The sequence below is a fragment of the Hymenobacter sp. APR13 genome, from assembly GCF_000737515.1.
Classification (GTDB): domain Bacteria; phylum Bacteroidota; class Bacteroidia; order Cytophagales; family Hymenobacteraceae; genus Hymenobacter.
Window position 1 is genome coordinate 3,315,443 of sequence record NZ_CP006587.1, and the last position, 114,178, is coordinate 3,429,620.

100 protein-coding genes, 2 tRNA genes and 3 rRNA genes (2 of these 105 cut by a window edge) are annotated in these 114,178 nt (G+C 62.1%); 56 read left to right on the forward strand and 49 right to left on the reverse strand.

The annotated features are described in order from the left end of the window. Positions 1–1,291 carry the 3' portion of a DUF885 domain-containing protein gene (locus tag N008_RS13835; protein WP_044016795.1) on the forward strand. The gene continues 560 nt to the left of window position 1, outside the view, so the window shows 1,291 of its 1,851 coding nt (coding positions 561–1,851); its start codon lies beyond the left edge, outside the window; the stop codon is at positions 1,289–1,291. A 132-nt stretch (positions 1,292–1,423) separates the two neighbouring features. Beyond that, positions 1,424–2,053, forward strand: coding sequence for a flavin reductase family protein (locus N008_RS13840; protein WP_044016797.1), 630 nt, complete (start codon positions 1,424–1,426; stop codon positions 2,051–2,053). A 162-nt stretch (positions 2,054–2,215) separates the two neighbouring features. Here the strand turns inward: N008_RS13840 and N008_RS13845 are convergent, their stop codons facing one another. Then, positions 2,216–5,428, reverse strand: a complete 3,213-nt coding sequence (locus N008_RS13845) for a TonB-dependent receptor (protein ID WP_044016799.1) — start codon at positions 5,426–5,428, stop codon at positions 2,216–2,218. Between the two features lie 409 nt (positions 5,429–5,837). Here N008_RS13845 and N008_RS13850 point away from each other — a divergent pair, with 409 nt between their 5' ends. Next, positions 5,838–6,341 carry a DUF4126 family protein gene (locus N008_RS13850; RefSeq protein ID WP_052381552.1) on the forward strand — a complete coding sequence of 168 codons (504 nt, stop codon included), beginning with the start codon at positions 5,838–5,840 and terminating at the stop codon, positions 6,339–6,341. A gap of 66 nt (positions 6,342–6,407) precedes the next feature. Here N008_RS13850 and N008_RS13855 read toward each other — a convergent pair whose 3' ends face one another. Further along, positions 6,408–6,728: a hypothetical protein gene (locus N008_RS13855; protein WP_044016801.1), complete on the reverse strand. Its 321-nt coding sequence runs from the start codon at positions 6,726–6,728 to the stop codon at positions 6,408–6,410. A gap of 129 nt (positions 6,729–6,857) precedes the next feature. Here N008_RS13855 and N008_RS13860 point away from each other — a divergent pair, with 129 nt between their 5' ends. The 4 genes from N008_RS13860 (at position 6,858) to N008_RS13875 (ending at position 9,954) form a co-directional block, all read left to right on the forward strand. Then, complete coding sequence (locus tag N008_RS13860) at positions 6,858–7,646, forward strand: diphthine--ammonia ligase (RefSeq protein WP_071884540.1); 789 nt, start codon at positions 6,858–6,860, stop codon at positions 7,644–7,646. 73 nt (positions 7,647–7,719) lie between these two features. After that, positions 7,720–8,127: a thiol-disulfide oxidoreductase DCC family protein gene (locus N008_RS13865; protein ID WP_044016803.1), complete on the forward strand. Its 408-nt coding sequence runs from the start codon at positions 7,720–7,722 to the stop codon at positions 8,125–8,127. Positions 8,128–8,364: 237 nt separating this feature from the next. Next, complete coding sequence (locus tag N008_RS13870; RefSeq protein ID WP_044016805.1) at positions 8,365–9,372, forward strand: zinc-binding dehydrogenase; 1,008 nt, start codon at positions 8,365–8,367, stop codon at positions 9,370–9,372. Positions 9,373–9,660: 288 nt separating this feature from the next. Beyond that, a complete protein-coding gene (locus N008_RS13875) occupies positions 9,661–9,954 on the forward strand; it encodes a hypothetical protein (RefSeq protein ID WP_044016807.1) in 294 nt (97 codons plus the stop codon). A 67-nt stretch (positions 9,955–10,021) separates the two neighbouring features. Here the strand turns inward: N008_RS13875 and N008_RS13880 are convergent, their stop codons facing one another. After that, complete coding sequence (locus N008_RS13880) at positions 10,022–11,410, reverse strand: FAD/NAD(P)-binding protein (protein ID WP_071884541.1); 1,389 nt, start codon at positions 11,408–11,410, stop codon at positions 10,022–10,024. Between the two features lie 217 nt (positions 11,411–11,627). Then, the gene (gene rfaD / locus N008_RS13885) at positions 11,628–12,596 is read right to left on the reverse strand and encodes an ADP-glyceromanno-heptose 6-epimerase (RefSeq protein ID WP_044016809.1); all 969 of its coding nucleotides are present in this window, start codon (positions 12,594–12,596) and stop codon (positions 11,628–11,630) included. Between the two features lie 161 nt (positions 12,597–12,757). Here rfaD and N008_RS13890 point away from each other — a divergent pair, with 161 nt between their 5' ends. From N008_RS13890 to lpxB, 4 genes are all read left to right on the forward strand, one after another. Beyond that, on the forward strand, positions 12,758–13,666 hold the full coding sequence (locus N008_RS13890; RefSeq protein WP_044016811.1) for an ABC transporter substrate-binding protein: 909 nt from the start codon (positions 12,758–12,760) through the stop codon (positions 13,664–13,666). A 102-nt stretch (positions 13,667–13,768) separates the two neighbouring features. Continuing rightward, positions 13,769–14,767, forward strand: coding sequence for a FecCD family ABC transporter permease (locus N008_RS13895; RefSeq protein WP_052381883.1), 999 nt, complete (start codon positions 13,769–13,771; stop codon positions 14,765–14,767). 141 nt (positions 14,768–14,908) lie between these two features. Continuing rightward, the gene (locus N008_RS13900; RefSeq protein WP_044016814.1) at positions 14,909–15,325 is read left to right on the forward strand and encodes a 6-pyruvoyl trahydropterin synthase family protein; all 417 of its coding nucleotides are present in this window, start codon (positions 14,909–14,911) and stop codon (positions 15,323–15,325) included. Positions 15,326–15,436: 111 nt separating this feature from the next. Beyond that, complete coding sequence (lpxB, locus tag N008_RS13905; protein ID WP_044016816.1) at positions 15,437–16,546, forward strand: lipid-A-disaccharide synthase; 1,110 nt, start codon at positions 15,437–15,439, stop codon at positions 16,544–16,546. A gap of 61 nt (positions 16,547–16,607) precedes the next feature. On the opposite strand, the gene N008_RS23205 is transcribed toward lpxB, so the two are convergent. The 5 genes from N008_RS23205 to N008_RS13925 form a co-directional block, all read right to left on the reverse strand. Beyond that, a tRNA-OTHER gene (locus N008_RS23205) sits at positions 16,608–16,710 on the reverse strand. 186 nt (positions 16,711–16,896) lie between these two features. Further along, positions 16,897–18,120, reverse strand: a complete 1,224-nt coding sequence (gene clpX / locus N008_RS13910) for an ATP-dependent Clp protease ATP-binding subunit ClpX (RefSeq protein ID WP_044016818.1) — start codon at positions 18,118–18,120, stop codon at positions 16,897–16,899. 214 nt (positions 18,121–18,334) lie between these two features. Continuing rightward, a complete protein-coding gene (locus N008_RS13915) occupies positions 18,335–19,045 on the reverse strand; it encodes a ClpP family protease (RefSeq protein WP_044016820.1) in 711 nt (236 codons plus the stop codon). Between the two features lie 110 nt (positions 19,046–19,155). After that, positions 19,156–20,481 (reverse strand): trigger factor, encoded by a 1,326-nt coding sequence (gene tig / locus N008_RS13920; RefSeq protein WP_044016821.1) that lies wholly within the window; start codon positions 20,479–20,481, stop codon positions 19,156–19,158. Between the two features lie 122 nt (positions 20,482–20,603). Further along, a tRNA-Leu gene (locus N008_RS13925) sits at positions 20,604–20,685 on the reverse strand. Between the two features lie 289 nt (positions 20,686–20,974). Between N008_RS13925 and N008_RS13930 the strand changes: the two genes are divergently transcribed. The 4 genes from N008_RS13930 (at position 20,975) to N008_RS13945 (ending at position 25,423) form a co-directional block, all read left to right on the forward strand. Then, positions 20,975–23,182, forward strand: coding sequence for a RelA/SpoT family protein (locus N008_RS13930; protein ID WP_044016823.1), 2,208 nt, complete (start codon positions 20,975–20,977; stop codon positions 23,180–23,182). A gap of 152 nt (positions 23,183–23,334) precedes the next feature. Further along, positions 23,335–23,808 carry a Fur family transcriptional regulator gene (locus N008_RS13935; RefSeq protein WP_044016825.1) on the forward strand — a complete coding sequence of 158 codons (474 nt, stop codon included), beginning with the start codon at positions 23,335–23,337 and terminating at the stop codon, positions 23,806–23,808. Then, positions 23,805–24,152, forward strand: a complete 348-nt coding sequence (locus N008_RS13940; RefSeq protein WP_044016827.1) for an STAS domain-containing protein — start codon at positions 23,805–23,807, stop codon at positions 24,150–24,152. The genes N008_RS13935 and N008_RS13940 overlap by 4 nt, the downstream gene beginning before the upstream one ends. Then, on the forward strand, positions 24,152–25,423 hold the full coding sequence (locus N008_RS13945; RefSeq protein WP_044016829.1) for an adenylosuccinate synthase: 1,272 nt from the start codon (positions 24,152–24,154) through the stop codon (positions 25,421–25,423). The genes N008_RS13940 and N008_RS13945 overlap by 1 nt, the downstream gene beginning before the upstream one ends. 324 nt (positions 25,424–25,747) lie before the next feature. Here the strand turns inward: N008_RS13945 and N008_RS23210 are convergent, their stop codons facing one another. After that, positions 25,748–26,056, reverse strand: coding sequence for a hypothetical protein (locus N008_RS23210; protein ID WP_156109324.1), 309 nt, complete (start codon positions 26,054–26,056; stop codon positions 25,748–25,750). Between the two features lie 73 nt (positions 26,057–26,129). On the opposite strand from N008_RS23210, the gene N008_RS13950 reads away from it, so the two are divergent. The 9 genes from N008_RS13950 (at position 26,130) to N008_RS21715 (ending at position 37,151) form a co-directional block, all read left to right on the forward strand. Then, positions 26,130–27,642: ribosomal RNA gene (locus tag N008_RS13950) — 16S ribosomal RNA — on the forward strand. A gap of 245 nt (positions 27,643–27,887) precedes the next feature. Next, positions 27,888–30,802 (forward strand): 23S ribosomal RNA (locus N008_RS13955). Between the two features lie 96 nt (positions 30,803–30,898). Continuing rightward, positions 30,899–31,010, forward strand: a 5S ribosomal RNA gene (gene rrf / locus N008_RS13960). Together the 16S, 23S and 5S rRNA genes form the textbook arrangement of a ribosomal RNA operon. A gap of 205 nt (positions 31,011–31,215) precedes the next feature. After that, on the forward strand, positions 31,216–33,276 hold the full coding sequence (locus N008_RS13965; protein ID WP_044016831.1) for a BatA domain-containing protein: 2,061 nt from the start codon (positions 31,216–31,218) through the stop codon (positions 33,274–33,276). A gap of 44 nt (positions 33,277–33,320) precedes the next feature. Then, positions 33,321–33,845 carry a DUF4199 domain-containing protein gene (locus N008_RS13970; protein ID WP_197062858.1) on the forward strand — a complete coding sequence of 175 codons (525 nt, stop codon included), beginning with the start codon at positions 33,321–33,323 and terminating at the stop codon, positions 33,843–33,845. Positions 33,846–33,895: 50 nt separating this feature from the next. Next, positions 33,896–34,429, forward strand: a complete 534-nt coding sequence (locus N008_RS13975) for a DUF4199 domain-containing protein (protein ID WP_044016834.1) — start codon at positions 33,896–33,898, stop codon at positions 34,427–34,429. Next, positions 34,422–35,408 (forward strand): glycosyltransferase family 2 protein, encoded by a 987-nt coding sequence (locus N008_RS13980; RefSeq protein WP_052381554.1) that lies wholly within the window; start codon positions 34,422–34,424, stop codon positions 35,406–35,408. The genes N008_RS13975 and N008_RS13980 overlap by 8 nt, the downstream gene beginning before the upstream one ends. Positions 35,409–35,538: 130 nt before the next feature. After that, positions 35,539–36,663, forward strand: coding sequence for a glycosyltransferase (locus N008_RS13985; protein ID WP_044016836.1), 1,125 nt, complete (start codon positions 35,539–35,541; stop codon positions 36,661–36,663). Positions 36,664–36,731: 68 nt separating this feature from the next. After that, positions 36,732–37,151 carry a DUF1801 domain-containing protein gene (locus N008_RS21715; protein ID WP_156109325.1) on the forward strand — a complete coding sequence of 140 codons (420 nt, stop codon included), beginning with the start codon at positions 36,732–36,734 and terminating at the stop codon, positions 37,149–37,151. A 42-nt stretch (positions 37,152–37,193) separates the two neighbouring features. On the opposite strand, the gene N008_RS13995 is transcribed toward N008_RS21715, so the two are convergent. Continuing rightward, the gene (locus N008_RS13995) at positions 37,194–38,291 is read right to left on the reverse strand and encodes a glycosyltransferase family 9 protein (RefSeq protein WP_044016838.1); all 1,098 of its coding nucleotides are present in this window, start codon (positions 38,289–38,291) and stop codon (positions 37,194–37,196) included. A gap of 129 nt (positions 38,292–38,420) precedes the next feature. Then, entirely contained in the window at positions 38,421–39,785 is a 1,365-nt protein-coding gene (gene purB / locus N008_RS14000) for an adenylosuccinate lyase (protein ID WP_052381556.1), read from the reverse strand. A 1,449-nt stretch (positions 39,786–41,234) separates the two neighbouring features. On the opposite strand from purB, the gene N008_RS24280 reads away from it, so the two are divergent. Further along, positions 41,235–42,098, forward strand: a complete 864-nt coding sequence (locus N008_RS24280; protein WP_410471203.1) for a biosynthetic peptidoglycan transglycosylase — start codon at positions 41,235–41,237, stop codon at positions 42,096–42,098. A gap of 73 nt (positions 42,099–42,171) precedes the next feature. On the opposite strand, the gene N008_RS14010 is transcribed toward N008_RS24280, so the two are convergent. From N008_RS14010 to hemG, 3 genes are all read right to left on the reverse strand, one after another. Then, entirely contained in the window at positions 42,172–43,101 is a 930-nt protein-coding gene (locus N008_RS14010) for a TerC family protein (protein WP_044016840.1), read from the reverse strand. A gap of 60 nt (positions 43,102–43,161) precedes the next feature. Continuing rightward, on the reverse strand, positions 43,162–43,950 hold the full coding sequence (locus N008_RS14015; protein WP_044016841.1) for a polyprenol monophosphomannose synthase: 789 nt from the start codon (positions 43,948–43,950) through the stop codon (positions 43,162–43,164). Positions 43,951–44,080: 130 nt separating this feature from the next. Beyond that, positions 44,081–45,406: a protoporphyrinogen oxidase gene (hemG, locus tag N008_RS14020; RefSeq protein ID WP_044016843.1), complete on the reverse strand. Its 1,326-nt coding sequence runs from the start codon at positions 45,404–45,406 to the stop codon at positions 44,081–44,083. Positions 45,407–45,661: 255 nt separating this feature from the next. Between hemG and N008_RS14025 the strand changes: the two genes are divergently transcribed. Then, positions 45,662–46,177, forward strand: a complete 516-nt coding sequence (locus N008_RS14025; protein WP_044016845.1) for a D-glycero-alpha-D-manno-heptose-1,7-bisphosphate 7-phosphatase — start codon at positions 45,662–45,664, stop codon at positions 46,175–46,177. A gap of 102 nt (positions 46,178–46,279) precedes the next feature. Here N008_RS14025 and N008_RS23590 read toward each other — a convergent pair whose 3' ends face one another. From N008_RS23590 to N008_RS14030, 3 genes are all read right to left on the reverse strand, one after another. Next, on the reverse strand, positions 46,280–46,429 hold the full coding sequence (locus N008_RS23590; protein ID WP_197062859.1) for a hypothetical protein: 150 nt from the start codon (positions 46,427–46,429) through the stop codon (positions 46,280–46,282). Positions 46,430–46,623: 194 nt separating this feature from the next. After that, a complete protein-coding gene (locus N008_RS23215) occupies positions 46,624–46,779 on the reverse strand; it encodes a hypothetical protein (RefSeq protein ID WP_156109326.1) in 156 nt (51 codons plus the stop codon). A gap of 100 nt (positions 46,780–46,879) precedes the next feature. Further along, positions 46,880–48,280, reverse strand: a complete 1,401-nt coding sequence (locus N008_RS14030) for a decarboxylase (RefSeq protein ID WP_044016847.1) — start codon at positions 48,278–48,280, stop codon at positions 46,880–46,882. A gap of 777 nt (positions 48,281–49,057) precedes the next feature. On the opposite strand from N008_RS14030, the gene N008_RS14035 reads away from it, so the two are divergent. The 4 genes from N008_RS14035 (at position 49,058) to N008_RS14050 (ending at position 53,625) form a co-directional block, all read left to right on the forward strand. Continuing rightward, on the forward strand, positions 49,058–50,032 hold the full coding sequence (locus N008_RS14035; RefSeq protein ID WP_044016849.1) for an arginase: 975 nt from the start codon (positions 49,058–49,060) through the stop codon (positions 50,030–50,032). A 78-nt stretch (positions 50,033–50,110) separates the two neighbouring features. Then, the gene (locus N008_RS14040) at positions 50,111–50,563 is read left to right on the forward strand and encodes a YbaY family lipoprotein (RefSeq protein WP_081910807.1); all 453 of its coding nucleotides are present in this window, start codon (positions 50,111–50,113) and stop codon (positions 50,561–50,563) included. Positions 50,564–50,844: 281 nt separating this feature from the next. After that, the gene (locus tag N008_RS14045; RefSeq protein ID WP_044016851.1) at positions 50,845–52,848 is read left to right on the forward strand and encodes an arginine--tRNA ligase; all 2,004 of its coding nucleotides are present in this window, start codon (positions 50,845–50,847) and stop codon (positions 52,846–52,848) included. A 195-nt stretch (positions 52,849–53,043) separates the two neighbouring features. Next, positions 53,044–53,625: a TIGR00730 family Rossman fold protein gene (locus N008_RS14050; RefSeq protein ID WP_044016853.1), complete on the forward strand. Its 582-nt coding sequence runs from the start codon at positions 53,044–53,046 to the stop codon at positions 53,623–53,625. A 97-nt stretch (positions 53,626–53,722) separates the two neighbouring features. Here the strand turns inward: N008_RS14050 and N008_RS14055 are convergent, their stop codons facing one another. Beyond that, on the reverse strand, positions 53,723–54,802 hold the full coding sequence (locus tag N008_RS14055) for a 3-oxoacyl-ACP synthase III family protein (RefSeq protein ID WP_044016855.1): 1,080 nt from the start codon (positions 54,800–54,802) through the stop codon (positions 53,723–53,725). A gap of 297 nt (positions 54,803–55,099) precedes the next feature. On the opposite strand from N008_RS14055, the gene N008_RS14060 reads away from it, so the two are divergent. The 3 genes from N008_RS14060 (at position 55,100) to N008_RS14070 (ending at position 57,444) form a co-directional block, all read left to right on the forward strand. Next, positions 55,100–55,594, forward strand: a complete 495-nt coding sequence (locus N008_RS14060) for a glutathione peroxidase (protein ID WP_231569714.1) — start codon at positions 55,100–55,102, stop codon at positions 55,592–55,594. 77 nt (positions 55,595–55,671) lie between these two features. Beyond that, on the forward strand, positions 55,672–56,337 hold the full coding sequence (locus N008_RS14065) for an HAD family hydrolase (RefSeq protein WP_044016859.1): 666 nt from the start codon (positions 55,672–55,674) through the stop codon (positions 56,335–56,337). 171 nt (positions 56,338–56,508) lie between these two features. Continuing rightward, positions 56,509–57,444 carry a 1,4-dihydroxy-2-naphthoate polyprenyltransferase gene (locus N008_RS14070; RefSeq protein ID WP_052381558.1) on the forward strand — a complete coding sequence of 312 codons (936 nt, stop codon included), beginning with the start codon at positions 56,509–56,511 and terminating at the stop codon, positions 57,442–57,444. A 509-nt stretch (positions 57,445–57,953) separates the two neighbouring features. On the opposite strand, the gene N008_RS14080 is transcribed toward N008_RS14070, so the two are convergent. The 4 genes from N008_RS14080 to N008_RS14095 form a co-directional block, all read right to left on the reverse strand. After that, complete coding sequence (locus N008_RS14080) at positions 57,954–58,247, reverse strand: hypothetical protein (protein ID WP_071884542.1); 294 nt, start codon at positions 58,245–58,247, stop codon at positions 57,954–57,956. A gap of 116 nt (positions 58,248–58,363) precedes the next feature. Beyond that, positions 58,364–59,206 (reverse strand): hypothetical protein, encoded by an 843-nt coding sequence (locus tag N008_RS14085; protein ID WP_044016863.1) that lies wholly within the window; start codon positions 59,204–59,206, stop codon positions 58,364–58,366. Then, positions 59,203–59,658: a hypothetical protein gene (locus N008_RS14090; protein WP_044016865.1), complete on the reverse strand. Its 456-nt coding sequence runs from the start codon at positions 59,656–59,658 to the stop codon at positions 59,203–59,205. Before N008_RS14090 ends, N008_RS14085 begins: the two co-directional genes overlap by 4 nt. Before the next feature lie 74 nt (positions 59,659–59,732). Then, complete coding sequence (locus tag N008_RS14095) at positions 59,733–60,506, reverse strand: DUF1223 domain-containing protein (protein WP_052381559.1); 774 nt, start codon at positions 60,504–60,506, stop codon at positions 59,733–59,735. 187 nt (positions 60,507–60,693) lie between these two features. Here N008_RS14095 and N008_RS14100 point away from each other — a divergent pair, with 187 nt between their 5' ends. The 4 genes from N008_RS14100 (at position 60,694) to N008_RS14115 (ending at position 63,461) form a co-directional block, all read left to right on the forward strand. Beyond that, entirely contained in the window at positions 60,694–61,449 is a 756-nt protein-coding gene (locus N008_RS14100) for a cytochrome b/b6 domain-containing protein (protein WP_044016867.1), read from the forward strand. Positions 61,450–61,595: 146 nt separating this feature from the next. Then, positions 61,596–62,396: a molybdopterin-dependent oxidoreductase gene (locus N008_RS14105; RefSeq protein WP_044016869.1), complete on the forward strand. Its 801-nt coding sequence runs from the start codon at positions 61,596–61,598 to the stop codon at positions 62,394–62,396. A 216-nt stretch (positions 62,397–62,612) separates the two neighbouring features. Next, complete coding sequence (locus N008_RS14110; RefSeq protein ID WP_044016872.1) at positions 62,613–63,203, forward strand: sigma-70 family RNA polymerase sigma factor; 591 nt, start codon at positions 62,613–62,615, stop codon at positions 63,201–63,203. Positions 63,204–63,218: 15 nt separating this feature from the next. After that, entirely contained in the window at positions 63,219–63,461 is a 243-nt protein-coding gene (locus N008_RS14115; protein WP_156109327.1) for a hypothetical protein, read from the forward strand. A 259-nt stretch (positions 63,462–63,720) separates the two neighbouring features. On the opposite strand, the gene N008_RS14120 is transcribed toward N008_RS14115, so the two are convergent. Beyond that, complete coding sequence (locus tag N008_RS14120; RefSeq protein ID WP_081910808.1) at positions 63,721–65,454, reverse strand: DEAD/DEAH box helicase; 1,734 nt, start codon at positions 65,452–65,454, stop codon at positions 63,721–63,723. Between the two features lie 247 nt (positions 65,455–65,701). After that, positions 65,702–66,724 carry a Gfo/Idh/MocA family oxidoreductase gene (locus tag N008_RS14125; protein WP_044016876.1) on the reverse strand — a complete coding sequence of 341 codons (1,023 nt, stop codon included), beginning with the start codon at positions 66,722–66,724 and terminating at the stop codon, positions 65,702–65,704. Between the two features lie 292 nt (positions 66,725–67,016). Here N008_RS14125 and N008_RS14130 point away from each other — a divergent pair, with 292 nt between their 5' ends. The 3 genes from N008_RS14130 to N008_RS14140 all read left to right on the forward strand — a co-directional run bounded on the left by N008_RS14130 (position 67,017) and on the right by N008_RS14140 (position 69,965). Then, a complete protein-coding gene (locus N008_RS14130) occupies positions 67,017–67,748 on the forward strand; it encodes a class I SAM-dependent methyltransferase (protein WP_044016878.1) in 732 nt (243 codons plus the stop codon). Between the two features lie 27 nt (positions 67,749–67,775). Then, positions 67,776–68,903 (forward strand): CaiB/BaiF CoA transferase family protein, encoded by a 1,128-nt coding sequence (locus N008_RS14135; protein WP_044016880.1) that lies wholly within the window; start codon positions 67,776–67,778, stop codon positions 68,901–68,903. 219 nt (positions 68,904–69,122) lie between these two features. After that, a complete protein-coding gene (locus N008_RS14140) occupies positions 69,123–69,965 on the forward strand; it encodes a hypothetical protein (protein WP_231569715.1) in 843 nt (280 codons plus the stop codon). Positions 69,966–70,132: 167 nt separating this feature from the next. On the opposite strand, the gene trpS is transcribed toward N008_RS14140, so the two are convergent. The 6 genes from trpS to N008_RS14170 form a co-directional block, all read right to left on the reverse strand. Continuing rightward, positions 70,133–71,110, reverse strand: a complete 978-nt coding sequence (gene trpS, locus N008_RS14145; protein WP_044016882.1) for a tryptophan--tRNA ligase — start codon at positions 71,108–71,110, stop codon at positions 70,133–70,135. Between the two features lie 15 nt (positions 71,111–71,125). Beyond that, positions 71,126–71,773, reverse strand: coding sequence for a hypothetical protein (locus N008_RS14150; protein WP_044016884.1), 648 nt, complete (start codon positions 71,771–71,773; stop codon positions 71,126–71,128). 44 nt (positions 71,774–71,817) lie between these two features. Beyond that, a complete protein-coding gene (locus N008_RS14155; RefSeq protein ID WP_044016886.1) occupies positions 71,818–72,567 on the reverse strand; it encodes a queuosine precursor transporter in 750 nt (249 codons plus the stop codon). Between the two features lie 152 nt (positions 72,568–72,719). After that, on the reverse strand, positions 72,720–73,637 hold the full coding sequence (locus N008_RS14160) for a ribonuclease Z (RefSeq protein ID WP_044016888.1): 918 nt from the start codon (positions 73,635–73,637) through the stop codon (positions 72,720–72,722). 144 nt (positions 73,638–73,781) lie between these two features. Beyond that, positions 73,782–74,156: an STAS domain-containing protein gene (locus N008_RS14165; RefSeq protein WP_044002696.1), complete on the reverse strand. Its 375-nt coding sequence runs from the start codon at positions 74,154–74,156 to the stop codon at positions 73,782–73,784. 102 nt (positions 74,157–74,258) lie between these two features. Next, the gene (locus N008_RS14170) at positions 74,259–75,104 is read right to left on the reverse strand and encodes a DUF4198 domain-containing protein (protein ID WP_081910809.1); all 846 of its coding nucleotides are present in this window, start codon (positions 75,102–75,104) and stop codon (positions 74,259–74,261) included. A gap of 131 nt (positions 75,105–75,235) precedes the next feature. On the opposite strand from N008_RS14170, the gene N008_RS14175 reads away from it, so the two are divergent. Then, complete coding sequence (locus N008_RS14175) at positions 75,236–76,264, forward strand: fasciclin domain-containing protein (protein WP_044016892.1); 1,029 nt, start codon at positions 75,236–75,238, stop codon at positions 76,262–76,264. A 169-nt stretch (positions 76,265–76,433) separates the two neighbouring features. Here N008_RS14175 and N008_RS14180 read toward each other — a convergent pair whose 3' ends face one another. Both N008_RS14180 and N008_RS14185 read right to left on the reverse strand, forming a co-directional pair. After that, on the reverse strand, positions 76,434–78,272 hold the full coding sequence (locus tag N008_RS14180) for a glycosyltransferase (protein ID WP_052381562.1): 1,839 nt from the start codon (positions 78,270–78,272) through the stop codon (positions 76,434–76,436). A gap of 154 nt (positions 78,273–78,426) precedes the next feature. After that, a complete protein-coding gene (locus N008_RS14185) occupies positions 78,427–80,199 on the reverse strand; it encodes an alpha-amylase family glycosyl hydrolase (protein WP_081910810.1) in 1,773 nt (590 codons plus the stop codon). A gap of 247 nt (positions 80,200–80,446) precedes the next feature. Between N008_RS14185 and N008_RS14190 the strand changes: the two genes are divergently transcribed. The 3 genes from N008_RS14190 (at position 80,447) to N008_RS14200 (ending at position 84,487) form a co-directional block, all read left to right on the forward strand. After that, positions 80,447–81,157, forward strand: a complete 711-nt coding sequence (locus N008_RS14190) for a hypothetical protein (protein ID WP_044016896.1) — start codon at positions 80,447–80,449, stop codon at positions 81,155–81,157. 208 nt (positions 81,158–81,365) lie between these two features. Continuing rightward, the gene (locus N008_RS14195; protein WP_197062860.1) at positions 81,366–83,942 is read left to right on the forward strand and encodes a T9SS type A sorting domain-containing protein; all 2,577 of its coding nucleotides are present in this window, start codon (positions 81,366–81,368) and stop codon (positions 83,940–83,942) included. A gap of 134 nt (positions 83,943–84,076) precedes the next feature. Continuing rightward, positions 84,077–84,487 carry a DUF6960 family protein gene (locus N008_RS14200; protein WP_044016899.1) on the forward strand — a complete coding sequence of 137 codons (411 nt, stop codon included), beginning with the start codon at positions 84,077–84,079 and terminating at the stop codon, positions 84,485–84,487. A gap of 194 nt (positions 84,488–84,681) precedes the next feature. Here the strand turns inward: N008_RS14200 and N008_RS14205 are convergent, their stop codons facing one another. Beyond that, positions 84,682–86,028, reverse strand: a complete 1,347-nt coding sequence (locus N008_RS14205) for a YfcC family protein (RefSeq protein WP_044016901.1) — start codon at positions 86,026–86,028, stop codon at positions 84,682–84,684. 325 nt (positions 86,029–86,353) lie between these two features. On the opposite strand from N008_RS14205, the gene N008_RS14210 reads away from it, so the two are divergent. After that, positions 86,354–86,599 carry a hypothetical protein gene (locus N008_RS14210; protein WP_044016903.1) on the forward strand — a complete coding sequence of 82 codons (246 nt, stop codon included), beginning with the start codon at positions 86,354–86,356 and terminating at the stop codon, positions 86,597–86,599. A gap of 43 nt (positions 86,600–86,642) precedes the next feature. Next, positions 86,643–88,190, forward strand: a complete 1,548-nt coding sequence (locus tag N008_RS14215; protein ID WP_071884543.1) for a glycosyltransferase family 39 protein — start codon at positions 86,643–86,645, stop codon at positions 88,188–88,190. Positions 88,191–88,245: 55 nt separating this feature from the next. On the opposite strand, the gene N008_RS14220 is transcribed toward N008_RS14215, so the two are convergent. Together N008_RS14220 and N008_RS14225 are read right to left on the reverse strand one after the other, a co-directional pair. After that, positions 88,246–88,596 carry a hypothetical protein gene (locus N008_RS14220; RefSeq protein WP_044016905.1) on the reverse strand — a complete coding sequence of 117 codons (351 nt, stop codon included), beginning with the start codon at positions 88,594–88,596 and terminating at the stop codon, positions 88,246–88,248. 47 nt (positions 88,597–88,643) lie between these two features. After that, positions 88,644–89,948 (reverse strand): PAS domain-containing protein, encoded by a 1,305-nt coding sequence (locus tag N008_RS14225; protein WP_044016907.1) that lies wholly within the window; start codon positions 89,946–89,948, stop codon positions 88,644–88,646. Between the two features lie 180 nt (positions 89,949–90,128). Between N008_RS14225 and N008_RS14230 the strand changes: the two genes are divergently transcribed. Then, entirely contained in the window at positions 90,129–91,658 is a 1,530-nt protein-coding gene (locus N008_RS14230) for a M48 family metallopeptidase (RefSeq protein ID WP_044016917.1), read from the forward strand. Between the two features lie 173 nt (positions 91,659–91,831). Next, a complete protein-coding gene (locus N008_RS14235) occupies positions 91,832–93,397 on the forward strand; it encodes a DUF6770 family protein (protein ID WP_044016919.1) in 1,566 nt (521 codons plus the stop codon). A gap of 78 nt (positions 93,398–93,475) precedes the next feature. Here N008_RS14235 and N008_RS14240 read toward each other — a convergent pair whose 3' ends face one another. Next, positions 93,476–93,979 carry a GNAT family N-acetyltransferase gene (locus N008_RS14240; protein ID WP_231569717.1) on the reverse strand — a complete coding sequence of 168 codons (504 nt, stop codon included), beginning with the start codon at positions 93,977–93,979 and terminating at the stop codon, positions 93,476–93,478. A gap of 97 nt (positions 93,980–94,076) precedes the next feature. On the opposite strand from N008_RS14240, the gene N008_RS14245 reads away from it, so the two are divergent. Further along, positions 94,077–94,337 (forward strand): glycine zipper domain-containing protein, encoded by a 261-nt coding sequence (locus N008_RS14245; RefSeq protein ID WP_044016923.1) that lies wholly within the window; start codon positions 94,077–94,079, stop codon positions 94,335–94,337. 107 nt (positions 94,338–94,444) lie between these two features. On the opposite strand, the gene N008_RS14250 is transcribed toward N008_RS14245, so the two are convergent. Further along, entirely contained in the window at positions 94,445–95,578 is a 1,134-nt protein-coding gene (locus N008_RS14250; protein ID WP_052381565.1) for an MBL fold metallo-hydrolase, read from the reverse strand. 160 nt (positions 95,579–95,738) lie between these two features. Between N008_RS14250 and N008_RS14255 the strand changes: the two genes are divergently transcribed. Next, positions 95,739–96,038, forward strand: coding sequence for a hypothetical protein (locus tag N008_RS14255; RefSeq protein WP_044016926.1), 300 nt, complete (start codon positions 95,739–95,741; stop codon positions 96,036–96,038). 151 nt (positions 96,039–96,189) lie between these two features. Here N008_RS14255 and N008_RS14260 read toward each other — a convergent pair whose 3' ends face one another. Then, entirely contained in the window at positions 96,190–97,101 is a 912-nt protein-coding gene (locus N008_RS14260) for a fatty acid desaturase (protein WP_052381566.1), read from the reverse strand. Between the two features lie 313 nt (positions 97,102–97,414). On the opposite strand from N008_RS14260, the gene N008_RS14265 reads away from it, so the two are divergent. From N008_RS14265 to N008_RS14280, 4 genes are all read left to right on the forward strand, one after another. Beyond that, a complete protein-coding gene (locus tag N008_RS14265) occupies positions 97,415–99,610 on the forward strand; it encodes a TonB-dependent receptor (protein WP_044018818.1) in 2,196 nt (731 codons plus the stop codon). Between the two features lie 224 nt (positions 99,611–99,834). Further along, positions 99,835–100,539 carry a hypothetical protein gene (locus N008_RS14270; protein WP_052381568.1) on the forward strand — a complete coding sequence of 235 codons (705 nt, stop codon included), beginning with the start codon at positions 99,835–99,837 and terminating at the stop codon, positions 100,537–100,539. A gap of 109 nt (positions 100,540–100,648) precedes the next feature. Beyond that, entirely contained in the window at positions 100,649–101,764 is a 1,116-nt protein-coding gene (locus N008_RS14275) for a sensor histidine kinase (RefSeq protein ID WP_044016928.1), read from the forward strand. Positions 101,765–101,920: 156 nt separating this feature from the next. Then, positions 101,921–102,706: a LytR/AlgR family response regulator transcription factor gene (locus N008_RS14280; protein ID WP_044016930.1), complete on the forward strand. Its 786-nt coding sequence runs from the start codon at positions 101,921–101,923 to the stop codon at positions 102,704–102,706. Positions 102,707–103,056: 350 nt separating this feature from the next. On the opposite strand, the gene N008_RS14285 is transcribed toward N008_RS14280, so the two are convergent. From N008_RS14285 to N008_RS14305, 5 genes are all read right to left on the reverse strand, one after another. Continuing rightward, positions 103,057–103,824: a LytR/AlgR family response regulator transcription factor gene (locus N008_RS14285; RefSeq protein ID WP_044016932.1), complete on the reverse strand. Its 768-nt coding sequence runs from the start codon at positions 103,822–103,824 to the stop codon at positions 103,057–103,059. Between the two features lie 204 nt (positions 103,825–104,028). After that, positions 104,029–105,075: a sensor histidine kinase gene (locus N008_RS14290; RefSeq protein ID WP_044016934.1), complete on the reverse strand. Its 1,047-nt coding sequence runs from the start codon at positions 105,073–105,075 to the stop codon at positions 104,029–104,031. 142 nt (positions 105,076–105,217) lie between these two features. Beyond that, positions 105,218–106,168, reverse strand: coding sequence for an alpha/beta fold hydrolase (locus tag N008_RS14295; RefSeq protein WP_052381569.1), 951 nt, complete (start codon positions 106,166–106,168; stop codon positions 105,218–105,220). 42 nt (positions 106,169–106,210) lie between these two features. Beyond that, on the reverse strand, positions 106,211–107,086 hold the full coding sequence (locus N008_RS14300; protein WP_052381570.1) for a hypothetical protein: 876 nt from the start codon (positions 107,084–107,086) through the stop codon (positions 106,211–106,213). A gap of 12 nt (positions 107,087–107,098) precedes the next feature. Next, entirely contained in the window at positions 107,099–107,566 is a 468-nt protein-coding gene (locus tag N008_RS14305; RefSeq protein WP_052381571.1) for an ABA4-like family protein, read from the reverse strand. Positions 107,567–107,766: 200 nt separating this feature from the next. Here N008_RS14305 and N008_RS14310 point away from each other — a divergent pair, with 200 nt between their 5' ends. Then, on the forward strand, positions 107,767–108,468 hold the full coding sequence (locus N008_RS14310) for a hypothetical protein (protein WP_044016936.1): 702 nt from the start codon (positions 107,767–107,769) through the stop codon (positions 108,466–108,468). Between the two features lie 185 nt (positions 108,469–108,653). Here N008_RS14310 and N008_RS14315 read toward each other — a convergent pair whose 3' ends face one another. The 3 genes from N008_RS14315 to N008_RS14325 all read right to left on the reverse strand — a co-directional run bounded on the left by N008_RS14315 (position 108,654) and on the right by N008_RS14325 (position 112,650). Then, on the reverse strand, positions 108,654–109,022 hold the full coding sequence (locus tag N008_RS14315) for a hypothetical protein (RefSeq protein WP_044016938.1): 369 nt from the start codon (positions 109,020–109,022) through the stop codon (positions 108,654–108,656). A 217-nt stretch (positions 109,023–109,239) separates the two neighbouring features. Further along, positions 109,240–111,426, reverse strand: coding sequence for a dipeptidyl-peptidase 3 family protein (locus N008_RS14320; RefSeq protein WP_081910814.1), 2,187 nt, complete (start codon positions 111,424–111,426; stop codon positions 109,240–109,242). A gap of 72 nt (positions 111,427–111,498) precedes the next feature. After that, positions 111,499–112,650, reverse strand: coding sequence for an AMP-binding protein (locus N008_RS14325; RefSeq protein WP_052381573.1), 1,152 nt, complete (start codon positions 112,648–112,650; stop codon positions 111,499–111,501). 154 nt (positions 112,651–112,804) lie between these two features. Between N008_RS14325 and N008_RS14330 the strand changes: the two genes are divergently transcribed. Beyond that, positions 112,805–113,017 carry a hypothetical protein gene (locus N008_RS14330; protein WP_044016940.1) on the forward strand — a complete coding sequence of 71 codons (213 nt, stop codon included), beginning with the start codon at positions 112,805–112,807 and terminating at the stop codon, positions 113,015–113,017. 36 nt (positions 113,018–113,053) lie between these two features. On the opposite strand, the gene N008_RS14335 is transcribed toward N008_RS14330, so the two are convergent. Together N008_RS14335 and N008_RS24155 are read right to left on the reverse strand one after the other, a co-directional pair. After that, a complete protein-coding gene (locus N008_RS14335; protein WP_316963313.1) occupies positions 113,054–114,112 on the reverse strand; it encodes a DUF1343 domain-containing protein in 1,059 nt (352 codons plus the stop codon). After that, positions 114,113–114,178 carry the 3' end of a hypothetical protein gene (locus tag N008_RS24155; RefSeq protein ID WP_316963290.1) on the reverse strand. 105 nt of this gene lie beyond the right edge of the window, so only the last 66 of its 171 coding nucleotides appear in the window; its start codon lies beyond the right edge, outside the window; the stop codon is at positions 114,113–114,115.

Here is a 114,178-nt window from a genome sequence, read left to right on the forward strand (position 1 = left end):
GACCGGCGTGGTGCTGCCCCGGGCGCTGGTGAAAAAGATGATTCCGCAGATGCGCGACCTGGTGGTGACCGACCCCACCAAGAGTTTGTTTTACGGCCCCATCAACAAGCTGCCCGCCGACCTGCCGGCCGCCGACAAAGACCGGCTGACGGCCGCCTACCGCAAGGCCATCATGGAGGAGCTGGTGCCGACGTACCAGAAGCTCGGCGACTTTCTGGAAAAGGAATATCTGCCCAAATCCCGCGCCAGCACCGGTGTTTCGGGTATTCCGGGTGGCGCGGAGCTGTATAAGTACTACGTGAAAACGTGGACCACCACCGACAAGACGCCCGAGGAAATCTACCAGACCGGCCAGCGCGAAGTGGCCCGCATCCGGCAGGAAATGGAGAAGGTGAAAACCCAGGTGGGCTTCAAAGGCGACCTGCCAGCCTTCTTCGCGGCGCTGAAAACCGACCCCAAGCTGATGCCCTACAAAACGCCGGAAGACGTGCTGGGGGCTTTCCGCGCCATTCAGGCCAAGATTGACCCGAACCTGAAAAAGATGTTCGGGCGCACGCCCAAAACGCCGTTCGAAATCCGCCAGACCGAAGCCTTCCGCGCCGCCTCGGCCTCGGCCGAGTACAACCAGGGCTCACCCGACGGCTCGCGCCCCGGCATCTTCTACATCCCGATTGTGGACGCCACCAAGTTCAATACCACTTCGGGCATGGAGTCGCTGTTTCTGCACGAAGCCATTCCGGGCCACCACTACCAGATTTCGCTGCAGCAGGAAAACGAGGCACTGCCCAAGTTCCGGCGCTTTGCCTGGTATGGGGCCATGGGCGAAGGCTGGGCCCTCTACACCGAGAGCCTGGGCAAGGAGCTGGGCCTCTACACCGACCCCTACCAGTACATGGGCGCCCTCGGCGACGAGATGCACCGCGCCATCCGGCTGGTAGTGGACGTGGGCATGCACACCAAAAACATGACCCGCGAGCAGGCCATCCAGTACATGATGGCCAACGAGGCCATCAGCGAAGACGGCGCTACGGCCGAGATTGAGCGCTACATGGCCATTCCGGGCCAGGCCCTGAGCTACAAAACCGGCGCCCTCAAGATTCAGGAGCTGCGCCGCAAGTACGAGGAGCAGCTGGGAGCCCACAGCAGCACCAAGCTGCGCGAAAAGTACGCCGGCCAGAACCGCGCCCACTTCCGCCTCTCCGACTTCCACGACGAGCTGCTAAAGGATGCCGTGATGCCGCTGGCCGTGCTGGAGCGCAAAATGGACACCTGGGCTGCTTCGCAGAAGTAAGCATTACCTAATTCTCACCAAAGGCCGTCATGCAGAGCGGAGCGAAGCATCTCGCCCGTGTGGTAACTGATTCTACCACACGGGCGAGATGCTTCGCTCCGCTCTGCATGACGGTCTGCTACTTTCAAACAGATGCGCCACCTAACTTCCGACGATATTCTGGGCCTGGAGAAAATCTTCCGCCTCAACCTCATCAACTCGCTACCCGGCTACAAGCCGGCCAACCTCATCGGCACGGCCACCGCGGGCGGCGCCACCAACCTGGCTATCTTTAGCTCGGTGCTGCATCTGGGCTCGGCGCCGGCGGTGCTGGGCATCGTCACGCGCCCGACTACGGTGCCGCGCCACACCTACCAGAACCTCAAGGACACGGGCTGCTTCACCATTAACCACGTGCCCGCCAGCCACGTGGCGCAGGCCCACTACACCTCCGCCGACTTTCCCGCGGAAGAATCGGAGTTCGAGGCCTGCGGCTTCACGGCGGCTTGGCGCGACGGATTTGCGGCGCCTTACGTGGCCGAAAGCCCCATCAGCATCGGGCTGCGCCTGAAAGAGGAGCTGCCGATTCACAACGGCACGGTACTGCTGGTGGGCACCGTCGAGCACATTTACCTGCCCGAAAACCTGCTGCTCACTGACGGCACGCTGGATTTGCCCGCCGCCCAGGCCACCTGCATTTCCGGCCTCGATACATATTACCAGGCCCAGCCGTTGGGTGCCTTTGCCTACGCCCGCCCCGGCCAGGGCCCGCAGCCGAAATAGCCGTCATTCCGACCATGTTGCGCATCACGCAAGGGGGAGATACCTGAGTGGAGCGGCTTCAACAACCTACCCCAGATTCCTTCCTGCAGCCGAAATAACAAGCGCCCACAAAAAAAGCCCCGAAGCGTGATGCTTCGGGGCTTTTGCTTTCAACCAAAGGCGCTAGTCGAGGATGTAGCGCAGGCCGATCTGGGCGCGCCAGCGGCTGTCGAGGTTGGTGTTGTTGATGAACGTCTGCTGGCCGCCACGGAACTGATACACCGGCGTATTGGGCGCCGAGGGCAGGTAGGCGGTTTCGATGAAGCGGTTGTTGGCGAATACGCGGCGCACGCCCCAGTCCGAGCTGATCAGGTTGCCCAGGTTCTGGATGTCGAAGCTCAGCTGGAAGGTGTGCTTCTTGTCGTTGGCCATCAGGGAGAAGTCCTGCAGCAGCTTGGCGTCCAGCTGCGTGTACCAGGGGCTGATGGCGCCGTTGCGCTCCGTGAAGCTGCCGCGGCGCTCCGACAGGTACTTGTCCTGGCGGATGTAGGCGTCGAGCTGCTCCCACTGCTGGGCGGCCGTCACCACCACGGCGCCCTGCGCGTCGCGGATGTCGACCAGGTTGATCTGGTCGCGGGTGGCGGGTACTTTCAGCAGGTCGTTGCCGAAGATGCCGTCGCGGTTCAGGTCGCCGGCGTAGGTGTAGGAGAAGCGGTTGCCCTGGGCGGCTTCAAAGAAGAAGCTCAGCGTGGTAGCCAGGCGCTTGTTGGCGTACTCAAACCGCTTGCCGGCCGCCCCGATGATGCGGTGCTGCAGCCCGAAGTCGCTGAAGGCCAGCTGCGGCTGGTTGGCGTCGCCCACCACGGGGTTGCGCTGAAACGCGTCGGCCGCAATTTCGCCGGGATTCGAGGTCACGTCCTTGGCCTGCGAGTAGGTGTAGGCCGTCATCAGATACAGGCCGTTGGCGAAGTCCTTTTTCAGCTGGCCCGTGAGGCTGTACTGGTAGCCACGGTTGGTGTTTTCCAGCACAATCACGCCGGCATCCAGGAAGCTGAACTGCCCGTCGGGGCCGTTGAAGCCGGGCGTGATGCGCGGGCCGGCCGCCGGATAGATCAGGCGGTCATCAAACCCTGCCAGACGCTCCGTGGGCGTTACGAGGTTGTAGTTGCGGTGAATGGCGGCGTTGCGGTCCTTGGAGTAGATACCTTCCAGGGTAGCCACGATGCCCAGCGGCAGCTCCTGGTCGATGGCCAGGTTGGAGCGCCACACCTGCGGAAACTTGAAGTCGCGGGCCGTGCCGTTGATCTGGAACGTGTAGCCGGGGTCGAACTGCGAGTTGGAGGCCTGGTTGCTGATCCACACGAACGGGATGCGGCCCGTGAAGATGCCCGTGCCGCCGCGCACCTGCGTGGTCAGCTCGCCGTTCTCGGCCGAGTAGTTGAAGCCCAGACGCGGCGACCACAGCGGGGTGGCTTTCGGAAACTGGGTTACGTCTACCTTGGCGGCTTTGCCGTCCGAGTCCAGCAGCGGCGCGTTCAGAATCTGCTGGTTCTGCGCTACGTCGGTGTTGTAAATCGGCATGTCGGCGCGCACGCCCAGCGTCAGCTTGAAGTTGGGCGTCAGGTTCCACTCGTCCTGGGCGTAGAGGCCCAGCTGGGCCACGTTCACGTCCACGGACTTGATGCGGCGGGTGCCGCCGGCCGTGGCAATGGCGTTCAGGTCCACGAAGTTGGGGTTCGAGCGGTCCGTCACTTGGAAAAACCGGTCAATGTCCAGCCCGCCGAAGAACGGGTAGCCGTAGCGCTGCAGGTTGAAGGCATTCACGAAGTCAAACCGCTCGTAGGTCACGCCTGCCGTCAGCACATGGGCGCCGGCAAAGTAGCTTAGGTTGTCGGTGAACTGCGTGATGTTCTGGTCGAGAACGTTGTTGGCCGAAAACTGCTCGGTGCCCACGCTCACGTAGGTGGTGCCGTTCTTGGTGATGTCGAGCTGCGGAAACAGCGGTGCGTTGGGCAGCTCACGGAAGTCGCGGAAGGCCGAGAAGCTTAGCTGCGCCTTGTTGCTGAGCCGCTCGCCGAAGCGCGAGTTCAGCTCGCCCACCACCGAGTTCAGGTTGTTGTTGATGGTGTAGCCGGAGTTGGAATACTGCAGCGTGTTCACGCCCTGCACCCGCGACGACGGCGCAATGGCAATAGGGTGGGGAGGCTTCTGCTGGTAGCTCTTCAGGTAGTTGTAGCGCAGCGAGAAGGTGTTTTTCTCGTTGATGTTCCAGTCGAGCTTGGCCAGCAGCTTGTCGCTGTAGGTGCGGTAGGTGAAGTCCTGGTAAGTGCCGGGGTCGTAGCCGTACACGCTGATCAGGCGCTGCCGGATGGCGTCCAGGTCGCTCTGCAGCACGCGGCTTACGCCGTCGGCTTGGCCGTTGAGGGCCGCCTGGGCCTCGGCGGCGCTGGTGGCGGGCCGGAAGGTCAGGGCCGGGTCGTCGCGGCGCGTAAGCTCGGCGTTGGTGAAAAAGAACAGCTTGTTCTTGATAATGGGGCCGCCCAGCGAGAAGCCGGTCTGGTTGAATTTCAGGTCGGGGTTGCGCACGGTCACGTCGCCCACCTTCTCGCCAATCAGCTGCTCATTGCGCAGAAACGTGTACACCGTGCCTTTGAAGTCGTTGGTGCCGCTCTTGGTCACGGCATTTACGCCGGCACCCGTAAAGCCGCCCTGGCGCACGTCGTAGGGGGCCAGGCTCACTTCCAGCTGCTCAATGGCATCCAGCGAAACCGGCTGCGAGCCGGTCTGGCCGCCGGGCGTCGGGGCGTCCAGCCCAAAGGAGTTGTTGAAGATGGAGCCGTCGAGCGAGAAGTTGTTGTAGAGCGTATTGCGCCCGCCAAAGCTCAGGCCGCTGCTCTGGGGCGTGAGGCGGGTGAAGTCCTCCTGCGAACGGCTGATGGTGGGCAGCGTGCGGATGGCGGTGTTGTTGATGTTGGTGGAAGCGCCCGTACGGTCCTTGTTTATCTGGCCGTCGCGGTTGCCCTGTACCAGCACCTCACCCAGGGCCTGGGTACCGTCGTTGAGCTTGACGTTGCTTTCAAACGTCTTGCCCAGCGCCAGTTGAATGCCGGAGGCCGTGTAAGTCTGTGAGCCCACAAACGACACTACCAACTCGTAGGGGCCGCCGATACGCATGTTGAGCAGGTCGTACTGCCCGTTCTCGCGAGTGGCGGTGCCGTACTTGGTGCCCGAAGGCAGGTGAGTGGCCACCACGGTGGCGCCGGGTAGCGGTTCGCCTTTGCTGTCCAGCACCAGGCCCTTCATGGCCGAGGTGGTCACTCCTTGCGCCAGCAAGGTTCGGTTACTCGTGAAAAGCACAAAGCCGAGCAGCAGAAACAGTACAATTCTGTTTGTCATAAAAGAGCTTTTTTATTTATCCGGGGCGTGTCCCTAGAATTTCGGTGCAAAAGTAGATGAACTTAATGTGAATTATGCTTGCATAATAACTTGGTAACAATTTGGAAATACATGTATGTTAAAAGGTTGATTTATAGACTATTATAAAATTAATGATAAAATTTATATGTTATATATTATTAGGGATTATCAGAGTGTTTATTTTATAAGCGCGCTTAATATAGCATCAACTGTTGCTGTCGTAAATCGACGTATTATGCTTGTTAAAATTGTATTATAACAATATGTCTTCAAGGGTAGATGATGTGTGCTCCGCGGCAGAGTATCGTAACTCAATGCAGCCTACGGGGCGTGAGTTGCGTTACAAGCAGCACTGTCGTTCTTCTCTAACGTATAGCATTCCCTGAATATGACGAAACACTTCTGGCAAACCGTAGGCCTGGGCACTGTAGCCGGCTTCCGCAGCATGACGGCTCCGGCCCTGCTCAGCGCCAACCTCGTGAAATTTCATCCGCAGGGCCTAGCCGGCTCGCCGTTGCGCTATCTGCAAAAACCACTGGTGGCTACCGGCCTCAAGCTGCTGGCCGGCGGCGAGATGGTGGGCGACAAGCTCCCACAGACCCCCGACCGGATTGCGCCGCCCGTGCTACTGGGCCGTTTGCTGTCGGGCGCGCTGGTAGGGGCAGCCCTCTACCGCGCCAACCACGCCAACACCCGCAACGGGGCCCTGCTGGGCGGGCTGGTGGCCGGGGCGGCCACGTTCGGCAGCTTCTGGCTGCGCAAAAAGGCCACCCGCGAGTCGGGCCTGCCCATTTCCGTAGTCGGCGGCTTCGAGGATCTGCTGGTGCTGGGCAGCGGCCTGGCGCTGTCCAAAGGCAGCGCGGCCGGAGCCCCCGCTGGCTACGCGCTGTAGATTTATTAGTCCACAAAAAAAGCCCGCCAGCATAGCGCTGGCGGGCTTTTTTTTGCATTGGAGAACCTAGTCTTTGCCGACGGTAGAGCGGGCTTCGGGCGACTCCTGCGGCATGTTGTTGACCGGCGAGCTGGCATTGCCGGGGGCACTCTGCAGGCCGGCATCTGCCGACGTTTTCTGGTCGGCTGCGGAGCCTTTGCCGGTGGGCGTTTCCACGCGCTGGCCGCCGCTGAGGCTGTCCCGCTCGGTTTCATTGGTGGTAGCGGCAGGAGCTTCGGTGAAGTCCTGGCTGGCTTGCGGGTCTTTACCGGGCGTTTTGTTGTAGTCGCAGGCGGTGAAGGCCAGGCCCAGGCTGCAGGCTACAAGGAGGGAAGGAAGACGTTTCATGAGAGTTGAAGCAGGTGAAGTAGTAGTAAAAAGATGAGCGGATAGCCAGTAGCTTCTAGGCAAACGGCATAGCACCTGCTTCGGTTGCCGCCGACTTGCGCGGTGTGCTGGCGGCCCTACCTTTGGCGCATGCCCGCCCCAACCCTCATGAACTGGAGCGGGGGCAAAGACTCGGCCCTCGCCCTCTACCACGCCCTGCGCGACCCTCGTTACCACGTCACCGACCTGCTCACCAGCGTCAACGCTCACTACCAGCGCGTGTCGATGCACGGGGTGCGGGTGGCGCTGCTGGAGCAGCAGGCCCAGCGCATCGGCCTGCCGCTCACCAAGCTGGAGCTGCCCGAAATGCCCGACATGGACGACTACGAGCGTCTGATGGCCGCCACCTTGACACCGCTGCAGGCCCACGGCATCCAGCACGCCGTCTTCGGCGACATCTACCTCGAAGACCTGCGCCACTACCGCGAGCAGCAGCTGGCGCGGGTGGGCATGGAAGCCGTGTTTCCGCTCTGGCAGCGCCCCAACGCCGATCTGCTGCGCGAATACCTCGACCTGGGCTTCCGGGCCGTGGTGGTGTGCGTCAACGAGAAGTACCTCGACGCCAGCTTCTGTGGCCGCGAGCTGGACGCCGACTTCCTGCGCGACCTGCCGCCCGGCGTGGACAGCTGCGGCGAAAACGGCGAGTACCACAGCTTCGTGTTCGACGCGCCGTACTTCAGCGCGCCCATTGCCTTCGAACAGGGCGACATCGTGCGCCGCACCTACCAGCGGCCGGCTGCCGCCAGCACCGTTTGCCCACCCGCCCCGGGGGCGGAGGCTCCGGCAGAAGCCCCGGCCGAACCCGCCGCCCCCGACCCCTTCGCGCCCGGCTTCTGGTACTGCGACCTGCTACCGGTGGCCGAAGCCGGCACGCGCTAGCGTAGCTACGGCCGCGCCGAAACAATCCGGCCGCTCAGGCAGTCCTGTACCCAAACCGCCCGCTTTCCTGCCCATGCCTGCTTCCTCCCATATTGTGCTCTTTGATGGCGTGTGCAACCTCTGCAACGGGTTTGTGCAGTTTGTAATTGAGCACGATCCGGCCGGCCGGTTCCGGTTTGCGGCCCTGCAGTCGGCGGCGGGGCAGGCGTTGCTGCGCGAATACCGCCTGCCCGCGCCCCCCGAGCCCGACTCGGTGGTGCTGGTGGCCGATGGACAGGCCTACACGCATTCGGCGGCGGCGCTGGGCATTCTGGCCGGCCTCGGCGGCGGGTGGGCAGTGCTGGCCCGGGTGGGCCGATGGGCCCCGCGCCCCCTGCGCGACGCCGTGTACCGCTGGGTGGCGCGCAACCGCTACCGCTGGTTTGGCCGCCAGGAAGCTTGCTGGCTGCCAACTCCCGAGCTGAAAGCACGTTTTCTGTAAGCCGTCCAACAGTACGGCAGCCGACCGAGCACCTGGCGGGAATCCCCGTTATCCGGAGCCTGTACGCCCTCCGGTGTCAGAAGCTTTTCCGTCGCCTCGGTGCAAACAGTCGCTCCGTGGCAGCAGCTTCTTCTCTATCACCTGTCACGTGTTACCTGTCACCCGCTACCTGTCACGTGTTACCTGTCACCTCATCACCTCATAACTCCATCACCTCATCACCTCATCACTAAAAATATGCAAGCTCTAGTTCTTGATGGCATCAACCAGGCCGTGCAGCTGCGCGAAGTATCCACCCCGCAGCCGGCAGCCGGTGAGGTGCAGGTGCGCCTGCACGCCGCCGCCCTCAACCACCGCGACGTCTGGATTCAGAAGGGCCAGTATGCCGGCCTGAAATTCCCCATCATCCTCGGCTCCGATGGTGCCGGCACCGTGACGGCCGTTGGCGAAGGCGCCGATGCCAGCCTGCTGGGCCAGGCCGTGCTCATCAACCCCGGCCGGCAGTGGGGCGAGCACCCCGCCGCCCAGGGCCGCGACTTCCAGATTCTGGGCTTGCCGCAGGACGGCACCTTCGCCGAATACGTGTGCGTGGAAGCCCGGCAGGTGCGGGCCAAGCCTGCCCACCTGAGCTTCGAGCAGGCTGCCGCACTGCCGCTGGGCGGCGTCACGGCTTACCGCGCCGTATTTACGCGGGCGGCGCTGCAGCCCGGCGAGCGGGTGCTCATCAGTGGCGTGGGCGGCGGCGTGGCACTGCTGGCCCTGCAGATGGCTGTGGCCGTGGGCGCGGAAGTGTGGGTGACGTCGGGCTCGGAAGAGAAAATTGCCCGCGCCGTGGCCCTGGGCGCCAAAGGCGGCATCAGCTATAAGGCGGAAAAGTGGCCCGCCACGCTCACCAAGCAGGCCGGCGGCGGCTTCGACGTCATCGTGGACAGCGCGGCCGGGCCGGGCTTCCTCGATTTGCTGGATGCTGCCGCCCCAGGCGGGCGCATCGTGTTCTACGGGGCCACGCTGGGCAATATGCCCTCAGTGCCGGCCGCTAAGGTGTTCTGGAAGCAACTGTCCATCCTGGGCTCCACCATGGGCACTGAGCAGGACTTTGCCGCCATGGCCGAGCTGTTCGAGCAGCACGGCATCGTGCCGGAAATTGACGAGACGTTTGCGCTGGCCGAGGGCGAAGCGGCCCTGCGCCGCATGGACGAAGGCCTGCAGTTTGGCAAGATCGTGCTGCGGATTGCCGCCGAGTAAGCGAGAAGCTCAGCACAGATCAGCCGCCCGCTGCCGATAGACTGGTAGCGGGCGGCTGCGTGTTTAGCCCTCAGCAACAGCCTGGAAGCCGAAAGAAATATACTAGGCGGTGACTGTCTGAGAATGAGTGTCTTGTAAATATGTTATTCGTGATGTATGATACTGAAAATCAACAAATTAGAAATTATAAATCCAAAGAAAATAGTTGACGTATACGGAATCAATAAAATGCTAGCAATGTTAGTATTTTGTTAGGATTTCAACCCCGGAATCTGGTAACTTTCCCCTATGAAAACGCCTGCTGAATACCTGCAATGCCCGGTTTTTGAACTGACGTATCCAACGGGCGAAGCAGCCGAATCGGTGCCCGTAGTAGCCTACACCGATGCGCTGCGCGCCGTGGAAGCCGCCTTGGCCGACGCCGAGAAATATAAGTACCTGCTGATGCGGGCCCTGCGCCGCAACCGCGCCGAATCGGCTGTGGGCCCGGCCCTGGTGCCGCCGGCTTCCGGTGTGCGCGAATTCTCCATCCGCCCCTCCACGCCGGTGCTGCCGCTCTACCCCGATGAGCAGGCCGCCTAAGCCCGCCGGGGAATAAAAACCACCATCAAAAAGCCCTGAGCCAGCACGGTTCAGGGCTTTTGCGTGCCTATTGCTGCTGCCAGCGGCCAGCCAGCTCCCGCGCCAGCGCCACGGCCTGCTCCCGCAGCTCCGGCACCGCCGTCGACTCGAAGTAGGCGGGGCGGCGGCTGGGGCCCAGCGTAAACAGCACTTGTGACGGCTGCCCGTGCCGGTTCAGCAGCGCCCCGTGCGCATCGGTCTGGATGCCCAGCCGCAACGCGTCCGGCACGAGCTGGCCGGCATCGCGCAAGCTAGCTACCAGCGGGTCGTTGATGCGGCTGTAGTCGAGCAGCGGCCCGGTGCAGCTGACGACGTGCCGCGTGCGCAACACGGATTCGGTGTGCTGATGCTGCGTGTGCACCAGCAGGTCGTGGTTGTCGGCTACCGTGATGCCGCGCACCCGGCCCAGGTGCATGCGGGCCTGGCGGGTGGCCAGCATGTCGCGTACGATGGCGTCGTTCTGCGGGGGGCTGCGGTGGCGCAGCACCGCCCACAACGACGCCAGATGCCGCAGAAACCGCGCCTGCTCCGCCGCTGGCCACGCCGCCCAGATCTGCCCCAGGTGTGGGCGGAGCGAGTCGAACACTGGCCGCCAATCATGGCCCTGGGTGGCGGCCTGCCGGATGCGGCGGCGCACGGCGGCCAGCACTTTCCCCACGGAGGTCAGGCCCAGCAGGTCAGTCTGGTAGAAGCTGGGGTAGGGCGCCGTGGCCGGCCCGTGCACCACCGGCCAGCGCTGGTGCCGCGACACAATGGTTACCGGCGCCCGGTGGCCGTCGGCACGCAAACCCAGCAGCACGTCCACGGCGGTCAGGCCCGAGCCAATCAGCAGCACTTCTTCATCCAGACCAATGGTACGCAAAGCGCCGGCCGCCCACGGGTTGCCGTGGAAGCCGGGGTGCGTGAGGTAGGCGCCCGGCCCGGCAGGGAAGAGAGGCGGGAAATTGCCAAGGGCCAGCACCACGGCATCCGAAATTAGCGAGGTACCATCGGGCAGGTGCACGGTAGCGCGCCGGCCATCGGGCGCCACTTCGGCGGCCGTGGCGGCTTGTGGGTGCCACTCAAACCGCAGGCCGTTGGCGGCCGGGCCTGCCAGCAGGCCGGCTACCAGCTCCTGCAGGTAGCGGCCGTAGGTTTGGCGCGAGCAAAACTCCTGCTCACACGTCAACTCATTAACCTGCAGCCAGTCGGTGAAGTGGGTGGGCTGGTCGGGGAAGGCGCTGAGGGCGGCGGCGCGCACGTTGAGCAGGTACTCGGGGCGGCGGGCGGTGTAGGCCAGGCCGGGCCCGGGCACCGGCCGCGGCTCTACCAGATGCACCGTGCCGCCATGCCACGCTCCCGGCTGCCGCGCCAGCTGCAGCGCCACCATCGAGCCCGAAAAGCCTCCTCCCAGAATCGTGATTGTTGGCTGCTGCAAGAGAGGGAAGAGGAGTATGGGGTGGCGAATGAGCCCGAAAAAATGCGTGAAAAATAGTTCTTAACAAATCCGGGCCGCCAGTGGCCGAACCTCATACGCTCAGCAGCCCGGCCGTGGAACTACCACAACCGGGCTGCTGATGCTGTTAGGCCATATTCTGCCTCAGAAAACAGGCGGCCAGCGGCCGAAAGTCGGCGCGCAATAAAATTAGGGCCCTTTACAGATAGGCGCCCGGCACCAGGTAGTTGCGCACGTAATCGTCGATGCCGTCTTCGAGGCGGGTGAAGGGCCGCTCGTAGCCGATACTGCGCAGCTTGCTCATGTCGGCCTGCGTGAAGTACTGGTACTTGTCGCGAATGTCCTCCGGCGTGTCCACGAACCGGATGTCGGCCGTGCGGTCGAGGGCGGCGAAGGTATTGAGGGCCAGGTCGAGGAAGGTGCGGGCCTCACCGGTGCCCAGGTTGTAGATGCCGGAGTTGCGGCGGTGGTGCATCAAAAACAAACACACTTCCACCACGTCCTTCACGTACACGAAGTCGCGCATCTGGCCGCCGTCGGTGAAGTTGGGGTTGTGCGAGCGGAACAGCGTCATAGAGCCCGTCTTGCGGATCTGCTCGAAGGCGTGCAGAATCACGGATGCCATGCGGCCCTTGTGGTACTCGTTGGGACCGTACACGTTGAAAAACTTCAGGCCCGCCCAGAAAAACGGCTTTTCTGGCTGGTTGATGGCCCAGTTGTCGAAGTCGTTCTTGGAGTCGCCGTAGGGGTTGAGCGGGCGGTAGAGCGGCAGCAGCGCGTCGTCGTGGTCGGAGTAGCCGAGCGTGCCCGAGCCGTAGGTGGCCGCCGACGAAGCGTACACCAGCGGCAGCTGGTACTGCACGCAGGCCTGCCACATCCGCTTGGAGTAGTCGAGGTTGAGCAAATCCAGCACGGCGCGGTCCTGCTCGGTGGTGTCGGTACGGGCGCCGAGGTGGAAGACAAACTCCACGTCGGCGTGGTGGACATCGAGCCAGTCAAAAAACTCGTTGCGGTCCACGTATTCGCGCAGGTGCTTGCCGGTTAGGTTGGCCAGCTTGCGCTCCACGGCGAAGTTATCGACCACCACAATGTCGTTGAACTTGGCGGCGTTGAGGCGGGTAACAAGGCAGCTGGCAATAAAGCCGGCGGCTCCGGTGACGACTATCATAAGGCAGGAATTTTCATCAAAAGTAAAGCACAGACTACGCGGATTGTTGAGATGCCGCCGATTTCTTTCCCGCCGAAGCTGAAACAAGCGCTTTGTCTGGCCATGCGAAATACCGGAAATCGGGCCGTGGCGGAAGCGCTGCTTGGTGGTACTTTTGAGGCATGCCTTTCCTACTCCGGCGCCTGACGCCGCTGCTGCTGGCCGCACTGGCCGCCTGCCAATCTGATCCGCCTGCCACTACTACCGCGCCGCCCGCCGCCCCCCAGCAGCTCCGCGACGACCTGGGCCGCCCGCTGCAGGTAGCCGCCCGGCCGCGCCGCATCATGGCGCTGGCCGCTTCCAGTACCGAAATGCTCTACGCCGTGGCTGATACGGCCATCATCGTGGCCCGCACCCAGGTCTGCGACTATCCGGCGGCGGCCTTGCGCAAGCCGGTCGTCAACAGCTACCCGCTGGACATGGAAAAGCTGGTGGCCCTGCACCCTGATGTGGTGTTTACCGTGGAAGGCATTACGTCGCAGGAAGACGCGGCGCGGCTGGCCAGTTTCGGCATTCCGGTATACTACCAGCGCTTCATGACGGTGGAAGACGTGTTCCGGGGCCTGCAGGACATCGGCCGCATCCTGGGCCGCCAGCCCCAGGCGCGCCGCCTCACCGACTCGCTGCGGCGGGAGCTGCGGGCCGTGGCGGCGGCCCCGCCGCCGCGCCAGAAGCCGCCCCGGGTGCTGGCAATCACCTGGCAAGACCCCATCTACGCCTACGGCCAGAACACGCTCTTCACCGATAAAATCCGGCTGGCCGGCGGCCAGAACGCCGTGGTTGAGCAGTTCGCGCAGCCCTACCCGGCCCTCACTCGCGAATACATTCTGAAGCTCAACCCCGATGTGCTCATCGGCGGCAGTTTCGGCAAGCTCGATAGCACGTTTTTCCGCAACTACCCTGAGCTAAAGCGCATCCAGGCGTATCAGCAGCGCCGCGTCTACGGCATCACCGGCAGCCTCATGGAGCGGCCCGGCCCGCGCGTGGTAGAGTCGGTGCGGGAGCTGCAGCGGCTGTTGAAGGGAAATTAACTGTCATTCCGAGCGCAGCGAGGAATCCGAGTTGCTGCTATGTATGTAGCTCAGATTTCTCGCTGCGCTCGGAATGACAGGCAGCCACTACTTTTGCCGCTGATGAACCGACCTGCTTTGCCCTGGATTGTGGCCAGCCTGCTGCTGATGCTGGGGCTGGTGGTGCTGGGGCTGCGCATTGGGTCCTACGCTACAAGCTATAGCTTCGTCTGGCAGACGCTCACGCACTACAACCCCCAGGACCCCGCCCAGCTAGTGCTGCTGGAACTGCGCCTGCCCCGGATTCTGCTGGCCCTGCTGGCCGGCGGCAGCTTGGCCTTCAGCGGCTACCTGATGCAGGCCATGGTCAATAATCCGCTGGCCGACCCGTACCTGCTCGGGACGGCGTCGGGTGGGTCGTTGGGGGCTATTCTGGCGTATTCGCTGCTGCCGGTGCTCACGGTGGGCGGCTTCTATCTGCCGCCGCTGTTTGCGCTGGCCGGGGCACTGGGCACCACGCTGGTGGTGGTGGCCGTGGGCAGCCGCCGGGGCCAGATTCTGCCGGCGCAGCTGCTGCTGGCGGGGGTGGCGCTGGGCTCCCTCACCACGGCCATCGGGGGCGTGTTCACGTTTTTGTCGGCCACGCAGGAGCGGCTGCGTAGCGTCACGTTCTGGGCCGCTGGCAGCTTCGAGCGGGCTGGGTGGGCGGTGCTGCCGTATCCAGCGCTGCTGCTGGCGGCGGCGCTGCTGCTGTTCGGCTTCGTGCAGAAAGACCTAAACATTCTGCTGCTGGGCGAAGAACGGGCACAGGCGCTGGGCGTGCACGTTGCCCGTACGCGCTGGCTGTTGCTGCTCACGGCCTCGGCCCTCACGGGCTGCGTGGTGGCGTTGTGCGGCCCGGTGGGGTTTGTGGGACTGATGGTGCCGCACCTCACGCGCTGGCTGCTGGGCGTCACGGGCCGGGCCAACATGCTGTTCTGCGCCCTGCTCGGGGCCAATTTTCTGCTGGCCTGCGACCTGCTGGCCCGGGTGCTCTACCCGCCGGCCGGCCTGCCGGTCGGCCTGGTCACGGCCCTGTTCGGCGTACCGTTCTTCGTATATTTGCTGCGGAATAAAGGTTGATGCGCTGATTTTCCCATGCGCCGCTCCGCTGATTGCATCCAATCAGCGGCTGGCCATGCGCTTCGTTCTACCGGATTGGCTGTCAGCTTACGGGCTGCATCCGTCACTCCATCAGCCATCAAATACTCAGTACAGCACCGAATGATTTACATCAGCCGACAGGAACACTTCAACGCCGCCCACAAGCTCTACAACCCCAAGTGGAGCGAAGAGCGCAACCGGGAAGTGTTCGGCCCCTGCGCCAATACCAACTGGCACGGCCACAACTTCGACCTCATCGTGACCGTGAAGGGCAAGCCCGACCCCGAAACCGGCTTCGTCATCGACCTCAAGCAGCTCAGCACCGTCATCCGCACGCACATCATCGACCAGGTAGACCACAAAAACCTGAACCTCGACGTGCCGTTCATGCAGGGCCAGATGGCCAGCACCGAAAACCTGGCCATTGCCTTCTGGCAGATTCTGGCGCCCGAAATCGAGCGGATTTCCGCTGCCCGCCTGCACAGCATCAAGCTCTACGAGACCCCGCGCAACTTCGTGGAGTACCTCGGGGAATAATTAATAATTAGGAATTAGTAATTAAGAATTGACGCTGAGTGATATGCTGCTTAGCGCTAAGTTTTGATTGCTAAAACTCTTAATTCTTAATTACTAATTATTAATTCAAAAATGAAATACTACCTCATTGCTGGCGAACGGTCCGGCGACTTCCATGCGGCTAGCCTGATGGCCGAGCTGCAGCACCAAGACCCGCAGGCGGATTTCCGGTTCTGGGGAGGCGACCAGATGCAGGCAGTAGGCGGCACCCAGGTGCGCCACTACCAGGAAATGGCCATCATGGGGTTTTGGGAGGCGGCCACGAGCGTGCTCAAGTTCCGCGGCTATCTCAAGGAAGCCCAGCGCGACCTGCTCCAGTACAAGCCCGACGTGCTGATTCTGGTGGACTATGCCGGCTTCAATATGCGGGTGGCCAAGTTTGCCAAGGAGCAGGGCATTAAGGTGTTCTACTACATTTCGCCCAAAATCTGGGCCTGGAACCAGGGGCGCGTCCACAGCGTGAAGAAGCTCGTGGACCGCATGTTCGTCATTCTGCCCTTCGAGAAAGACTTCTACCAGCGCTTTGGCTACGAAGTCGACTACATCGGCAACCCCATTTCCGACTCGGTAGCCGAGCACCAGGCTGCCACCGATTTCTACCAGCGCAACCACCTCGACCCCGAGCGGCCCATTATTGCGGTGCTGCCCGGCTCGCGCAAGCAGGAAATCGAGGAAATGCTCTACGAAATGACGGCCATCATCCCGCCGTTTCTGCAGTACCAGTTCATCGTGGCCGGCGTCGACAACCTCGACCCCAATTACTACGCCCACTTCGAGCGCAACAACGTCCGCATCATCTTCGACCAGACCTACGATCTGCTGGCGCACGCCAAGGCCGCGCTGGTCACCAGCGGCACCGCCACGCTGGAAACGGCCCTCTTCAACGTGCCGCAGGTGGTCTGCTACCGCACCAGCGCCGTGTCCTACGCAATAGGAAAAGCCGTTATCAAGGTGCCCTACATTTCCCTCGTCAACCTCATTGCCGATAAGGAAGTGGTGAAAGAGCTGATTCAGGGCGAGTTCAACTCCCGCAACCTCGTCACCGAGCTCAAGAAAATTACCGCCGACGAGGCCTTCATTGCGAAGCAAAAGGCCGACTACGCCGAAATCCGCGAGAAGCTAGGCCAGCAAAAGTCCGCCGAGAAGGCCGCCAAGCTGATGGTGGGGTATTTGAAGGGGTAATTCGATTTACGACAAAAAATAAAAGCCTCGTCAGAATTTTCTGACGAGGCTTTTTTGAGTCTGGTGGGGGTGGGGGACTCGAACCCCCGCTCTCAATCCTGAATTCAGATTACCCTTTCTATGCTTCCAATGTCTGATAGCTTGGAGCCTGGAACCGTTCCCCCACGAGAGCTACTCCACCTACTACACTTATGAACGTTGTCATCATGTTCGTCAGGTTTTGGGTTGTCAACACAGTTACAAGTGAGGAGAACGTCAGAACACCAACTAACGACATTGCAAAGTCAATAGTCAAAGTAACCTTTAAACTCAGGTCCTTTATCCCTCTTGCGAAGGATGTAAATTAAAGCCTACGCCGCGCGCAGCTGCTTCAATGCCGTCTGCTCAAACTTGCTCCGGGCGTAGTCTTCGTCAATCACCAGCTCCTTCACGCCTTCTTCGGAGGGCATGTCGAACATGGCGTCGGTCATGATGCCTTCGCAGATGCTGCGCAGGCCGCGGGCCCCGAGGCGGTACTCGTCGGCCTTCACCACAATGTACTCCAGGGCGCCTTCCGAGAAGCTGAGTTGAATGCCTTCCATGTCGAAGAGGCGCTGGTACTGCTTCACGATGGAGTTCTTGGGCTCCGTCAGGATTTTGCGCAGCGTGGCGTGGTCGAGCGGGTTGAGGTGCGTGAGCACCGGCAGGCGCCCAATCAGCTCCGGAATCAGCCCGAAGGCTTTTAAGTCCTGGGCCGTTACGTAGCGCAGGAAGTTGTTGGTGTCCACCTTCTCGTCGAGCTGCGTCTTAGCGAAGCCAATCGGCTTGGTGTTGAGGCGGTTTTTGATGATGCGCTCAATACCCACGAAGGCGCCGCCGCAGATGAACAGGATGTTCTCGGTGTTCACCGTAATCATTTTCTGCTCGGGGTGCTTGCGGCCGCCGTGGGGGGGCACGTTCACGGTGGTGCCTTCCAGCAGCTTCAGCATGGCCTGCTGCACGCCCTCGCCGCTCACGTCGCGCGTGATGCTGGGGTTGTCGCTCTTGCGGGCAATCTTGTCAATTTCGTCGATGTACACGATGCCGCGCTCGGCCGCTTCCACGTTGTAGTCGGCGGCCTGCAGCAGGCGCGTCAGGATGCTTTCCACGTCTTCGCCCACGTAGCCGGCCTCGGTCAGTACGGTAGCGTCGGCAATGCAGAAGGGCACCTGCAGGATGTTGGCCAGCATGCGCGTCAGGAAGGTCTTGCCGGTGCCGGTTTCGCCCACCATGATGATGTTGGACTTCTCAATCACCACGTCATCCTTCTGCGGCTTCTGCATCAGGCGCTTGTAGTGGTTGTACACCGCTACCGACATCACCTTCTTGGCTTCGTCCTGGCCTACCACGTACTGGTCGAGGTAGTCCTTCATCTCGCGGGGCTTCACGAGGTTGAATTTCGGCGCTTTCGAGCTCGTCCGAATCTTGTTTTCCTCGTTCAGAATCTGCTGGGCCTGCCCGACGCACCGCTCACAGATGTGCGCGTTGATGCCGGAAATCATAACCGAGACGTCTTTTTTATTCTTTCCGCAGAAAGAACACGTTATATCTGCCATTGCCAGGGAAGCTCTCAGGGTAGGGGAGGAGCAGCCACTTGCGCCGCTCCAACTCAAAGGTACGAAAAGGCCAACGCCCTGCACGGCTAAAAAAGTGCCGGCAGTACTGGCTTCTATTTAAGCAAAAAGGTCCGCCGAAGCGGACCTTTTTGGGGTAGTAAGTTGGTAAAGAGCGTCATGTCGGGCGTGGCCAGGCTTGGCGCTTCTCGGCAGATTACTCGGCCTTCTTCTTTTCCAGCACCTCGTCAATCAGGCCGTACTCTTTGGCCTCATCGGCGCGCATCCAGTAGTCACGGTCGGAGTTGTCGTGGATTTCCTGGTAGGTTTTGCCGGTGTGCTCAGCCAGAATGTCGTACAGCTCCTTCTTGAGCTTGAGGATCTCGCGGGCCGTGATTTCGATATCCGACGACTGGCCTTGCGCGCCACCCGAAGGCTGGTGAATCATGACGCGGGCGTGGGGCAGAGCCGAACGCTTGTCTTTGGCGCCACCGGCCAGCAGTACGGCACCCATCGAGGCCGCCAGACCCGTGCAGATCGTGGCCACGTCGGGGTTCACGTACTGCATGGTGTCGTAGATGCCGAGGCCGGCATACACCGAGCCGCCGGGCGAGTTGATGTAGAGCAGAATGTCCTTCTTGGCATCTACCGACTCCAGAAACAGCATCTGCGCCGTCAGGATGTTGGCAATGTAGTCGTCAACGGCCGTGCCCAGGAACACAATCCGGTCCATGATCAGGCGCGAAAACACGTCGATTTCAGCGAAACGCGTGGGGCGCTCCTCAATTACCGAGCGGGTCATGCCGGTAGGCATGATCAGGCCGTTGCGGGTCTGGCCTTCTACGTGTTGGATATATTGGTCAACGCCCAGCCCGTTCAGGCCCTGGCCGTGAACGGCGAATTTGCGGAACTCTTTCTTATTCAGCATGGGAGAAAATGAGGGAGATGAAAGGAATCAAACGAAGTGCATGGACAACAAAAAAGCCCATACGGCAAGTAAGGGCTTTTTGTTGGTTCGAAAACCGAAAATGTCAGCGGTTAGCCGGCATTCTGATTGCGGAAGTCCTCGGCCGTAATCGGGTTGTCGTTAACAACAACTTTGCCGCGCAGGTTTTCCAGCACACGTTCTGCCAGAATGGCTTCATACTCGCTGATGTAGTTCTTGCCGTTCTCCTGACGCAGGTAGTTGTCAGCAAAGCCGCGCACCGACTCTTCCAGCTCCGGGGTCATTTCCATGTTAAACTGGCCCAGGATTTTCTGCATCGTGCGGTCTACGATTTCCTCGTTGGACACTTTCAGCTCCTGCTCTTCCACCACTTTGTTGCGGATCAGGCTCCACTTCAGCTCCTTCTCGTAGTCGTCGTAGTGCTCTTCGATCTGCTCGGCGGTCAGCTTGCCTTCATTGGCACGCAGCAGCCACTTCTTGAAGAACTCCTTCGGCAGCTCAATCGTGGTGTTTTCCAGCATCTTGTCGATGATCTGGCGGTTCAAGAGGTTGTCCGACTCCCGGTCGTAGTTCTCCTGCACCGTGCTGCGCACTTTCTCTTCGTACTCCTCTTTCGAGGTCACGATGTCTTTGCCGAACACCTTGTCGAACAGCTCCTGGTTGTGCTCAGGGGCGGCGCTACGGTTGATTTTGTCTACCGTCAGCGTGTATTCGCCTTCGGCGGCAGCGGCTTCGTCCTTGCTGAAGCCGGTGAAGTTGCGGATAGCGGTTTCGTCGCCAAAAGCCTCCTTCAGGTCGAACGTCACCACATCGCCCGACTTCACGCCAACAAATTTGTCAGCGCCGGTCTTCACTTTGTTGATGGGCAGCAGCACGGGACGGCCTTCGCCTTCCTCGCCGGCTTTGGCCAGCTTGCCGGTCAGGTAGTCGCCAGCTTCCGAAACCTCGGGCTCCGAGTTTTCGCCGAACTGACGGCCAATCTGCTCATACGTTTCGTTGAGGGTGTTTTCGTCGAGGTCAACCTTGTGGCGGTCAACGGAAACGCTCTGGTCGGCGGGCAGTTCGAAATCGGGCAGCAAACCTAGCTCGAACTGGAAAGCGTAGTCTTTCTGCGCGTCCAGGTCGATGTTGTTGGACATCGGCAGGGGCTCGCCCAGGATTTTGAGGTTGTTGTCTTTGATGTAGCCGTCAACCGCCTTGCCCAGCAACGCGTTGATTTCGTCGGCCAGGATGCCTTTGCCGTACATCTTGCGCACCAGCGTAGCCGGTACTTTGCCCGGGCGGAACCCTTTGATCTGCGCCTTCTTGCTGTAGTCCTTCAGCTTGGCATCCACCGCCGGAGCATAGTCAGCCTCCGTGAGGTTTACTGTCAGGATGGCATTCAGTTGGTCGTCTTTCTTGTCGAGGGTAATGTCCAAAACGAGGGTCGGTTAAGGGTACTACGGGTGTAAACAACGGGCAAAACCCGGTTAAAAAGAAACCCCCAACGGGTGGGTTGAGGGTTTGAGAAGCGGTTTGTAAAGTCAAAACCAGACTACTGTGCGGATGGAGGGACTCGAACCCACACGCCTTGCGGCACCAGATCCTAAGTCTGGCACGTCTACCAATTTCGCCACATCCGCGTCCGGAGGCCAACTGCCTCGGGGGCGCAAAGCTACGTAAGGCAATTGAAAATTCCAATGTAGCCGGCGCTTTAGCTTTCAGGCCAACTCTTTTACGCCGCGCGCCAAGCGGGCAGGGGTTGCCCGAAGGCAGTTTGGGCGGTGCCGGCCGCCGGCGTGCACCATCCGGGGCAGCGCGTTGTTGGAGAATAGGCAGCGGCCGGATTCTGTCCGGCGCAGGCCGAAGCTTGCGCTTCATCCCGTACTTTAGCACTTCCTGACCCTGGCGCCCTGGCGCCGCCCGTGTAGCATGGCCACCCTTATCGACCCCGAAATAGAGCGCCAGGAAATCCTGCGCCAATACCGCCGCCTCCTCCGCACGGCCAAGCCGTATCTGAAGGAAGGCGACGCCAAGCTGATCAAAAAAGCCTTCAATACGTCGCTGGAGGCTCACAAAGACATGCGCCGCAAGTCCGGCGAGCCCTACATTCTGCACCCGTTGGCCGTGGCCCAGATTGTGGTGGAGGAAATCGGGCTGGGCACCACCAGCATCGTGGCGGCGCTGCTGCACGACGTGGTAGAGGACACGCCCTGGGAAATTGCCGATGTCGAGCGGGAGTTCGGCGTCAAGGTGGCCCGCATCGTGGATGGCCTGACCAAGATTTCGGGCGTGTTCGAGTACGGCACGTCCGAGCAGGCCGAGAACTTCCGCAAGATGCTGCTCACACTCTCCGAAGACGTGCGCGTCATCCTCATCAAGCTCGCCGACCGCCTGCACAACATGCGGACCCTCGATTCGATGCCGCGCCACAAGCAGCTCAAGATTTCGTCGGAAACCATCTACCTCTACGCGCCGCTGGCTCACCGGCTGGGTCTCTACGCCATCAAGACGGAGCTGGAAGACCTGCACCTCAAGTATACAGACACGGAGGTGTATAACGAGCTGGTAAACCGCGTGCGTCAGAGCCGCAGTGCCCGCAACCGGTTTATCAAGGAGTTTGTGCAGCCGATTGACGAGGAGCTGTCGGCGCAGGGCTTCGCGTTTGAAATCAAGGGCCGCCCCAAAAGCATCTACTCTATCTTAAAGAAGATGCGCAAGCAGAACATCACCTTCGACGAGGTGTACGACCTGTTTGCCATCCGCGTGATTCTGGAGGTGCCGCAGGAGCAGGAGAAGGCCGCTTGCTGGCAGGTCTACAGCATCGTCACGGACTTCTATCAGCCCAACCCCGACCGCCTGCGCGACTGGGTGAGCACGCCCAAAGCCAACGGCTACGAAAGCCTGCATACCACCGTCATGAGCCGCTCGGGCCAGTGGGTGGAAGTGCAGATCCGGAGCCGCCGCATGGACGACATTGCCGAGAAAGGCTACGCCGCGCACTGGAAGTACAAGGAAACCGGCGCCATCCAGCCCGAGTCGACGCTGGAAGCCTGGATCAACAAGGTGCGCGAGATGCTCGAAACCAACAATTCCAGCGCCCTGGAATTCATGGACGAGTTCCGCCAGAACCTGTTCGTGAAGGAAGTCTACGCCTTCACGCCCAAAGGCAAGCTGGTGATTCTGCCCGACAAGGCCACGGCCCTCGATTTCGCCTTCGACATCCATACCCACATCGGCCTACAGTGCCTCGGAGCCAAAGTCAACCAGAAGCTGCAGCCGCTGAGCTACCAGCTCCGCAACGGCGACCAGGTCGAGATCCTGACCTCGCAGAAGCAAAAGCCCACCGAAGAATGGCTGCAGTACGTCATTACGTCCAAGGCCCGCTCCAAAATCAAGGACTGGCTCCGCGACGATAAGCGCGCCAAGGCCGAGGATGGCCGTTTCCTGGTAGAAAAGCGCTTGGAGTTGCTGGGCGTAGAGTTTTCACCCGAAAACCTGAACCGGCTGCTGGCACACTTCAACACCTATAGTGTGCAGGAGTTCTACTACCGCCTAGCCATTGGGCAGCTGGACGGCCGCGAAATCAAGGCCGACCTGTTCAGCGCGGCAATAGAAGCTCCGCGGCCACCGTCGATGCTGGAGCCCAAAGCCTTTGACCACGAAGTGCAGAAAGTGCGCGGCGTCAACGCCAACATGCTCGTCATCGGGGAGCAGACCGACAAGTTCGACTACAGCATTGCGCCCTGCTGCAACCCCATTCCCGGCGATGATGTGTTCGGCTTCGAGACGGAAGACGGCATCGTCATCCACCGCACCTCCTGCCCCAAAGCCGTGCAGATGATGTCCAACTACGGCAACCGCATCGTGCGCGCCAAATGGACCGATCAGCTGGAGCTGGCGTTCCTGGCCGGCATCCGCATCAAAGGCTCCGATAGGGTAGGGCTCGTGAACGATGTTACGCGCATCATTAGCAACAGCCTCAAGGTAAACATGCGCTCCATCACCATCGACTCCGACGACGGCATGTTCGAGGGCCAGATCATGGTGTTCGTCAACGATACCGCCCACCTGAACAAGCTCATCCAGCGCCTGTCGCGCGTAAACGGCGTGCTGGTAGTGCAGCGGTTCGATACGTAGGGGGTGTGTGGTTCTAAAAGGCTTTAGATAAATCCCGCAGTACAAAAGAGTATAAAACAAAAGGTGTTGCAGTGGCTTCTGGAGGCGGATAGGCGTGCTTCCGGGGCGTTGCCGTATCTTTGTTTCACTCCTTATATAATAGGTCGCCTAAAATGCTCGACAAAGAGAAGTACGAGGAAGTGAAAAAGATCTTCACTGCTTACCTCGAAAATAAAGGATTACGCAAAACGTCTGAGCGGTACGCCATTCTGGAGGAAATCTACTCGCGCACCGGTCACTTTGATGTGGAGGAGCTGTACGCCGGCATGAAAACCCAGGGCCTGCAGGTCAGCCGCGCTACCGTCTACAACACCCTGGATTTGCTGGTAGAGCACGGCTTGGTCAGTAAGCACCAGTTTGGCCGCAATCTGGCGCAGTACGAGAAAAGCTACGGCTACCGCCAGCACGACCACGTCATCTGTACCGAATGTCACAAGGTGGTTGAGTTCTGCGATCCGCGTATCCATGGCATCCAAACCATGGTCGGGGAGTTACTCAACTTCCATATCTTGCACCACTCTTTAAACCTATACGGCGTGTGCGGCGACTGCCGCGCCAAAGCCGCTGCCCGTTCCCAAGCTGAATGAAAACAGAATCCTCCGTCCAGGACGGCATCCTCTTCGTGCGCCTCTCCGGCGACCTGATCGGCAGCCCCGATACCCAGCAGCTGCTGCAATCCGTCGATCAGCAGCTCGGAGAAGAAGTGCGCCACTGCGCCATCGACCTCTCCGATGTTCGCTATATCAACAGCACCGGCATCGGTGTGCTGGTATCGTTGCTGACCAAGTTCCGCAGCCGTGGTGGCGAACTGGTGCTGATCAACCCAGCCGAACACCCCCGCAAAATGCTGGCGCTGACCAAGCTGAACGCCATTTTCTCCATTGCCGATGATGAACAATCGGCTGCTCAACAGTTAAAATCCGCAAACTAATGCCCGTTGATGTACTAGTAGGACTGCAGTGGGGTGACGAGGGCAAAGGCAAGATTGTCGATGTTCTGGCCCCCACCTACGACGTAGTAGCCCGCTTCCAGGGTGGCCCCAATGCCGGCCACACCCTCACTTTCGATGGTACCAAGCACGTATTGCACCAGGTGCCCTCCGGTATCTTCCACCCGCACATCATCAATGTAGTCGGCAACGGCGTCGTGCTCGATCCGGTGGTGTTCCGGCAGGAGCTGCAGAAGCTCACCGACCGGGGCGTTGACTGGGGCCAGAATCTCTACATTTCCCGCAAGGCGCAGCTCATCCTGCCCTCGCACCGCGCCCTCGACCGTATCAGCGAAGAAGCCCGCGGCGGCAGCAAGATCGGCTCCACCCTGAAGGGCATTGGCCCCACTTATCAGGATAAAATCGGCCGTACCGGCCTTCGCGTCGGCGACATTCTGCTTCCCGATTTCCAGCAGCGCTACCAGGAAGCCGTAGCTCGTCACACCACCCTCGCAGAATTCCACGGCCGCGGCCTCGAAATTGAAGAATTCGAGGCCGATTTCTTTTCCGCCGTTGACTTCCTGCGCACTCTGCAACTCACCGACACCGAATACCTGCTCAACGACCTGTTGCGCCAAGGCAAAAACGTGCTGGCCGAAGGTGCCCAGGGCTCCATGCTGGACATTGACTTCGGGACCTATCCCTACGTTACCTCTTCCAGCACCATTGTAGCCGGCGCTTGCACCGGCCTCGGTATCGCGCCGCGCCACATCAACAAGGTATACGGAATCAGCAAAGCCTACTGCACCCGCGTGGGCAGTGGCCCGTTCCCCACTGAGTTGCACGACGAAGTAGGAGAGCAGATCCGGCAGGCAGGTCGCGAGTTCGGCTCCACTACCGGACGCCCGCGCCGCTGCGGCTGGATCGATTTGCCGGCCCTGCGCTACAGCATCATGCTGAATGGCGTCACGGAAATCCACCTCATGAAGGCCGATGTGCTCGATGAGTTCGATGAAATCCGAGTATGCACGCACTACCAGCTCCCCAACGGCGAGCAGACAGACCATCTGCCTGACCACGGCGACCTGGCGCGTCTCACTCCTATATATAAGAGCCTGCCCGGCTGGCGCACTCACCTGCAGTCCATCACTGAGCCAGCCTCTTTACCACAGGAGCTGAAAAGCTACGTGAAGTTCCTCGAAGAGCATCTGGAAGTGCCGGTAAGCATCGTCAGCGTCGGGCCGGATCGAGTGAGCACACTGCACCTTTCCTAGCCATCGAACCCATACAAAAGCTGCGGCCACTCATTATACTTGAGTGGCCGCAGCTTTTGTATTAAAATGATAGTATGTAAAATATTGTTTGTCAGTATGATGCAAGATTCCAAAGGCCAAAGTTGACAGCAAGCCTTGTCTCATGCATACTCTTTCACCATCTTTGCACCCCCAAGTCAAACGGATGCGGGCAGGGTGCTGAAAAAAGATTTCTTCAGCACTTGCACATATCGAAAGAAGCATCTTACCTTTGCAGCCCGCTTCAACCGGAGGCGGCCACTGAGAAACAAGGCACAGAAAAACACGAAAATTTTTTCTTGCAAATCAGAAACCGCTTCTTACCTTTGCAGCCCGCTTCACAAGCAAGGGATAGCAAGAAAGAAAGGCCAGCGAAAAACACGAAAAGTTTTTCTTGCCGATTGCAAAAAGCTGCTTACCTTTGCAGCCCGCTTCACCCGGAAGGGGAAACGAGAGACAGCTTACCGACTCACTCGCTGAGTCACTGAGTTCAGCCAATTGGGCCGGACGCACGTTCTTTGAATGGATGGAAATGACAAATAGGTAAGCTTCGCGGCCGGCTTTTCTTCGGAAGGGCAGGCGCAACAAGCAAAGAAGCGTGACGGGTTTGGACAAGACACGTCAACAATACCGGGTCGGATCAGCACTTGACATCAGCCTATCTTCGGATAGGTGTAGAGAATTTCTTACAATGGAGAGTTTGATCCTGGCTCAGGATGAACGCTAGCGGCAGGCCTAATACATGCAAGTCGAACGGGTATAGCAATATACTAGTGGCGCACGGGTGCGTAACGCGTAACCAACCTGCCCTGAACTGGGGGATAGCCCGCCGAAAGGCGGATTAATACCGCATAACACTTCTCACTGGCATCAGTGGTTAGTTAAAGATTTATTGGTTCAGGATGGGGTTGCGTGACATTAGCTAGTTGGCGGGGTAACGGCCCACCAAGGCGACGATGTCTAGGGGACCTGAGAGGGTGATCCCCCACACTGGCACTGAGATACGGGCCAGACTCCTACGGGAGGCAGCAGTAGGGAATATTGGGCAATGGGCGAGAGCCTGACCCAGCCATGCCGCGTGCCGGATGAAGGCCTTCTGGGTTGTAAACGGCTTTTCTCAGGGAAGAAAAAGGTGATGCGTCACAAACTGACGGTACCTGAGGAATAAGCACCGGCTAACTCCGTGCCAGCAGCCGCGGTAATACGGAGGGTGCAAGCGTTGTCCGGATTTATTGGGTTTAAAGGGTGCGTAGGTGGCCCGTTAAGTCCGGGGTGAAAGCCCACAGCTCAACTGTGGAACTGCCCTGGATACTGGCGGGCTTGAGTCCAGACGAGGTTGGCGGAATGGAAGATGTAGCGGTGAAATGCATAGATATCTTCCAGAACCCCGATTGCGTAGGCAGCTGACTAGGCTGGTACTGACACTGAGGCACGAAAGCGTGGGGAGCGAACAGGATTAGATACCCTGGTAGTCCACGCCGTAAACGATGGATACTCGCTGGTGGCGATAGACAGTCACTGGCTTAGCGAAAGCGGTAAGTATCCCACCTGGGGAGTACGCTCGCAAGAGTGAAACTCAAAGGAATTGACGGGGGCCCGCACAAGTGGTGGAGCATGTGGTTTAATTCGATGATACGCGAGGAACCTTACCTAGGCTAGAATGCGCGTGACCGGTTCAGAGATGGACCTTTCCTTCGGGACACAAAGCAAGGTGCTGCATGGCCGTCGTCAGCTCGTGCCGTGAGGTGTTGGGTTAAGTCCCGCAACGAGCGCAACCCCTACATTTAGTTGCCATCAGGTTAAGCTGGGGACTCTAGATGGACTGCCTGCGCAAGCAGTGAGGAAGGCGGGGACGACGTCAGGTCATCATGGCCCTTACGCCTAGGGCTACACACGTGCTACAATGGACGGTACAGAGGGTCGCTACCTGGTGACAGGATGCCAATCTCACAAAGCCGTTCTCAGTTCGGATCGAAGTCTGCAACTCGACTTCGTGAAGCTGGAATCACTAGTAATCGCGTATCAGCAATGACGCGGTGAATACGTTCCCGGGCCTTGTACACACCGCCCGTCAAGCCATGGAAGTCTGGTAGACCTGAAGCTGGTGCTCCGCAACGAAGCCAGTTAGGGTAGAACAGGTAACTGGGGCTAAGTCGTAACAAGGTAGCCGTACCGGAAGGTGCGGCTGGATCACCTCCTTTCTGGAGCTATCCGACTCGGTTGACCACTCGGTCGCCAGTCCTCACGGTTCAATCCCGTTTGTCATTTCCTTCATTCAAGTTATATAGATACAGTACAGAAATGTCCTGCATCTACTTTTCCCCTCAATAGGAAGGGAAAACGTTCTTTGACGTAAGGCTAACAAGAGAGAAAAACCAAAGAAAGAAAGTGATTAACCGATGGTTAGTCACCCGAGCCCGTTCTTTACCGCAAGGTAGAGAACACAAGAGAAGTAAGTAAGGGCACACGGGGGATGCCTAGGCTCTCAGAGGCGATGAAGGACGCGATAAGCTGCGAAAAGCTGCGGGGATCGGCACATACGAGGTGATCCGCAGATGTCCGAATGGGGCAACCCCCCTACGTGAAGCGTAGGGATCTACAGCATTTAGCTGCTAGAGGCAAACCCGGGGAACTGAAACATCTAAGTACCCGGAGGAAAAGAAAATAACAATGATTCCCCAAGTAGTGGCGAGCGAACGGGGAGGAGCCCAAACCGGGTTGGTTACGGCCAGTCCGGGGTTGTAGGACCTCAACATCTGATTGTGGTATTTTAGCTGAATGACGTGGGAAAGTCAACCATAGACGGTGAGAGTCCGGTAAGCGAACTGATACTACACGGTAGAGGAATCCTGAGTAAGGCGGGACCAGCGAAATCCCGTCTGAATCCGGCGGTACCATCCGCCAAGGCTACATACTCCTGAGAGACCGATAGTGAACTAGTACCGTGAGGGAAAGGTGAAAAGAACCGGGAATACCGGAGTGAAAAGAACCTGAAACCGTGTGCTTACAAGCAGTTAGGGGGTCTTCGTGGCCTGATAGCGTGCCTTTTGCATAATGAGCCTACGAGTTACTCCTCTCTGGCAAGGTTAAATGTGTGAACACATGGAGCCGCAGCGAAAGCGAGTCTGAATAGGGCGCAGAGTCAGAGGGGGTAGACGCGAAACTTTGTGATCTACCCTTGGGCAGGTTGAAGGTTGGGTAACACCAACTGGAGGACCGAACCAGTTTCCGTTGAAAAGGATTTGGATGACCTGAGGGTAGGGGTGAAAGGCCAATCAAACTGAGAAATAGCTCGTACTCCCCGAAATGTATTTAGGTACAGCGTCGGCGTTGAGTTACGTGGAGGTAGAGCTACCGATAGGACTAGGGGGTGTCATAGCCTACCGAATCCTGACGAACTCCGAATGCCACGTAATATAGCCGGCAGTGAGGCTTGGGGTGCTAAGGTCCCAGGCCGAGAGGGAAAGAACCCAGACCATCTGCTAAGGTCCCTAAATTCGGACTAAGTTGAACAAAGGAGGTCCACTTGCTTTGACAGCCAGGAGGTTGGCTTGGAAGCAGCCATTCCTTTAAAGAGTGCGTAACAGCTCACTGGTCGAGCGAGAGGGCATCGATAATACGCGGGCATCAAGTCCGGTACCGAAGCAATGGATTTAGCTTTAAGTAGCTAAGTGGTAGGGGAGCATTCCAGCAGCGGAGAAGGTGTGTCGTCAGGCATGCTGGAGCGGCTGGAAAAGCAAATGTAGGCATGAGTAACGATAAAGGGGGTGAGAAACCCCCTCGCCGATAGACTAAGGTTTCCTGCTCAACGCTAATCGGAGCAGGGTTAGTCGGGACCTAAGGCTACGCCGAGAGGCTACGTCGATGGACAGCGGGTTGATATTCCCGCACCTAGGATTTGGAGTGATGCAGTGACGCAGAAGTGAAAGTACCGCGGGCGGACGGAAGTGCCCGTTAAAGTGCGTAGGTATAAGTCGGGTAGTTAAGTACGCCCTTCTTGCTGAACCATGATAGTACTCTACGGCCTCGGCCACGGAGATAGTGTACCTAATCAGACTGCCAAGAAAACCTGCTAAGCGTTTACTGAATTCTAGCCCGTACCGCAAACCGACACAGGTAGTCAAGGAGAGCATCCTGAGGCGCTCGAGTGAATCACGGCCAAGGAACTCGGCAAAATGGACCTGTAACTTCGGGAGAAGGGTCGCTTCCTCGTTGCAAGACGAGAAGCCGCAGTGAAAAGGCCCAGGCGACTGTTTAACAAAAACACATGACTTTGCGAACGCGCAAGCGGAAGTATAAGGTCTGACACCTGCCCGGTGCCGGAAGGTTAAGAGGGGAACTTAGTGGCGCAAGCTGCGAAGGTTTGAATCGAAGCCCCGGTAAACGGCGGCCGTAACTATAACGGTCCTAAGGTAGCGAAATTCCTTGTCGGGTAAGTTCCGACCTGCACGAATGGTGTAACGATCTGGGCGCTGTCTCAGCCGTGAGCTCGGTGAAATTGTAGTCTCGGTGAAGATGCCGAGTACCCGCCACGGGACGGAAAGACCCCGTGCACCTTTACTATAGGTTGACATTGACGCTGGGTAACACATGTGTAGCATAGGTGGGAGACGTTGAGCCAGGGCCGCTAGGTTTTGGGGAGTCGCCGTTGAAATACCACCCTTGTGTTGCTTGGTGCCTAATCTGGCAACGGAGACAGTGTCTGCTGGGTAGTTTGACTGGGGTGGTCGCCTCCAAAAGAGTATCGGAGGCTTTCAAAGGTCCGCTCAATCCGCTTGGTAACCGGATGTAGAGCGCAATAGCAGAAGCGGGCTTGACTGTGAGGCCTACAAGCCGAGCAGGGTCGAAAGACGGATATAGTGATCCGGTGGTTCCGCATGGAAGGGCCATCGCTCAAAGGATAAAAGGTACGCCGGGGATAACAGGCTGATCTCCCCCAAGAGCTCATATCGACGGGGAGGTTTGGCACCTCGATGTCGGCTCGTCACGTCCTGGGGCTGGAGAAGGTCCCAAGGGTTCGGCTGTTCGCCGATTAAAGTGGCACGCGAGCTGGGTTCAGAACGTCGTGAGACAGTTCGGTCCCTATCTGTGGTGGGCGTTGGAGATTTGACAGGACCTGACTTTAGTACGAGAGGACCGAGTTGGACCAGCCGCTCGTGCACCGGTTGTGACGCCAGTTGCAGCGCCGGGTAGCGACGCTGGGATGAGATAAGCGCTGAAAGCATCTAAGTGCGAAACTCACCTGAAGATGAGATCTCCTATATAGGAAGAGTCGTCGTAGACCACGACGTAGATAGGCGGTAGGTGTAGAGGCCGAAATGCCACAGCCGAGCCGTACTAAGGACTCGAACGCTTTGCTTGACAATGCTCGGAATTTGCTTCTTTAGTTTTCTCTTTTGTCCTTACGTCAACGGTTTTGTTGGCAGCTCGCCTTGAACACAGAGCTGCCGCCCCAGTAATGGTGGCTTTAGCCCGGGTGTTCACCTCTTCCCATTCCGAACAGAGTCGTTAAGCCCCGGAGCGCCTATGGTACTGCCTTCATCGGTGGGAGAGTCGGTCGCCGCCAACCTTACTGCATTGCCCGTTGCCCCCGTGCCGCCCCCTCCCGGGGCCTGGCGCGGGGGCAACGGCGTTTATAAGCGTTGCCCAGCATAGATGTAACATGCCAAAGGAGGTGCCAGATGCCTATATCGTAGGTTTATCGTGAGGTAAGGAACCGTAGTGCAGCTTGCTAAAGTTATTCTGGGTCTATCTTTAGGAAACTCTGGCAACCAATGAATTTTACTTATCCCTGGTTTTTACTGGGCTTGCTGTGTATCGCCATACCGGTGCTTATTCACCTGTTTGAGTTGAGGCGGCCCACACGCGTGTTGTTTACGAATCTGGGCTTCATTCGTGAGGTCCGGATTGTGACGGCTCGGCAGCGCAAAATCAAGTACTTGCTGGTGCTGATGGTACGAATTGGCTTCGTGGCTTTTTTGGTGCTGATGTTTGCGCAGCCGTTCATCCCGGCCCGGGTGGAGGCGCTGGATTCCAAGCAGTCTGCTCCGACGGTGTTACTGGATACTTCTCCAAGTATGCAGGCTGATGCGGAAGCTGGTAGCGTGTCCAGATTTGATAAGGCAGTTGATCAGGCGCGGGAATTGCCGACGGCCTTTCCGGCTAATGCCCGCTTTGCGCTCAATCAGAACCAAAATGCTCGGCTAACGCCGACTGCCTATCGTGTGGCTCTAGATCAACTAAGCGTTTCGGGCAGGGCTACAGGAGTAAAGGGTGCGCTGCAGCGCGTGGTAAAGCAGCCGGGTAGCAGTGCGAAGCAACTGTTTGTCTTTTCGGACTTTCAGAAGTCAGGATTTTCCGCGCTTAGTCTAGCCGACGTAGATTCAGCTGTGCAGGTAACCTTGGTGCCAGTAGGTGGCAGTAGCACGCGGAATGTTTTCGTGGACAGCTTGTGGCTGGAAGACGCCTTTGTGCGGCGTAATGCCGACATGGTGCTGCACATCCGGCTGCGCAATGGCGGAACGGAAGCAGTGGAAAATTGCCAGGTACGGCTATTCGTTGGCAACCGGCAGGCTACGACTTTTAACGCCACGGTACCCGTTCAAGCTCCTGTTACCATGACTGCCCGAGTGCGTCTGGATTCCGGCCAGGTGCAACAGTGTCGGGTAGAGTTGGACGATTTTCCGGTGGTGTTTGATAACACCTATTACTTCGCTTTGCAGGCCTCGCCTACCATACGCGTGCTGGAAGTGAAGGCGGGAGAGGGGCAGGCATTGCAACGCGTGTATGGCAATGAGCCGATGTTTGCGTACAGCCAGGCCACCTCTGCTCAGCTCAATTACGAGCAACTGGAGAAAGCCAACCTGCTGCTTGTGCAGGGTGTCGGCCGCATTGAGGCCGCTTTGCGCGAGAATATCCGGCGGGTGGTGCAGCGCGGCGGCTCAGTGGTAGTGGTGCCCCCAGCCGATCTGGCCGGGCGGGCTACCTATGACCAGTTGTTTCGGGAATTGGGCATAGGACCGGTGCAGTGGGAAACAGCCAAAGCGGCGTTGCGTGAAGTTGCTGTGCCCGACCGGCGCAATCCGTTCTTTCGGGAGGTATTTGGCGCGCAGAGCAGGCCGCCGGTGATGCCGAAAGTTGCGCCTGTGTTGCGCTGGTCCCGTTCGGGTACTGATATTCTGCGCACGCAGGATGGGGATGGGTTTCTCTCTGCGTTCAGCAGCGGCAAGGGGACGGTGTATTTATTTTCGACCCCGTTTGAGCAGAGTGCGACGGATTTTCTGCAGCATGCTCTGTTTGTGCCGGTGATGTACCGGCTGGCTATGCAGAGCTTTCGGAGTGAGCAGGCCTTGGCGTATCGGCTTAACCAGGGAAACGTGACGGTGGCTGTGGGCACTGATGGCGCACAACAGGGCGAGCAAGTCTATAAGCTTGTGAATGACAGCCTGACGTTTATTCCGGCCCAGCGGGTGCAGGAGGGCACGGTGCGGATGGAAGTGCCAGCAGGCATGCAGCAGCCCGGCTTTTACCGGCTCACGCGCAACGGCCAGACGATAGCGCAGCTGGCGTTCAACAACGACAAGCGGGAGTCGGAGTTGGCGGCCTATACAGCGGCTGAGCTGCGGCAGCTGGTGGGGCCTAACCGGCCCAATGTGCAGGTGTATGAAACCGGTCAGGGAATGTCGGTGGCGGCGCGTTACAAGGCGGAGCGGGTCGGGACGCCTTTGTGGCAGTATTGCCTGTGGGCCGCATTGGCCTGTTTGCTGGCGGAAGTGCTGCTGCTGCGCTTTATGGGCCGCCCCGTGGTGCCCGCTGATGTGCGGGTGGCGGCTTAGGTTGGGGGCGGTATCGTATCTTTCCGCTCTCATCTGTACTACTCTTGGAAAATACGCCTTCACACGCCAATCCGGTTTTGCGCACAGCGTTGCTGTGGGGCACAGCCGCCGGCCTGCTTTGCATCAGTTGGGTGCTGTTCCTGCACTTCACCCACAACAACGCCTACGGGCTCAAACGTACGCTTTCTGACTTCTTCACTCCCGTAGCGGCTATTGGCGGCCAGATTATTCTGCGCCGCTTCTACCCGCAGGGGCCGGGGCTGGGCAAGGCGGTGGGCGTCGGGTTGCTGACGACGCTGCTGACTGCCTTAATAGCCGCTACCGGCCTGTACGTGTATGCACAGCTGGCCGACCCTAGCCTTATGCATCAGCATCTGGCGGAAGCCCGGCAGCTGCTGGAAAACGCCCGGCGCATATACCTGGAAAACCCGAATGGCCGCCAGCAGTTCGAGGCCACGCTTCAGGGCCTGGCGCATACGCCGGCCGGTTTCGCGCAGGACGAGTTTCTGAAGAAGCTGCTATGGGGCGTGTTTTTGAGTATACCGGGCGGGATATTCCTGCGGAAATAGAATATTGCGGCCTGCTTTCCCTTCTTTCCACCTCCCTACCTCTTTCTGCTATGGAAAACACCGCTACCACCACCGAAACGCCGGTATCTGTTGGCATTCGCTACGGCTTGCTGTTTGGCGTCATCGGCATCATCGTAGACTTCGGCCTGAAAGTCACGGAACTTGCGTTTAAGTTTTCGGTGGCTATGCCCGTATCCATTCTGGTGTGGGTGGTGGGCATTATTCTGGCCCACCGCTACTTCAAGAGTCAGAACGGCGGCCTGATGACGTTTGGGCAGGGCGTGATGATTTCCATCGTGCTGGGCGCAATCAGTGCTATCCTGACGGGTACGTTCAACTACGTGTACATCAATTTCATCGATCCGGACTACGTAACGGCCATGCGGGCGGATATGGAAGCCTGGATGAGCAGTATGAACGTGCCGGAAGAACAGCTGGAAAAATCCCTGGCCGATATTTCGCAGGAAAAGCTGGGCTCTGTTCTGGGCATTGGGAAAGTAGTGCTGGGCGGCACCATTGGCGGGGCAGTGCTGGGGCTGATTATTTCCGCTTTTACCAAGCATAAACTTCCCGAGTTTGAGTAAGCGCACTTCGCATTCGTTTCCGGTGGAGTTGTCCATCGTTATTCCTTTGCTCAACGAGGCCGAGTCGCTGCCGGAGCTGACCCGCTGGATCAACCGCGTGTTGGCCCAGCACGGGCTCACCTACGAGGTGATTCTGGTAGACGACGGCTCGACGGACAACTCCTGGGACGTAATCGAGGAGCTGGCCGAAACCGACACTCACCTGCGCGGCATCCGCTTCAACCGCAACTACGGCAAGTCGGCGGCGCTGAACGTGGGCTTCAAGGAAACGACCGGCCGCGTCATCTGCACCATGGATGCCGACCTGCAGGACTCGCCGGAGGAGCTGCCCGACCTGTACCGCATGATTGCGCAAGACGGCTTCGAGCTGGTGAGCGGCTGGAAACGCAAGCGCTTCGACCCGCTCTCGAAAACCATTCCGACCAAGCTGTTCAACGGCGTTACGCGCTGGATTTCGGGCATTCAGCTCCACGACTTCAACTGCGGCCTCAAGGCCTACGACCACCGCGTGGTGCGCAGCATTGAGGTGTACGGCGAAATGCACCGCTACATCCCCGTAATTGCCAAATGGGCGGGCTTCCGAAAGATTGGCGAGAAGGTGGTGCAGCACCAGGAGCGCAAATACGGCACCACCAAGTTCGGGCTGGAGCGGTTCGTGTACGGCTTCCTCGACTTGCTGAGCATCACGTTCGTGAGTCGGTTCCGGCGGCGGCCCATGCACTTTTTCGGCACGATGGGCACGCTGTCGTTTGTGCTCGGGATGTTGATTACGCTGTGGCTGGTGGGCGAGAAGGTGTACCTGTCGTGGCATAATCTGGGAGCCCGCAACGTCACGGAACAGCCGCTGTTTTTCCTGGCCCTCACGGCCGTCACCATCGGGGCCATGCTGTTCCTGACGGGTTTCCTGGCCGAGCTGATTCAGCTGAACGGGCCCAACCGCAACGATTATCTGGTGCGGGATAAGGTGAATCTGAATTGACAACCTGACCGTCATGCGGAGGCGCAGCCGAAGTATCTCGCGTGCTGACGTTGGACTAGTACTCCTGCATCAGCACGCGAGATGCTTCGGCTGCGCCTCTGCATGACGTGCTTTTTTGCCTAACTATCCTATGAAAGTCGTTATCATTGGGCCGGCGTATCCGCTGCGGGGCGGGCTGGCTACCTACAACGAGCGGCTGGCGCGGGCCTTCCGCGAGGCTGGCGACGAGGTGCGGCTCGTGACGTTTTCGCTGCAGTACCCCGATTTCCTGTTTCCCGGCCAGACCCAGTTCAGCACCGAGCCCGGCCCCGCCGACCTGGACATTGAAGTCAGCCTGAACTCGGTGAACCCGCTTTCGTGGTGGAAAGTGGGGGAGAAGCTGCGCCGCGAACGGCCCGATCTGGTGATTTTCCGGTTCTGGCTGCCCTTTATGGGGCCGGCGCTGGGCACGGTGGCCCGCCTTATTGCCCGCAACCGCCACACCCGCGTGGTGGCCATCACCGACAACGTCATTCCGCACGAGAAGCGCCCCGGCGACCGGCCGCTTACGCGCTACTTCCTCTCAGCCTGCCACGGCTTCGTGACCATGAGCCGCTCGGTACTGGCCGATTTGCGCCGCCTGGGCTTCCGGCAGCCTGCCCTCTACCGCCCGCACCCGCTTTACGACAACTTCGGCCCGCTCAAGGCCAAGCCCGCTGCGCTGGCGGCCCTGGGGCTCGATCCGGCGTTCGGCTACCTGCTGTTCTTTGGCTTCATCCGGGCTTACAAGGGGCTGGATATTCTGCTGGAGGCCTTTGCCGACGCACGGCTGGCAAAGCTGCCCCTCAAGCTCATCGTCGCCGGCGAATACTACGAAGAAGCCGCGCCCTACGAGGCCCTGATCCGGCAGCACAACCTGGAAAGCCGCCTCGTCCGCGCCACCGATTTCATCCCGAACGAAAAGGTGGTGGACTATTTCTGCGCCGCCGACCTTATTGTGCAGCCCTACAAAAACGCCACCCAGAGCGGCGTTTCGCAGATTGCCTACCACTTTGAGCGGCCCATGCTGGTAACCGACGTCGGCGGCCTGGCCGAGCTGATTCCGGACGGTGAAGTGGGCTACGTGGTGCCACCCACGCCCCGCGCCATTGCCGATGCGCTGGTGGATTTCTACGAGCACCAGCGTGAGCAGGAATTCACGGCCGGCGTGTGGGCCAAGAAAAAGGAGTTTTCGTGGAGCGAGATGGTGAAAGCGCTGAAGGAAGTGGCGCAGTAACTCGAAGCCGTTGGCTCCGCGCGCTGCCGAAAATTTGCCGTACATTATTGCGGTAAACCCCTACTGCTATGGCTGCTGCATCTGTTGGTTCACTTACTGACTTTCTGGCCGCCGTTCCTGCTGAGCGGCGCGCAACCGTGGAAACCGTTTGGGAGGCGGTGCGGCAGGCCATGCCCGCGGGCTATGCTGAGCTGACAACCCCCGGGATGCTGCAGTTTGTGGCCGGCAAGGATATGGCCGTGGCGCTGGCCAGCAAGAAAAACTACCTGAGCCTGTACGTGCAGGCCCTCTACTATTTCCCGGAGCTGGGCGCGGCGCTGAAAGCGGCGGCCCCGAAGCTGAAGATGGGCAAGAGCTGCATAAACTTCACGCACGCCACCGAGCTGCCGCTGCCTGCCCTGCACGCCCTGCTGCAGCATGTGCCCGCCGACGAATTCCAAGCCCGCGTGGCGGCTGTGCGGCAAGATCCGTCTGCCACTCACCAGTAGCCCGGCCGTACGGGCGTTTCGGCCGCAAAACGGACTTTCGCGCTACACTGGCACGCTGGCCTGCACCGCGGCCAGCACCTTTTCGGCCGGCAGATCTTCCATGCAGCTGGTGCCGAGCTGGCAGGAGCCGCGGTAGAAGCACACGCACTGCTTGTCGGGCTGCACCAGCTGGCCGCGGCCGTAGAGGTCGAATTCGTAGGGGTTGAAGATGTTGTTCATCAGGATAGTGGGCTTGCGCAGCGCAATGCTGATGTGCATGGCCATGGTCACCTGCGTCACGATGCCGTCCATCTGGTGCAGCAGGTTGATGAACTGCGGCAGCGGGAACGTGCCGAGGTAGGCCGCGCCGGTATCGGCGTGGAGACGGCGGTTGCGGGCGTCTTCGGCCTCGCCGCCCAGCAGCACGGGCACGTAGCCGGCTTGCTGCAGCTGCGTAATCAGGGCCACCCATTTCTCGTCTGACCACAGGCGGGTGGTCCACCGGTCGCCGCAGCCGGTGTTGAGGCCGATGCGGGGGCGGCCGGTGGGCAGCGCGCTCCAGTTGTAGCCTTTGTCGTCGTGGGTGTCGAAGACATACTCTTCACCCCGGAAATCGAAGCCGCACAGCTCGAATATCTCCTGCACGTAGGGCTTCTGGTTCTGCAGGCTGAGCTGGTCGAACACGCCGGTCAGGAACTTGTGGTTGGCCTGCTCGTTGTGGGGCCACGGCACGCCGTCGGTTTCGCGCAGGGTGTAGCCGAACTTGCGGCCAGCCTCCACTTTCAGCAGCAGCGCGCAGGCTTCCTTTTCCTTGTCGAGGTTGATGGCTATGTCGAAGCGCCGCGCCATCAGCTGCAGGGCGCTGGCAAAATCGAACTTCAGAATCTCGTCGACCTCCTGCTGAGGTAGAATGGCGGGCGTGAGCGTCAGCCAGGTGATGTAGCAGCCCGGATACTCCTGCCGCAGCCGCCGCAGCAGCGGCGTCGTGCGGATAACGTCGCCGATGGCACCCAGCTTAATAAGCAGGACGCGCTGCTGCACCGGCGCATACGACGGGCAATCCTGGCACACGTAGCCGTGCGCCTTGTTGGGGCGGCAGGGAATATCACCGCGAAAGTGGCGGCAGTCAGCATGGACGGTGATGCCGTTCAGGTCGGACATGGTAGGGGCGGAGAAACGGGTAAAACTGTTCTCCTGAGTGACGCAAAGGTTCTTATCACGCCTAAATAGTTACCAAACGTGTCGTTTGGGCGTGATAAGGTCCTTCGCTCCGCTCAGGATGACAAAAAGCTAGATGCCGACGTAGTTGTGCGGCGAAATTCCGCGCAGCTCGGCCTTCACTTCTTCGCTCACGTCCAGCGTTTCGATGAACTCGCGGATGGTGGTTTCGGTGATGGGGCCGTGGGTGCGGGTGAGGGCCTTGAGGGCGTTGTAAGGGTCGGGGTATGCTTCGCGACGCAGGATGGTCTGGATGGCCTCGGCCACCACGGGCCAGCTGGCGTCCAGGTCGCGGGCCAGGGCGGCTTCGTCGAGGGCCAGCTTGCCGAGGCCGCGCTGCAGCGCCGTAAGGGCGATGAGCGTGTGGCCCAGCGGCACGCCCAGGTTGCGCAGCACCGTGGAGTCGGTCAGGTCGCGCTGCAGGCGGCTGATGGGCAGCTTGGCCGCCAGGTGCTCCAGCATGGCGTTGGCGAGGCCCAGGTTGCCTTCGGCGTTTTCGAAGTCGATGGGATTCACTTTGTGCGGCATGGCCGACGAGCCCACTTCGCCGGCCTTGATGGTCTGGCGGAAATAGCCCAACGAAATGTACTGCCACACGTCGCGGGCCAGGTCGATGAGGATGGTGTTGAGGCGCTTGAGGGCGTCGCAGAGGGCTGCCAGGTGGTCGTAGTGCTCAATCTGGGTGGTGGGGAAAGAGCGGTGCAGCCCCAGCCGGTTGTTCACGAACACGTCACCGAACTGGTGCCAGTCGACCTGCGGATAAGCCACGTGGTGGGCGTTGAAGTTGCCGGTGGCGCCGCCGAATTTGGCCCCGAACGGCACCTGGCCCAGCAGCGCCACCTGGGCATCCAGCCGGGCCACAAACACCTGCACTTCCTTGCCCAGGCGCGTGGGCGAAGCCGGCTGGCCGTGGGTGCGGGCCAGCATCGGCACGGCGTCCCACTCGGTGGCGCGGGCGGCCAGGGCGTTGCGCACCTGCGCGTAGGCCGGCAGCAGCGTGTTGATGAGGCCGTGCTGCAAGCTCAGCGGAATGGCCGTGTTGTTGATGTCCTGCGAGGTCAGACCGAAGTGAATGAACTCCAGATACGCCTCCAGCCCGAGGGCCGTGAACTTGTCGCGCAGGAAGTATTCTACCGCCTTTACGTCGTGGTTGGTGGTCTGCTCATAGGACTTTACCGCGTCGGCGTCGGCCAGCGAGAAGCTGGTGTAGAGGGCGCGCAGCTCCGGGAACAGGGCGGCATCTATGGGCTGCAGCTGCGGCAGCGGCAGCTCGCACAGGGCAATGAAGTATTCCACCTCCACCAGCACCCGGTAGCGGATTAGGGCCAGCTCGGAGAAATACGGGGCCAAGGGCGCGGTGGTGCGCCGGTAGCGGCCATCCAGGGGCGAAACAGCGGTGAGCGGAGTAAGCGTGGCGTAGTCGGCAGCAGCGTTCATGCGTAGAGAGGGTTGGCCAGAATGGGCCAAAGGTAGCGAAGCCCCCGCGGGCCGGAAACGGGCGCGCCCCTTTTTCCCTACCTTTGTACTATGATCGGTGGCGGGTTCGGCACGAATCTGGCACGCCCCGCCCGCGATTATCCTTCCTCTCGACTCGCTCGCGTGACTCCAGCAACTAAGAAAAAGATTGCCATCGGCCTGGGCATTGTGGTGGCCCTGCTGGCCCTCGGCCTCACCGTATTCCTGCTCAAGCGCCAGCAGCTGCTGGACTATGCCATCCGGCAGGCCACGGCCAAAGTAGAGCGGAAATACCCCGTTACGCTCGCGCTGGGCCCGGCCCGCTTCACCGACCTCAACACGGTGCAGATTGCCGGCATGAGCCTGGTGCCCGAGGCCGCGCCCACCGATACACTGCTGCAGGCGCGCCTGCTCACGGTGTCATTGAGCGTGCGCAGCCTGTTTGCGGGCCGCCCGGTGTTCAGCAACCTCGAAATCAGCGACGCTCGCTTCACGGCCCGCAAAACCCGCTCCGGCCAGGACAACTACTCGTTTCTGTACCGCAAAAAAGGCGCCCAGCCCGAAGTGCCGCGCGATACCACGCAGGGCGTAAACTATGGGTTGCTGGCCAACCAGCTACTGGAAGCCGGCTTCGACAACATGCCCGGCGAAGCTGATTTCCAAAACTTCCTGGTGACCTACGACAGCCCCCGCCACCGCGCCCGCGTGGTGATGCCGCGCCTCTCCATTGAAGATGGCGACATTCAGGGCCAGCTGACGGCCGTCATCGACTCGGTGGAAAACCGGGTGGGCGTGCAGGGCCACATCGAGCCCGGCGACTATGCCCTGCAGGCGGAGGTGTTTGGCCTGGAGCGCCGGCCCGTGACGCTGCCCTACGTGCAGCGCCGCTATGGGGCCCGCGTGCAGTTCGACACGCTACGCTTCAGCCTCACCGAAAAGGAGCTTGACGACGACCAGTTGACCGTCCGTGGCACGGCTTCGGCGGCCAACTTCATCGTGAACCATCCTAAGCTCTCCGACCGCGACGTGCGTTTCCCGCGCGGCGGCATCGACTTTGTGGCCACGCTGGGCCAGGCCTACGCGGCGCTGGAAAAGGGCACCAAGGTTACGCTCAACCGCATGGAGTTCTACCCCACACTGAGCGTGCGCAAGCTGCCGCTCAACCAGCGCGTGGTAGGCAAGATGATCAACGGGGTGCGCAACCGCCGCGAAATGCTGGCGGGTTTGCAGGTGCAGGCCGATATCGAGTCGGCCGAAACGGCGGCCAACACGTTCTTCGCGGCGCTGCCCGAGGGCATGTTCAACACCCTGGAAGGCATGCAAGGCAGCGGCACGCTGCAGTACCGCATGCACCTCGACTTGGACATGAACCAGGTGGACAGCCTGGAGTTCAGCTCCAGCCTCACGCCCAAGGATTTCCGCATCACGCGCATGGGCCGCGAAGACCTCAACCAGCTCAACCAAGCGTTCCGCTACACCGCCTACAACGATAAGGGCGACTCCATCAAGACCTTCAAAGTGGGCCCCGTTAACCCGGACTTCGTGCCCTACGACGCAGTGTCGGACTACCTGAAGGCGGCCATCATGACGGCCGAAGACCCGCGCTTTCTGTCGCACAAGGGCTTCATGGAAAAGGCGTTTGTGAAGTCGGCCATCCAGAACATCAAGGAAAAGCGCTTCGCCCGCGGCGGCAGCACCATTTCCATGCAGCTGGTGAAAAACGTGTTCCTGACCCGGCAGAAGACTGTGACCCGCAAGATTGAGGAAGCTCTGATTGTGTGGCTGATTGAAAACACGCGCCTCGTTTCGAAGGAACGCATGTTTGAAGTCTACCTCAACATCATCGAGTGGGGCCCGAAGATCTACGGCGTGAAGGAGGCCGCGGAGTTCTACTATGCCAAAGAGCCAAGCGAGCTGAACCTGTCGGAGAGCCTGTACATGGCCAGCATCATCCCGCGGCCGCGGCGCTACCAGATGTCGTTCAACCAGTACGGCGAGATGCGCAGCGCGGCACGCTACTTCCACCGCCTCATCGCCGACCTGATGCTACAGAAGGGCCTGATTTCGGACGGCGCCCGCAACACGCTCAGCTACAGCCTGAGCTTCCCCGGCCGGGCCCATGGCTCCATCTTCCGGGCCGTGCGCGACACCGTGCGCGCCACCCAGCCTTCGGATTCCACCCAGTTTGAGCCGCTCAACCTCATCGACCTGCTCGGCGGTAACGCCGCCCCCGATGAAGGCGTGAACACCACCGTGCCCGCACCCGCCGAAGGCACCCCGGTTCCTAAGCCGTAACTACTTTTTCGCAACTTAAAGGCCGCCGTGCACACTGCACGGCGGCCTTTTTGTATGGCGGAAAATGACAGTATCAGACTGGATCTTCCTGTGGCTTGGGCCATAGCACGGAGGCTACCACCGACAGCAGCAGGATGCCGCCCACCACGCCCAGCGAAATGCCCATGGGAATGTGGTAGACTTCGGAGAGCAGCAGCTTGGCGCCGATGAAGACGAGAATCAGGGAGAGGCCGTACTGCAGGTAGTGAAACAGCCGCATGAGGCCTTCCAGGGCGAAGTACAGCGCCCGCAGCCCCAGCAGCGCAAACACGTTGCTGGTGTACACGATGAACGTGTCGCGCGAGACGGCCAGGATGGCGGGGATGGAGTCGGCGGCAAATACTACGTCGGTGGTTTCCACCATCACCAGCACCACGAGCAGCGGCGTGGCATACAGCCGGCCATCCTGCCGGACCAGAAACCGGTCGTCGTGGAGGCGGTGGGTGATGGGCAGGTGGCGGCTCAGGAAGCGTACCACCGGGTTGCTGTCGGGGTCTATTTCGGGCTCGCCGGCGTTGGTGGCCATCTTCACGCCGGTATACACCAGGAAGGCACCCAGCACATAAAGCAGGAAATGGAACTTGGCCAGCAGCGCCGCGCCCACCAGAATGAAGGCCGCCCGCAGCACCAGCGCCCCCAGAATCCCCCAGAACAGAATCTTGTGCTGGTACTGCGGCGGAACCTTGAAGTAGCTGAAGATGAGCAGGAATACGAACAGGTTATCCACGCTCAGCGACTTCTCAATCAGGTAGCCCGTCAGGAACTCCAGGGCGGCCGTGCGCCCCAGGAAGTGGTAGACCAGGTAGTTGAACGTGAGCGACAGCGCAATCCAGAAGGCGCTCCAGCCCAGGGCTTCGCGCATACGCACCACGTGGGCCCGGCGGTTGAACACCAGCAGATCGAGCAGCAGCATGGCCAGCACGAAGGCATTGAAGCCCACCCAGAACCAGGGAGTAATTTCCATTGGTAGCGCCGCTAATGGCCCGGAAAACCAAACGCCGCAGCGGGCCGGCTGCAGCTACGCTTACCGGGTTTCCCGCGCCGGGGTTGCGCTGCCCGTCGAAACGGCGGCGCGCGGCTGCGCCGGGACAAAGCGCCGGAACCAGCTGTCTACCTTCATCTTGATGACGCCCAGGAAAGCTTCCTGCACAATGCCCTTGCTCATCTTGGACGAGCCCCGGGTGCGGTCGGTGAAGATAATCGGCACCTCCTTGATGCGGAAGCCATATTTGTAGGCCAGCCACTTCATCTCAATCTGGAAGGCGTAGCCCACAAACCGGATCCGGTCCAGCTCGATGGTGCGCAGCACGCGGGCTGTGTAGCACTTGAAGCCCGCCGTGGCGTCGCGGATGGGCATGCCCGTGATGAAGCGCACGTAGGCCGAGGCGAAGTACGACATCAGCACCCGGTCCATGGGCCAGTTGACCACGTTCACGCCCTGGATGTAGCGCGAGCCGATGGCCAGGTCGTAGCCGTCGTGGGCGCAGGCGTCGTAGAGGCGCACCAGGTCGTCGGGGTTGTGGGAGAAGTCGGCATCCATCTCAAACACGTACTGATAGCCGCGCGCCAGGGCCCACCGGAAGCCGTGGATGTAGGCCGTACCCAGCCCCAGCTTGCCACTGCGCTCTTCCAGAAACAACCGGTTCGGAAACTCCGCCATCAGGCCCCGCACAATGGCCGCGGTGCCGTCCGGCGAGCCATCGTCGATAATGAGCACGTCGAACTCTTTGGGCAGCGAAAAGACCTTGCGAAGAATCAGCTCCGCATTTTCCCGCTCATTGTAGGTTGGTATCAGGACGAGCCCGTCATTCATCGGACAAAGATAGAGGGGTTTTTGGTGCGCCCGCCCGGCAATATGCAGAAACTGGCGAACAGGAAAAAGCCGGCTGGCAGTCTGCCAAGGGCTTCTTCCCGGCCACGCCGCCCGTGGTTACCGGCCCAGCTTACGCAACAAGTTGAGCAGCAATTTGTCGGGCGTGCCGGATGCAGTCTGGTACGCCCACGCCGCCGCGCCAGTTGGCCGCGCTCCAGATATTCTGGGTTTGCAGCGTATCGGCGGCGGTGTGCGCGGCCACAATGCGGTGGTCGAACTGCGGAATAGCCCGCTCCCAATAGTACCGGAACTGCCACGCGGGTTGCGCGCCCTCCCGGATTCCGTAGAGTTTGCTTAGCTCGGCGTGCACGGCGGCTTTCTGGGTGGCCTCGGGCTGGCGGGCGTGCTCCTCGTACTGAGTGCCGCCCACGAAGGTGGTAAACAGCATCTGGCCGGCCGGGGCGCGGTCGGGGAAGATGGCGCTGGTCCAGATGGTGCCGGCCGCGTAGGGCTGCTCGATTTTGGGACTGAGCGCCCCGAAGCCGTTGAGCGGATGGCTCACGTCGGCGCGCTGGTAAGCGGTGTAGATGGCGGCCATCGGCGGGTAGTGCACGGCCGCCAGCGCCGCCGCGGCTTCCGGAAACAGCGGCTGCAGCAGGGGCGCGGCAGCATAGGTGGGCAGCGCCAGCACCAGAGCCGGGTGCTGACTTTCGCGGCCGGCGGCGGTGCGCAACTGGTAGTGGCCGTTGGGGAGGCGGTGCAGGGCCTGCACGGGCTGGCCCACGTGGCGGTGGGTGAGGCGGGCGGCCAGCGCGTCGGTGAGGGTCTGGATGCCGCCCTGCAGCGTGATGATGCGCTTGCGGCCCGCGCCGCCGCCGGCCTTGGCCAGCCCCCGCAGCACCGAGCCGTGCTGCTGCTCCAGCGCCGCCACTTTCCCGAAGGTCTTATGAATCAGCAGCTGCTCCGGGTCGCCGGCGTAGATGCCGGAAATGAACGGATTCACGGCGTAATCGACCAGCTCGGGGCCGAAGCGGCGACGGAAAAAGCCCGCCACCGTTTCCTGCGGATTGGGCGCGGCGGCCGGCCGCAGCAGCTCACGTACCAGGCTGAACCGGGCTTTCAAACTGAAAAAGCTACTGGTGAGCAAGGCCGGCGGCGAGCCGGGCAGCTCCTGAATGCGGCCGTTGCGCAGCACGTAGCGGTGCTTGCTGACATCGGCGGCGTCCTGGATTTTGTCGGTGAGGTCGAGCTCGGTGAGCAACTCCTGCAGCTCGTCGCTGAGCTGTAGAGAGTTGGGGCCGGTTTCGAGGAGGTAGCCGGCCGGATGGGCCAGGCTGCGCAAGCAGCCGCCGGGCGTGGCCTCGGCCTCAAACAGGTCGTAGGCGACACCCGCTTTCTGCAGCTGCCAGGCCAGCGTAAGCCCTGAAATACCGCCTCCGAGTATGGCTATGGACATGTTGTTGACTTTGGGTGATGAAGTGATGGGGTAATGAAGTGATGAGGTGACAGGTGATAAGTAATAGATGATGGGTGAGAGAGGATAGGCAATACTATAACACGCAGCAAAGGTAGTAGTCACAAACAAGGTGCTTCAGGCCGTTGCCCCGCTACCTTTGTCACCTGTCACCTGTCACCTGTCACCTGTCACCTGTCACCTGTCACCTGTCACCTGTCACCCAAAAACACCTTATCACCTCATCACCCCATCACTATGCCTAACAAAGCTGTATTTCTGGACCGCGACGGAGTGCTGAACCGGGAAATGGGCGACTACGTGTGGCAGCCCGGGCAGTTTGAGGTGCTGCCGGACGTGCCCGAGAGCCTGGCGCGCCTCAAAGCCGCCGGCTACTACCTCATCGTCGTGACCAACCAGGCCGGCATCGCCAAGGGGCTTTATACGGCCGCCGATGTGCAGGCCTGCCACCAGAAACTGCAGCAGGCCTGCCACGACGCCCTCGATGCGCTGTACTTCGCGCCGGGCCATCCCAGCGTGTCGGAGTCGCTGCGGCGCAAGCCCGACTCGCTGATGCTGGAGCAGGCCATGGCGCGCTTCCAACTGGAGGCGGCGCAGTGCTGGCTGGTCGGCGACCGGCTGCGCGACATGCAGGCGGGTGCTAAAGTGGGGGTGCGCGGGATTCTGGTAGGCGAGGAGGAAGCCGCCGCGTTCCAGCCCCGCGTGCCCAACCTGGCCGCCGCCACCGACCTGATACTGGCTGGCGCGTCGTAAGGCCCGAAACGGGTGGCTGCGGCCCATAGAGCTACACGCAAAAACGCCTCCTGCTCAGGTAAATAAGAGCGGGAGGCGTTTTCAATTCAGAGAGGCTACCTCTTACTGCCGGGGCGTTGCGGCGGCGTTGCTGGCCATGATGGGGGCCGCGGTGTGGGTAGCCGGCTTGGTGGTGGAGTAAGCAGGGCATTTGGTGCGGCATGAATTGAGAGAGAGAACCCCCAGAACCGCAAAAAGCAATACTTTTTTCATGTTTTTGTGCAATGAAAGACAGGTGCACTATTTGCAACCTGCTAAATATGAAAACTTTCTAACGCATAACGAAGGGTTCTTCTTTAAATTATGCAGAATACAGAATTTGTAAAATTCAGCCTGCAAGGCAGCAAAAAGCCCGCCGCTGCCTGAGGCAGGGCGGGCTTTTCAGGGCGGTTGAGGCTACCAGAAAACTACTGGCGGGCAGCCGGAGCCGAAACCGACGAAGCCATAATCGGCGACGACACACGGTTGGCGGCTTTGGTGCTGGTATAAGCCGGGCACTTCTGCTTGTTGCATGCACTCAGACCCAAAACAGCCACAGAGGCCAGCAGGAGTAGCTTTTTCATCGAAAGAAGAGGAGAACTGGTTAATAAAGAGGAGTTACAGCCCAAAAATAGCAGTTCCGGGCGGGCCTTCCAACCGGCCCGCCCGAAACTTGCCGAAACCCTACGCCTGGTAGCCCAGAATGCGCATCATCGAGTCGGCAGTCTGCTCTTCGGCAAACACCAGGTCGGTGAGGGTACCGTCCTCGGCGCGGTCCAGAATCACCATTTTGGGGGCCGGAATCAGGCAGTGCTTCACGCCGCCGTAGCCGCTCAGGCTCTCCTGGTAGGCGCCGGTGTGGAAGAAGCCCACGTACAGCGGCTCGGCATCAGCGGGCTTGCGCTCGGGCAGGAACACCTGATAGATGTGCTTCTCGGCGTTGTAGTAGTCCTGCGAGTCGCAGGTGAGGCCGCCGAGCTGAATCTTCTTGTACTGCTTGTTCCAGCCGTTGAGGGCCAGCATGATGAAGCGCTGGTTCAGGGCCCAGGTGTCGGGCAGGTTGGTGATGAACGAGCCGTCGATCATGTACCACAACTCCTTGTCGTTCTGCAGCTTTTCGTCCAGAATGCTGTAGATGGTGGCCCCGGATTCGCCCACCGTGAAGATGCCGAACTCGGTGAAGATGTCAGGCTCGGGCACGCCTTCTTCCTGGCAGATGCGCTTGATGGTGCGCAGCACCTCCGCAATCATGTACGGGTAGTCGTACTCCTTCTGAATGCTGGTCTGGATGGGCAGGCCGCCCCCGATGTCGATGGTGGTGAGGGTGGGGCACACCTTGCGCAGCTCGCAGTACTTGTGCACAAACCGGCTCAGCTCCGACCAGTAGTAGCTGGTATCCTTGATGCCGGTGTTGATGAAGTAGTGCAGCATCGTGAGCTCGAAGCGCGGGTCGTCCTTGATTTTCTGCTCGTAGAGCGGAATGGCATCGGTGTAGCGGATGCCCAGGCGGGAGGTGTAAAACTGGAAGCGCGGCTCCTCATCGGAAGCCAGGCGCATGCCCACGTTGCACTTTTCGCGCACGTTGTCGTGGTAGTAATCCACCTCGTTGGGCGAGTCCAGGATGGGCATGCAGTTCACGAAGCCGTCGTTGATGAGGCGGGTGATTTCGTGCTTGTACTCCTGGGTTTTGAAGCCGTTGCAGATGATGAACGTATCCTTCTGCACCTTGCCCTTGGCGTGCATGGCCCGGATGATGTTGGTATCAAACCAGGAAGACGTTTCGATGTGCACGCCGTTTTTGAGGGCTTCCTCCACCACAAAGCTAAAGTGCGAGGCCTTGGTGCAGTAGGCGTAGGAGTACTTGCCCTGGTAGCCGGTCTGCTCGATGCCGAGGCGGAACCACTCCTTGGCCCGCTGAATCTGGGACGAGATTTTGGGCAGATAGGCCAAGCGCAGCGGGGTGCCGTGCTTTTCCACGAGGGCCATCAAATCAATGTCGTGGAAGCGTAACTCGTTATCCTGTACCTGAAACTCATCGGTAGGGAAGTCGAACGTCTGCGAAATCAGGTCGTGGTAGGTATCCATTGAAGGAAAATGGGTTTTCGTGGTTTGTAAAGAACGGTTGTGCGTTATCGAAGTGCAGCCAGGGTGGAATCGGCAATGACCAACGATTGTTTCCGGATATACCCTGTGCCCTTACGTCCATCCGGCATCCGGGGAAGCGTAACGTAGCACCAGTCGTCAGCCGATAGCGAAAGAACGTCTACCGTATCGCCCAGGGCTAGTACTTCCACCGTGGAAGAATTCATTTCATCTGCCGGGACAGAGCGCAACGTAGATTCAGCAGCCAGCACGGCCGCCGGGTGCCGTAGTTGTGCGCTTGGAGTAGGGCGCGAGAAGCTATACACTGCCAGCGTCATGATGACATTAACGAGCAGCGTCCAGCCGATTAGTGGTAGCCAGTTTATTTGCCATTGGCCGTTTTGCCGGCGTAAGGGAGCAATCGTAAATCCCATGGATTGTGTTAGGTGGCTTACCTCAGGTATGAAATGGTTAATGGCTGGGCGGGAGAGAGAACCTGTCATCCTGAGCGGAGCGAAGGACCTTCTTACGTTGGATAGGCATTGAGCAACTTGTTCTGACGTGAGAAGGTCCTTCGCTCCGCTCAGGATGACAGACGGTTTTTATCTGGTCGAGCTTTTGCCGAACTTGCGTGGGCAAAGATACCCCCTCGCGGGGGTTTTGGTTGTGCTCTGTTCGTTGGTTGCGCCGGAAGGCCCGTGCGCGTCAAGCCTGAGCGGGATTTTGCCCGCTCAATCGGCAAGCATCTAAACCACTTAACCCTTTTTCTGCCAATGTAATATGCGACGCATTAAGCTTCTGGAAGTCCGCTCCGAGCTTGGAGCCGGAACCCGTGGTGCCAGCCTGGGCGTAGACGCCCTCAAGGTGGCTTGCCTCAACAAAGGGTCCGACTACTTCCGCCGGTTCAACTCGGTCCACATTCCGGACCTGAACCACGTGCTCTTCGAGAAAAATCATTTCCCGAAGGCCAAGCACATCGATTCTATTTACACGGTGCAGAAAGGCATTGCCAGCACCGTAGAGCAAACGCTGCGCTTCGGCGAGTTTCCGCTGGTGCTGGCCGGCGACCACAGCAGCGCCGCCGCTACCATTGCGGGCATCAAGGCGGCCTACCCGCACAAAACGCTGGGCGTGGTGTGGGTAGATGCCCACGCCGACATTCACTCGCCCTACACCACGCCCTCGGGCAACATGCACGGCATGCCGCTGTCCATCAGCCTCGGCGACGACAACCGCGAGTGCCAGCGCAACCAGCCCGAGCCCGAAACCGAGTTTTTCTGGCAGAAGCTGAAAAACCTGGGCGAGCCCGGCCCCAAAATCACCGGCGAGCATCTGGTGTACGTGGTGGTGCGCGACACCGAGCCCGAGGAAGACGCCATCATCGAGCGCCTGGGCATCAAAAACTACAAGCTCGACGAGGTCAAAGAGAAAGGCACCCGCCAGATAGCCCGCGAGGTGTATGAGCGCCTGCGCTTCTGCGACATGGTGTACATCAGCTTCGACGTGGACTCGCTGGATTCGCGTTTCAGCAAAGGCACCGGCACGCCCGTGGTGGATGGCCTGAACGTGGAAGAAGCCATCAGCCTGTGCCGCGCCCTGCTCGACAACGACCGGGTGGTGTGCTTCGAGATGGTGGAAATCAACCCCACGCTGGACTCGGAAAACACCATGGCCCAGAACGCCTTCGACATTCTGGAAGCGGCCACCGACGCCATTCAGCGGCGCCTGCGGCTGGAAGAAGTGGTGAGCCGGTAGCGGCCGGCTTGCGCGGCGGCAAAAAGCGGATATATTCGTGACCAGCCATAACGAAATCCTGCTTTTTGCCGCCGCCCTATGCTGTTCCGTCTGTTGCCTGCCCTTTGCGTGCCCCTGTTGCTGGCGGCCTGCTCCGCCTCGCCCTCTGCCTCTGGTGGCGGCCCCGGCGCCGAAGCTAGTCAGCCCATGAAGCTGCCCCGCGACACCGTGACGGGCACGCTCACGTACCGCGAGCGGATGGCGCTGCCGGCCGCCGCCGTGGTGCAGGTGCAGCTGTTGGACGTGTCGTTGCAGGACGTGGCGGCTACCGTCATTGATTCCGTCACGATCCGGCCCAACGGCGAGCAGGTGCCGCTGCCCTTCACGCTCACCTACGACCCCGGCCGCATCCAGGAAAGCAACACTTACAGCCTGCAGGCGCGCATCCGGCTGAACGGGCAGCTGCTGTTTATCAGCGACGTGGCCTACCCGGTTATCACGCGCGGCAACCCCCGGCAGGTGCCCATGGTGCTGCGCCGGGCAGGAAAGTAGGCGCGGGCGCGGGCTCTTCCGGCCCAGGTTTCTACCTTTGTGTTTGCCGCAGCCCAGGGTGGCCGCGGCGGTAAGTGCTTATGAACCCGGTTTTTTGGCGGCTTTCTTCCCGACGAATGTAGCGTAGGCCACGGCCGACGCGGATGGCTGGCGCCCGCCCTTCGGGCCGGAGATGCCCTTGCCCCGCCCAGGCCGGTAGCTTACGCCGCCTCCCGGATTTCGCCTCAAAATATATCCGAAGCCTACGATAAGGCTTCTTTTTCAGCGTTTCGCTTCTTCTAGTGCAGCAACTCGAACAAACCCTCAAAGCCGCCCTCGGCGCGGCCATTCAAACTGTATTCGGCACCGAGGTGCCCGCCGCCCAGCTTACGTTGCAGCCCACGCGCAAGGAGTTTGCCGGCCAGCTTACGCTCGTCACGTTCCCGTTCACCAAAACCCTGGGCAAGGGCCCCGAGCAGATCGGGCAGGCCGTGGGGGAGTGGCTGGTGGCCAACTCGCCGCTGGTGAGCGGCTACAACGTGGTGAAAGGCTTCCTGAACCTGGAAATTGCCGACGCCGAGTGGGTGAAGCTCTTTACCAGCCTGTACCAGCAGCCGGCCGGCGCGCCCGTCACTACCGAGGGCCCGCGCAACGTGGTGGTGGAGTACTCCTCGCCCAACACCAACAAGCCCCTGCACCTGGGCCATTTGCGCAACAACTTCCTCGGCTACTCGGTGGCCGAGATTCTGAAGGCCACCGGCGCCACCGTCACGAAGGCCAACCTGGTCAACGACCGGGGCATCCACATCTGCAAGTCGATGCTGGCCTACCAAGAAATTGGAAAAAAAGAACGTCCAAGTTCTGAAGTGAAAGGCGACCATCTAGTTGGTCAATATTATGTATTATTTGAAAGCGTGAACAAATACCAAATTCTTCATGCCAGGGAATTGGTTGCTAGTATTTTACAGTTTTTCGTAGAGTATAAAAGCTTGAAGTATGATATAATAGCCAAAGAGTTTATTAAACAATTAGTTAAAGACACATTGGATAATGTCGATAAAGAAGAAAAGAAAGATGTTGCATTCGCGAAATTTTTGCCTAGACTTATTAGAGAACTAAGGCGTCTGAGTAAAGTTAAAAATGAGACTCCTTTAATTCGATATTTCTACAAGGAACTTGATAGAACTTATAGAAACTTATGGATAGTAAAGGCTCAATGGATGCTCCGTAGATGGGAAAAAGGCGATAAACTGACTTGGAATCTATGGGAGCAAATGAACGGATGGGTATACGAAGGGTTTGATGTGACTTATCGCACAATCGGCGTCGATTTCGACAAGTATTACTACGAGTCGGGTACCTACCTGCTGGGTAAGGAGCGGGTGGAGGAAGGCCTGCAGAAAGGCGTGTTCTTCAAGAAAGAAGACGGCTCGGTGTGGGTGGACCTCAAGGAGGAAGGCCTCGACGAGAAGCTACTGCTCCGCGCCGACGGCACCTCGGTGTACATCACCCAGGATCTGGGCACGGCCGAACTGAAGTACCAGGATTTCGGCTACGATTTGAGCGTGTACGTCATTGCCGACGAGCAGAACTACCACATGCAGGTGCTGCGGGCGGTGCTCCAGAAGCTGGGCAAGCCCTACGCCGACGCCATCTACCACCTCAGCTACGGCATGGTGGACCTGCCCTCGGGCAAGATGAAAAGCCGCGAAGGCACCGTAGTAGACGCCGACGAGCTGGTGCGCGAAGTGGTGGAAGCCGCCAAGGCTGCTACCCTCGAAAAAGGCAAAACCGAGGGCCTCTCCGACGACGAGCTGGCCCAGCTCTACCACATGCTGGGGTTGGGCGCGCTCAAGTACTACCTGCTGAAGGTGGACCCCAAGAAGCGCATGCTCTTCAACCCCGAGGAATCAGTGAAGCTGGAAGGCGACACGGGCCCGTTCGTGCAGTACTCGCACGCCCGCATTGCTGCCATTCTGCGCAAAGCCGCCGAAATGGGCATCAACCCCGCCACCGATCTGAGCATCCTGCCCGAGCTGCCCGCCGCCGCCCGCGAGCTGGTGCAGGAGCTGGGCCGCTACGCCGGCGTGGTGCAGGAAGCCGCCCGTACGTTCTCGCCCGCCGTGGTGGCCCAGTACGCCTACGAGGTGGCCCGCGCCTACAACCGCTTCTACACCGACATCAAAATCTTCACCGAGCCCAACGAAACCAGCCGCTCATTCTACGTGGCCCTCTCGGCCCTCACCGGCCGCACCATCAAAGCCAGCCTGGGCCTGCTGGGCATCCAGGTGCCCGAGCGGATGTAGCCATCCGGCTGTCATTGCGAGCAGAGCGAAGCAATCCTTCCTCTTCGCAGTACAGCGCCCTCAAAAATCCGATAAGCCCTTGATGTGGTTGCCACGTCAGGGGCTTATCACTTAGGTATCATCCCAGAGCCGGAGAAGGAAGAATTGCTTCGACACTGGCTTGATGCGCCACATGCTCACAATGACAGTACTATTATGAAAAGCGTAGCCGTGTATTGCGGTGCCAGCAGCGGCACCAACGAATTGTTCACCCGGCAGGCCCAGGCCATGGGCCAGGCCCTGGCCGAGCGGGGCTTCACGCTGGTGTACGGCGGCGGCCGGGTGGGCCTGATGGGCGCCGTGGCCGACGCCGTGATGCAGCACGGCGGCAAAGTCATCGGGGTGATTCCCGACTTCCTGGCCGACAAGGAGCTGGCCCACACCGGCCTCACCGAGCTGCACCTGGTGAAAACCATGCACGAGCGCAAGCTGATGATGGCCGACCTGGCCGAGGGCTTCGTGGCCATGCCCGGCGGCTACGGCACGCTGGAAGAGCTGTTTGAAGTGCTCACCTGGGGCCAGCTGGGCCTGCACCGCAAGCCCATCGGGGTGCTCAACGTGGCTGGCTACTACGACCACCTGCTCCGCGCCCTCGACCACATGGCCGACGAAGGCCTGCTGCGCCGCGAAAACCGCAACCAGCTCCTGAGCCACCCCGAGCCCCACGGCGTCCTCGACGCCATGCTGGCCTACGAGCCCGTCAGCCTCGAAAAATGGCTCACCCCAAAGACGACATAAGCGGTGATTTAGTGATTGAGTGAAGTGGTGAAGGGCCGTTCTACTTGCACATACGGTGCAGTAGAACGGCCCTTCACCACTTTACTCAATCACTAAATCACCACTGGTACACCACGGCGTTGCAGTTCATGCCGGCACCTACGGAGGCGAAGACGATGATTTCGCCGGGGGTGATGGTGGTTTCGGGCAGCTGGTGCTGCAGGATCAGGTCGAGCAGGGTGGGCAGGGTGGCGACGGAAGAGTTGCCGAGCCAGGAAATGGTCATCGGCATAACGCCGGCCGGCACCGTGGCCTGGTTGTAGAGGCCGTAGAGGCGCTTGAGGATGGCTTCGTCCATCTTGCCGTTGGCCTGGTGGATGAGCAGCTTGCTCATGGCTTCGATGGGCAGCCCGGCCTTGTCGAGCGTGTCCTTGATGGCCTGGGGCACGGTTTTGAGGGCGTATTCGTAGAGCTTGCGGCCTTCCATCTTCAGAAACAGCTCCTCGCCCTCGTAGGCCGGGTTGTACGACTTGGCCATGCGCAGCAGGTGGGCCGCCTGCACGGTATCGGAGCGGGAGCCGTGGGCCAGAATGCCGAGGGGCGCGTCGCTTTCCTGGGCTTCCAGAATGATGGCCCCGGCCCCGTCGGCGTAAATCATGCTGTCCCGGTCGTGGGGGTCGCACACGCGCGAGAGGGTTTCGGCCCCAATCACCAGCACCCGCCGGGCGTCGCCGGAGCGCAGGTAGTAATCGGCCTGGATGACGCCCTGCAGCCAGCCGGGGCAGCCGAAAGGCAGGTCGTAGGCTACGCAGTTGGGGTTTTCGATGCCCAGCTTGTGCTTTACGCGGGCGGCCAGCGTGGGCACAAAATCGGAGCGGCGGTTGTCCAGGGCCACATCGCCGAAGTTGTGGGCCACCAGAATGTAGTCCAGGGTTTCGGGGTCGGTGCTGCTGGATTGCAGCGCGTTTTGGGCGGCCAGAAAAGCCAGGTCGGAGGCTACCTGGTCGTCGGCGGCGTAGCGCCGCTCCTCAATATCCGTGATTTGGGCAAAGCGCGCCACAATCTCCTCGCCGGGCTTGGTCAGGGGCTGGCCGGTGGCCTCGAAGAAGGAGGAAGAAACGAAGTCGGCGTTGCGAACAACGCGGGAAGGAAGATAACTGCCTGTTCCGGTAATGACCGAATAGAGAGTCCTACGCATGAGCAGGCGGATAAGAAGTGAAGAGCGTCGAGAGGCGAAAGTAGGGCCTTTTTCGGTAGCGGCGCCTTCCAATGTACAAAATTCCGGCCTGGCTGGGCCGTCGCCATCAGCCGCCCGACCCGGGCCGGATGAGTTGAACATTGCAGAGCCGATAGGGTTTGGTAGCCGGTCACTATTTTCGTTTTGCCCATGAAATCCGTTGCTTTAGGGCTGCTGGCCGGCTGTCTGGCGTGTTCTTCGCCAACAGCGCCTGCTACTTCTTCTTCGTCATCCTCCACCTCTTCTCCCGCCACTACTATGTCTGCTCCCGCTGCTGCCGGTTCCGTTTACGATTTCACGCTTCAGGGTATTGATGGCCAGCCGGTTTCGCTGCGCCAGTTTCAGGGCAAAAAGCTGCTGATTGTAAACACCGCCTCGGAGTGCGGCTACACCCCCCAGTACAAGGAGCTGGAGGCGCTGCACCAGCAGTACGGGGCCAAGGTGACGGTGCTGGGCTTTCCGGCCAACAATTTCGGCGGCCAGGAGCCCGGCACCGATGCTCAGATTGCCACGTTCTGCGAGCGGAATTTCGGCGTCACGTTCCCGCTGTTCAGCAAAGTATCGGTAGCCGGCCCCGATGCGGCCCCGCTGTTTCAGTACCTGGGTAGCAAGGCCCAGAACGGCGTTACGGACGAAAAGCCGACCTGGAATTTCTGCAAGTACCTCATCAACGAGCAGGGCCACGTGCAGGCGTTCTACCCCTCCAAGGTGAGCCCCACGGGCCCCGAGCTGCTGGCCGCCATTCAGCAGTAGCGTGCCGGGCATCCGGTTTGCGCCGGCGTGGCGCGGGCCGGATGCCTACCTTTGCCGCCGCAACTTCTTTTCTCCGCATGGTCCGCACCGTTATTTTCGACATGGACGGCGTTATCGTCGATACCGAGCCCGTTCACCGCTACGCCTATTTCCGGCATTTTGAGGAGCTGGGCATCGGGGTGTCGGATGCGGAGTACGCGCAGTTCACGGGCCGCTCCACCAAAAACGTGTACCAGCACCTCAAAGACCGGCACGGCCTGCCGCACGAGGTGGGGGAACTGGTGCTCAGCAAGCGGGAGTTTTTCAACCGGGCCTTCGATGAGAAGCCCGACCTGGAGCTGCTGGAAGGGGTGCGCGCCCTGATTGAAGACCTGCACCAGCACGGCCTGGAGCTGATTCTGGCGTCGTCGGCTTCGCACTCCACCATTGCGCGGGTGATGCGCCGCTTTGGCCTGGGGCCGTACTTCACGCACCTGCTCAGCGGCGAGGATTTCCCGCGCTCCAAGCCCGACCCGGCCATTTTCGCCCGGGCCGCCGCGCTGGCCACGGCTGCACCCGCCGAGTGCGTTGTGATTGAGGATTCCAGCAACGGCGTGACGGCCGCCAAAGCCGCCGGCCTCTACTGCATCGGCTACAACAGCGAGCATTCGCCCCTGCAAGACCTGAGCCATGCCGACCTGGTGGTAGCGCACTTCAACGAGCTGAGCGCCGAGCGCATAATGGCATTGGAAACGAGTAGCTGAACGATGTAGAAACGCACTAGTTGGAGTCTCGTCGTTGAACTGTGATGTAAGAACGGTCAACATCAGCAACGACGAGACTCCAACTAGTGCGTCTCTACATCGTGCGGTTCGCACCTCCCAACACGCATTTCCAAAGAGCTGCGCCTTCGCCCGCAACTCAAACATACTTTCATGGCAATTTCTTCTCCTGCCGCTCCCGCCCCGGTCAGCCCCATCAAAGCCTGGATTTCGGCGTTTCGGCCGCGTACGCTGCCGCTGGCGCTGGCCAGCATTATGGCCGGGGGCTTTCTGGCCGCCAGCCACGGGCACTTCCGCGGCAGCGTGGTCGGGCTGGCGGCCCTCACCACCATCCTGCTCCAGATCCTGAGCAACCTGGCCAACGACTACGGCGACTCGCAGAACGGCGCCGACAGCGTGCACCGCGAGGGGCCGCAGCGGGCCGTGCAGAGCGGGGCCATCACGCCGGCCCAGATGAAGAAGGGCATGGGCCTGTTCGGGGCACTGTCGCTCGTGAGCGGGCTGCTGCTGCTGTGGGAGGCCCTGGGCACGGCCGGCGCCTGGATTTTTCTGGCGTTTTTCGTGCTGGGTCTCTCGGCCATCTGGGCGGCGGTGAACTACACGGCCGGCTCCAAGCCCTACGGCTACGCCGGACTGGGCGACTTGTCGGTGTTCGTGTTTTTTGGCTTGGTGGGCGTGTGCGGCACGTATTTTCTGCAGGCCGGCACGCTGCCGCTGCCGGTGCTGCTGCCCGCCGCCGCGCTGGGCTGCTTCGCCACGGCCGTGCTCAACGTGAACAACATCCGCGACATCCGCTCCGATGCGCTGGCCGGCAAAATCACCATTCCGGTGCGCCTGGGGCCGCAGCGGGCCCGCGTGTACCACGCCGTGCTGCTCACGGCCGGCCTGGTGTGCGCCGTGGCTTACGTGCTGCTCACCTACCGCTCGCCCTGGCAGTGGCTGTTTCTGCTGAGCGCCCCGCTGCTGGTACGCAACGCCGCCGCCGTGTGGCAGTGCCAGGACAGCATGCAGCTCGACCCACTGCTCAAGCAAATGGCCCTCACCACGCTGGTATTCACGCTGCTGTTCGGGCTGGGGCAGGTGCTGTAAGTGGTCTTGTATGAATAGTCTTTCAGCTGCTGCCAACGTACTGGCACCCGCGTATTACCTCCTTCTTGAGAGAGGATACGCGGTGTTTCATGAAAAAGAGTCAGACCTGTGGGTGGCACAGAAGGACGGCTTACGCCTACTCGGGTACTCTACCATTGAGCTATGCGGGCTTGCCTACATTCACGAGATGAAAGGGAATGATTGGACAGTAGCTGATGCGGCTATTGAGGATTATCTCAAACTGGAATCAGCGTAATACTACCCGGCAAAGCAACCACCCGCTTCAGGGCGCTTTGGAACCTAGTGCTCCACCACGAGCCGGCTTATTTTCGCCTGACGCTGGCCGAGGCAGCCTAAACGCGCTGACGGTAACCAACCTGACTGCTGCAACAATCCGTCGGACCGGAGCCGCTGGATACGCGCGCCGCACCAACTGCTATGCACTGCGCCCCGGCTACTTGCGTAGTCGGGGCGCAGTGCGTTAGGGGAAGAAGGTAACTGGGGCGTGGTTACATTTTATCCATCTTGTGGTCGGCCATTTTGCTTTTGGGCGCTTTCTTGGCCGTTTTTGCCGAACTCATTTTGCCGGTAGCCATCTTGCCGTCGGTCATTTTGCCGTCCGACATCTTACCATCGGTCATTTTGCCGTCGGTCATCTTGCCGTCGGCCATTTTATCGGTTTTCATCTTGTCGCCCTGCATTTTGTCGCCTTGGGCGAGGGTGGGGGCGGGCAGGAGCGTGCCCAGGCAGAAAGCGGCGGCGAGCAGCAGGGAGCCGGGGGCGAAGAACAGGTTGGTACGCATGGAGAAGAGGGGAAAAGTGAAACGTGAAATATGTGTGGTGTTGCCCGGGTAGACGCGCCCCGGCAGTAGGCCTTACAGCAGGCGCAGGACTTTTTTTGGCAGCGGCCGAGGCCCGGTTACCATTCCACGGCCACCCCAAACGTGAGCTGCTGGCCCGAGTACACGTTGCGCAGCCGGCCAAAACCGGTGGCCCAGTCGGTGGTGAGGCGCAGGTGGCGGGTGGCCTCGAAGCTCACGCCCAGCCCTGCCGTGGAGTACGCCACGCCCTCGCCCAGCCCGATGCTGCCCAGCCGGTTAGGGTCGGGCGGGCGCACGTTGTCGAGGGTGCGGAAGGTGGCCGTCAGCCAGGCTTTTTTCCGGAGGTGGTAGCCGGCCTGCGCCCCGTAGCTGTACTGGCTGGTGAAGCCGGCGGTGCGCTGGTTGTAGCCCGCCTCCACCGTGAAAAAGGCCGGCCAACGGCTCAAACTGTGCGAGAGGGCCGCCCGCGTCCACACGTTCCACTCCCCGTCGCCGGTGGGCAGGGCCACGAACACGCGCGGGTCGGTGCGGTCGAAGCCGCGGGCGTGCGGGTTGCCCAGCGGCGCTTCCACGCTCAGGCCCACGGCCAGCGGCCAGGCCCCGCACAGCAGCCCGTAGCGCAGGCCCACTTCCGGGTCGCCAACGCCCCGGCTGGGCGTGACGGTAGCGTAGGCAGCGTGCCGGTAAACCGGAAAGTTGAGGGTGGCCTCCAGGCGGTCGGTGAGGCCGTACTCGGCGTAGAGGCTGTACACCTGCTGCCGAAACCGGGCCGTTTCGATGGTGGGGCCGCTGAGCGGATGGTAGCGCATGGTGCTGACGGTGGTGAGGCCGGCCTTGGCGTAGCCGCGCTTCTTCTTGCGCGTCCAGCCGCCACCGGCCTGGGCCTCGGCCGCGAGCAGCAGCGCGGCGGCCAGCAGCCACCCGGCGCGGGCGGCCCTCATTGCAGAGCCGCCGCGCCGAAGTTGTATTGGGCCGGCTCGCAGTGCAGCACCACGTGCGAGAAGCCCGCCGAAGCCGCCGGCACGGCCAGCACCTGCGCCCCCGATTGCGTGATGACGCCCACGCTCAGCACGTTCTCGGCCCCGCGCCCCCGCTGCACCCGAATCAGCTCGGCCGACTTGGCCAGGTAGATGGTGAGCGAGCCGGTGTGAAAATCGGTCATGAAATCGGCGTTGAAGCGCAGAAATTCCTTGCCCGCGGCGTCGCGCACCAGATCTACGGTGCCTGAGCTGGGTACGCCGCCCTGGGGTTGCACAATGCCCTTGCGCACCACCGTGAGCGTGCCGGCCGGGGGCGTGGTGGTGGTAGTAGATGCGGCGGGTTCCGGGGTTTCCTGCTGGCAGGCGCCCAGGCTCAGGCCCAGCAGCAAGAGGCCTAGTATGCGGGTAGTCATGGGAAAAGCAATAAAGAGTGAACGGTATGCTGAGTTGGAAACCGCGCAGCTGGCGGCCGTAAGCTGGCCGGGCCCTAGCCGGCGGGGCTGAGCGGCAGACTGCCCACGCCCACCACGCGGTGGCTGGCGCGCTCCTGCACCAGCACTACCGCCCGCAGGTGGTTTTGCTGCCATTGCGGCGGCAGCCGGAGCGCGGGCGTAGCCCCAAACGTGCCATCGGCGGCTACCGCGCCCAGTGGCCGCAGCTCCCGCACCACGGCGGCGTGGCGCACCAGCCGCCCGGCGTTTTCGCCCCGCCCGATTTGGGTGATGAGGCCGGTTTCGGTGATGAGCAGCAGCACGTCGGCCGGGCCGGTGCCGGCGGGCAGGTCGCGCACCTGCACGCGCAGGGCGGCGGCGGGGCCACTGAGCTGCACGGTGGCGCGCGGCGCACGGGCCGCCTGCGCAATGGCTTCCAGCAGCTTGGTTCGCTGGCTGCCCACCAGCTCGTAGCGGCCATTGATGACGGCCTGGGGCGTGTAGGAACCCGAGCCGAAGCCGGCGGCGTAGGTGCGCTGGCGCTGGGTGAACTGCTCCGAGGAGAAGGCGTCTTTCCAGCCCAGGCGGTTCCAATAGTCCACGTGCTGGCCCAGGGCCACTATTTCCACGCCCGGCACCGGCTGGCTGGCTTCCAGCTCCCGCAGCGCGGCATCGGCGGCGGGGCAGCTGGAGCAGCCTTCGGACGTGAACAGCTCCACGGCCACCGGCACGCGGGCCGGCGCCGGCCCAGCAGGTGGGCCAGGCAGCGGGATGGGGGAGGTGAGCGGCAGGCTTCCGAAAGCCAGACCGGCGACAAGCAGCAGTTTCATACAGAAAACAGACAGGGCCAGCCAACGGCGGCGGCTACCCGGCTAGACGCACCACCGCTTCCGGCCTTACAGCCAGCCCCGAAAAATATTTTTCGGCCTCGGTGTAAGGTGGCCGCCGGGCAGGCGTCTATTGGGGTGGCGGTGGCTGGCCGCCTGCTGGTTTCTCCCCTCAAACGCCCTGTGTCCTATGCCTCGCCTCGTTGAAAAGCACCCGTTGGCTATCCGCTGGTTTCACTGGCTCAATTTTCCGGTGCTGGCCCTCATGATCTGGAGCGGCCTGCTGATTTACTGGGCCAACGACGTGTACCGGCTCGGGTGGGGCGACACCACGCTGCTGCGGTTTTTCCCGCAGTCGGTGTACGATGTGCTGGACATGGACCACAAGCTGGCCAAGGGCATGAGCTGGCACTTCGTGCTGATGTGGGTGTTTGCCCTCAACGGGCTGCTGTACGTGAGCTACACCCTGCTATCGGGCGAGTGGCGGTACCTGGTGCCGCAGCGCGGTACGCTCCGCAGCGCCTGGCACACGCTGCTGCACGACGTGGGCCTGCGCCGCGACCCGCCGCCGCCCGCCAAATTCAACGGAGCCCAGCAGCTGGCCTACACCTCGGTGGTGCTGATGGGGGCCGGCTCGCTGCTCACCGGCCTGGCCATCTACAAGCCCACCCAGCTGGCCGGCCTCACCACCGCGCTGGGCGGCTACGAGTGGGCCCGCCTGGAGCATTTCGCCCTGACCATCGGGTACGTGCTGTTTTTTCTGGTGCACATTGCCCAAGTGGTGCGGGCCGGCTGGAACAACTTCCGGGCCATGGTAGCGGGGTTTGAAGTGGTAGAGGACCCCGCACCTATGCCCTCAACTGCACCCCGGGCCGCCGCGCCGGATGCAGCCTCCGGCAGTGGCAATCCGCTGCCCGCTGTGCCGCCGCTGCCCATGCGGCCCTAGCCTGAGCCCCGTTGCTCACAACTCTACATCTGGCCCCGGTCCTGGCAGCAGAATGTGGCCGGCCCCGGGTATGGAGCTGATTGCGGCGCGCCACCCAGAGCCGCCAGAACTACCAGTTTTCCCTCACTTGTTTATTGTACTGCCCGATGCAATCCGAATCATCCCTTCCGCAGCCGCCCGCCACGCCACCCACTGCTGCTGATGTTGCCTTGGAGCGGGAAGTGACGCGCCGTTCCCGGCGGGCCTTTCTGGTGGGTGGGCTGGCCACGCTGGCGGGCCTGGGCGGCTGGCGCTGGCTGCTGGGCCAGCCCGAGGTGATGGGCATTCCGGGGCCGCTGCGGGCCGGCCTGGAGGCCAACGCCCGCGTAGCCGCCACCCTGCTCAGCCCCACGCAGCTGGCCCCCGAGTTTCCGCGCAGCCAGGCCCGCACGCCCCGCGCCAACGGTTCCGTGGGCCTCAAGCAGCCGCTGGACACGGCCGCGTGGCGGCTGCGGGTGGAAGGTTTCGGTGGGCAGCCGGTTCGGGAGTTCTCCCTGGCCGAGCTGCAGGCGTTGCCCCGCACCGAAATGACCACCGAGCTCAAGTGTATTGAGGGCTGGAGCACGGTGGTTACTTGGGCCGGGGTGCGCCTCACCGATTTCCTGGCCCGTTACCCGCTGGCTACCCTTCCCTCTGCCGAAATAGCGCCCTACGTAAGCCTGCGTACTCCCGACGATGCGTATTACGTGGGCCTCGATATAGCCAGTGCCCTGCACCCGCAAACCCTGCTGTGCTACGAGATGAACGGCCGGCCGCTGCTGCCGGAGCACGGCGCGCCGCTGCGCCTCATCACGCCCCGCAAGTACGGCATCAAGCAGCTCAAGCGCATCGGTACGCTGGCCTTCGTGGCGGAGCGCCCGGCCGACTACTGGGCCGCCCGGGGCTACGACTGGCACGCCAGCCTGTGACAGTCGGGAACGAAACGGGCAGGGGCCAATCTGCCCGCCGGGATATTTGCGTTATTGTGGTGCCGCGTGGTGCCGTAGCGCCCCTGGCAGCTCGCGCCCCCACGCCGTTCGGACGGTTTCGTTTCTACGGCGCGGGGGCGCGAACTGCAAAGTTCGCGCTACTGTCGGCTGAATCAGGCGGCCCGGTTTTTCTCATCTTCACCTATCCTTTCCCGCATGGCCCTTTTGGTGCCCGAGCCCGCGCAGTGGCTTGCCCGCTACGGCGACGAGCTGTACCGTTACGCCCTGAGCCGGGTGGCCTCGGCGGAGGAGGCGCAGGAGCTGGTGCAGGATACCCTGTGCAGCGCCCTCGACGCGCTGGCTTCCTTTCGCGGGGAAGCCTCGGAGCGCACCTGGCTGTTTGTGATTCTGCGCCGCAAAGTCGTGGACTTTTACCGGCGGCAGGCCCGCTCGCCCTTCGTGCCGCTGCCCCTATTGCCCGAGCAGGACCCCGAGGCCGAGTTCTTCCAGCCTGCTACCGGCCACTGGCAGCCCGGCCAGGGCCCCGCCGACTGGGCCGCGCCCAGCGACGAAGACGCGCTGGAGCAGCAGGAGTTTCAGGCGGTGCTGCGCAGCTGCCAGCAGCGGCTTTCGCCCCAGCACGGGGCCGTGTTTGTGCTGCGCTTCGCCGAGGAACTATCGGCCGAGGAAATCTGCGCGGCGCTGCAGCTGACGGCCGCCAACTACTGGGTTATCGTACACCGCCTGAAACTTCACCTGCGCCGCTGCCTCGAAAAGAACTGGTTCGGCTCCACTCTCCGTTCGTAACGTATGCGCACCTTCATGTCCGATTGCCAACGCGCCACCTTGCTCATTGAGCGCCGCGCCGACCAGCAGCTGCCCCTGGCCGAGCGGATGCAGCTGTGGGCCCACCTGCGCCTGTGTGCCTACTGCCGCCGCTACGCCGTGCAGAGCCCGGCCCTGGCCCGCGCCGCCCGCCTCGCCGCGCAGGCCCCCTCCACCGCCCAACTGCCCCCCGATTTTGCCGCGCAGCTCCAGCGCCGCCTTGATGCGCCAGAGTCTTGAGCTAGCCCTTCGCAGATCGTTCAACGACGAGACGCAATATTTTGCGTCTCGTCGTTGAACGATTGGTCTTGCGTAGATCAAACAACATCAGCAACGACGAGACGCAAAATATTGCGTCTCTACACCGGCCAATGGACACATATCAACCTGATAGCTGCAACTGATTGTACTGTGCGCCCCAAGTTAACGGCCCGAACCCAAAACGGCCCCGCTGCACATGCAGCGGGGCCGGTTTTGGGTTCGGGTTAGTATGAATTATTCAGCGGCCGGGGCGTACCGGGGCAGAAGCCTCGGAGGTAGCGGCACCACCCTCGGGGCGGGGGCCGCGGCCGGAGCGGTTGCGGCCCCCGCGTTTGCGGCGGCGCTGGCCTTCGGCTTTGTCGCCTTCGGCACGCGGCTCAGCAGCGGCTTCGCCTTCGGTGCGTGGAGCCCGCGGTTCGCGGGGCGGGCGGGCCTCGCCTTCGGGGCGCGGGGCACGTGGTTCGCGGGGTGGACGAGCTTCGCCTTCGGCGCGGGGTTCACGCGGCTCGCGGCGGGGGCGGCTGTCGCTGCCTTCGGGGCGGTCTTCGCGGGGTGGGCGCTGGTAGGGCTGGGCCGGGGCCTGGCCGGCATCGAGGGCGGCCAGGGCGGCCTGGGCCTTGGCAATGCGGGCCTGCTGGTCGGCGTCGGGCTTGCCGTCGCCGCGGTTGGGGCGGACACCGTCGCGGCCACCGCCGGAGCGGCCGCCACCGCTGCCGCCTTCGGGGCGGGGGCTACGGTCACGGCCACCGCCGGAACCGCCGCTGCGGGGGCCGCGCTCGGGCCGGCCGCCTACTTTGCCGCGCAGGCCACTGAAGCGTTTGGGGTCGAACTCGGGCGCTTCGCCCAGGCCGAGGCCTTCGGTGATGTTCTGCTTTTCTACTTCGCGCTCAATCAATTTCTCGATTTTGAGCACGCGGTCCTGGTCCTGGTCGGCAATGAAGGTGATGGCCGTGCCTTTGGTGGCGGCGCGGGCCGTGCGCCCGATGCGGTGCACGTAGTCCTCGGCGGCGCGCGGGATGTCGTAGTTCACCACGTGGCTCAGCGAGTCGATGTCAATGCCCCGGCTCAGCACGTCGGTGGCGACGAGGATGGGGAACTGCTTGTTCTTGAAGGCGCGCATGATTTCCTCGCGCTCCTCCTGGGTGCGGTCGGAGCTAATGCCCCGGGCCTCGATGCCCAGCTTGTTGATGGCCCGCACGATGCCGCCCACGGCCGCTTTCTGGCTGGTGAACAGCACCATGCTCTGCACGTCCTGGGTTTTGATGATGTGCTCGAGCAGGTAAATCTTCTGGCGGTCGAAGGCCATGTAGAACTGCTGGTCGATGCCGGCGGCGGGCTTGGAAACGGCCAGCCGGATTTCCTCGGGGCTTTTGAGCAGCTGCTGCGAAAAGTCGCGGATTTTGCTGGGCATGGTGGCCGAGAACAGCAGCGTCTGGCGCTCCTTGGGCAACTGGCGCACGATGTTGAGGATGTCATCGGAGAAGCCCATGTCCATCATCTTGTCGGCCTCGTCGAGCACCAGATACTTCAGGTCCTCGAACTTCACGTAGCCCATCTGCATGTGGGCAATGAGGCGGCCGGGCGTGGCAATGATGATGTCGGCGCCGGAGGTGAGGGCGCGCTTCTGCTGCTCCCAACCTTCGGATTTGCCCCCGCCGTAGATGGCAATGGAGCTGGCTTCCACGAAGTAACCGAAGCCGGTCACCTGCTCGTCGATCTGGGTGGCCAGCTCTCGGGTGGGCACCAGCACCAGCGTGGAGGTGGTGCCGTGCTTGGCGTGCGAAATCTTGTCGAGGAGCGGCAGCAGGTAGGCGGCGGTTTTGCCGGTGCCGGTCTGGGCGCAGGCAATCAGGTCTTTGCCTTCCAGAATGCGAGGAATGGCCTGCTCCTGGATGGGCGTGGCATTCTGGTAATTCATGGCATCGATGCCCGCGAGCAGGTCATCGTGCAGGTTAAACTCGTGAAACGTCAAAGTACAGCTTCGTTAAGATGATAGAGGGCTGACCTTGCGTCTCGGTCAGCAAACCGCTGGATTGGATTGAAACAAAGATAACGGGATTTGTGTGCGGTTGAGGTTGGGGTGGAGAGAGTGAACGCAGAACGTCATTCCAACCAGAACGTCATGCCGAGCGGAGCGAGGAATCTCGCGTGCTGACGTTGGGTTAGTATTACAACATCAGCACGCGAGATTCCTCGCTCCGCTCGGAATGACGTTCTTTTTAGCCTTTACCCGCCAGCACCTCCAGCTGCCAACGCAACTGCTCGGCGCGCACCGGGAAGGGCTGGCCGTGGCGGATGGTTTGGTACACCGCCTCAAACAAACCCTTGTACTGACCCTGGGGCGCGGGGAGGCGGGAAACCTGGGTTTCGCCGGGGGCGGGCACCAGCGTGAGGGTGCCTTCTTGGCCGGCGGGTTCGTGACCGTAGGGGGCGGCGGTAGGCAGCAGGCCCTGGTCGAGTTGGGCTTCCTGCACGTCGGTGCGGCTTTTCTGGAACGAGCCGCGGGTGCCGTGCAGCACGTAGGCCGGGCCGGGCGCGGCCGTGAGCAGGCTGCCGGCCACAAACACGTTCAGTCCCTGCGGATACTGCAGATGCACGTGGAAGTAGTCATCGACGCGGGAGTTGGGGCGGTGGCTGGCGCGCGTGACGTGGGTGCGCTCGGGCCGCCCGAACAAGCTCAGGGCCTGATCCAGCACGTGCGGGCCCAAATCGAAGCTCAGGCCGCTGCCCGCCACGCTGGGGTCTTCCTTGAAGGTTTTGGCGTTGAGAGCCAGTTTGTACCGATCGAAGCGGAAATGCACTTCCGTGAGCCGGCCCAGCTGGCCGCTTTCCACTACCTGGCGCACCAGCTGGAAGTCGGAGTCCCAGCGGCGGTTCTGGTAAGCCAGCACGTATAGGTTTTGCGCGGCGGCCAGGGCCAGCAGCTCATCCAGCTCGGCCACGGTGGTGGCTACTGGTTTTTCGATGAGCACGTGCTTACGGGCCTGCAACGCCTGCCGGACGAGGGCGAAATGGGTGTCGTTGGGCGTGTTCACCACCACCAACTCCAGCTGCGGGTCGGCCAGCAGCTCGGCCACGCTGTCGTAGCTGATGAGGCTGGGGTACTGGGCCTGCGCCTGCTTGCGGCTGCGTTCCACCACGGCCCGCAGCGCAAAGCCAGGGTGCGTGCTCAGAAACGGCGCGTGAAAAATGCGGCCCGACATGCCGTAGGCCAGCAGGCCGGTTTGGATGGGAGAGGACATGGGCGTTGTTCGTTGTTGGAGAAGCAGGCAGTAGAATGGGTTGTCAAGAACAGTATTCCGGGAACGTCGTTTCAAGAACGTCATTCTGGGTTCAGGAACGTCATTCCGAGCTTGCGAGGAATCTCGCGTGCTGACGTTGCAATGGTAACCGTCATGCTGAGCTTGCCGAAGCATCTCTCCCGTTTCGTTGCAACCGTACGGTTAGCGCTGCAACATCAGCACGCGAGATTCCTCGCAAGCTCGGAATGACGCTCTTTTACCCGCAATCCACCAGTTCAACCATCCAACCGCCATGCTCGACCGATTCTCTGCCCAGGCCGACCTCTACGCCCGCTACCGCATCGACTACCCGGCGGCCCTCTACGACTGGCTGCTGCCGCAGGTGCCGGGCCGCGGCCGGGCCTGGGACTGCGCCACTGGCAACGGGCAGGTGGCGGCCGTGCTGGCCGAGCACTTCGGGCAGGTAGAGGCCACCGACATCAGCGCCGCGCAGCTGGCCCAGGCGGCCCGCCAGCCCAACACCACTTATCAGAAGGCCCCGGCCGAGCACACGCCGTTTGCCGATGCCAGCTTCGATCTGGTGACGGTGGCCCAGGCCGTGCATTGGTTTGATATGGCTGCCTTCAATGCCGAGGTACGCCGCGTGCTGCAACCCGGCGGCGTGGTGGCCGAGTGGGGCTACGGTCTGTTGCGCATCAGCCCCGAGCTGGACCCGCTGGTGCAGCACTTCCACAACGACACCATGCGCCCCTACTGGGACGACAACCGCTGGCACATCACCGACGAGTACGCCCGCCTCTCGTTTCCGTTTGCCGAGGTGCAGCAGGCGCGGTTTGAGGTGCGGCGGCAGTGGTCGGCGGAGTGGTTTCTGAACTACCTGCGCACCTGGTCGAGCGTGGTGAAATACCAGCAGCTGCACGGCCAGGACCCGGTTTTGCTGCTGGCCGAGGAGGTGACGCGCCTCTGGGGGGCGGGCGAGCGGGAGGTGGTGTTTCCGGTGTTTGTGCGGGCCGGGCGGCGGTAAATCGGGGCGGGTGCTACCTTCGGCCGCATGAATTCTTTCGATGAACTCCCGCTGGCTGGTTTGCGCGTGCTGGAACTGGCCTCGGTGCTGGCCGGGCCGCAGGTGGGCCAGTTTCTGGCGGAGCTGGGGGCCGACGTGCTGAAGCTGGAAGCTCCGGCCGGCGACGTGACGCGCACCTGGCGCACCCCGGCCGAAGACCCCGCCACCACCGTCACGGCCTACTTCAGCAGCGCCAACTGGGGCAAACGCAGCCAGCAGCTCGACCTGACTACTGCTGCCGGCCAAGCCGCCCTGCACCAGCTAGCCGCCACCGCCGACATCGTGCTGACCAGCTACAAGCCCGGCGACGCCGAGAAGCTCCGCGCCGACTACCCCACGCTCTCGGCCCTGAACCCGCGCCTCATCTACGGCCACATCACCGGCTACGGCCCCACCGAAACCCGCGCCGGCTACGATGCCGTGCTGCAGGCCGAAACCGGCTTCATGCACCTCAACGCCCCCGGCCCCGGCCAGCCGCCCCAGAAAATGCCGGTGGCCCTCATCGATTTGCTCACCGCCCACCAGCTCAAGGAAGGCCTGCTCACGGCCCTCTACCGCCGCGAGCGGACCGGCCGGGGCGCGCTGGTGCAGGTGAGCTTATTGGATAGCGCGCTGGCCTCACTAGCCAACCAGGCCGCCACTCACCTCGTCACGGGGCAGGAGCCGCATCCGCTGGGCTCGGGCCATCCCAGTATCGTGCCCTACGGCACCGTGTACGAGGCACAGGACGGCACGCGCCTGCTGCTGGCCGTAGGAGCTGACCGCCAGTTTCGCCACCTCTGCGCCGTGCTACACCGCCCCGAGTGGGCCGATGATGCCCGCTTCCGCCGCAACCCCGACCGGGTAATGCACCGCGCCGCGCTGGAAGAACTACTAGCCCAGCGCATTGCGGAGGTGAGCGGCCGGGAGCTGCTAACCCAGCTGGAGCAGCTGGCGGTGCCGGCCGGGGCGGTGCGCACGGTAGGGGAGGCTTTGGCGCATCCGCTGGCCCGGCCGATGCTGCTGCCGCCCGCGCCCGGCTTCCCATACGCTGGCGTGCGCACGGTGGCATTCCGCAGCAACGCGTGGCCGGTGGCGGCAGCCCTGAGCGCGCCGCCGCCTCTCGGGCCGGAGTAGCAACACAGTAGCGCGAACTTTGTAGTTCGCGCCCCCGCGCCATAGAAACGAAACCGTCCGAACGGCGCGGGGACGCGAACTACAAAGTTCGCGCTACTGCCCCAGCTAAAACTCCGTGGTGGCTACTTTGCGTACAGAATACTTTATGGGTGCGGGCTTCGGCCTGGCCTTTGTTTCACTGGCGGCCGGTTTAGCCGGTTGCCGCTGCGTTGTTACTACATGGACGAACTGCCCTCCATCACTCCCGCCACTTCCCCCCAAACCGACGACGGCACGCCCGGCGCCCCGCACGTAACGCCCGCCACGGCCGGCACGCCCAACTCCGAGGGCAATGCCCCCAACGCCCCCGGCGAGCCGGCTCCCTCCCCCCAGGACCGCCTCGACCTGATTTCGGATGGCCTCAAGCAGAAGTCGTCGGTAAAGCAGGCCATCTACCGCAACACGCTGGCCACGTTTGATATGCTGCGCAAGGTGTCGCAGGAGCTGGTGGTGGAGCTGAGCCGCCGTATTTCGCCCGTTGATTCCTCGGTTATCATCGAGTACCGGCCCGTCAACGACATGGAGTTTCACATCCGTTTCAGCGGCGACCTGCTGGTGTTCGTGCTGCACTCCAACATCGTCACCTTTCCCGACGACTACGGCCCGATGGACACTCAATACGTGCAGGATGACTTCCGGCGGCGGTTTTTCGGCCACATCATGGCCTACAACTTCATGGCCGACAGCATCAAATACCAGCGCCTCAACGACCCTGGCTACCTGGTGGGCCGCCTGCTCATCAACATCGACAGCCACTATTTCCTGGAAGGCGTGCAGCAGCTGGAACTGCCCGACAACGACATGTCGGACAACCCCGTGACGCCGGACAGCCTGCGCCTGTTCGTGGAAAGTGCCATGATTGCCGCCGTCAACAACGACCTGATTGCGCCCCCGCTCACCGACATCCAACGCATTTCCGTGAAGCAGAAGCTGGAGAACCAGCAAGTCAGCCGCGGCAGCAAAGTCGGCTTCAGCTTCTACCAGGAACAGCGCCACCCCAACATCGACGGCCTGCCGTATTGAGTCTGCTGTCATTGCGAGGAGGCACGACGAAGCAATCCGTCCTGTCCGAAGTGACAAGCCCCAAAGACGCGAAAAGCCCCTGCCGTTCGTACTGACGGCAGGGGCTTTCTGCTTGTTCGAGACTTGTCGCCTGATGCGCGGAATGTCTGTCCTCGCAATGACAGTTTCTACCGCTTCTGGTAGCCTACTTTCCCGCGCACTTTGTTGAGTACTTCGGAGCCGTAGGCTTGGGCTTTGGCGGCGCCTTCGGCCAGCTTGCGGTCCACTTCGGGCAGGTTGTTCATGTAGAAGTTGAACTGCTCCCGCTCCTGGGCAAAACGGCTCCGGATGACCTCGTAGAGCGCTTGCTTGGCGTGGCCGTAGCCGTAGCCGCCGTTCAGGTAGTTCTGGCGCATTTCGGCGGTCTGCTCGGGCGTGGCCAGCAGCGAGAACAGCTTGAAGGTGGTGTCGGTATCGGGGTTTTTGGGGGCTTCCAGCGGCGTGCTGTCCGATACGATGAGCTTGATGTTCTTCAGCAGGGCTTTGTCGTCGAGGAAGATGTCGATGATGTTGCCGTAGCTCTTGCTCATCTTCTGCCCGTCGAGGCCGGGGATGGTCTGGATCTGCTCGTCCACCCGCGACTGGGGCAGCACGAAGGTTTCGCCGTAGCGGTTGTTGAAGGCCGAGGCAATGTCGCGCGCAATTTCCAGGTGCTGCACCTGGTCTTTGCCCACGGGCACGATTTCCGCGTCGTAGAGCAGGATATCGGCCGCCATCAGCACCGGATACGTGAACAGGCCCGCATTCACGTCGGAAAGCCGGTCGCTCTTGTCCTTGAACGAGTGGGCGTTGGCCAGCATCGGGAAGGGCGTGAAGCAGCTCAGATACCACGTCAGCTCCGTCACCTGCGGCACGTCGGACTGGCGGTAGAACAGGTTCTTGTCGGTATCGAAGCCGCAGGCCAGCCAGGAGGCCGCCACGGCGTAGGTGTTCTGGCGCAGCAGCTCGGCGTCGCGCACGGTGGTGAGGGAGTGCAGGTCGGCAATGAACAGCAGGCTTTCGTTGGCGCTGCTTTTGGAGAGTTCAATGGCGGGCAGGATGGCGCCGAGCAGGTTGCCCAGATGCGGGCGGCCGGTGCTCTGAATGCCGGTGAGGATGCGGGACATGAGGCTTGGGAAAAATCAATCAGGAATGGCAGGAGTGGTGATAGGAGCGTAGGCCTGGCCAGTGTTCAAGGCCCGAATGAGAGCGGGCAAGCCGTCTACGGTTACCGAGCCATCTTCTACCAGTTTAGCCAAATCATCCCTCATCCGAAGATGAGGCAGTAAGGCGTCGCGAAATTTGCGGCCGCCTCCCGTCAGGCGGTTGGCCGTGACCGGAGTTATAGCGGTTTCATTTGCCCAGCGCAGCAAGTATACATCGTAGGTTGAGCTGCCACCGCCAGACATGGTGCCACCAGCGCCCATCATCATGGGGGCGCCCACCGTGTATTCGTAACGCATCAAGACCATTTGCCCGCTGTCGAGTAACTCCACAAAGGCCTCGTCTACTGTTTTGCCAAACCCTATTGGCACCTCGAAATTAGTAGCAGTAACGAAACGCTTTTGCTCTATGCGGAAAGAGGCTACTGCGGTCGGTGTAAGCTGCCTGGTGCTGTTGTCGGCGTGTTTCGCGATGAGCAGCTCGCTGCTCCGTAGTTTAAGCTTAGCCGACTGGCGGACAGCGCCTGCGCCTGCCAAAATATAAGATCCGGGTTTAAACGGGTTGAATTGAGCCAATAAAATCTGTGGCAGCAATAGCGCCAAGACCAGAATGTAGAGGGGTTTCATGTTGGGTATAACGGTAAGGATGTTCAGAGAATAATAGCTGGAGCCTAAACCGCCGCATCGGCGGCGGCTTCCTGTTGTAGCTCGTGGGTGGCTTCGTCGCCCAGGTACCGGTCGATGAGGAAGTGGGCGAGGTAGAGCACAGGCGTAAGCAGGATGGCGGCGGCAAATTTATACCAGTAATTGGCGTTGGCCACACTCAGCACCTGCTCCAGCGTCCAGTTGCCGAACACGTAGAAGGCCACGAACAGCACCACAAACGAATCGACGAGCTGGGAAACCAGCGTGGAGCCCGTGGCGCGCAGCCACACGTAGCGCCCCCCGGTAGCGCGGCGCAGCAGCTGAAACACGGTGGCATCGAGCACCTGCCCAATGCCAAACGCCGTGATAGAACCCGCAATAATGCCCAGCCCCTGCCGGAAAATGCTGCGGTAGGCGAAGTCCACGTCGAAAGGCCGGCCCTGGGCGTCGGCTTTGTTGGCATCGAGCCAGAAGGCGGCCGGGGGCAGCAGAGTAGTGGCGTAAATCACGAGGAAGGCAAACAGGATCAGGCCCACCGTGAGGTAGCTCACGCGCAGCACGCCTTCCTTGCCAAAGTACTCGTTGATGATATCAGTGGTCACGAACACCACAGGCCAGATCAGCACGCCCGCCGTGAGGTTGCCGGGCAGCCCCATCAGCGCATCCACCGAGAAAATCTTGACCCCGATAATCTCGGCCAGCAGCGCATTCACGATGAAAATGCCGCTGAGCACCAGGTACAGCTGTTGCTTTTTGTGGGATAAGGGTTGGGGCATAGGAGGGGAGAGAGAAATCAACGGTTGATTTCGGGTGCTAAAACGAACGTCATGCAGAGGCGCAGCCGAAGCATCTCGCGTGCTGACGTTGAATCACCACTTTTGCGTCAGCACGCGAGATGCTTCGGCCGCGCCTCTGCATGACGTGCTGCCTACTCGGCCAGCGAAACCGACAGGCCTTCCACAGCCAGTTCCGTCCATTCGAACTGGGTTTTGGCCTCGGTCAGCAGCGGCTCCAAGTCGCGGTAGCGGCTGCTGAAGTGGCCGATGAGCAGGCGGTGCACCTCGGCACGGCGAGCCAGCAAACCGGCCTGCCGCGCGGTGGAATGGTGCGTAACAGCCGCCCGTTCCCGCATATCATCCATGAAAGTGGCCTCGTGATACAGCAGATCCACGCCGCGCACCAGATCGGCCAGGCCCTCGGTGTACATCGTGTCGGAGCAGAAGGCATAGCTGCGGGCGCGCTTGGGCTCGGTGGTGACGGCAGCGTTAGGCACCAGCAGCTGGCCGTTGTCGTCGAGCAGGTCTTCGCCTAGCGTGAGGGCATTAAACTGCGTGGGCGTGAGGCCGGGCGGAAGCAGTTCCTTCACCAGATGGCGGCGCTTAGGCTTTTCGCGGAACAGGTAGCCGCAGCACGGGATGCGGTGCCGCATGGGCAGTGTGTGTACTGTCAGGTGTTTGTCCTCGAAAATCTGGAGGTGCTGGGTGGTATCTACCGGCGTAAACTCCAGCTCGAAGCTGAGGTGCGTGTAGGAATGCCGGAACTGCATGGTCAGCACCTCATCTAGGCCGGGCGGGCCAAACACTTTCAGCGGCTCGGTGCGCCCGTTCAGGTGCATGGTGCCCAGCAGCCCGAAAAGTCCAAAGAAATGGTCGCCGTGCAGGTGGCTAATAAAGATGGTGTGGATGCGCTGGTGCCGGATTTTGTGCTCCATCAGCCGGCGCTGGGTGCCTTCTCCGCAATCGAGTAGGTACTGGCTGCCACCCACCGTCAGGACCTGGGCCGTGTGGTGGCGGTCCATGAACGGGGTGGCCGAAGCACTGCCCAGGATTTTCAGCTCAAACTCCAAGAGAGGCGGTGGTTGACAGAGGTGGTTGACATAGGAAGGTCGGCAGGCGTCATTCCCAAAAGGGGATGAAATACAAATTGGTTGTCAGGTGCCAGCTCACGAAAGCCTGACATCTGACAACCAACCACTGACAACCGAGAAAAACTATTCTTTGCTGGTCAGGTCGCGCTCAATGGCGTGCAGAAAAATCCGGTCGATGCCTTCCTCCACGGTGGGCAGAATGTGCAGCACCGATTCGAGCTTGCTGATAGTGATGAGCTTCATTACGTGGTCCTGCAGGCCGGTGAGCACAAGCAGGCCGCCAGTGGAATTGCACAGGCGATTGGCAATCAGAATAGAGCTCAACCCCGATGAGTCGGTGTACTTTACGTTGCTGAGGTCCAGGATCAGGTTGTTGATTCCTTCGGCATTCAGCTTCACGAATTCCGATTTCAGATCGGGAGCTACAGTGGTGTCCAGCTTCTTCTCGTCGATCGTAATTATCGTGTACGTTTCCTTTTTATCAATTGAGTACTTCATACCGTCGGTGGTTCGGAGTTGTAAGAGAGTTGCGAAGGTAATAAAAAAAAGATTCGTCGGAAGAGGCGCAAGCGGTTGATCAATTTTCTTGAAAAAAACCGCTCAACGGGCTCCTAACGGCCGAAATCCAAAAGTGAGACTAGCCCAGGTGCTCTGCCAGTCAGCCTCAGGAAGTGTAGCAGGTGCCATTCTGACTGTGCTGAGCATATATTGGCCTGCTCCGGTTAAACGAAACAGCACCCGGCCATTTTGGTTACTGTAGAGCTTACTAATTCGTATGGGTTGGCCCGGTCTACGCTGCCATAACTGCACTAGCTGGCCGGCCTGCGGCTGGCCCTCGGCCAGTACCCGCACCGTGAGGGAAGCGCCGGCTTTCAGAGTGTATGGATTCTGCTCAGGTATCAGTTCCAGCGGCAGGCCAGTGGAGCGGCTCCAGGCCCGGGCCGTATCTAAGGCGGCGGGGGGGCCGGCCTGCACCAGCGTGGTGGCGCAGCGCCGGTACGCCTCGCGCCCGGGCTGGTTGAGGGTGCCGCGCTTCTGCCGCTCCAGCAGAATGTAGTCGAGACCTTCCTCTTTGAGGTAGGAATTGAACTGGTTGGCTTCCAGCGTGAGGAAGGCATCGTTGGTAGCTATGCTCACCAGATGCGTACCCGGCTCTTTGAACTCGACAGCGGTGTGCAGCGTGTCGGTGGTAGTAGCGGCTGCCAGCAGCTGGTGAGGGCCATCCGGGGCGAAATGAGTGAAGCGCGTGACGCGGCTGCTTTTGCCGGCCCACCGCTCGCCGGTGAAGCTTTCGCCCACGAATATGCGCAGGGCCAGGCGGGTGCTGGGCGCTACAAAAAACTGCGGTGGCAGCAGCCAGAACTCGTGGGCCAGAGCGGTGCCGCCTAGCAGGCACACCCCCGCCAGCAGACAAACACGAAAACGGAAGCGAAACGAATGGCCCATACCGCAAAGATGTAACCCTGGCAAAGCAACTGGTGCAGAGTAATTACAAAATTTTGGCTCTCCTCAACATCAGTTGAATATGTTGGTATTATGTGTGTTGTTTAAACTTTCACCCTTAAAAGTTCAACACAATGGATACACCCACCTTTCCCACTGCCTGGAACCTGTTTCGCACGCTACTGCTGAGCCTGTTTGCGCTTGGTAGCTTTAGCTTGGTAGCCTGCGATGACGACGAAGACACTGCTCTGGCCACGCCAGCCCAGAATATTGTGCAGGTGGCGCAGGGTAACCCAGCGTTCAGCACCCTGGTAGCCGCCGTTACGAAGGCGGATCTGGCCACCACGCTGAGTGGTACCGGACCCTTTACTGTATTCGCGCCCACCAATGATGCATTTGCCAAGCTGTCGGCGCCTTTCAACAGCGCTGCCAACATTACGGCCATCACTGACCCTGCCCAGATTGCTACGCTTCGGGGCATTCTGCTCTACCACGTGCTCGGCTCCAATGTGAAGGCCGCTGACATTGCCAACGGCAGCAGCACTGCCACTACGGCCCGGCCTGCTACTTCCGTGGGCGGCACGCCCATCAACGACAACACACTGTATCTGACTAAAAACGGAACGGGCGTCTTTATTAATGGTGGCACCCGCGTGGTGACGGCCGATGTAGCGGCCAGCAACGGCACCATCCATGCCATCGACAACGTGCTGATGCCGCCGAGCCAGACCATTGCAGCCATTGTGGCGGCCAGTGCTAGCCGCACCACCAACCCCGAGTTTACGCTGCTGCTACAGGCGCTGCAGCGCCCGGCCGCCGCGCCTATTCTGGCGGCTGCCGGCACCCAGAGTGCCAACGTAACGGTGTTTGCTCCCACTGATGCCGCCTTCCGGGCACTGCTGGGTACCGCGCCACTGAGTTCGGTGTCGGATGCCGACCTGACGGCTATTCTTTCGCGTCACGTAATTGGGACGGGCCGCGTTTTCTCGTCTGACCTGGCGGCCGGCACCGTCACGACGCTGGGTGGTCCCGTGACGGTGGCTGCTTCCGGTACTGGCTTTACGGTGCGAGGCGGCAGCGGCACGGCCGCCAACATTGCTACCGCCAACATCTTGGCTACCAACGGCGTCGTGCACGTCATTGATCAGGTGCTCCGACCCTAACTTCGGGCTGGCTTTGAGCCGCTGATCTTGTCCTGGCTGCGTCTTGCGTGGCCAGGACTTTTTTTTGCGTTGTTTCCGCAAATTCCCCGCCTAGTTCGAGCAAGTATCGACCAAAAAAACCTGGCCTCCGCTACGGGAAACCAGGTTTTGGGAATAGCAACACAAACAGCTATTGCCGCTCTAGGGCCAGCGTGTAGGCGCGGTCGTAGTACACGCGCAGGTTTTTCCAGTCGAAGATTTCGGCGTTGCTTTCCACGTTGTTGCGCTGCATGATTCGCTCGCGGCGGTTGAGTAGCACAAACTGCCACAGCATCTCGGTCAGCTCCTCGGCCGACTCGTCGAAGCTCTTTTCCTGGCGCTGCACTACAAAAATGCCTTTGTCTTCGTGCTGGGGCACGTGCTGCATCACGTAGTCGCCGAAGCCAGACAGGTCGGAGGTGATGGCCGGTACGCCGCGCGCCACGCACTCGAGCGGGGTGTAGCCCCAGGGCTCGTAGTAGCTGGGGAAGATGCCCAGGTGGCAACCTCGCACAAACTGCCCGTACTCCATGCCAAACAGCGGCGACGTGGGCGACACGAAATCAGGATGGTACACGATTTTCACCCGGTCGTGGCGGTTGTTCACTAGGTTGGCGCCGCGCACAAAATTGAGGATGTCGTCGTTGGCGTCATCGACGAGGTTGTGGGTGATGACCGGGGGCAGGTTGGGGGTTTTCCAGCTTTGTAGCGTGCGGCGGTAGCGCAGCTTCCAGTAATCGTCGACCATGCTGCTCAGGTCGGGCAGGCGGTGGTCCTGGCTGGCGGCGGCGGCGTAGAACAGCCGCTCGCCCACCTGCCGCTCAATGGCCTCGCAGGTTTCCTGCACCTCTTCCAGAATGGCGCGGCTCTGCAGCACCTGTGGGTTGATGCTGTGGAACGGGCGCTTCGTGATAAAGAACATCACCACGTTGCCTTCCAGCCCGCTTTGCTGCAGGCGGTAGTTGAGGCGGGCCAGCGCTTCCAGCGTCAGGTCGAAGCCTTTGTTGTGGTACTCGTAGCGGCCACTCGTGAACAGGTACAGCGTCTTGTCCAGATCAAACGAGTAGCTCTGGAAGAAGTGCGCCATCACGAACTCGTGAATCTTGGCCTTGTATTGCTGGTGCAGGTTCTGGAACTCGTGCAAGGCCACAAACCGCTCGATGTTGAGGCCGTTGGGCAGCACCGCGTCCGGAATCCTATCCAGCAGGTAAATACACTCGCGCACCGTCAACTCGCTCACGGTCGTGAACACGTGGCTGCCGTGGGCGGCGGCGCGCTCAATGCGCACGGCCGTTTCGATGTTGAAGCGCTTGGCCTCGGCTTCCCAGTCTACCAGCATCAGGTGCTCGTAGAAATTGGGGTCGTTCATGGCCAGGTAGCGGCCCAGCAGCGTGGCGTGGGTGGTAAACACGATGTGCAGCGGCGTCTGCTCGCGGCGCAGCGCCGGAATGGCCACGCCCGTCATCCACTCGTGGAAATGGGCCACCACGCGCTGCGGCGGCACCACCTCGGCAGCCAGCGTCTGCAGATAGATTTTGGCTAGATGCCCGAAGGCTTCCACCTGGTGCAGCAGGTCGTCGTGGTCGGGCGTCGGGATGCCGTGGTGGTGCCACAGGTCGCCCTTGATCTGGCCCAGCTGCGGGTAGGCCTGGTAGGGGTTGATGAGCACCACCCGGGGCCGGCCCGTCACGAGCCACACGCCCAGGTGCACGTCGTAGCCGAGCTTGCGCATTTCGCGCACGGCCCCGGCAAACGGGTCGCTGAGGGTGGAAAGCTGGTAGTCGTCGTAGGGCTCAAACTCGCTTTGGGCCTGCTGCGCGAAGTAAGGTCCCAGCAGGCAATAGCGGTCTTCCCAGCCCTGCACGGTGGCGGGCACCTTGCTGCGGATTACGGTGTAGATGCCACCCACTTGGTTGCAGACTTCCCAGGCCACTTCTACCAGTAACGAATCAGGGGCAAGGGGGGCGGGGGCAGCGGCGGGAACTTGCATAGGGTAGGGGCAGAGTTGGGTGCAGATGGGCAAGATATGGTACGGTACGGAGTTTCGGCCGCCATGTGGCCGCAAAACCCGGAAAAAAGTCGGGAGGTCTGCAGGCGGCGCGGGCCACGTTGCAGACCTCCCGGGGAGGCAGAAGCCAGGGTGGTTAGGCCGGCTCCTGCGAAATAATCAGCACCGAGTACGGGCCCAGCCCGAACGAGGCGTGGAAGGGCTGGTCATCATAGATGCCGGGCTCGGCCAGCGTGTCGAGGCTCTCAAAGTTGCCGAACTCCTCGTCGTAGCCGGCCCAGTCGGAGTTGAAGCGCACGCGCCAGTGGCCGCCGCGCGGCAGCCCGATGGTGTAGTTGTCGTGCGAGCGGTCGGCGAAGTTGCACAGCACCACGGTAGTATCGCCGGGGCCCGACTGGTCGCGGCGGATGAAGGCCAGCGTCTTGTCGTCGTTGTTGAGATGATGCACCTCGGTGTGCTGGCCCAGCAGGCCGCGGGTGTGGCCGGCCAGGTTGCGCCGCAGCTTGATCAGGTCGCGGTAGAGGTGCACCAGGCCGGCATGCTGCTCGGCGTGCTCCCACTGCAAGGGCTGGTCATCGGAGAAGTAGCCGTCGGCCAGCATTTCCTGGCCCTGAAACATCATCGGGATGCCGGGGGCCGTGAACACCAGCGCCGCGCCCAGAGTGGCGCGCTTCTTCGGAAACCAGGTGTGCGCATCGCCGGGCATGATTTCCTCGGTCACGCGGCTCTTGCCGTTGGCCACTTCGTCGTGGCTTTCGGTGTAGATGATGCGCTGGAAGGCGTCGCCGTTGTAGATGCCGGTCAGGGTTTCGGCTACGTGGGCTATGTCGCGGTCGGCGTCATTAGGCGTCACCAGCGCGTCGCGGATGATGTTGACGAAGGCCGCGTCCCACTGGCTGGAGAAGCCCTGGCCGCCGTCTTCGGGGCGGCGCGTGATGTGCTCGTTGCCCTGCAGATCCTCGGCAATCATGATTTTCCAGGGCATATGCTGCTGCACTTCCTCGTTGATCCACTTCATCAGACTCCAGCCCTCGGGCAGGTCGCGTGAAGGGTCGGAGGAGCCGTCTACGTTGCGGATGTGCGAGATGGAGTCGCAGCGCAGGCCGTCCACGCGGTAGTCCTGCAGCCACATCAGGGCGTTGTCGCGGATGTAGGCGCGCACGGCGTCGCGGCCGTAGTCGGGGCGGTTGTGGCCCCAGGGCGTTTCGGCGCGCCAGTCGTTGTAGAAGTAGATGCCGCCGCCGTCGTTTTCGTGCCAGCCGTCAAACTGCCACAAGTCCAGGTCGCCGGGCCCGAAGTGGTTGTACACCACGTCCAGAATCACGGCAATGCCGTGGCGGTGGGCCTGCTTCACCAGCTCCTTGAAGGCCTGCGGGCCGCCGTACTCGGTTTCCAGCGCAAACGGGTGGGAGGGGTTGTAGCCCCAGCTGCGGCCGCCCGGAAACTCGGTGGGCGGCATAATTTCGATGGCGTTGATGCCCAACTCGCGCAGGTAGTCCAGCTTCTCAATCACGTCGAGAAAAGTGCCGGGCTGCTCGGGGTCCTTCACATTGAACGTGCCCACGTGCAGCTCGTAGATCACCAGCGAGTTCCAAGCTGGCATCTCAAACTGGTCGTCTTCCCAGTCGAAGCTATGGTCGGGCACGATGGAGTTGCCGGCCGAGTGCGTGACCTGGCGGGCATAAGGGTCGTTTTTGAGGAGTTTGCCGGTGGGCGTGGTCAGCTCGAACTTGTACTCGGTGCCGGCTGGCAGGTCCGGAAAATCGGCGGCCCAGTAGCCGTCGGCTTCGTGCTGTAGCGGGTGCGTAGTGGCATCCCAGTTGTTGGAAGGCCTCACTACCGAAACGGCGGTAGCGGCCGGAGCCCACACCCGGAAGGTGGTGCCGTGCTCGTGCGGGAGGGCACCCATACCGGCTTGTAATGTAGGAACGGGGGTTTTCAGAGAAGAAGTAGTAGGCATGGTAAGCAAGAAAGAAATCAGCACTGGCAGGGGAGAGTGCGGGGGTTAAACTCCATAAACCGGCACGGGGTTATATTTTGTGTTGTAAATATTTGAGCATGAGTAGCTAAGCGAGGCTAGTTTGGGCGCCGGGCAGGCCGGCTGCCTGCCGCCGGCTTTGCTGGCAGAATGCGGAAAAAATGCGTGCTTAGCAACCATGAACACTGCCAGCAATTCCGGTCCGGTTACGCTCTATCATAAAAACCGGGGCCGGATCGAGCGGCTGCGCGGGTTTTCCCATTTGCTGCCCGCACTAATCCTGTTCAGTGGTTTGTGGGACGTGCTGGCGGGCGAGGAATCGTTAACGCCGCTGCTGGGGCTGGAAGTGGCCGTGGGCGCCGCCTACGTGCTGCTGCTGCTGCGTGAACTATGGCAGCTGCAGCGCCACGGCGTGGCTCACCACGAGAAAATAGCCTGGCTGGAACTGGCAGCCGCCGGCATTCTGGCGCTGGAGGGCTACCACATCTGGCACCGCCACCACGAAACGGCCCTGCGCACGGGCGTGCACCGCCTGCACGTGCTGCCGTGGCTGTACGGGGCGTTGGCCGTGTGGTATGGCCTCATGGCCTTCGGGCTGGCGCAGCTGCACCGGCGGCGGTTTCTGCACCTGCACGAAGCCGGCTTCAGCGGGCGGCTGCACCCGTTTCGCCGCCAGTTTGACTTCCGCTGGGACCAGCTGACGCACGTGGAACCCATCGGGGCCACCGACGCCGTGGTGCATACGGTGGCCGGCGAGCCGCACCTGTTATCCTTCGGGCAGGTGCACGATGGCGCCGCGCACCGCGACCTACTGCTGGCACACGTGGCGCGTGGAACCCATGCACAGCATGGCCCGAACGACAGTCCCGGCAGTAAGCAGGACTCGTGAAGCTGCTCCGGCCTCGGCTTGGTAGCGTCAGAACTGGCCTAGTGCTGACGGCAGCGGGTTTATGCCGCGGTGATTATACGCTAAGCGTACCAGTAGTTCGCTGATTTTTAGAAGTGCAATGCCACCTTTTCCGGGCATGCAGGCTCTGCTTATACCAAAGCACGAGCTTTACCTACGATTCATCCATCATTCTTACTTTCAATACCCTATGACTGAAATGCTTACTACTCGATTATTGGCCCGGCCCCGTGTATGGCTGATGTGCTGGCTGCTGCTGCTGCCCTTCGGCAAGCTCCGCGCCCAAACCCAGGTGGATGCCAGCTACGGGCCCATGCAGATTTACCAGCCCGCCACGGCGCTTCAGGCACTGCAGCTCAGCACCGGCGAGCGGCTGGTGCTGGGCAGCGAACTGGTGCGAGCCGACGGGGTGAAAACCCTGCAGTCGTTGCTGCGCTACTCGGCGGCGGGCACCCCCGACGCGACGTTCGCGCTGAACATTGCTGACTACACCTGGGCGCCGCAGGGCCTCACCGACGCCGGGGCCGGGCGCGTGTTCGTTACGATGGCTGGGCCGGCTACGCTGAACGGGCAGGTGTACTACGGGCTGGTGCGGCTGCTGCCGTCGGGCCTGCCCGACCCGGCGTTTCGGGCGCAGCCCAGCTCCATGAGCCGCGTAACGTCGGTGCTGGTGCAGCCCGATGGGAAGGTGGTGGTGGCCGGCAACTTCAGCAGCTACGCCGGGCAGGCCGCCGCCGGTATCCTGCGCCTGAACGAAGACGGCAGCCTCGACCAGCCGTTCGTAGCCAATACGGCCGGCGGCCTGACGCTGAGCGGCTTTGGGCCGGTAGTGGCGCGCCAGCCCGCCGATGGCAAGCTGGTAGTAGGCGGCTCGTTCCGGACGGCCGCCGGGCGGGCCCGCAGCGGCCTGGCGCGCTTCAACGCCGACGGTACCCTCGACCTGACGTTCGCGCCCGTTACCACCGCTACGGCCCTCGTGGGCGCGGTGGCCGTGCAGCCCGACGGCCGGATTCTGGCGGCTACGTTCAACGGCACCTTCCTGGTGCCCGGCGTAAACCAGGCGCTGGTGCGCTTCAGTAGCACGGGCGCTTTCGACAATACCTTCACCGGCGTGAGCTATAGTGTCCGCCCGGCCTTCTCGGGTGGGCCGGCCACGCTGCTGGTGCAGCCCGATGGCAAGATTCTGGCGGCTTTTGGGGGTGGGTCACCGCCGCCCGGCCACGTGCTCCGCTTCACGGCCACCGGCGCCCTCGACCCCACCTGGAGCGTGTCCGCCACGCCGGAGAACGTTACGTCAGTGTATTCGCTGCAGCTGCTGGCCGGGGGGCAGGTGCTGGTTGGGAGTACGCCTCAGGTGTTGGGTGGGCCGGCATCGGCGGTGCCGGCCGGCGTAAACCAGCTGCTTTCCACGGGCGCCCTCGATACCACCTTTCCCATCCCTGTCCTGCAGACGGCCGGGCAGGTGGAGGACTTTGTGCAGCAGCCCGATGGGAAACTATTGGTAGTGGGGGCTTTTTCGGAAATCAACGGTAGTGCCGCGCGCGGCCTGGCCCGCCTGCAAGCCAATGGCAGCGTGGATGCCGCCTATACCGCCGCCAGCATCATCACGCAGGGCTACCCGACGGAGGTGGTGCTGCAGCCTGATGGCAAAGCCCTGGTGGCCGGTCGGTTCGCGTCTTATGATGGCCAGCCGGTAACGTCATTGGTGCGGGTGGAAAGCTCCGGCATGCGCGACGCCGGCTTTGTGTCCCCACTGGCCCGCATTGCAGGCTTAAATACCAACTTCATCACCAACCTGGCGCTGCAGCCTGATGGTGGGGTGCTGGTAGCGGGCAATCTGGCGGTGCCGGGCAGCTCCGGCACTACGTTTCGCTCGTTTCAGCGGCTGCTGCCCAATGGCAGTATCGACAATTCGTTTCAGCCGCCGGCCAACTTCAGCCCAACGGCCCTGCTGGTGCAGCCCGATGGCCGCATTGTGGTGGGCAGCTACCAGAACCCGGTAGTGCAGCGGCTGCTCCCCAACGGCAGCACCGACCCGTCCTTCGCGGCCGTGGCGTCGGGCAGCCAGTCCTTTGCCATCAACGGCCTGCGCCGCTACCCCGATGGCCGACTGCTGGTGTTCGGGTATTTCGATCAGCTGGGTGGAGTTCCGGCCAGCTCGGTGGCCCGGTTGTCTGCCACCGGCATTCTCGACCCCACCTTCAGCGCCTCCATTGCGGGCAATATCGTGGTGCTAAACGCGGCGGCCATTCAGCCCAATAACCGCATTTTGGTGGGCGGAACAGTCTTCAGCCCCAGCGCCAACACGTCGGGTCTGGTGCGCCTGCTGCCCGACGGCAGCACCGATGCCTCGTTCAGCTCGCCGCTGGGCCCCGATGATCTGGTGCTGGCGCTGGCCGTGCAGCCCGGTGGCGCCCTGCTGGTGGGCGGCCAGTTTTCGCCCATAGGCAGCAATCAGCCCAACTACGCCCTGGCCCGTCTGCTCGATGCCAACGTGCTGAACGCCGGCGCCTCGCGGCAGGCGCCGCGCACCGAGGCGTGGCCAGTGCCGGCGCACGACCAGCTGCACCTGCGCCTCGACGCCGCCAGCCGCCCCGAGCAGGTAGCGCTGCACGACGCCCTTGGCCGCGTGGTGATGAGCCGGCCGGTGTCGGTGAATGAGGCAACGCTGAGCCTGGATGTTGCCGCGCTGCCGGCCGGGACATACGTGCTGAAAGTGCGCTACGCCGCCGGCGGTACGTTTGTGCGGCGGGTGGTGAAAAACTAAGCACGCAGAGCAGGTTTGGGGTTGGCGGATAGATGCAGGAGAAGAGAAATCAGGGACGCGGGGTGATTGTGCGGGAGCCTTTACCTTTGGACGGTTGTTCATTCCATACCCAATCAGCCTTTCATTCTCTACAAGTGCCCCGACCCAAACCCGTCATCTACGGCCTGTACCCCTGGACGCCCGACTTCGGCTTCAGTTATATTCATCCTGCCAACCGCCGCTCGTTTGAGTGGCTGGAACCGGTGGGCAAGCTGTTCGAGAAAATAGCAGAAGACGAAGACGGCGAGTGGATTACGCTGCGCTACGACGAGCAGCAGTTTCTGGTGCGGCCCGAGCTGTTCCGGGAGCTGCACCTGCGCCGCCCGGCCTTCAGCTTCGGCGACGCCGTGGAGGAAGTGCAGCCCGAGCCTGGCCGCTACCGCCACTTCGGCGTGGTGAGCGACGTATTCTGGGATGAGCAGTCGGACACGGCCAGCTACCAGATTGTGGAGCGCAAGCGCAAGCTGCCCCGCATCTTCCGCGCCGACGAGCTGCGGCCGGATTAAGCCGGGGGCTGTCATTGCGGCCACTGTCATTGCGAGGAGGCACGACCAAGCACTTCCTCTCTTGCTCTAGGCTACCCTAAGCGGAAAGCCCTCCGGCAGTAGTGTGCTACACTAACGCCGGAGGGCTTTGCTGTAAGGAAAGTGTATGCCACGAGAGGAAGGATTGCTTCGTCCTCGCAATGACAGCGCCGCTGCTACAGTCCCACGGCAATACCCACCATCACGGCGGTGGCGCCCAGGGCCAGCAGCAGCAGGTAGAGCGGCAGCACAAACTTCCACCACTGGTCGAAGCGCACGCCGCAAGCTGCCACGATGGCCATGAGGGCACCGTTGGTGGGCGTGATTAGCTCGCAGAGGCCGGCGCCGTACTGGTAGGCCAGCACCGTTACCTGGCGCGAGAGGCCGATGAGGTCGGAGAGGGGCACCAGCAGCGGCATGGTGAGCACGGCTTGGCCGCTTACGCTGGGCACCGGCAGGTGCAGGGCGGTGTGCACGCCCATCATGCCCAGGGCCGAGAGCGTAACCGGCAGCCCCGCCAGCGGCGCCGACAGCGCATTGACGATGGTATCGACGATCTGGCCCTGTTCCAGCACCACGAAAATGGCGCGGGCAAACCCGATGAGCAGCGCCGAGAAGGCAATGTCGCGGAAGCCAGCCAGGAAGCCTTCGGCCGTGCCCGTGAAACCCAGGCCGCCGATGAGGCCGGCCACTACGCCCAGCCCGAAAAACAGGGCTGCCATCTGCTCGAAATCCCAGCCTAGCTTGAGCACGCCGTAGGCGAAGAAGGCAAAGGCCGCGAACAGCAGCAGCAGTACTAGGCCGTGGTTGCGGCCTTCCGCCAGCGCGGCCGGGTCGGCGGCGGCGTTGGTTTCGGGCTGCACGCGGTGGCGCAGGGCGTAGCGCACGGTGCCCGCAATCCAGATGGCCAGGGCCAGCACCAGAAACGCCAGTCGGAAGCCCCCGCCCGACAGCAGCGGCAGCTGCGCCAGCTTCTGGGCAATGCCCACCTGAAACGGATTCAGGGGGCTGAAGGCCGCGCCCACTGCCGCCGAGCCAATGCTGACGGCCGCCGCCGTGAGGGCCGGGTAGCCGATGCGGCGCATCAGAATCAGCAGCACCGGAATCAGTGGCACAATCTCCTCCTGCATGTTTTCGAGGGCGCCCATAGTGGCAAACAGCACCGAAATGATGGGAATCACGACGGCCTCGCGCCCCTGAAACCGGTGCAGCAGCCAGTCGACGCCGCTACGCAGGGCGCCGGTCTGGTCCACAACCGTGAAGGCGCCGCCGGCCAGAAACACCAGAAAAATGACCGAAGCGGCATCCACCATGCCTTTCGGAATGTCCACGATGGCCTGCAGCGGGCTGACGGGCGTGGCGGGCACGCGGTGGTAGGAGCCGGCCACCACCACGTCGCGGCCGGTGGCGGCATCGGGGTGGCGGCTGAACACGCCGGTTGGCAGCACGTAGCTCAGCAGGCAAGCCAGCAGAATAAACCCCACCAGTAGCACCAGCGGATGCGGGAAGCGTATCGTTTTCATGCCGCGAAGGTAAGGTGGGAGGGAATGAAGTGATGAAGTGATGGGGGGATGAGGTGAATGGTGCGTCATGCAGAGGCGCAGCCGAAGCATCTCGCGTGGGCCTCACCCCCCCGGCCCCCTCTCCCGTGGAGAGGGGGAGTCAGGCGAATTTTCTCAGGCGACACCCGAATTTTTCTTAGGCGACCGTGTTTTTTGGGAGTTACTACGCTGGCGAGATTCCTCGCTCCGCTCGGAATGACGTCCTTTCTTTACCTGTCACCCCATCACCCCATCACGATTCACCTCATTCCCCCAACTTCGTATCTTCGGATTTGCCCGGCACCACATGAATCTGCGCGTCTTCAAAAAGCTTCCGATGGGCCAGCAGGCCGATCTGCTCCGGCAGCACGGCCACTTTCTGGCCGAGCGGCGTGAGGACAGCTTTGTGCTGCGGCTGTTGGCCCTCGGCGACTTCTACGCCGAAGAATGGCGGGTGCAGGGTGAGGACCACTTGCTGTTCATTCACCTGTTTCAGCACCCCGGCGGCCTGAGCGAGTACCTGCGCCACATCCGGCTGCCGCAGCCGCTGTAGCGGCCGCACTGCCCTGCCTATTCGCAGCCGGCTATATTGAGGAATGAAACCCTCCCGCCGTTTGCTCCCGCCGCTATTGGCCCTGGTCAAGTTCGTGTCGGGCTACGTGCTGGCTAGCCGTGCCTACGAGCTGCACCGCGACGAGTACCTCTACCTCGACTACGGCCAACACCTGGCTTGGGGCTACCTGGAGGTGCCGCCGCTCACGGCGCTGCAAAGCTGGCTCACGCTGGCGCTAGGCGGCGGCTGGGCGTGGGTGAAATTCTGGCCGATTCTGTGGGGCAGCCTCACGGTGCTGCTGCTGGGGCGGCTGGTGCTGAAACTGGGCGGCGGTGCCTGGGCGGTGGCGCTGGTCAGCATCGGCTACATGGTGGCGGCCTATGCGCGGCTCAACTTCCTGTTTCAGCCCAACGCGTTTGAGGTGCTGGCTTTCACGGCGGCCGGCTACGCGCTGGTGCGGCACCTGCAAACCCACCGCCCCGGCTACCTCTACGCCTTGGGCGCCGCCGTTGGGCTGGGGCTGCTGAACAAGTACACCACGCTGTTTTATGTGGCCGCGCTGGGGGTGGCGCTGCTGCTCACGCCCCAGCGGCGTCTGCTGGCCAGCCGCCACCTGTGGGGCGGAGCCGTGCTGGCGCTGCTGCTCTGGCTTCCGAATGCAGGGTGGCAGCTGCTGCACGGCGTTCCGTTCCGGCACCACATGGCCTTGCTTCACGACTCGCAGCTGGTGCACGTGTCGGTGGCTGGTTTCTGGAAGGACCAGCTGCTGATGTGCTTTCCGGTGGTGTGGGTGTGGGGCACGGGACTGCTGGCGCTGCTGCGGGCGCACCAGTTCCGGCGGTTTCGGGTGGTGGGCTGGCTGTGGGTGGTGGGGCTGCTGATTCTGACGGTGCTGCACGGCAAAAGCTACTACAGCCTCGGCTACTACCCGGTGTTGCTGCCGTTTGGGGCGGTGTGGCTGGAGCAGTGGGTGGCCCGCCGCTGGCACCCGCGCCTGTGGCGGCCGGCGCTGCTGGCCCTGCCCGTGCTGACCATGCTGCCGCTGCTGCCGTTTCTGTTCACGCTCTACCCGCCGGCCTACATGCGCCGCATCGGCCAGAATTACCAGAGCCTGGGCCTCACGCGCTGGGAAGACGGCGTAGAGCACGTGCTGCCCCAGGACTACGCCGACATGCTGGGCTGGCAGGAACTGGCCGACCAGGTGTGGCAGGCGTACCAGACGCTGCCCGCCGCCACCCGCGCCCGCACCCTCATCAAGTGCGACAACTACGGCCAGGCCGGCGCCATCAACTATTTCAACCGCCACCGGGCGCTGCCGGCTGCCCACAGCTTCAATGGCTCCTACCTGTACTGGTTTCCGGCGCGCCCCGCGCAGCCCTGGCCGTATCTGCTGCTAATCGAAGACGACGAGCCCGCCGACGTGGCCGCGCACTGCCAGTCCATCCGGCAGGTAGGCGAAATCACCAACCCTTTTGCGCGGGAGCGGGGCACTCGCCTGTACCTGGCCACGCAACCCGATTCCGTGCTGGTGCGCCGCGTGTACGCCGAGCACAAGGCCGCACTGGCGCCTTGGGAAGGCGGATTGAAGTAGGTGTTCATTTGTTTGTTGCTAGTTGTCAGCGTATTTTCATTCTGTCAACTGACAACTAAGCTGCTTGCTCCATTTTCTGCAGCAAGGCCATAATCTGTTCGGCGTAGCCATCAATCTGCTCCAGGCCGGTGCGCGATTCTTCCAGTTGGCCACGTTGGTACTGGCGCACCAACGACTGACCGGCCATGAGCATCTGCTGCAGCACCCGCTCAATTTCGCGCACCTCCGGGTGGGCACCGTATTTGGGCTTTACAATGGTGTTGAGCCACTCGCCCAGCGGGTTTTCGCGCATCGAAAACAGCGCGTCATCCGCCTCCCGCACACCGTAAAGTACGGAGCGCAGGCGCGACTTAAACAGCACCTGCTTGATGCGGGCCTGCTGAAAGTCGAGGTTGGTAATGTCCATGGCCGCCGTGGGGGAGTAGTAGACCGAATGCTGAAAAAAAGACAGGCTTACTGAGCGCCAGGACAGATTTCAGCCAGTGCCCGGCGCGCCAGCACCAACTCGGTTACGTCGTAGGAGAAGTGCGAAATGCCCACTACCTGCCCGTTTTCGCGCACTGGCTGGTAGGTTACGTTGAAGAATCGCTCTGTACTGTCTCCACTTTGCGGATCTGACACTAGGAACGGCACTTCGTGCCCAAAAAAAGGCTCTCCCGATTGATAAACCTGGTCGAGAATAGCAATGAACCCCTGGTTTTCGGCTTCCGGAATCACCTCGGCCACGCTACGGCCCAATAGCTCCCGGCCCGGAAACAGGGCTTGGTAAGGCGGGTTCACAAACTCGTGCCGGTGCTCGGGGCCGCGGGCCAAAGAAATCAGGGCCGGGGCCTGCATAAACAGGTCGTAGAGGCTCTCACGCTGGCGCTGGGCCTGGCGCTGGGCCTGGTAGGCCTGCTCGGAAAGCAGGGCCTGCTGCTCGTTGGTTTCCAGCAGCTCCTGCACCAGCAGCTTCTGGTCGTGAATGTCGGTGCCACTGCCTACCCACATCACCAACTCGCCTTGCTCGTTGTGGCGGGGCACGTTGCGGGCCAGCACCCAGCGGTATTGCCCGTCGTGGCGGCGCAGCCGGAATTCCAGCTGGTACTCGTGGCCGGCGCCCACGGCCTGGCTTACCTCCGACGCAATCCGCTCGGCATCGTCCGGATGAATCAGGCCGGGCGTTTCCTGCCACTCGGCGTTGGCCGCCAGCGTCAGGCCCGTGAAATTTTCCCAGCGCGGGTTGTAGTAGTCGGGCGTGCCGTCGGGGCGGTTGGTCCACACCATCACCGGCAGGTTTTCCAGAATGAAGGTGTTGCGCTGCTGGGTCTCGGCCAGCTCCCGGGCTACGCGGGCGGCCTCCCGAGCCGCTAGGTGCTGCTCGGTTACGTCCTCGGTGCGTTGCAGAATGAACTGCAGGCGGCCCTGCTCATCCAGAATCGGGTAATGCGTGGCCTGCCAGTACAGCTCCTGCAAGCCACCGCCCTGCGCGGCTGGCCGCTCCAGGTCGTAGCGGATCAGGGGCATCGTATGGGGCTGCAAGTGCTGCCGCACATAGTTGTGCGAGGCCTGAATAATGGCGGCCGAAGCCTCGTCAGTGGCCGGAAACGCCTCAAAGAAGGATTTGCCTACCACTTCCTCGCGCTTCCGCAACGACACTGCCACGTGGCTATCAGTATTGTCGATGATGGTGGCGGCGGCATCTGCCCCGATAAGGAGAAAGTTCTCAGGCAGGGACCGAAACAGTGGGTGGTAGTCGACCGGAAATGCAGAAGCCATGCGGCGGCAAGGGTAGGAATGGGCAGAGAAAACCGGGGCTCCGGCCGCGTGGCCGGGCGGATAAAGGTAAGAGCCAGGCCCACGGAAGTAAGCACGATAATAACGGAATTCTTTGGGGGCTGGATTTGGGAAAAATATAGCAGCATAGCCATAGACTGATGCCGGCGGAATCGTGTAGATTTGGCTTCCTATTCCACACTATGCCGCCCGCAGCTGCCCGAGCTGCGCTTTATGATTCGTTATCTGTTTGTTGCGGGGCTGCTGCTGTGGCTGCTGCCCCGGGCCGCCGCGCAGCCCGCCTACCGGCCCTATTTCTCTGCCGACACCACCCAGGCCTACCAGCTGGCCACGGCGCAGCGCACGGCCATCCGGACCTACTTCGGCACGGCCAAAACCGGCAGCGCCGAGTACCGGGCGCACTACCAGCGCGTTGTGGAGCAGGCGTCGGCGGAAGTCTACAACGCCATTCGCCACTCGGCGCTGCTCGACCCGGTGCTGAACGCTGCCGTGCAGCGCGTGTTCCGGCAGGTGCAGCAGGCCAATCCGCAGCTGCCGCCCGCCCGCCTCGTGCTCACCCGCAACCCCGAGGCCAACGCCCACGCCGTGGGCAACGGCACCATTCTGCTCAACGTGGGGCTGCTGCCCACGCTGGAAAACGAAAGCCAGCTGGCCTTCATTCTGTGCCACGAGCTGGCCCACGTGCAGTGCCGCCACCAGCAAACCACCATCCAGGAGCAGCTGGGCACGATTCATAGCCGCGAGATGCGCCGCGAAGTGCGCCGCATTGTGCAGGCCGAGTACAACATCAGCTCCCGCATGAAAAGCCTGGTGATGGGCCTGTCGCTGAACGGCACCTACCACCAGCGCCGCCACGAGCGCCAGGCCGACTCGCTGGGCTACGTGCTGCTGCGCCGCACCTCGTTCGACGCCAGCCAGGCCCACCGCGCCCTACAGCTGCTCGACCAGATGGATGCCCCGGCCTCGGCGGCGCCGCTGGAGCTGGGCCGCTACTTCGGCTGCGCGGCCCTGGGCCGGCCGCTGGAAACCGAGGCGCCGAAGTCGCAGTCCATCTTTGCGGTGCAGGCTCCCGTGAAAACAGTGCTCGAAACCACCGACACGCTGAAGTCGCACCCCGACTGTGCGAAGCGCATGGGCTACCTGCGCGCGCTGGCGGGCGGGGCGGTGGCCGAGGGCACGCAGCCGGTGGCGCCAGAATTTGCGCGGCTGCGGGCCGTGAGCCGGCTGGAGGTGGTGCAAAGCTGGTTCGACACCGAATGCTACGACCACGCCCTGTTTGAGGCGCTGCTACTGCTGCCCACCGACCCGCAGAACGCCTACCTGCGCGCCATCGTGCAGCTGAGCTTGCACCAGCTGCACCACTACCAGCTGACGCACCGCCTCACGGAAGTGGTGTCCAACGTGTCGGGGCAGCAGCCGGCCAACTTCAACCAGCTGCTGCACACGCTCTACGGGCTGCGCACCACCGAATACCAGGGCCTCAGCGCCTGCTTTGCCCAGCTGCTGCCGCCCCCCGCCGCCGACACCGACGAGTATGCGCTGGCGGCCCGCTACGCCGCGGCTGCCCTCGCCGAAGATGCCACCCGCGCCCAGGCCCTGCAGCAGCAGTATCTGGCGCAGTACCAGAACGGACGCTTTGCGGCGCGGCTGTTTCCGCCGCCGCCGCCCGCCCCGTCCAAGCGCCGCCGGTAACCCCGCCGCCAGCCAGGTAAGGGCCGTCAGCAGCAGCGAAAGAAGTTTCCAACCGCCAGTGCAGGTTGGTTGCCTCATGACCCCATCACCTGTCACGATTCACCTCGTCACCCCATCACGATTCACCTCATCCCCTCATTACCCCATCACAATTCACCCCATTACCTCTCTCCATGTATCAGTTTACCCGCACGCTGCTGACGGCAGCGCTGGCTATTGCGGCCTCGGCCGCTGCACTGGCCCAAACCCAAACCCTGGACGGCATCAAGAGCATGCCCCGCTCCGGGATTTCGCCGATTTATGCCGGCAACGAGGTGAAGGGCTACATCCTGTATGCCCGCGCCGATAAGGCCGACCGCAAAAACGACAACTTCCTGCTCGATTTCTATGATCAGGATCTGAAGAAGGTGTCGAACATCACGCTGCAGAAGCCCTCGGGGCGCTATACGCTGCTGCAGAATGCCTTCAACGGCACGGCGTTCGGCCTGTATTTCCTCAACACCAAGGACAACACGCTGGAGATGGAAACCTACGACGCCAGCCTTAAGAAGCTGGGCTCGAAGGTGATTGAAGACCTGTCGAAGGGCGACAAGATGGTGCTGAGCCAGATGGTGCGCAACGACGGCAACGTGGAAAACACGATGGGCGCCCTCACGCTCACGCCCATTGCCGGCAAAGGCTTCGTGCGCAACAGCTACGACGGCCTGATGCGGGGCTACGCGCTGCAGATGTACGACAACAACCTCAACCCCAAGTGGCGGCTGGCGTCGGACCCCAAGTCCAAGGACTACGAAACCATCCTCATCCGGGAAGTAACCGACAAATACATCGTGGGCAACATCATGCGCCGCGACGGGCTGATGTCGCGGCAGGTGAGCTCCTACATGGTGGCCATCGACGTGAACACCGGCAAAAAGGTGATGGAGCTGCCCGTGGAAACCAGCAAAACCGAGCAGCTCTCGCTCAGCACCTTCACCTTCGACGCCGCCGCCCGCGAGTTTGTGGCCGTGGGCGAATACTACAAGCTCACCGACAAGCCCTTCATCAACAAGAGCCAGGGCTTTTACATCAAGCGGTTCACGGAAGCCGGCAAGCTCATCGGCACCAAGCCCTACAGCTGGCAGAAGGAAGTGAAGGCGGCCCTGCCCGCCGAGGCCAAGCCCAGCATGGAAGACGGCTTCATGAACTTCACGCACTCCATAGTGAAGGGGGCCGATGGCAAGATGTACATCGTGGCCGAGCAGTACAAGGTGGCGGCCGACGGGATGGGCATTGCGGCCCTGGCCCTCGGTGGCCGCGCCAGCGCCGTGAATGGCCAGGTTGGCAACATGATGCTGTTTGTGCTAAACCCCGACTACTCACTGAACACCGTGAAGTTCTACGCCAAGGACCGTTCCAAGGCCCTGCTGCCCCCCGGCGCCATGGGCGCCGGCCTGATTGGCATGCTCATGAAGGCCCAGGGCGACTTCGACTACCAGTTCCTGCAGCGCAACGAGGCCAACTCGCAGTTCAACGTGGTGTACATCAACTACGACAAGGAGAAAGGCGAGGCCACCAAGAAGGTTATCGGCAACATTGCCTTCGGCGACAACGGCCAGTTCGGCGTCGATAAGATTGACGGGAACAGCACCGCCACCAGCTCCTATGTGTACCCGGCCAAGCCCGGCTACGTGATGATGGTGGACTTCCTCAAAAAGCAAAGCCAGCTGGGCATGAAGCTCGTGAAGCTGAACATCTAACCGCCGGATTCGTCTGGTAAACCCACAAAAAAGCCCGGCCTGGCCGGGCTTTTTCGTTTGGGAGTGGCGCGGGCCAGCCTAAGCGCGCACCATGTGAATGTGCGGAATGCCGTCTTCGAGGTAGCCCTCGCCGACCTGCGCAAAGCCGAAGCTCTCATAAAACGCCTGCAGGTACAGCTGCGCCCCAATCTGGATGGGCTGGGGGCCGAACAGCTGCTCTACGGCCCCAATGGCCTGGTGCAGCAGCTCGCGGCCCAGCCCGTAGCGCCGGAACTTCGGGCTGACGACCACCCGCCCGATGCTGGCCTCGGGGTAGCTGATGCCGGCCCCGAACAGGCGGGCGTAGGCGGCTAGTTCGCCGGTTTCGGTGTAGCCCAGCAGGTGCGTGGCCGCCTGGTCCTGCCCGTCGATGTCCTGGAAGGCACAGGTCTGTTCTACTACAAATACCTCGCTGCGCAGCTGCAGCACGGCGTAGAGCTGGGGCACGGAAAGCAGGTTGAAGGGGAGGGTGGTCCAGGTAAGGGTCATGGGGCAAAGGTAGGGGCTCTGGCCGTTGTAGCGGGCCAAGTAATGTAGGTACATAATTTTTGCCTTGCCCAACCGTCGTCCGTAGGGCTCGTTTTAAGAACCAGTTCCCTCTTCTGGCAGGGAGCCTTTTTTCAACTGAAAACACAAGTTTATGAGAACGATACGGTTTGCTTTCGTGGCTGCGGCCTGCTTTTTTTTCACTGATTGCTCTACCAGCCGCGGCACCGGCGCGGCCATTGGCGGCGCCAGCGGCGCCGTGGTAGGCGGTGCCGTGGGCGGCACTGGCGGGGCCGTATTGGGCGGCGCCGCCGGTGCTGTAGGCGGCGCCGTCATCGGCAACCGCCGCGACAAGAAAAAGGCCGAACGGGCCGCCCAGGAAGAAGCCCGCCGCAACCAGCAGAACAACCTCTAGCAACACGCGTTGCATCGGAAGCCAGCTTCCGGCAACAACATAATAGGAAACCGCCCCGGCTACTGAACGACAGGTTCAGTGGCCGGGGCGGTTGCTTGTTGTAGGGTTTAGCGCCACCACTGCACCTGCGGCAGCGCGCCCGCGCCGGGCGTCACGGGCTGGCCTAGCTCGGGCGTGGTGATGGGCAGCAGCAGGCGGGCGGCTTCGGCGGAGGCGCGGCGCACGGGCTCGTTCCAGGCGTGGTTGGCCTCGGTGAAAGCGCCCCAGTGCACCGGCAGCAGCACCCGGCCGCGCACGTCCAGCGTGGCCTGCACGGTCTGCTCGGGTTTCATGTGGATTTGGGCCCACTGGTCGTCGTACTGGCCGCATTCCATCAGGGCCAGGTCGAAGGGGCCGTGTTGCTGGCCGATGGTTTTGAAGTGCGGGCCGTAGCCGCCGTCGCCGCTGTAGAACACGCGCTGCGAAGGGGTTTTCAGCACCCAGGAGCTCCAAGAAGTGGAGTTGCGGTTGGTGAGGCCCCGGCCCGAAAAGTGGCGCGCCGGCGTGCTGATGATGGTGAGGCCGCCGGGCAGCTGCACCGAGTCGTTCCAGTCCAATTCGTGCACGCGGGCCGGTGCCACGCCCCAGGCCAGCAGGTGAGCGCCCACGCCCAGCGGCACGTAGAAGCCGGCCACTTTGTCGCGCAGCTTCCGGATGGTTTCGTAGTCGAGGTGGTCGTAGTGGTCGTGCGAAATCAGCACCGCGTCGATGGCCGGCAGCTGCTCGGCCGTGATGGCCAGGCTTTGGTTGTAGCGTTGGGGCGTCACCCAGCTCAGCGGGCCCATTTTCACGTTTAGCATGGGGTCGAAGAGGACGTTTTTGCCGGCTATTTCCACCAGGCTGGCCGAGTGCCCGAACCAGGTGGCGCGCAGCAGCCCGGCCGGCTTACGCACGATGCTGAGCGAATCGAGCGGGCGGGTGGGCAGCGGCGCGGGCGGCTGCACATTGGCGGGCTTGCTCCCGAACACGAATTTCCACAGCGCCGAAAACGTGCTGCCGCCGCCGGTCATCAGCTCGGTGGGTACGAGGTTGCGGAACTCGCCCTCAAAATAGTGCCCCGACTGCGCGTAGGCGGCCTTTTGAGCTTTGGTGGGCGAGCCGCCCAGCTGCGGGCTCAGTTTGGCGAAGGCCACGCCCGCCACCAGCAGCAGCACCACAATACTGGCGGTTAGCCGCCCAATCAGTTTCCAGGAAATACGCATAAACACAGAATACGGGGAAGCGGCGCCCGTGGCCGCCAACTTGGTAGTCGGCCCAAACTGCTGGATACTTTAGCGGCCCCGAAGGTAGTAGCGCGGGCCCGCAACCTCCGTACCCGGTCAGGCACGGAAATACGCCGCAAAACCCCCAGATTGCCAGCCTATGGCCAACACCACGTCGCAACACATTCTGCCCACGGCTGCCAATCTGCTGGGGTTTTGCCTGTTCGTCATCACCTCGCTTCACATCACCAACAGCGCCACCAGCAGCCTCATCGACGAGTTTACCTCGCTCATTGCGCTGCTGTTCGCGTTTTCGTGCCTGCTCTCGTTTCTCTCTATCCGGACCAGCAACCCCACCACAGAACAGCGGGCCGAGCGCCTCGCCGACTACCTGTTTCTGGCCGCGCTGGTAGGCATCGTGGGGATTATTCTGCTGCTGATTTTCCGGGTGATTCGGTAGGGTGTACCCGCCTGTATGCTGAATGTACTCGTTTCAATTGCTGATTGAATTCCGGTAAGCCGCAGGCCCTCGGCATAGAAAAAGCCACTGTGCCACTTCCGAAGACAGGAAAGCAGCACAGTGGCTTGGTTTGTAAGAATTGTAGGCAGCCTTACTCTTGCCAGGGCCAGTGCCAGCGGTAGGCGCGGGCTTTGGCCTGAGGCTTCTGGGTCGGCGTCTGGCCCACTACTTGTACGTCCCAGACCAAACCCAGGGCCCGCAGCGTGGCAATCAGGTACCAGCCAAGATCCAGCTCGTACCAGGCGGTGCTCATTTTGGCGGAGCTGGGGTGGGCGTGATGGTTGTTGTGGAAGCCTTCGCCGAAGGACAGCGCGCCCAAAACGAAGTTGTTGTAGCCATGCTCGGTAGCCTGGTCAATATCATAGCGGGCGTAGCCATATTTGTGTGACACGAAGCCCACAAACCAGTGCCCCAGGATGGTCACGCTGATCCGCACGCACACGCAGACAATCATGGCCTCGAAGCTGAATACGCTCCAGATCAGGGCCGCTGCGCCCAGCACGTGCCAGTACCAGGTGCGCTCCAGAAAGCGCAGCCACGGGTCGTGCAGGTCTTCGGCAGGAATAGCGTAACGGGCTTCATCAGCGGGCCGCAACGCCAAGTGCAGGTTCCAGGCGTAGTCCTGCCATAAGGAATGGTCGTAGCGGAAGTAGGCGGGGCAGTCGGGGCGGTTTTGCCAGTAGTCGCGGAAGTAGTGCACCCGCACCCAGGAGAGCGGCCCGCCCAGGCCTGAGTGCACGAAACAGTAGGCAAGGACCCCGCGCAACAGCCGCGAGCAGCGGTAGGAGCGGTGAATGATGCCGCGGTGCAGCCCGATGGAATGGCCCAGCCCCACGGTAAACACCGTGAGCAGTACGGATGCCACGCTCCGCTCCACCGACAGCGAAGAGAATCCCCACACCAGGGCCGGCAGCAGCATCAGATACAGCCAGCCCGATTTCAGCCAGCCGGGAGCCAGCTGGTCGCCTTTGGCAACGCTGGCAGTAGGATTGAACAAGCGCATCAGCAACGGATAATAGTCAAGGATAAAACAGTAGGAACGAAGTCTTTGAACTGCTTCAAATATAAAGCGTTGACGCGCACAAAACCGCGTCGAGTAGAGCAAAAAACAGCTTGGTGTGGGGCCTCTTGGCGGGAGGGCGCTAATGGTGCAGGCAGGCATTCAGTTGTGCGGATAGCAACGCCCGCGACCCTGCCGCAAGTAGACTCTTCACGCCTCCCAACACTTCATCCGTCTAATCCGACGCTTCGGTAACGGCAAGTTTCCTGGGCTGCGGCGGGTGCTCACTTTTGAGCATCACTTCGCCGCTACCCCCATGAAACGTCTGCTACTCTCGCTGCTGCTGCTACTCGCCTCCGGGCTGCCTTTGCTGGCCCAGTCCGCCACCACGCTTTCCGGCACCGTCCGCGACGCGGCGGGGGGCGCGCTGCCGGGCGTGAACGTGTTTCTGCGCGGCACCTTCGATGGCGCCAGCACCGACTCGGTGGGCGCGTTTCGGTTTGAGACCCGGCAGACCGGGGCGGCCGTGCTGGTGCTGAGCTTGCTGGGCTACCAGCCCCAGGAGACGCCCGTGGCGCTCAATGGGCAGCCGGTGCGGCTGTCTCTGAAGATGAAAGGCACCCCGCACGCGCTGGGCTCGGTAGTCGTGACGGCCGGCGCCTTCGAGGCCAGCGACGAGCACCGCAGCGCCGCCCTCAACACCCGCGACGTGCAAACCACTGCCGGCGCCCTCTCCGACGTAGCCGCGGCTCTCAACACGCTGCCTGGCACCACCAAAGTGGGGGAGGAGGGCCAGCTGTTTGTGCGCGGCGGGGCCGCCAACGAAACCAAAGTGTACCTCGACGGGCTGCTGGTGCAGAACTTCTACGCCGGCTCGGTGCCCGCGGTGCCGGCCCGCGGGCGGTTTGCGCCCACGCTGTTCCGGGGCACGGTGTTCAGCACCGGCGGCTACTCGGCGCTGTATGGGCAGGCGCTGTCGGGGGTGCTGCAGCTGAATTCCACTGATTTGGCCGCCGAAACCCAGACCGGCGTGTCGGTGTCGTCGGTGTTTGTGGGGGCCTCACGCACCAAGCGCTGGGAGCGGACTTCGCTGGACTTCTCCGGCGACTACACCAACCTGACGCCCTACATGGGGCTGCTGCCGCAGAACGTAGACTGGGTGCAGGCCCCGCGCGGCGGCAGCGGCTCCGTGAAGCTCAGCCACCGCACCGGCCAGGCCGGCATGCTGAAAGCGTACGGCACCTGGAGCGGGCAGCGCTTCGTCATCGGGCAGCCCAGCCCCGAGGCCGCCGGCCGCCAGCAGATAGCGCTGCAGAACCGCAACGGCTACCTCAACACCACCTTCCGTAGCCCGCTGCGCCACGGCTGGAGCCTGCAAACCGGCGTGGCGCTGAGCCGCGACGACAAAGACCTGCAGCCCGACACGTTGCGCCTGCGCACCCTGGAGCAGGCGGTAGTAGGCCGCGTGGTGCTCACCAACGACTCGGTGGGCACCCGCTGGAACCTGAAGCTGGGCGTGGAAGGCGTTGGCCAGCGCGTCACGCAAACCTATCAACCGCACGCTACGGCGGCGCTTAGCTACCAAACCAGCTTCACGGAGCAGCGCACGGCCGCTTTCGTGGAAACCGACTTCCAGCTGACCGACCGGCTGGCCGGGCGGGTGGGCGGCCGGGCCGAGTACTCGGCGCTGCTGGGGCTGGCCAACGCCGCGCCACGCCTGGCGCTGGCCTATCAAACCACCGAGCACAGCTCCGTGTCGGGCGCCTACGGCCGCTTCTACCAGACGCCCGACAACGCGCTGCTGCTGGTGCAGCCCCGGCTGCGCTTCGAGGAGGCCAATCACGCCGTGCTCACCTACCAGTACAACCACAACGGCCGCCTGCTGCAAACCGAAGCCTACCACAAAACCTACGCCCACCTCACCCGCTTCGACGGCCAGAACCCCCGCAACCCGGCCGCCTACACAAATGACGGCACCGGCTACGCCCGCGGCCTCGACGTGCTGTGGCGCGACCGGAAAACGGTGAAATACCTGGAGTACTGGGTGAGCTACGGGTTGCTCGACACCCGCCGCCAGTACCGCCAGGACCCTGTATCGGCCGTGCCCACGTTTGCGGCCAAACACAACGTGTCGGTGGTGGGCAAATACTGGGTGCCCAAGCTAACCACGCTCTTCGGAGCCACCTGGAGCTACGGCAGCTCCCGCCGCTACCACGACCCCAACCAGGACGGCTACAACCAGGGCGTGCTGCCCACTTACCAGGATTTGAGCCTGAACGCCAGCTACCTCACGCGGCTGTTCGGGCAGTTCACCATCGTGCACGTGTCGGCCTCCAACGTGCTGGGCCGCCCCAACGTGTTCGGCTACCGCTACGCCACCACGCCCGACGCCGCCACCGGCCAGTACCGCCGCGTGGCCATCACGCCCACGGCCCCGCGCATGCTGTTCGTGGGCGTGTTCATCTCCATCAACAAGAAAAGCCCCGGCAACGTGAACGAGCGGCCGGAGTGACCTTACCCCCTGGCCCCCTCTCCAAAAGAGAGGGGGGACTAGCCTCTAGTAGGTATCCTCTAAATGCTAAAACTAGAGCCCCTCTCTTTTGGAGAGGGGTTGGGGTGAGGTTCCCCACCTACGCTTCATCCGCCAAATCCGACGCTTCGGTAACGGCAAGTTTCAGGGCCGCCCCGGGCCGCCCACCTTTGAATCACTCAACCACCACAAACCATTTTCCTGTCATGAAAAAGTCGCTGTTCACCCTCGCCCTCGTTGCCGCTTCCTTCGCCGCCACTGCTCAAACGGTGCCCGCCACCAAGCCCGCCGCCGCTACTGCCGCTGCCGCTGCCACTGACCCCTACAACGACATGATGGTGGCGACCATCAAGGAGCTGATGAGCACCGGCGACGTAACCCAGCTCAAGCAGGTGGATGCCAAGCTGGAGCGCGCCGCCGCCGTCAACGGCAAAGACTGGCTGCCCCGCTACTACCAGGCCTACGCCCGCCTCATCACCTGCTTCCAGAGCAAGGAAGACGGCGACACCAAAGACAAGTACCTCGACCAGGCCGAAGCCGCCCTGGCGCAGGCCCGCAAGCTGGGCGGCGACGAGTCGGAGCTGCTGGTGCTGCAGGCCTACATCTACCAGGCCCGCCTGGGCGTGTCGCCGATGCTGCGCTCCATGAAGTACTCGGGCATGGTGACGGCCACGCTGGAGCAGGCCAAGAAGCTGAACGCCGCCAACCCGCGCATCTACCTGGTGCAGGCCAACAACGTGTACTACACGCCCGCCATGTTCGGGGGCGGTGCCGACGTGGCCAAGCCGCTGTACGAGGAAGCCAAAAAGCGCTACGCCGCCTTCACGCCGGCCTCTGCCACGGCCCCCAACTGGGGCGAGCGGCAGCTGCTGGGCCGCCTGAAAGCCTACGAAACGGCCTCGGTGAAGTAAGCCGACGGCCAGTGCCGCGGATACCTTGCCGGGCTGTGGCCTGCCGGGTATCCGCGGCACAAGTGGTATCTTTTCGCTCGTACTACCGGCCCTTCGGCCTCTTTAGCTTATGCTGGAATCCGCTTTTGCCGCGCCGCCGAAAACAGCGGCCACCCCGCCGCCGGCAGCCAGGCACTTCGCCAACCTGGGGCAATACTACCCCCACCGCAAGTGGGCGATGATGCTGGGGCTGATGCTGGCCATGTCGTTGGTGCTGTCATTTACGTTCTGCTCTGAGTGCCCGCTGCTGAGCGAGGATTTTCTGGTCACGTTCGGCTACAACTTCTGCTACACCACCGGCCTGTGGCTGGCCAACGGCTTTCCCAGCGAGTGGCTGAACCGCCGCGTCGACTGGACGTTGCACCCGTTCCGCCGCTTCCTGATTACGCTGCTGCTGTCGGTGGTAATGTCACTGCTCGTGATTCTGCTCGTGACCGGAGGCTTTCTGGTGTTCTACCACCACCGGCCGCTCAGCTCGCTCACCTGGCGGCCCTTCGTTATTCCGCTGCTGATTACGGTGGTGGTGTCGCTGTTTATGCACAGCCGCTCGTTTCTGATGGGCTGGCGCGAGGCCGCTATCCGGGTGGAGCGGGTGGAAAAGGAAAACGCCGTGGCCCGCCTCGACTCGCTACGCCGGCAGGTGGACCCGCACTTTCTGTTCAACTCGCTGAACGCCCTCACCTCGCTCATCGAAGACCACGACCCGGCCCGCGCCACGCGCTTCGTGCGGCAGCTGGCCCAGGTGTACCGCTACGTGCTCGACTCGCAGGAGCAGGAAGTGGTGCCGCTGCGCGAGGAGATGCGGTTTGTGGAATCGTACGTGTACCTGCAGCAAACCCGCCTCGGCGAAGGCCTGCAAGTGGACATCAGCCTGCCGCCCGCCGCCGACCTGGACGCGCTGCTGGTGCCGCCGCTGGCCGTGCAGCTGCTGCTCGAAAACGCCCTCAAGCACAACGCTACTTCCCAGCGCGACCCGCTGCGCCTCAGCCTCACGCTGGACGTGGCCGCCCGGCAGCTGGTGGTGCGCAACGCCCTGCGCTACCGCCGCGTGCCCGACGGCGAATCGACGGGCCTGGGCCTGGCCAACCTGCAGGCCCGCTACCAGTTCCTGACCAGCCAGCCCGTGCTGATCGAAAAGACCGAAACCGAGTTCATCGTGACGCTGCCGCTGCTGGAGCTGACGTAGGCTGAGCAGTGTAGAGACGCGACCCTTCGCGTCTCTTCGTTGCTGACGCTGTTTAGATGGTACTGTTCCGGTTGTTCAACGATGAGACGCGAAGGGTCGCGTCTCTACACCGCTCAAAGTGGCCTGTTTACTGCGCCCAAGCTCTTACTTTCGCCTATGCCAACACCCCTACGCGCCCTGATTATCGAAGACGAGCCGCTGGCGGCCAACCGCCTGATTGGGCTATTGAACAAGCAAGCCCAGCCCGTGGAAGTGGTGGGCACGGCCGAGTCGGTGGCCGAGGCCGAGGCGCTGCTGCGCACCGTGCAGCCCGCGCCCGACGTGCTGTTTCTGGACATCCATCTGGCCGACGGGCTCAGCTTCGAGCTGTTCGAGCGGCTGGAAATCCGCAGCCCGGTGGTCTTCACCACCGCCTACGACAAGTACGCGCTACGGGCCTTCAAAGTGAACAGCGTGGATTACCTGCTCAAGCCCATCGACGCTGAGGAGTTGACGGCGGCGCTAACAAAGCTGCACCGCCAGCGCGAAGCCGCCACGCCGCCGCTGGATGCGGCGCTGCTGGCGCGGGTGTTGCAACAAACCCAGCCCGCCAAGGAATACAAAACGCGCTTCGTGGTGCGGGTGGGCGAGCACCTCAAGGCCATTCCGGTGGAGCAGATTGCCTACTTCGCCAGCCTGGAAAAAGTGACGCTGCTGCACACCCGCGAAGGCCGCCGGTTCGTGGTCGACTACACGCTGGAACAGCTCGAAGGCCTGCTCGATCCGCTGGAATTCTTCCGCCTCAACCGCGCCTACCTGGCCCACGCCGACGCCATCCACGACATCATCCACTACACCAACTCGCGCCTGCAAACCGTCCTCAAGCCCACCCCACCCGACAACGACACCGTGCTGGTAAGCCGCGAAAAAGTCAGCACGTTCAAGGCCTGGCTGGATAGGTAGTCGGGCTTATTGGCGAGCCTTTACACGCAGCAAACAGCCACGAGGCAACCCCTTCTTGGCTAGGCTGAGGCAATTTCTTGCCGATAAGCCTTCCAGTGTAACTGGGCTACGCCACGGTCGGAAGGCTTTATAGTAGGAGGCTAGCTGAGCGAGCTTCAGAAGCTGGCAGAACGGTGTAGAGACGCAATATTTTGCGTCTCGTCGTTGAACGGCCGGACCTGCGCCGTTTGAACAACATCAGCAACGACGAGACGCAAAATATTGCGTCTCTACAACCCTCGCTCTTAGCTCAACTTTGAGCAAGCAAGGCATTGAGTCTATTGTCCTTCGGCCTCGCAATGACAATCCACTCAGCCCTCCAGCCACTGCTTCAGCGCACCGGCTTTCTCGCGGCTTACCAGCACTTCCTCGCTGGGGGCGGGGTGCAGCTCCAGCAGCAGCTTGCCGTTGAAGTGCGGGTGCAGGCGCTGCACGGCCGGCAACTGGGCCAGAAACTGGCGATTGAGGCGAAAAAACTGGCGCGGGTCGAGCAGGCTTTCCAGCTGCTCCAGCGTGTAGTCGACCACGAAGCGGCGGCCGTCCTGGGCTACGAGGGTGGTGGTTTCGTGGCGGCTTTGGAACCAGGCCACCTGGGCGGCGGGCAGGGGCAGCAGCTGCTCGCCGTGGCGCACCAGGAAGCGGGTTTTGTAAGGCCGTTCGGCCCGCGGCAAACTGTCCAGGAGGTGCTCCAGGCGCTGGGCCGGCGGGGTGGGCGCGGTGGTCGTGCGCCACTCGCGCAGCTTGGCCAGCGCCGCCTGCAGCTCCAGCAGCTTCACCGGCTTCAGCAGGTAATCCACACTATTCGCCCGGAACGCCCGGATGGCATAGGCATCGTAGGCCGTCGTGAAAATGACCGGGCTGCGTACCACGGCCTGTTCGAACACCTCCAGGCTGAGGCCGTCGGCCAGTTGAATGTCGCTCAGGATCAGGTCGGGCGCGGGGTTGTGGTCCAGCCATTGCAGGGTGGCGGCCACGCTGTCGAGCACGGCCAGCACCTGGGCTTCGGGGGCTGCCTGCAGCAGCTGCCGCTGCAGCCGCTCGGCCGCCGGGTATTCGTCTTCAAGCAGCAGAACGGTCATGATTTGGGTGACATATGGTACGTCATGCAGAGGCGGAGCCGAAGCATCTCGCCAGATTAGTAATCCGGTAATATGGTGGATTGGGGATGATTCCTGATTCAGTCCATCAGTTCAGGAAAGGGGATTAGCTTCTGGCGAGATTCCTCGTCACTGGCTTGATGCGCCACATGCTCGGAATGACGTTCTTTTCACCTCATCACCTCATCACCCATTCAACAACGGCAGCTGCACCCGAAACCACCCGTCGGCGGCCGATACGGTTACGGGCGCGGCGGCTTGCAGCAGCTCGTAGCGGTGGCGCACGTTGCGCAGGCCGGTGCCAGTGCCGGGCGCGAGGCCGGCGGTGCGGGGGCGTAAGGTGTTTTCCACCACTAGAAACTGCTGCCCGACATCCACTCCAATGCGCAGCTCCAGCGGATGCTCCCGCGAGGCCACGTTGTGCTTGAGGGCGTTTTCGACCAGCAGCTGCACGCTCAGCGGCGCCACCTGCCGGGCCTGCAAGACTGGTGGCACGGTGGTAGTCACGCGCAGGTTGTCGCGGAAGCGGGTTTTGTGCAGGGCCAGGTAGGTTTCCACGAAGGCCAGCTCCTCGCCGAGCGGCACCGTGGGCTTGTCGCGGGCCAGCAGCACGTAGCGGTACACATCCGAAAGCTGCTCCAGAAACTGCTGCGCGGCCTCGTTTTCGGGCTCCACCAGCGCCGACAGCGTGTTCAGAGAGTTGAACAGGAAGTGCGGGTCGAGCTGGCTTTGCAGGGCTTCAAGCTGGCTTCGGATGCCGGCGCTCTGCAGCTGCTCGGCGCGGCGCAGGTTCTGCTTCCACTGCTGAAACAGGTGCCAGCTCTCATAAATCAGCTGCACCACCACCGTGGGCACCATGTTCAGCCCGAACTCGGCCAGGAAGCCGCGCCCCGTGAGCTGCCCGCCCTGCGCCCGCGCCGCCAGCAACCCAATACCCAGCGTGACGACGGCCGTGAGAGACGTGTTGATACCAGCCAGCCACCACAGCCGGCGCGTGGTTTGCTCGACGCGCGGAAACCGCCGGAGCAGCAGGCGCCACAGCTGCCGGCCCGCCAGCCAGAACGTGGTGGTAATGCCCAGCGACACCACCCACGCGCCCAGCGCCTCCGGCACCGAGCCCACCTGCAGCAGCCCCCGCGGCAACAGCACCAGCAAGGCCAGCGTCGGGATACCGAGCAGCAGAAACCACCGGTCGTTCAGGAAGGCAGCGGGACGGTCGGCAGGTGGCGGCATGCAGCAGGAAATCCGTTTGGTGTTCAGTGAGCGGCCGTAGCGCGAACTGTGTAGTTCGCGCCCCCACGCCGTTAGAATCGTCTGAACGGCGCGGGGACGCGAACTGCAATGTTCGCGCTACTGCTGCGCCGCCTTAGCTACGTTAGCGCGGCAGCTTCTGCACGAAGCTAACCACGGCCTGCCGGAAGGCCGCCGGCTGCTCCAGAAACGAATTGTGCTTGCCGGGCAGCACCATCGTCTGCTGCTGCGGGAACCGGAAGGTGCCGGGCGCGGCGCCCGTGGTGCGGTCGTCCTGGCCCACAATGTTGAGCACGGGCATTGGGAGCTTGGCGGTGGCGGGCACGAAATCCTGGCCGTAGTCGGGCAGCTGGCCGCTGAACACCTGGGTGCCGAAGTCGGGGTTGGCGGGCACGCTGCGGCTCACGCGGCTGGCGCGGGCAGCCAGCGAGTCGGCGGAAAACTGCAGCTGCCAGGCCAGCTTCTGCTGTTGCAGCGCGCCCATCACCATGCCTACGCGCTGCATCATCGGCAGGCCGGGGTTGGGCTGGGCGGCGGCGGGCAGTAAGGTAGTGCCGTACTGCACCATGCTTTCCAGCGACGCCGGCGGGTCGAGCACGGCATTCACCAGCACCAGCGCCTGCACCCGCTGCGGGTACTGCGTGGCGTAGGCCGTGGCAATGGTGCCCCCAAACGAGTGGGCCATCAGCACCCAGCGTTCCAGGCCCAGCTGCTGCCGCAGCTCCTCCAAATCCTGCACCATACGCGCCATGCTGTAGCTGGGGCGCCGGGGGCTGGCCGAGCGGCCGCTGCCGCGCTGGTCGTAGTAAATCAGGCGCAGCTTGTCTTCGAGGCGGTTGCCACCCAGCTTCTCAAACGAGTAGCTGCCCGCGCCCGGCCCGCCGTGCACAAACACGCACGGCGTCCCCTGGCCCGCCACCTGCACGTACAGTTGCACCGAGTCGGAGGTGAGCAGGGTGGTGGGGCCGTTGGTGAGCCGGCTGGCCCGCTGCTGGGCCATGGCGGTTGGGGCCGCGAGCAGGAGCAGGCCGAAAACCATCAGCAACTGGCGAAACAGGAGTCGGAAAGCAGCCATGAGCAGGAAGAGGGTTAGGTGAGAAGTACACGAAGCAATTGGCTACCGGACGGCCAGCAGCGGCACGCCCTGCAGGGCCAGCGCAAACAACAGGGCTACCAGACCGGCGTAGGCGGCGGCGCCCAGCCACGTCAGGAGCGCGGCGCGGCGCGGCAGGTGCCGGCTCAGCCACCAACCCAGCAGCGGCAATGCCTGCAGGCTGTGGAGGCCCAGGAAGTGGGCCGTGCGTAGGTCGCCGGCGCGGGTGCTCCACCCCAGACCGGGCAGGCCGGGGCCGCCGTCGGGGGCGCCCACGGTGTGCTGGTTGAGGTGAATCATCATGCCGCCCAGCAGGCTGCCCAGCAGAAACAGCAGCAGCCCCAGGCGCACGCCCCACACGTAGCCGGCCGGGCCGTGGGGCCGGTGCCGCCACACCAGATACACCGCCCAGACAGTCAGCACGGTGTTGAACATGATGAACACGCCCATCACACTGAACAGGGCCCCATCCAGCGCCGTGGCGCCGTTGAAGTGCGAGCTGGTGCCGCGGGCGGCCTGCGTCGTGATGCACACCATTTCAACCACCATGCTCAGGGCCACGCCTCCACTGATGCGGCGCACCGACCGTTGCGCCACCGCCGGCAGGTCGGCCAGCAGCCAGGCCAGCGTCCAGAGGTAGAGCAGGCCGGAAAGGGCAAACTTGGCCGGCTTCATCCACACGGGCAGGCCCGTTACGAGGCGGTGGTCGAAGGGCAGCAGCGCCAGCGCCAGCAGCAGCAGCGCCACGTGCAGCCAGCCGGCCCAGGCCAGCACCGGATTCACGCGGTGCAGCACGCGCAGCCAGGTGGCCGCATAGCCGGCCGGCGAAGCAGCGCCAGCAACGGTAGAACCAGCGGCGGCAGCGGCGCCGGATTTCAGCGAAAAGTTAAGAGTAGCCACGACGCAGAAAGGTTACAGGGAAGCAGAAAGGGGAGTGGCCGCGGCAGTGGCGGGAGCCGCGTAGAAGCGCCGCACAACAGCATAGAGCAAGAGCCCCACCGGCCCAAACAGAAACGTGAGCAGCAAACACGGCACCAGCAGCAGGTGTGGCACCCCGCGGCGCCGCGCATCCAGGCTTTCCCAGATGCCAACACTCAAATCGAAGCACAAGTAGTGCACCCAGCCGGCCAGCAGCGCCCACGGATTGCGAAACAGCAACGCCACCTCAGCCAGCGAATTGAAGCCGCCTTCCGTGGCGTGAGCCCCCAGGTAGTGGCCGCCGATGAGCAAGGCGTAGGCCACGGCCAGCAGCAGCGGCCACGCCCCGCTGAGCACCAGCCAGCGCGTGACGCGCCAGCGCGGAGCCAGCACCAGTAGGGCCCAGCCCAGCAGCGCTACGGGGTTGGCGAGGGCAAACAGAGAGTCGGGGGTGAGAGCCATGGCAGTAAGAGCTTGGATGATGATCCGAAGGTAGCTGCCGGAGGCCGCCGGCCGAAGCCCAAACCAGGTGAACCGGCGGCCGGCCGGGGCGAACCGACAAGGGCAGGAGGGCGAAGCGGCTGGTGCTATTTGGGACTAGTAGCAACCACGTGGGCTGCGGGCCGTAACTTTGCGCCGTGGTAACATCGGATGCGCATCATTTGGGGAGAAAACTATCGGCGCTGGGCCTGGCCTGGCTGCTGACTGTGGCCGCCGCCGTATCAGCGCCGGCCGCCACCCCCATTCCAGCGCCCGCCGATTCCGTAGGCGTGCGCCACCCGCACCGCCGGCCGGTGTTCCAACTGGACATCCGCAACTCCATCATCAACCACCGGCTGGTAACCATTCCGGGCCTGAAGCTGGGCATAGAGTGGCGCGGGCGGCTGCGCACGGGCCTGGGCGTGTACCTGCTCAGCAACGGCATTCCGTCGCGCCAGCCAATTCCCTCGGAGCTGCCGGCCGCTACCAATTCGGAGCTGCGGCTGCGCTACGTGGCCGCCTACGGCGAGTACGTGGTACTGGGCAACCCACGCTGGGAAATAGCCACGCAGCTGCAGTTGGGCGTGGGCAAAACATACGCCCGCTACGCCCTGCCCGATGGCCAAGTGGTTCGCTCGCCCAAGAAAGTTATCTGGCTAGCCGAGCCCACATTGTCGGGGCAGATGCGGGTGTACCGCTGGCTGGCGCTGGGCACGGGCGTAGGGTGGCGCCAGCCGATGTTTGTGAATAAGTTTACGGAGCGCGAGCTGAACGGCCCGGTATTCTACGGCCGCGTCAAGCTGTCCCTCGGCGACCTGTACAAAGTCGCCCGCGGCCGGCAGCGCCTTTTCACCCAGCAAGGCCTGCGCCGCGCCGACTGGTAGTGGTGCTGTCATTGCGAGGACGAAGGACGAAGCAATCCTTCCTTTCGTGGCAGACACTTTCCTAAACAGAAAGCCCTCCAGCAGTAGTGTAGTACACTAACGCCGAAGGGCTTTCTGCTTAATTCACGCTTATCGCACGGAGAGGAAGGATTGCTTCGTCCTTCGTCCTCGCAATGACAGAGGGCTTACTGCTTGTTCACGTTTACGCCCTGCGAGGAGCGCAGGCGGCGCAGCATGAAGAACTGCTCTTTGTTGCGGGCACTGCCCGAGTTGATGTCGCCGTACACCTGCACCACGTCCCAGCCCAGCGAGCCCATGTAGTTGAGGGCGCTGATGTGGGTAGCGAAAACCTGCAGCTTGCCGGCTTCCAGCTTGGAGAGCGAGCCGCCGCCCAGCTTCTCGGGGCCGTAGCCGAAATCGGCGAATACGTCGGCGCCCTTCAGGTGCAGCTCGCAGTACTCGTAGCGTGCCGCGTCGGGGGCGGTTTGGGCGCGGGCGGCGGGGGGGGCCAGCAGCATAGCCAGCAGCAGGAAGAGGGCGGAAAGGTGTTTCATGGGGTGTGGTTGGTTGAGAGGTTGATGTGGGACGAAAAGAACGTCGTTTTGAAAGAGAACGTCATGCTGAGCCTGCCGAAGCATCTCGCGTGCTGATGTTGCGTTGCTACTCCTGAGTCAGCACGCGAGATGCTTCGGCAAGCTCAGCATGACAGTTACTACACGAACGAGATGCTTCGGCTGCGCCTCTGCATGACGTTCCACTCAAGCGGGCGTGCTAGTTGTAGTTCGGAAGCAGGCGGTACTTGCGGCCGTATTCCAGCATCTGCTGGGCGAAGTCGGTGGGGTACTCCACTTTCACGTCCGTGATTTTACCGCCGTCGAGCACCGGCACCAGCTTGGGCTGGATGAAGCCGGCGTAGGGCGCAATGTTGAGCTTGGCGTAGCGGGCCAGCACCTCTTTGTGCAGCACGGGGTCCACTTTCACGCCGTAGGTTTCGATGAGGGCCTTGCCAGCGGCGTAGTCGCCTTCGCTGGTGATGCGCTGCAGCTCGCGCAGCAGCTGCCCGAACAGGCCGCGCAGCTTCTCGTAGTCGTTCACGCGGAAGTAGGTCTTGCCGTCGCGGGTTACCTTCTCCACCACCTTGTCTTTCTGGCCTTTCTCGAAGGCCCACTTGGCCACCATCTGGCGGTTGCGCATGTGGGCTTCCTCCACGGTTTCGCCGGGCTGCAGGCGCACCAGCTGGGTCATCAGGCCGTTGCGGATGTAGTTGTCGTACTCGGCCTTGGCCAGCTCGCCGCCGGCCGGCACCACACCCAGCTGCACCAGCTTGGCATCGGGCAGATAGTAGAGGGCCACGAGGTCGGCGCGGGCTTCTTCCAGGGCCGAGGCGTAGCTTTTCAGGGTTTCCTTGGGCGTGCCCACGCCTTTGTTGATCTGGCCCGACGCGTGCCCGATTACCTCGTGCATGTCGGTATGGAGCTTGCCAGCCATGCCCGCAAATTGCCGCGCGCGCTGCTTCTCGGCTTCGTCGAAAGCAAACTCATCCAGCATGCCGCCGGCATCGGCCAGGCCGTAGGCGTCCACAATGTTGCCCAGGTTCACCGACTTCGAGCCGTGCTCTTTGCGGATCCAGGTGGCGTTGGGTAGGTTAATGCCGATGGGCGTGGCGGGGGCGGCATCGCCGGCTTCCACCACGGCCGTAATCACCTTGGCCGTGATGCCTACCACGTTCTGCTTTTTGTGCTCAGGCTTGATGGGTGAATTGTCCTCGAACCACTGGGCCTCGTCGCCGATGGCCTGGATGCGCTTGGTGGCCTCCAGGTCCTTGAACGACACCACCGACTCGTAGCTGGCGCGGTAGCCGAGCGGGTCGCCGTAGACTTCAATGAAGCCGTTTACCACGTCGGTGCGGCTCTTGGTGTCGTGCACCCAGGCAATGTTGTACTCGTCCCACACCTTCAGGTCGCCGGTCTGGTAGAACTGCACCAGCTTCTGCAGGGCCAGCTTCTGCTCGGGGTTTTCGGCCACTGCCACGGCCTTCTGTAGCCAGAACACCACCTGCGAGAGGGCCTTGTCGTAGAGGCCGTCGGTCATCCATTTGCGCTCCTGCAGCTGGCCCTGCTTGTCCTTCACGAGGCGCGAGTTGAGGCCGTAGGAAATGGGCTGCGGGTCCTGGGTGTTGATTTTGCGCTTGTAGTAGGCTTCCACCTCGGCTTGGCTCACGCCCTGGTAGAAGTTCATGGCCGAGGTCTTCACCAAATCTTTGCCGGCCTCTTGGTTGACGCGCTTGGGCGCCACGGCGGGGTCGAACAGGATGGTCGTCATCGAGCCCAGAAACTTCGTCACGCTCTCGTTGGGCTCCAGCGGCAGCTGCTTGGCATCGACGGCGAAAATCAGCTCCCGGAAGTAGGCCGGCGTGCACTCCGGCAGCATCTTGCGGGTGCTGTAGTGGTGGTGGATGCCGTTGGAGAACCACACGCGCTTGGCGTAGGTGGCAAACTTGGTGGCCTGGTCCAGCTCGCGCGGGTTGGTGCTGGCGGTGCGGCGCTGCTCGTTGGCCGTCCACACGGCCTGAATGGTGCGCAGCACGCGCAGATTGTGGCGGTAGTTCTGGTCGTAGATGATTTCGCGCCCGCTCAGCGCCGCCTCATAGAGGTAGTAGAGCAGCTCTTTCTGCTGGGGCTCCAGCGTCTCGAAGCCGGGCACTTGGTAGCGCAGCACGCGCAGATCGGCAAACTGCTCGGCCACCACCTGAAACGGCGGGGCGGCCGGCACGGCAGCCGGCGCAACCGGCGCCTCCTGGGCTACCGCGGCGGCCGCGCCCAGTTGGCTCACGGCCTCAGTAGTTGCATTGCCGACGGCAGTGGTGGGGGTAGTGGTGGTGCTGGCTGTGGTGGCATAGCCGCCCACCAACTGGCTGGCCAGCAACAAGGCCGCTACAGAAACTTGGGTACGCTTCATTGATTGGGTGCAGAGTAGGAACTTGCACAAATCAACGGATAATTTCACATAATTAATATTGGCGCCCGTCCGCTACCGGCCGCCCACACCCGGCGCGGGCGCGAGGCCGCGCACCGTACCCAGCCTATCCAGCTTGCCGGAGGCAGTAGTGCGGAACTGCGGCACGTACACCACGTCGCGGGGCACTTCGTACTTGTCGAGGCGCTGGCTGAGCAGGGCCAGAAGCTGCTGCTGCTGCGCCGGGCGCAGGGCCGGGCCTTCCAGAAACGCCGTCACCTGCTCGCCCAGGCGCGGGTCGGGGCGGCCGGCCACGAAGGCGCGGCGGCCCAGCCCCAGCTCCGTGAGGGCCACTTCCAGCACCAGCTCCACCTTTTCGGCCTGCACCTTCACGCCGCCGCTGTTTATCACGAAGTCGGCGCGGCCCAGCCACTCAAAGCTGTGGCCATCGTCGGAGAGGGTTATCCGGTCGTTGGTGATAATGAGCTGGTCGTTGGTGACGTCGGCGCGGGCGGTGAGGCAGCCGCGTGCATCCTGCCCGACGTGGATGCCGGGCAGCACGCGGTAGGTGGTCTGCACGTCGGGGCCATTGAGGCGGCGCAGGGCAATGTGCGAGGCCGTTTCGGTCATGCCGTATGTCACGTACACCGGCACCTTCAGCTTCCGGATGTTGGTTTCGAGGCTGCGCTCCACGGCCGCGCCGCCCACCAGAATGCCCTTCATGCGGTTGAGGCGCGGGGCGTGGCCGGCATCGAGCACGGTACGCAGCTGCAGGGGCACAAAGGAGGTGAAGTCGAACTCGGCGCCGGCCGGCACCAGCGCCAGCGGGTCGGCGTGGGGCTCCACGATGGTCAGGTGCATGCGCCGCTCCAGGCCGCGCACCAGCATCATCAGGCCGCCCACAAACTCGCAGTTCAGGCACACCAGCAGCCGGTCGCCGGGGCCCAGGTCGAAGTAGTCGCCGGTGCGGCGGGCCGAGGCTTCCAGCTGCCGCCGCTTCATCTGCACCAGCTGGGGCTTGCCCGTGGAGCCCGAGGTGCGCAAACCGAATTCCTGCGCCCCGTTCAGCCACTGCCGCACAAAGTCCAGCACGCGGGCCTCGTAGCCATTCAGGTCCTGCGGCGAGTTGGCCGGGTACTGCTGAATGTCGGCGTAACGGAACTCGCGGCCGTTGAGCAGGAGGGAATCGGGCAGGAGCAGGTCGGCGGAGGTAGCGGCAGTATCCATAGCGGGCAGTATCAGGCGAGAGAAGCGGCAAAGATTTTCAGAAACAACCGGAACTACGTACGCCAAGCTTGTTCAGTGGGTTGAAATTTTGCGGGGGCTTGACATAGAGGCCATTAAAAGTGTATCTTATCCTGCTCACCTTACCATTCACCCCATGGATACCGCCGCCGTCAGCCCGTTTGCCCGCGCCAAAACCGTGGTGTTCCGGCGCCTCATCACCTTCCGCCACTACCTCAACGCCACCAAAACCTGCGCCCGCGCCCTGCGCGAAGCCCGCCGCCGGCGCAAGCAGCAGGCCAAAGACGCCCGCCTGCGCGACTTCTTCGCCTGGTGCAGCGGCTGCGAAGCCTACGGCTCGATATTCTAGCGCCGCCTGCCCACTGGCCACGGTTGCGGCGGTTTTTTAGGGGTACAGCAGATACTTTTTGCGCGTGGCCTTGTAGCGAGCCAGGGCCGGCTCCCACGACGCCCGGATTTCGGCGGCCGATTTTCCGGCCATAACCTGCAGTTTGAAACTGGCGTCGCCGGCCAGACCATCAATGCTGCCAATCTGGTTGCTCTGGGTGCGGTCGAAGAACCGGGCTTTGTCGGGGTAGGCTTGGTAGAGCTGCAGCATCCAGTCGAGGTTGATGCGGCCGGACTTGCGCAGCTGGTTGGTGTCATACGTGCGCAGATCCAGGCCGTAGCACACCTCGTTCATGTACAGCGGCGCCTCACTCATGCCGGGCAGGCTGACGGGTGTGTAGGAGAAAGTGAAGCTGTTTTTAAGGGCTGGGCTGCCGAGGAGCGCAAACGGAAAGTAGGTGCCGCGGCCGTGGTTGAGCGCTGTGCCTTCAAACAGGCAGGTAGACGGATACAGTAAAATGCTGTGCTGGGTGTTCAGGTTGGGCGAAGGCTTGACGGGAAGCGTGTAAGCCATTTCGTGCCGGTAGTTTTTCACCGGAATCACGCGCAGGCGGCACTGCTGCTTGCCGTCCAGCCAGTTTTCCCCGTTGATCATGCGGGCAAACTCGCCGACAGTCAGGCCGTGGGCAATCGGCACCGGAAACTGCCCGATGCCGGACTTCAGGCGCAGGTCCAGCACGGGTCCATCCACGAGGTAGCCGTTGGGGTTTGGCCGGTCCAGAATCAGCAGCTCCTTGTCGTTTTCGGCGCAGGCTTCCATCACGTCGCGCAGCACGTTGATATAGGTGTAGAAGCGGCAGCCCACATCCTGGATATCAAACACCATTACGTCCACGCTGGCCAGGTCCTGCGCCGAGGGCTTGCGCTTTTTGCCGTACAGCGAAATAATGTCGATGCCGGTGGCCGGGTCTTTCTCGTCGGCCACTTTGGCGCCGTTGCTGGCATTGCCCCGGAAGCCGTGTTCCGGCCCGAAGATCTTGACGATGGCAATGCCTCGGGCTACCAAGCTGTCGACGAGGTGCCTGCGGCCGATAATGGTGGTTGGGTTGGCCAGAATTCACACGCGCTTGTTGGCGAGGTAAGGCAGGTACGTTTCCGTCTGGTCGGCAGCCGTCAGGATCGG

Excerpts from the sequence above, each read along its gene's own strand:
- N008_RS14080 (WP_071884542.1), bottom strand. The coding sequence starts at position 58,247 with ATGCGTACCAACCTGTTCTTCGCCCCCGGCTCCCTGCTGCTCGCCGCC.
- N008_RS14185 (WP_081910810.1), bottom strand. The coding sequence starts at position 80,199 with ATGGGTGCCCTCCCGCACGAGCACGGCACCACCTTCCGGGTGTGGGCT.
- N008_RS14265 (WP_044018818.1), top strand. The coding sequence starts at position 97,415 with ATGAAACGTCTGCTACTCTCGCTGCTGCTGCTACTCGCCTCCGGGCTG.
- N008_RS23590 (WP_197062859.1), bottom strand. The coding sequence starts at position 46,429 with ATGAAAAAAGTATTGCTTTTTGCGGTTCTGGGGGTTCTCTCTCTCAAT.
- N008_RS14110 (WP_044016872.1), top strand. The coding sequence starts at position 62,613 with ATGGCCCTTTTGGTGCCCGAGCCCGCGCAGTGGCTTGCCCGCTACGGC.
- N008_RS13995 (WP_044016838.1), bottom strand. The coding sequence starts at position 38,291 with ATGTCCGACCTGAACGGCATCACCGTCCATGCTGACTGCCGCCACTTT.
- N008_RS13930 (WP_044016823.1), top strand. The coding sequence starts at position 20,975 with ATGGCCACCCTTATCGACCCCGAAATAGAGCGCCAGGAAATCCTGCGC.
- N008_RS14095 (WP_052381559.1), bottom strand. The coding sequence starts at position 60,506 with ATGAAACTGCTGCTTGTCGCCGGTCTGGCTTTCGGAAGCCTGCCGCTC.
- N008_RS14050 (WP_044016853.1), top strand. The coding sequence starts at position 53,044 with ATGAAAAGCGTAGCCGTGTATTGCGGTGCCAGCAGCGGCACCAACGAA.
- N008_RS14190 (WP_044016896.1), top strand. The coding sequence starts at position 80,447 with ATGAACACTGCCAGCAATTCCGGTCCGGTTACGCTCTATCATAAAAAC.
- N008_RS14235 (WP_044016919.1), top strand. The coding sequence starts at position 91,832 with ATGTATCAGTTTACCCGCACGCTGCTGACGGCAGCGCTGGCTATTGCG.
- N008_RS13945 (WP_044016829.1), top strand. The coding sequence starts at position 24,152 with ATGCCCGTTGATGTACTAGTAGGACTGCAGTGGGGTGACGAGGGCAAA.
- N008_RS14175 (WP_044016892.1), top strand. The coding sequence starts at position 75,236 with ATGGATACACCCACCTTTCCCACTGCCTGGAACCTGTTTCGCACGCTA.
- N008_RS14115 (WP_156109327.1), top strand. The coding sequence starts at position 63,219 with ATGTCCGATTGCCAACGCGCCACCTTGCTCATTGAGCGCCGCGCCGAC.
- N008_RS14065 (WP_044016859.1), top strand. The coding sequence starts at position 55,672 with ATGGTCCGCACCGTTATTTTCGACATGGACGGCGTTATCGTCGATACC.
- N008_RS14140 (WP_231569715.1), top strand. The coding sequence starts at position 69,123 with ATGGACGAACTGCCCTCCATCACTCCCGCCACTTCCCCCCAAACCGAC.
- N008_RS13975 (WP_044016834.1), top strand. The coding sequence starts at position 33,896 with ATGGAAAACACCGCTACCACCACCGAAACGCCGGTATCTGTTGGCATT.
- N008_RS14240 (WP_231569717.1), bottom strand. The coding sequence starts at position 93,979 with ATGTACCTACATTACTTGGCCCGCTACAACGGCCAGAGCCCCTACCTT.
- N008_RS14225 (WP_044016907.1), bottom strand. The coding sequence starts at position 89,948 with ATGGCTTCTGCATTTCCGGTCGACTACCACCCACTGTTTCGGTCCCTG.
- N008_RS14195 (WP_197062860.1), top strand. The coding sequence starts at position 81,366 with ATGACTGAAATGCTTACTACTCGATTATTGGCCCGGCCCCGTGTATGG.
- N008_RS14320 (WP_081910814.1), bottom strand. The coding sequence starts at position 111,426 with ATGAAGCGTACCCAAGTTTCTGTAGCGGCCTTGTTGCTGGCCAGCCAG.
- N008_RS14030 (WP_044016847.1), bottom strand. The coding sequence starts at position 48,280 with ATGGATACCTACCACGACCTGATTTCGCAGACGTTCGACTTCCCTACC.
- N008_RS14305 (WP_052381571.1), bottom strand. The coding sequence starts at position 107,566 with ATGGCTCTCACCCCCGACTCTCTGTTTGCCCTCGCCAACCCCGTAGCG.
- N008_RS14255 (WP_044016926.1), top strand. The coding sequence starts at position 95,739 with ATGGCCAACACCACGTCGCAACACATTCTGCCCACGGCTGCCAATCTG.
- N008_RS14330 (WP_044016940.1), top strand. The coding sequence starts at position 112,805 with ATGGATACCGCCGCCGTCAGCCCGTTTGCCCGCGCCAAAACCGTGGTG.
- N008_RS14125 (WP_044016876.1), bottom strand. The coding sequence starts at position 66,724 with ATGTCCTCTCCCATCCAAACCGGCCTGCTGGCCTACGGCATGTCGGGC.
- N008_RS13870 (WP_044016805.1), top strand. The coding sequence starts at position 8,365 with ATGCAAGCTCTAGTTCTTGATGGCATCAACCAGGCCGTGCAGCTGCGC.
- N008_RS13890 (WP_044016811.1), top strand. The coding sequence starts at position 12,758 with ATGCCTTTCCTACTCCGGCGCCTGACGCCGCTGCTGCTGGCCGCACTG.
- N008_RS14100 (WP_044016867.1), top strand. The coding sequence starts at position 60,694 with ATGCCTCGCCTCGTTGAAAAGCACCCGTTGGCTATCCGCTGGTTTCAC.
- N008_RS14290 (WP_044016934.1), bottom strand. The coding sequence starts at position 105,075 with ATGCCGCCACCTGCCGACCGTCCCGCTGCCTTCCTGAACGACCGGTGG.
- N008_RS14280 (WP_044016930.1), top strand. The coding sequence starts at position 101,921 with ATGCCAACACCCCTACGCGCCCTGATTATCGAAGACGAGCCGCTGGCG.
- N008_RS14165 (WP_044002696.1), bottom strand. The coding sequence starts at position 74,156 with ATGAAGTACTCAATTGATAAAAAGGAAACGTACACGATAATTACGATC.
- N008_RS14260 (WP_052381566.1), bottom strand. The coding sequence starts at position 97,101 with ATGCGCTTGTTCAATCCTACTGCCAGCGTTGCCAAAGGCGACCAGCTG.
- N008_RS14250 (WP_052381565.1), bottom strand. The coding sequence starts at position 95,578 with ATGCGTATTTCCTGGAAACTGATTGGGCGGCTAACCGCCAGTATTGTG.
- N008_RS14155 (WP_044016886.1), bottom strand. The coding sequence starts at position 72,567 with ATGCCCCAACCCTTATCCCACAAAAAGCAACAGCTGTACCTGGTGCTC.
- N008_RS13895 (WP_052381883.1), top strand. The coding sequence starts at position 13,769 with ATGAACCGACCTGCTTTGCCCTGGATTGTGGCCAGCCTGCTGCTGATG.
- N008_RS14055 (WP_044016855.1), bottom strand. The coding sequence starts at position 54,802 with ATGCGTAGGACTCTCTATTCGGTCATTACCGGAACAGGCAGTTATCTT.
- N008_RS14285 (WP_044016932.1), bottom strand. The coding sequence starts at position 103,824 with ATGACCGTTCTGCTGCTTGAAGACGAATACCCGGCGGCCGAGCGGCTG.
- N008_RS14085 (WP_044016863.1), bottom strand. The coding sequence starts at position 59,206 with ATGAGGGCCGCCCGCGCCGGGTGGCTGCTGGCCGCCGCGCTGCTGCTC.
- N008_RS13985 (WP_044016836.1), top strand. The coding sequence starts at position 35,539 with ATGAAAGTCGTTATCATTGGGCCGGCGTATCCGCTGCGGGGCGGGCTG.
- N008_RS14170 (WP_081910809.1), bottom strand. The coding sequence starts at position 75,104 with ATGGGCCATTCGTTTCGCTTCCGTTTTCGTGTTTGTCTGCTGGCGGGG.
- N008_RS14025 (WP_044016845.1), top strand. The coding sequence starts at position 45,662 with ATGCCTAACAAAGCTGTATTTCTGGACCGCGACGGAGTGCTGAACCGG.
- rfaD (WP_044016809.1), bottom strand. The coding sequence starts at position 12,596 with ATGATAGTCGTCACCGGAGCCGCCGGCTTTATTGCCAGCTGCCTTGTT.
- N008_RS14215 (WP_071884543.1), top strand. The coding sequence starts at position 86,643 with ATGAAACCCTCCCGCCGTTTGCTCCCGCCGCTATTGGCCCTGGTCAAG.
- N008_RS21715 (WP_156109325.1), top strand. The coding sequence starts at position 36,732 with ATGGCTGCTGCATCTGTTGGTTCACTTACTGACTTTCTGGCCGCCGTT.
- N008_RS14015 (WP_044016841.1), bottom strand. The coding sequence starts at position 43,950 with ATGAATGACGGGCTCGTCCTGATACCAACCTACAATGAGCGGGAAAAT.
- N008_RS23215 (WP_156109326.1), bottom strand. The coding sequence starts at position 46,779 with ATGAAAAAGCTACTCCTGCTGGCCTCTGTGGCTGTTTTGGGTCTGAGT.
- N008_RS14150 (WP_044016884.1), bottom strand. The coding sequence starts at position 71,773 with ATGAAACCCCTCTACATTCTGGTCTTGGCGCTATTGCTGCCACAGATT.
- N008_RS14010 (WP_044016840.1), bottom strand. The coding sequence starts at position 43,101 with ATGGAAATTACTCCCTGGTTCTGGGTGGGCTTCAATGCCTTCGTGCTG.
- N008_RS14205 (WP_044016901.1), bottom strand. The coding sequence starts at position 86,028 with ATGAAAACGATACGCTTCCCGCATCCGCTGGTGCTACTGGTGGGGTTT.
- N008_RS14105 (WP_044016869.1), top strand. The coding sequence starts at position 61,596 with ATGCAATCCGAATCATCCCTTCCGCAGCCGCCCGCCACGCCACCCACT.
- N008_RS13965 (WP_044016831.1), top strand. The coding sequence starts at position 31,216 with ATGAATTTTACTTATCCCTGGTTTTTACTGGGCTTGCTGTGTATCGCC.
- trpS (WP_044016882.1), bottom strand. The coding sequence starts at position 71,110 with ATGTCCCGCATCCTCACCGGCATTCAGAGCACCGGCCGCCCGCATCTG.
- N008_RS14035 (WP_044016849.1), top strand. The coding sequence starts at position 49,058 with ATGCGACGCATTAAGCTTCTGGAAGTCCGCTCCGAGCTTGGAGCCGGA.
- N008_RS14270 (WP_052381568.1), top strand. The coding sequence starts at position 99,835 with ATGAAAAAGTCGCTGTTCACCCTCGCCCTCGTTGCCGCTTCCTTCGCC.
- N008_RS14060 (WP_231569714.1), top strand. The coding sequence starts at position 55,100 with ATGTCTGCTCCCGCTGCTGCCGGTTCCGTTTACGATTTCACGCTTCAG.
- purB (WP_052381556.1), bottom strand. The coding sequence starts at position 39,785 with ATGAACGCTGCTGCCGACTACGCCACGCTTACTCCGCTCACCGCTGTT.
- N008_RS13865 (WP_044016803.1), top strand. The coding sequence starts at position 7,720 with ATGCCTGCTTCCTCCCATATTGTGCTCTTTGATGGCGTGTGCAACCTC.
- N008_RS13940 (WP_044016827.1), top strand. The coding sequence starts at position 23,805 with ATGAAAACAGAATCCTCCGTCCAGGACGGCATCCTCTTCGTGCGCCTC.
- hemG (WP_044016843.1), bottom strand. The coding sequence starts at position 45,406 with ATGTCCATAGCCATACTCGGAGGCGGTATTTCAGGGCTTACGCTGGCC.
- N008_RS13845 (WP_044016799.1), bottom strand. The coding sequence starts at position 5,428 with ATGACAAACAGAATTGTACTGTTTCTGCTGCTCGGCTTTGTGCTTTTC.
- N008_RS13915 (WP_044016820.1), bottom strand. The coding sequence starts at position 19,045 with ATGCTGAATAAGAAAGAGTTCCGCAAATTCGCCGTTCACGGCCAGGGC.
- N008_RS14090 (WP_044016865.1), bottom strand. The coding sequence starts at position 59,658 with ATGACTACCCGCATACTAGGCCTCTTGCTGCTGGGCCTGAGCCTGGGC.
- N008_RS14210 (WP_044016903.1), top strand. The coding sequence starts at position 86,354 with ATGAATCTGCGCGTCTTCAAAAAGCTTCCGATGGGCCAGCAGGCCGAT.
- N008_RS14130 (WP_044016878.1), top strand. The coding sequence starts at position 67,017 with ATGCTCGACCGATTCTCTGCCCAGGCCGACCTCTACGCCCGCTACCGC.
- N008_RS13875 (WP_044016807.1), top strand. The coding sequence starts at position 9,661 with ATGAAAACGCCTGCTGAATACCTGCAATGCCCGGTTTTTGAACTGACG.
- N008_RS14315 (WP_044016938.1), bottom strand. The coding sequence starts at position 109,022 with ATGAAACACCTTTCCGCCCTCTTCCTGCTGCTGGCTATGCTGCTGGCC.
- N008_RS14040 (WP_081910807.1), top strand. The coding sequence starts at position 50,111 with ATGCTGTTCCGTCTGTTGCCTGCCCTTTGCGTGCCCCTGTTGCTGGCG.
- N008_RS14245 (WP_044016923.1), top strand. The coding sequence starts at position 94,077 with ATGAGAACGATACGGTTTGCTTTCGTGGCTGCGGCCTGCTTTTTTTTC.
- N008_RS13860 (WP_071884540.1), top strand. The coding sequence starts at position 6,858 with ATGCCCGCCCCAACCCTCATGAACTGGAGCGGGGGCAAAGACTCGGCC.
- N008_RS13855 (WP_044016801.1), bottom strand. The coding sequence starts at position 6,728 with ATGAAACGTCTTCCTTCCCTCCTTGTAGCCTGCAGCCTGGGCCTGGCC.
- N008_RS14295 (WP_052381569.1), bottom strand. The coding sequence starts at position 106,168 with ATGGCTGCTTTCCGACTCCTGTTTCGCCAGTTGCTGATGGTTTTCGGC.
- N008_RS14275 (WP_044016928.1), top strand. The coding sequence starts at position 100,649 with ATGCTGGAATCCGCTTTTGCCGCGCCGCCGAAAACAGCGGCCACCCCG.
- N008_RS13840 (WP_044016797.1), top strand. The coding sequence starts at position 1,424 with ATGCGCCACCTAACTTCCGACGATATTCTGGGCCTGGAGAAAATCTTC.
- N008_RS24280 (WP_410471203.1), top strand. The coding sequence starts at position 41,235 with ATGGGCCGCGAAGACCTCAACCAGCTCAACCAAGCGTTCCGCTACACC.
- N008_RS13935 (WP_044016825.1), top strand. The coding sequence starts at position 23,335 with ATGCTCGACAAAGAGAAGTACGAGGAAGTGAAAAAGATCTTCACTGCT.
- N008_RS13900 (WP_044016814.1), top strand. The coding sequence starts at position 14,909 with ATGATTTACATCAGCCGACAGGAACACTTCAACGCCGCCCACAAGCTC.
- N008_RS14180 (WP_052381562.1), bottom strand. The coding sequence starts at position 78,272 with ATGCAAGTTCCCGCCGCTGCCCCCGCCCCCCTTGCCCCTGATTCGTTA.
- N008_RS13850 (WP_052381552.1), top strand. The coding sequence starts at position 5,838 with ATGACGAAACACTTCTGGCAAACCGTAGGCCTGGGCACTGTAGCCGGC.
- clpX (WP_044016818.1), bottom strand. The coding sequence starts at position 18,120 with ATGGCAGATATAACGTGTTCTTTCTGCGGAAAGAATAAAAAAGACGTC.
- N008_RS14070 (WP_052381558.1), top strand. The coding sequence starts at position 56,509 with ATGGCAATTTCTTCTCCTGCCGCTCCCGCCCCGGTCAGCCCCATCAAA.
- N008_RS14135 (WP_044016880.1), top strand. The coding sequence starts at position 67,776 with ATGAATTCTTTCGATGAACTCCCGCTGGCTGGTTTGCGCGTGCTGGAA.
- N008_RS14220 (WP_044016905.1), bottom strand. The coding sequence starts at position 88,596 with ATGGACATTACCAACCTCGACTTTCAGCAGGCCCGCATCAAGCAGGTG.
- N008_RS14325 (WP_052381573.1), bottom strand. The coding sequence starts at position 112,650 with ATGGATACTGCCGCTACCTCCGCCGACCTGCTCCTGCCCGATTCCCTC.
- lpxB (WP_044016816.1), top strand. The coding sequence starts at position 15,437 with ATGAAATACTACCTCATTGCTGGCGAACGGTCCGGCGACTTCCATGCG.